Here is a 115,343-nt window from a genome sequence, read left to right on the forward strand (position 1 = left end):
GAACTCACCCCTCTATCTTATGCAAATTCAATTCTGGATACCGATCTCGCTTTAATTGCACACATGGATATTACCGAACAAAGAAAGACAGAACTCCAATTGAAGAAGGCATTGTCTGAAGTGCGCACATTGCGCGGACTGCTGCCTATTTGCGCCGTCTGCAAACAAATCAAGGACGAAGAGGAACACTGGAACTCCGTTGAGAGTTACCTGGAGAAGCATACCCACGCCGAATTCACCCATGATATCTGTCCGGAATGCATCCGGCGGTTATATCCGAAATACTCGAATATCCTGGACAAGCGTTCCTGAAACCTCTCCACTCGCCGACTAACTACAACTATACGGAGAGATGATGTTCAAACTGTGACATATCCAGTTCTTGCGGTGTCCCATGCAGGGTTATGGTTCCTTTGTCCATGATATAGATGTAATCTGCGGCACTTCGTACAAAATCAATACTCTGCTCTACCAGCAGAACCGAGAGGTTCCCCTTTGCCTTGAGCTGCAAAATAACCTGCCGAATGTCCTCCACGATAGAAGGCTGGATGCCTTCTGTCGGCTCATCAAGTAGCAACAACCCCGGACGCGAAGCCAATGCCCTGGCGAATGCCAACTGTTGCTGCTGTCCACCACTCAGATCCCCGCCCTGCCGTCCATACATCTTAGCAAGCACTGGAAACATCGCCAGTACATCCTCCGGGAACGTTTTTACTCCCGGCGCACTTGTCTCCAGACCGAGCAATAAATTTTCTTTCACCGTAAGCTGCGGGAAAATCTCCCGCCCCTGCGGTACATAACCAATCCCTGCCCTTGCCCGCTTGGCTGTATCCAAGGTGGATAACTCCTGATTTTGCCACTGAATACTGCCCTTGCGTGTTTTGAGCAACCCCATTAATGTTTTCATCAACGTTGTTTTCCCTACACCGTTACGGCCCATCAGACACACCACCTGCCCAGGCTGTACATCCAGGTTCACACTACGAAGCACATTGCTTTCCCCGTAGCCGGATTCAATTCGTTGCAGCGACAGCATGGTCATCCCTCCTTTTGCCCAGATACACTTCGGCCACTTTCGGATCTGCCTGTACCTCCGCCATTGTACCTTCTTTCAGCAATTTTCCTTCATGCATCACCGTTACCTTGGCTGCGAACTCTCGCACAAACTCCATATCATGCTCCACCACCACAACCGAGCGCTCACGCGCAATCTCTTGCAGAAGTCGCCCGGTCTTGTGTGTTTCTTCATCCGTCATGCCTGCGGCTGGTTCGTCCAGCAACAATACCCGTGGCTCCTGCAGAAGCAGCATGCCGATCTCCAGCCACTGCTTCTCCCCATGCGATAACGCTCCTGCACGAGCATCAACGCGGTCTTGCAGACCAATCTGAAGGGTAACATGCTCCATGGCAACACTCATTTTCCCATATCGACGAATACCGATGGCTTGCAAAGGGGAACGGCGAGTCTCCGCCGCCAGTGTCAGATTCTCCTGTACCGTCAGACCTGCAAAGATCGATGGCGCCTGGAATTTGCGTCCTACACCTTTGCGAACAATCTGGTGCTCCTTCAGTCGTGTTAATTCCGTTCCATCCGCCATCTTCACCGAGCCGGACATGGGTTTTGTTTTGCCGCATATCACATCCAGCATCGTTGTTTTCCCTGCACCATTGGGTCCGATTAAAAAATGCAGGTCATGTTCATGCAGCTTCAGATTCATGCCTTTGACAGCAACGAACCCACCAAAAGCCACCGTAATATCCTCGGCTAACAACACCGCTGATTCCTCAGTAGACTTTAGGTTTTTCCCGAGTGACTTGGACATGCGCACTCTCTCCTCTCCGCTTCAGCAAGCGAACGACATGACGATATACACCTACAATACCGTTTGGCATGAACAAAACTACCGTTACAAAGAGCCCACCAATGACAAACAGCCACCCTTCAGGGTAAGCCTCACTTATGCCTGTTTTGGCTGCATTCAGCACCACCGCTCCGATGACCGCTCCAATAAGCGTACCGCGACCACCCAATGCAACCCACAGGACCATCTCAATGGAGGGTACAATCCCCATCATCGATGGCGAGATAATACCCACCTGAAGTACAAACAACATGCCCGCGATGCCTGCAAGCGCACCGGAAAAAGCAAAAGCCAGCGTTTTATAGCCTGCCGGATCATATCCGAGGAATCGCACCCGATTCTCTCCATCACGCGCAGCTTCGAGCACTTGGCCGAACCGACTGTTCACCATTCGACGACAGAGCACATAAGCGATCACCAGAACAGCAAGCGTTATATAGTAGAGAGCAATCGTCGTTCCAGCGGAATGAAGTGTAAAACCAAAGATCGAATTATATCCGGTGATGCCATTTGTCCCACCCGTCCATTCCTGTTTACCAACAAAGAGTGTTACCGTAATGAGAACCAAGGCTTGAGTCAGGATGGTAAAATAAACACCGGTGATCCGGTTACGGAACGTAAACCACCCCAGGGCAAAGGCAAGCAATGCCGGAAGGGCTATCCCCAATAACAGCGCCACCGGGAAAGAGCGAAATGGTTCCCAGAACCATGGCAGACCACTGAGGCCACTCCATCCCATGAAGTCAGGAAGTGTTGCTCCACTGGCCTGAAGCTTCAGATACATCGCCATCGCGTACCCACCCAGACCAAAGAACACCCCATGCCCAAGACTCAACACACCCCCATAACCCCAGATCAGATCGAGACCAATGGCCAGGATCGCCAACGCCAAAAACTTGGCTAACAGACTCAGACGAAACTCCGTGGAGATTAGTGGAGCAAGACACATCATGATGAGCACAACCGCCCAGATAATCCTCATTTTCAGACTGCCAGTCTTGAGTAAAGCGGACATGAACTAACCCCCTTTTTCACGTTAATCGAGACTCCGTGTGCGCATCGCGACCAAGCCGCGTGGTTTCCATTGCAGAAAAGCAACGATACATACGAACACGAGCACCTTGCCAATGGAAGCCGATGTATAGGTTTCGAACAACGTGTTGAACATGCCGATTCCCAATGCACCGCACACGGTTCCAACCAATTTTCCTACGCCACCCAAGACAACCACCATGAACGCATCCACAATATAATACGTACCAAGCGAAGGACCAATCGGACCAATGAGCGTTAATGCACAGCCAGCAATTCCGGCAATGCCTGAACCAATCGCAAAGGTCATGCCATCCACCCGCCGGGTGGAAATCCCAAGACACCCCGCCATGCTCCGATTTTGCATTACAGCCCTCATTCGTCTTCCGGAAGATGTTCGATAGATATAGAGATACATACACAGCAGCACAACCGCAACCAGTGCGATAATGAAAATTCGTTTATACGGAAATACAATGCCATCCGAGATCGCCAATCCCCCATTGAGCCAAGCCGGACTGGATACTCCCACATTGGGTGCTCCGAATATTGTACGGGCCAGTTGTTGCAGCATCATGCCTACACCCCATGTCGCAAGCAGACTGTCCAGCGGCCTGCCATATAGATGCCTGATCAACACCACTTCAAGCAACCAGCCAATCAGAGCAGCTACAATGAACGCAATCGGTAGAGCCACAACAAAGTAGGCACCAAACCACGCCGCTGGAGCATAGGACATGAACAGATTTTGTGTTACATACGTTGCATATGCACCAATCATGATCAGTTCACCGTGAGCCATATTGATGACATTCATCAGCCCAAACGTTACTGCAAGCCCCAATGCAATCAACAACAGAATTGAACTGATACTCAGACCATTGAACATCTGCAGGATAAACATATCCATCGCTATCCCCTCCTCCATACCGTGACTCTCGATATTTCACATGACTTCAATTAGCGACAGTAACATTTTTTCACATCACAGTAACGCTTTACCGCAATGCGGTGAGAGGATGTGTTGTCACACCCTCGTTTATGTTTCGGCTGCTTTGAAGCGAGTTGCCTGTTTTATTGCGAGGTTTCTATGTTATTTAGCGCTGAGGGAAGCTCCCCATTCATACGTTTTCAGATAAGGGTCCGGCTTGACAGGCTCACCAGAATTCCACAATTCCTTGAATTGCCCATCCTCCTGAACCTCACCGATCCGTACGGTTTTGTAGATATGCTGATTCTCTCCATCCACGGTTACCTTACCTTCCGGGGCATCAAACTCCAGACCCTTGGCAGCTGCCTTTACCTTCTCCACGTCGGTTGATCCTGCTTTTTCCACCGCCGCCTTCCAGAGATAAACCGCCACATATCCCGCTTCAATCGGATCAGCTGTCACTCGATCAGCACCGTATTTTTCTTTATACTTGGCAACAAATGTTGCATTTTCAGGTGTATCCGTTGTCTGATAATAATTCCACGAAGCCAGATGTCCCTTCAATACATCTGCGCCAATACCACGGATTTCTTCCTCCGCCACACTTACCGAGAGGGTCGTCATCTGATCCGAGGAGATTCCGGCATCCTTCAATTGTTTGAAGAAGGCCACATTGCTATCTCCGTTCAGGGTATTGTATACAATATCCGGCTTGGCAGCTTTGATTTTGCTAATGATGGTACTGTAATCGGTATGACCCAGCGGTGTGTATTCTTCACCCACTACTTCGCCACCTTCTGCTGCGAGTTGTGCCTTAATGACCTGATTGGCCGTTTTTGGGAATACATAATCTGAACCGAGCAGATAAAACGTCTTGCCCCTGTTCTCCAGTAACCAGGTTACGGATGGAACGATCTGCTGATTGGTTGTTGCTCCTGTATAAAAAATATTTGGCGACGATTCCAATCCCTCATATTGCACCGGGTAAAACAACAGACCTTTGTTCTGTTCAAACACCGGGAGCATAGCCTTCCGACTTGCAGAGGTCCATCCACCAAATACAGCAGCGACCTTATCCTGTTGCAGTAACTTCCCAGCCTTCTCCGCAAAAGTAGGCCAATCCGAAGCGCCATCCTCAATTACAGGTTCGATCTGTTTACCCAAAACTCCGCCCGCGGCGTTGATCTCTTCAATGGCAAGCATCTCCGCATCTTTAACAGATACCTCACTGATCGCCATCGTTCCGCTGAGAGAGTGAAGAATGCCAACTTTAATCGGTTCACCGGATGTAGCCGGCTCTCCTGTACCACCTGAACCCGAGGCTTCAGGCGGCGCAGCGCCCTCCACACATCCTGTCATCACAATGACCGCACCGAGCAAAATACTCCATAACTTGACCGACCTCTTCTTCAATAGCCTACACTCCCTTTTTTTAGTCTATTGACGAACATTAAGGTCATTTGCGTCCGAAATGTTCGTTGATCCAAATTATGGAGGGTCACACTCTTCATGTCAATATAGCTTACATAATTTTATTTCATGCCTACTCGTTTCATGCATACTGCTAATATGCCTTGAAGCTTATTGACAAAGGATTCACCCTGTGTGAGTATATTTAACATATAACATGATCCATGAACATATCAGACACTATAAGCGAAAGGTCGGATTGCCTTGCACTGGACTGAGCAGGAAAAAGAAAAACTCCTGATTACCGTGGCCGCTAACCTTGCCCGTGAACGAAGAGCACGCGGACTCAAGTTGAATGTTCCCGAAGCCATCGCCTTGTTGACCTCCGAACTGATGGAACGAGCACGGGATGGAATGAGTGTTGCCGAATTAATGAGATACGGAGGCACCATCCTGACACGCGAAGACTGTATGGATGGTGTTCCCGATATGATTCCTGAAGTACAGGTAGAAGCCACATTTCCTGACGGTACAAAACTGGTTACCGTACATGAACCTATACGCTGAGAAAGGCAGGAGAAACCATGATTCCTGGTGAATACCGTTTGAAGCCAGATGACGACATCATCTGTCATCCGGATCGTTTAACCCTACGACTCCTTGTCCTTAACCGCGGCGACCGCCCCGTCCAAGTCGGCTCTCACGTTCACTTCTATGAAGTTAATGCAGCACTGGACTTTGATCGCACGTCAGCTTTTGGACATCGCCTGCACATTCCGGCAGGCACCGCAGTCCGCTTCGAACCCGGTGAAGAGAAACCTGTTGAACTCACGACCTTTGGCGGCAAACGCCAGATTCACGGGTTCAACGGATTAACCGAAGGCTCTGCGGATCAAGCTCCTGATCCACTGAAACTGGAGGCATTCCTGAAGACGTTCTCTCCTCCCATACAAGATGGAGGTGAACCTTCATGAAACGAATGAGCCGCGAACAATACGCGTCGATGTTTGGACCGACAACCGGTGATGCCGTAAGACTTGCGGATACCGAACTATGGGCAGAGATTGAACATGATTATGCCGTCTACGGTGATGAGAGCAAGTTCGGGGGCGGCAAGGTCATCCGCGACGGGATGGGCCAGTCTACTACTGCTCTGCGAAGCGACGGCACCCCTGATACTGTCATCACCAACGCTATCATTATCGATCATTGGGGCATTGTAAAAGCGGATATCGGCATTCGGGACGGTCACATCTGCGCCATTGGCAAATCCGGTAACCCGGATACAATGGATGGTGTTCATCCCGCACTGGTCATCGGTGCTTCCACCGAAATCATCGCCGGTGAAGGCATGATTGTAACCGCTGGCGGCATTGATACCCATATTCATTTCATCTGCCCACAGCAGATTCAGACTGCGTTATCCTCCGGGGTCACGACCATGATCGGTGGCGGAACAGGACCAGCAACAGGAACCAAAGCCACCACCTGCACACCAGGAGCCTGGCACATCCACCGGATGTTAGAATCGGCAGAGGCTTTTCCCATGAACATCGGTTACCTTGGCAAAGGCAACAGTTCCAGCACCGCACCTTTAATCGAACAGATTGAAGCGGGCGTAATCGGCCTGAAGTTGCATGAGGATTGGGGCACTACCCCGAGCGCTATTGATGCCTGCCTGACTGCTGCCGGGGAACATGATGTTCAAGTGGCTATCCATACCGATACCCTGAACGAAACCGGATTTCTCGAAAACACCTTGGCTGCAATCAACGGCCGGACGATCCACACGTACCATACGGAAGGCGCTGGTGGCGGACACGCACCGGATATTATCCGGGCCGCTGGGGAGTCCTACGTTATCCCCTCATCAACCAATCCAACACGACCGTACACACGCAACACCGTAGAAGAGCACCTTGATATGTTGATGGTGTGTCACCATCTGGACCCTTCCATCCCGGAAGATGTAGCTTTTGCGGATTCGCGGATTCGCCCCGAAACCATCGCAGCCGAAGACATTTTGCATGATCTCGGCGTGTTCAGCATCATCAGTTCCGATTCACAAGCTATGGGCCGAGTGGGTGAAGTCATTATCCGTACCTGGCAGACAGCCGACAAAATGAAAAAACAGCGCGGCAAACTTGAGCTCAACCCGAATTCTCCCTCCGATAACGATCGGATCAAGCGATATGTCGCCAAGTACACCATCAATCCAGCTATCGCACACGGAATCGGTCATCTCGTCGGTTCGGTGGAAGTTGGCAAGCTGGCAGATCTGATCATATGGAAACCGGCCTATTTCGGTGTAAAACCCGAGATTGTCATCAAGGGTGGCATGATTACATTTGCCCAGATGGGTGATCCCAATGCGTCCATCCCGACACCTCAGCCCGTATTTGGCAGACCGATGTTTGGAGCCTATGGTAGTGCCATTGCCAGCGGATCGATCACCTTTGTCTCCCAAGCCGCAGCAGATGCGGGGATCAAAGAGTCATTGGGTCTGAAGAAACGGGTTGAACCCGTTAAAGGCTGTCGCTCGGTCAGCAAAAAAGATATGATTCATAACGACGTCACCCCCGTTATTGAAGTTGATCCCGAAACCTATGAGGTACGCGCCGACGGCGAGCTTCTCACCTGTGAACCCGCAGACGAGCTGCCTATGGCACAGCGGTACTTTATGTTTTGATAGGAATACGGATTAGCTGATAAGGAGGGCACTCATGATGAATAGTGGCACACAGCTACTCCGTTACGTTCAGCTGCTGGATTCAGCCCTGCCCATCGGTGGTTTCTCCCATTCCTTCGGTCTGGAAGCTTACACACATGATGGCACCGTGCGGAATACCGCGCAGCTTGAACAGTTTATTCGCAGCCAGCTTCACTCCAGTCTTGTACGACTAGATGGTCTTGCCATCAAAGGCGTCTATCAGGCGATAAAACAGCAAGATGCCGCTCTACTTGCCCTGTATGACAAACGTGTCCACGCCCAGCGCTCCCCTCGTGAACTCAGGGAAAGCGGCCACAAAATGGGAAAGCGACTGCTCAAGCTGGCCCGCTCACTCTATCCATGGATGGACTTTTCCCTGATCGATGAGGCTATACGGGAATACGGCGCGTATTGTGGCATCACGACCATTCACGGTTATATCAACTATCAATTGGAGATTGAATTGGATGAAGCCGTTACCGGGCATCTGTATACCTCAGTGAACGCTTATGTGAACAGCGCACTTCGCCTGCTGCCAATTGGACAAACGGAAGCGCAGATGTTGATTCAGAAACTGCTTGATGATATCGAAGCGGAATGGGCTCTCATTCGAGACAATGACCCAGAAGATATGCACAGCTTCGGAATTGCCCAGGAAATCTACGCCATGCGGCATGAGACCTTACCCGCGCGACTGTTTATGTCTTAACTACAACTTTTATCTAACTTAGGAGGAATTGTTATGTGTGGAGGAGCTAATCATACGCATCATCCGGAGTGGGAACGTAAGGCATTTGATCGGAGTCGTCCGATGCGAATTGGAATTGGTGGACCGGTAGGTTCAGGTAAAACAGCCCTTGTGGAGAAGCTGTCCAAGGCACTGCGTACACGTTACAGCCTTGCTGTCATCACGAATGACATTTATACCAAGGAAGATGCCGAGATTTTGCTGCGTCAGAATGCACTGGCACCAGAGCGTATTATCGGCGTAGAGACAGGTGGATGCCCGCACACGGCTATTCGTGAGGATGCCTCCATGAATTTCGAAGCAGTTGACGAGTTGATTGAACGCTTCCCGGATCTGCAACTGATCTTCATCGAGAGCGGCGGCGACAATCTCTCTGCTGCATTCAGTCCGGAACTGGCTGATGTGTTCATCTACATTATCGACGTTGCTCAAGGAGAGAAACTCCCCCGCAAAGGCGGTCCCGGCATCACGCGTTCAGATCTGCTGTTAATCAACAAAACCGACCTCGCCCCTTACGTTGGTGCAAGCCTGGAAGTTATGAAAAATGATACCGAACGGGTACGCGAAGGCCGCCCTTATGTCATGTCTAATCTAATGAGCGGTGAAGGTGTATCCGAGATTGTCCACTGGCTTGAACATCAATATATGGATGACGATGCTTCCGCTGCACATCTGCATTCACACAGCCATGAACATGGCACTCACTCGCATTAATTCATCTTCTGACCCCACGGGGACAGAGGTGAATCGGAATGAAAGTGCAGGTGCGTCCGTCACACGCCGCAGCGAGCTTCGGGCCACCTTTGCCTTTCAAGGCGACCGGACTGTCATGACCGATCGTTATTACACCGCGCCTCTCCGGTTTAGCCGATCCTTTCGACCTCCCGGAGGCGGAACCGAATTATGTGTGTACACGTCAGACGTCTCTCCCGGAGTCCTTAACGGGGATCTTTATCATTCCGAGTGGGAATTAGGTGAAGGCACCCATGTTATGCTGAGCAGCACATCTGCTACCAGACTCCATCCCACACCTTCCATTCCTTCATCCGTTAATCATCACTTTCGGTTGGGAAAAGGGGCCACGCTGGAATACTTCCCTGAATGCGTCATTCCCTTCAAGGGTAGTTCTTCTTCGCTCGCTGTAACCTTCGAGCTGGAAGAACAGGCAATCCTGGCCTATGCAGATATCTGGTCTGCCGGACGGATTCATCGGCGAGAAGCGTTCCAATTCGAGCGTTACCGCAGCTTGACGGAGATATGGCAAGGTGAGCAACTGGCTGTCTGGGATCGATTCGGACTCGAACCGGATACCGATGACCCCAGACACTCAGCGTCTCTCCTTCACTACACACATACTGCTGCGTTATGGATGGTTGCCCCGGGGCTTGGTACTGTAGAGTTGGAGCAAGTCAGATCCGCGCTGCCACCAGATGGACGAATGCTCGCAGGTGCAAGTTTGCTGGCATCAGGTGGAATCGGTGTTCGACTCCTCGGCATGGCAGCCTGGGAACTTCAGGAGCAATGTCTTCAGATCTGGAACACACTCCGCCCCCATCTGCTGGGCAAAGAAACTCTTGTCTTTCGTAAATAAAGACATAAAGCATAGTTAACACCAAAAAACCTCTGAACTGTCTCCGAGTGTGTTCGGAATAGTCCAGAGGTTTTTGTACATTCAGTCTATGGATGCTGCTCATATCACTTACGCTTCGTTTTACTCAGAATCGTTCTCTGATTTGTTCTCAGGTTGATAGCGATAGTCGCCTGCATCCTTGCTTTCCTTGGATTTGCGGTAACGGGTGAACTCAATATATTCGCTGATAAAAGACTGTTCCACAGTCGATAATTCACTTTCTTGGCAATTCAATTGCCGCAAAACGTCAAAAAAATAATCCTCCCGTTTTTCCCGAACCATCGCTTCCTTCGATGGACGTCCAATCATGAGCCAGTCGAGGCTCACATCAAAAAACGAAGCAATCTCAATTAATTTATTCGTACTCGGAATAGACTTGCCACGTTTCCAATCACCCAGATTGCCTGTGCTAATCTTCAGCTGTTGGCAGAAAGCCTTCTTGGTCATTCCTCGTTCGGCAATCAGGTGTTCAATTCGCTCATAGATCGACTGCATACAAGAACCGCCTTCCAACCGTAATAATCAACTCATCTGCTTGAATTATACCACATTATTCCTGAATGCTCAGCCTTTATATGCCTGGAACAGGATGAGGTATATCGTATAACACAAAGATAGACTCCCATGAATGATCATAGAAGTCTATCTTATGTTGTTGCTGTGATGCGGTCGAGAGGACTCGAACCTCCACGGGTATACACCCACTACCCCCTCAAGATAGCGTGTCTGCCATTCCACCACGACCGCATATTCAATTGTAAAAATGGTGAGCCATGAAGGGCTCGAACCTTCGACACCCTGATTAAAAGTCAGGTGCTCTACCAACTGAGCTAATGGCTCTTGCTGTAAACTCCACCGGATGTGCCATGCTTCATTCTTGTCTATAAGAGCAATGACTTTGAGGATTACTCATCGAAAATGTAGATCTCATGAAGTGGTGAAGATATGACCCGTAGGGGATTCGAACCCCTGTTACCTCCGTGAAAGGGAGGTGTCTTAACCCCTTGACCAACGGGCCTTAATAACAAGTTGTCTTTCTTGGCGACAAGAATGAGTATACCACAGGACAATTTGAACTTGCAATACTTTTTTTGAAATTTATTTTTCAAGCCTTTTTGTCCATTGTATACTGCCCTTCAGAGCCCCGTTATTCGCCACCTCCCGTTCATGCCAATGTCATCCCTGTGCAGGAACAATGTAAATCATTCATCAAAACACTTACAAAAACTTATGTTCACTTAAAATATTGCAAAGCGCATTAAGAATACTTATAATTAAAGTATCAGTATAAGTACGGTCATCCATACACTCGGAGGTGACATGTTTGTTTCAAGAAGAACGAATGCAGCTCATTGTTGAACATCTACGCAAACACAATCGCATCTCTGCCGATGATATTGTCGCCTTGTTTGATGTATCACGGGATACTGCACGCAGGGATCTGATTAAGCTTGAGGAACAGGATGCCATTATCCGAACACGTGGCGGCGCGATTCTCCCCCCTCCTCCGCAAGAATTCAGATCCTACAAAGACCGTTTACTCGATGTATCTGAGGAAAAGAGAGCCATCGGCAAACTCGCTGCGGCCATTGTAAGGGAAGGCGAGATCATTATTCTGGACTCTTCTACGACTGTGCAGGCCTGTGCCGAGAACTTAAACGGCAAATCCTGTACCGTCATTACTAATTCGATTCATTCCGCTGATCTTCTCTCCAATCACACTGCTGTCCAGATTCGTTTGCTCGGAGGCAAAGTAGATAAGGAACAACGTTATGTCTACGGTACTTCTGTTATCGAGACCCTCTCCCACTATTATGTAGATAAAGCCTTTATCGGAATTGGCGGAATCACCATGGATGGCTTCAGTGCTTCCGAAGAGGAAGGGAAAATTAAACACCAAATGATGAAAGCTGCCAAGAAAGTTGTTGTTCTTGCAGATCAATCCAAGTTTGATAGACGTTATGGTTATCGTTTTGCCGACTGGTCATTGGTGGATGTATTGATTACGGATCAATGGCCAACCAAAGAATGGCTTGTATTTCTAGCCGAACAACAGGTTGAGATTCTCATTCCTGAACCTACAGATGATAAGGAGTTGTAAATATATGAAATTATTTGCCACAGATTTAGATGGAACTTTGTTGAACATAGATAGCCAGATTAGCCTGGAGAACGCCGCAGCCATCCAAAAGGCACAGCAATCCGGAATGAAGGTTACCATTGCAACAGGACGTGTCTATTCCGATGTTGTGACCATCAGCCGCGAAGGCGGAATCCAAACCCCGATTATCGGCTCCAACGGAGCGACAATTCATGATGCAGACGGTGAACGTTTATTCCATCTTCCGCTCGAGCGTGACACAGCAGCTTCCGTCATGCAGTGGCTGGAAGATCATGATGTCTATTATGAGGCTTCAACACAACAAGGCATCTATGCCCCGCGTAGCAGTCATGAGACCTTGCTCGCCGAGATGGAACGTGTTCTTGGTTCGAACCCTGGTGAGGACATTGCACGCATGATTCGCTCCATCAAGAAACACTATGACAAAAAAGACTACCACCGCGTAAACAGCCATCTCGAAATTCCGGCAGAAGTCTACATCTATAACATTATGGCCTTCTCCATGAATCCGGACAAAGTAAAGACAGGACGAGAATACTTCGCTTCCCGATCCGATGTCGCCATGGTTGTATCCTTTGAGCATAACTTCGAAATGCAGCACCCGGACGTATCCAAAGGTAATGCCCTCACCAAACTGGCGGCTCACCTGAACATCTCCATGGAAGATACAGTAGCGATCGGTGATAACTTCAACGATGTCTCCATGTTAAAAATGGCAGGACTCGGCATCGCCATGGGTAATGGCGAACCCGAAATCCAGGCATTAGCCAAAGCCATAACGCTGACCAATGTGGAGCACGGTGTTGCCCATGCCATTGAGTGCCTGCTTGAAGGTAAACCGGTGTCCCGTCCAGAAACGATTGTCGGAGAAGGTCAGTAATTGAACCCATACTGAATTAAGCACTGAACCTGCATGGTCACCTGTTGATCCATGCAGGTTCTCTTCATTTTAACTCAGCAGATCGAACGTGAGGCACATCCTGTAACAAAATAATCAGTTGCTCGCCCCGGTATGAACCCGGCAGCTGCAACGTGAACTCAAGCACAGTCTCTTCCATGGAGTCTGTGCTTGTTTGCTGTTCTGTCTTAAATCCGATGACTGATATCTTCTCCTGCCCCAGCAGTGCCAAAACAGTCTTCAGGGCCTCTCCCTCATTTTGCAGATGGATGGTTAACGTCTCTGTTCGGGCGGATACCAGCCAGCGTGTGGGTCTATGCAGTAACATCTGTGCCACAACAATAAGCAGCGTCACGCCTGCACCCGTCCAATACAGACCTGAACCCACAGCAAGTCCCATGCCTGCCGTAGCCCATATGCCAGCTGCTGTGGTTAATCCCCTGACCGTGTGACGCTGTGTGAAGATCATGCCCGCTCCAATGAACCCCACACCACTAACAACTTGTGCAGCGATCCTTGAAGGGTCCAGGGACAGATTGTCCCAGCCAGCCTGATCCTGGAATCCGTATTTCGATACAATCATCATCAGGGCAGCACCAACGGCGACCACAAAATGAGTACGGATTCCCGCTTCTTTCATTCGATTCTTGCGCTCATATCCGATTAGCACACCACATATTCCAGCTATGAGTACACGCATCAAATATTCCACTTCCATGCACATCACCTCTTTTATTATGTATATGCTTACATTAGTCTATCTTTACTATTACCCAATCTTTACATGACTAATAAAGAACTTCTACTCAGGTCAATTCTCTGCCCGGAAATTTTCCCCTTGTCTCTTGCCCAATCCGAAATAATGTCTGAAATTATATATCAGCGGATGCCATTCCTCTGGATTAATTTTGTTCGGTCCAGATATTAGTCTTGTGTGCGCGTGCACCTTCAACGTTTTCACTTCAACAATCGCCATGAACGGTGTATGTTCGGGAATACGTATGTATTGTACTGCCGCTTCAATCTGGAGCGGACATTCAACTATTTTATCTGGAGCCACCTGAACCGAGCATTCAGATGTCAGTCCAGCTACAGTGAATTTATTAGGACAATATTCATAGCCCATCTTCCTTTTCTCCTCAGGAACCGGTGTGACTCCCGTATAACGACCCAATGCCTCAACCTGTTTCCACATGGTCGCGTCCGGCAGATTAATTACACACTCCGGGTGTCGACTCAGATTTTCATAGGCTTTGCCCTATGTCCCTAGACCGAGAACCAGACAATCCCCCAGTGCCCAAGACGAGGATAATGGTGACAGGTTGGTTGATCCATCCTCATTTAATGTGCTTAGCAGCACTACAGGCGTACCATAATATAAAATACTGGGATTAATCGTCTCATGTTGAATCCCTGCTGGACTCGCGGACAACTGCTCTGTAGCAAAGTCCTGTTTCGTTATCTTTTTCACCCTGTACCTCTCCTGTTCCCATTCCAATGCTTTATAAGCTCAATCTGACCCATATGGGACGATACAACTCGATTGTAATACAGTAATAGTTCAGATATGATCGAAGTATGAATGTATATCCGAATATTACTGTTATTGCGTCGTTAATCGCTGATCCAAGCCGCGCTATTTTTCTGTCATCCTTACTGGATGGCCGTGCGTTGCCTGCAGGAGAGCTTGCTCATATGGCAAGTGTCACTCCCCAGACGGCAAGCAGCCATCTAGCTAAACTCGTAGAGGGAGGATTACTCGAAGTTGAACAACAAGGGCGCCACCGCTACTACCGTCTTGCAAACAAAGAAATTGCTAATCTGATTGAAAGCATGGCCAGTATTGCTCCGCCTGTACAGATCCGCTCTCTCAAACAATCCGATCAGCTTCAACAACTGAGTCATGCACGGACCTGTTATGGTCATCTGGCCGGGAAATTGGGAATCTCGCTCTGTGAAGCCTTAGTACAGAAGGGGTATCTTTCAGAGCCCGAAGAGGCACACAGCAAAGATTATCAAGTTACAGAGAAAGGAATACAGTGGTTCACTACGTTTGGAATTGAACTTCAGGTGAAGCCAGGATCACGCCGGGCCATCGCTCGCAAATGTCTGGACTGGAGCGAACGCCGTCATCATCTCTCAGGTATGCTTGGGGAACAACTCAGACATCGGTTAGCGGAACTGGACTGGATTCGTCAAAAAACAGGAAGTCGCTCTGTCGAAGTAACGGAAGCAGGCAAGAAAGGTTTATACGAGATGTTGAGCATTTCACTTTAGGCTGAAGCGTACACCAGGGATAAGCAAAGATCAGTAAACGCAAAAAATCCCCTTCACACTGACCGTTAACCGGTCTAATGTGAAGAGGATTTTTTGTGCAATCAGAACGGAGAAAGAGGGGTACTCTCACTTCGTTCGAGACTACGAAGTATTGCTAACGAAGCTTATGCTCCGACGAACCTTTAGGGTTCTCATCCCTTTGCAGAGAAGTTTAATTCAGAACGGAGAGAGAGGGATTCGAACCCTCGCACCGCTTACGCAGTCTAACCCCTTAGCAGAGGGTCCCCTTATAGCCACTTGGGTATCTCTCCAAGAAATGGCTCCCCGAACAGGGCTCGAACCTGTGACAACTCGATTAACAGTCGAGTGCTCTACCAACTGAGCTATCAGGGAAAATTAACTTGAATAAGATTAATCTATCATGATTAATAATCCAAGTCAACATCCCTTCCATCACTTTCTTTAATACATTGAACGATACGCACATCAGATATTCTGAAGCCCCAGCTTTCCCGCGCAACGGCCACAACGGTAACGCTTCGGATCTATTTTCCGCTTGCGCAAATATTCCGTACCACAGCTCTTGCACACCAGCTTATAACGATATGGCAGCGGCTTTCTGCCTTTGCCGTCAGGAAGTGATTGGCAGTAACGCGAGCCGCCAACCTTCTGCAATAAAGCCTTGAATTCCGGATCACGATGCTGATAGCCGCGCCCACGAATATGCAGATGATAGTGACACAGCTCATGCTTGATGATTTTCTCAACCTCATCTCGCCCATAGGCTTCGAGTTGATGCGGATTGATCTCAATCCGGTGACTTTTCAGCATATAACGCCCCCCCGTCGTGGTCAGGCGACTGTTAAACAACGCTTCATGGGTGAACGGCACTCCGAAATGATCCAGTGATACCTGTTCAATCCATTGTTGCAATTCCTCATTTTCCATCGATATCCTCTCCTTGCACCCCCTCGGAGCATTTGTTTTTCCGGTATAATACTTGAATTTTAACCGTTTCGTAGGCTACACTGTCAAGTAGAATGTATGAGGGGAGATTATTACTCGTTATGCCTACAATGCGCTATGTCATCCTGCAGCAGGAACAACACTTGCAGTTCGTGGAAATGCCCGCAGATTACGCCTATCAACTCAGTGCGCTCAACCTGCGCCTGCACAAGGAAATTGATAAACTCACTGCAGCAGATGTCCCTGTCCTGCCTTGGGCGATCGCCGAATGTGACAGCCTCGATCTCCTAAACGAAAATCTTACTATCATCGGCGGCCTTGATTATATCAATGCGCTTGAAGAATCTTTTGCAGTATTACGTGAAAGCCATTATCCTTTGATTTCTCTGCTTACCGAAATCCGGGCTCTTCAGGCCCAATTGGAACAATGGTATGAAGAAGAGATGGAAGCTCTCTAATTCACCGCTGGTATCATTTTATAATGATGAGAACGAAAAGCACATCTCCCTGAATTGGGATTTGTGCTTTTTTTTGAGTGAACCAGATTGATTTGCCGGAGGCCTCCACTTATCCCGCACAGTCCAGGCTATTGCCACATATGCTAACGTACAGATGAATTATGCAAGAGGAGGAGATACCCTTGCCTCAATGGCTTTGCAATCAACTGATGCGTGCATTTCACAAAAAGGACAGCCGGCAAATCAAGTTGCTGAACGAATGCTGGTTCTTTTATCGTAACAAACCAGCAAATGGCACACCACGCAGCGCGGAGAACGAACTTTAAGAGGTTGTTCATAAAAGTCTGCTTTGGATTACGAAAGATGGCCTTTTGAACACGCACTTTAAGAAAATGCACATATTGCCCACCGTACTTACTAGAGGAATTAGAACGGACAACGGGACTATTACTGTCGACAACAAACAGCCTTCCTGGTTAGGGAAGGCTGTTCTCCAATCCTACTATTTAAGAAGACTGTTGCGCAGAAGCTGGCTTCTTCATCGTAAGGCCGACACGGCCTTTTTTGGTATCCACATTCATAACCCAGACCGTTACATTATCACCTACAGATACAACATCCATCGGGTGTTTAACATACCCGTTGCTGAGCTGTGAAATATGGACAAGCCCATCACTCTTGATCCCAATATCAACAAAAGCACCAAAATCAATAACGTTCCGAACCGTACCTTGCAGCTCCATACCTTCCACCAGATCCTCAATTTTCAATACATCTGTACGGAAGATTGGCAACGGCATTTCTTCACGCGGGTCACGACCCGGACGCTGCAAGCTGTCCAAAATGTCACGCAATGTAGGCACACCTACGTCCAGTTTCACGGCCAATTGTTCTGGCTGCTGCTCCGACAGTAACACCGACAGTTCCTTGCTGCCCAGCTTGTCCAGTGCAACCTGAAGCTCCTTGAACAGCTGATCCACCACCTTGTAAGACTCAGGGTGAATCGGTGTACGATCCAATGGATTCTCACCTTCACCAATACGCATAAATCCTACGCACTGCTCATAAGTCTTCGCACCCAGACGTGGCACCTTCTGAAGCTGACGGCGGTTCGTAAACCGGCCATTTTCTTCACGGTACTTCACAATGTTTTTGGCAATCGTAGCGTTAACTCCGGCAACGTATGACAGCAACGAAGGTGATGCTGTATTCACATCCACACCCACATGGTTAACTGCGGATTCCACGACAGCCTTCAGGCTTTCTTCGAGAATCTTCTGGGATACGTCATGCTGATATTGACCCACGCCAATGGCTTTTGGATCAATCTTAACCAACTCCGCCAGCGGGTCTTGTACACGACGTGCAATGGAAGCTGCACTGCGCTCCGCAACATCCAGATCCGGGAACTCTTCCTGGGCCAGTTTGGATGCAGAATATACACTCGCGCCTGCTTCGTTAACAATCAGATACACAAGACTTTCATCACCGTTCTCCTGAATGATCTCGGCAACAAACTGCTCCGTCTCACGTGATCCGGTACCATTACCAATGACAATCAGTCCGATATCATATTGCTTGATCATGCGATGGAATACTTCGGCAGCTTCACGTTTCTTGTTGTGTGGTGGCGTTGGGTAGGTCACAGCCACTTCCAGCAGTTTGCCCGTATCATCTACTACAGCCAGTTTACAACCGGTACGATAGGCCGGATCGACACCCAGCACACGTTTGCCATGAATCGGCGGTTGAAGCAACAGGTTACGCAGATTGGCCGAGAATACCGATATGGCCTGATTTTCACCTTTTTCCGTGAGTTCTCCACGAACTTCACGCTCGATGGAAGGCGCAATCAGCCGCTTGTATGCATCTTCAATCACATCACGCAGGATATCCTGCACGGCAGAAGCACCACGAATGATCTGTCCTTCCATATGGCGATGGGCCGGTTCTGCCTGTACGTCCAAGCCGACTTTCAGAATACTCTCACGTTCACCGCGATTAATCGCGAGAATACGGTGTGGAGGCATCTTTTTGGCTAATTCGCGGTAATCATAATAATTCTCGTACACGGACTCCTCTTGAGCATCCTTCGCTTCTGAAGTCAGCATCCCATGATCCAAGGTGTACCGACGAATCCAGGCACGAATGGCAGCATCGTCTGCGATGTTCTCTGCGAGAATATCTTTGGCTCCCTGAAGCGCCGACTCCGCATCTTCTACACCCAGTTCAGCATTGATATATTTCGCAGCTTCCTGGAGTGCATCTCCTTGTTTCGGTTGACCCCAGATCCATACAGCAAGGGGTTCAAGACCTTTTTCTTTTGCCACGCTGGCACGCGTTTTCCGCTTCTGACGGTAAGGTCGATACAAATCTTCCACTTCCTGCAGCTTCACAGCCTGCGTAATGGATTGCTTCAGTTCTCCGGTCAGTTTGCCCTGTTCCTCTATAATACGGATGACTTCCAATTTGCGATCCTCAAGATTGCGCAGATAAACAATGCGTTCTTCAATCGATCGCAGCTGGTTCTCATCCAGCTCTCCAGTCATTTCTTTACGGTAGCGGGCGATAAATGGAATCGTATTGCCTTCGTCCAGAAGCTCCGACGTTGTACGGACCTGCTTCAAGGACAGTGACAGTTCCTTGGCTACCTGTTTGATGATTCGTTCATGGCGTTCTGCCTTTATTGTTTCTTCATTGGGTTCCAGAACCGTTTCCTGTTCAGACAAAATAAATCCCTCTTTCCTTCCTGAATCGTTCGTTACAATCATTTCAGGGCAGCTTTGCTGCTGTAATTACAGTATAGTTGAACCAATTGTTTCTTCCACTCTACCCTATATTATCACAAAATCACGTCCAGATTTCCATCAATCCTTGAGCATACAAGTTCTGACAGAATCATGTTATCCTCCAGCCTTCCCCATTATGACAAAAAAAGACCGAAAAACGTCATCACAACGCTCCCCGGTCCTTCCTTTTTTTAAAGCTTTAAATGCGATTGCACTCTAGACGCGCTCAAAGCGGAACATCTCGCTCAGATAGTCTCCTGATGTGCTGCCTACCGAAATACCGCCATACATGAGGGCATCGCCGGTAAAGGTCTCCGATCCGCCTTTCAGACGGTAATCCGCATTAGGGTCCAATCCTTTCAGCTTCAGGCGCTGAAGTGGCGCATTAGGCTCAGAGAGCGCGCGGAAGTAGAATACAACAGCTTCGCTTCCGTCTGGTGCAATAAACATCCACGCTGTCTCATTGCCTTCAAACGGACTGAGCAAACGGCGGAATGTTCCATATTGAACCGTTCCACGAATCTCCTTGTACAGCTCAACCTGGGCTTTCACGATGTCATTCTCTTCTTCTGTGAATTTTGTCAGGTCCAGTTCATACCCGAAGTTGCCCGACATCGCAACATGTCCCCGAATCTCAAGCGAAGTGATCCGGTTGACCTGATGATTCGGTACCGCTGAGATATGCGATCCCATTGAACTCACCGGGTACACAAGACTCGTACCGTATTGAATCCGAAGACGGGATATAGCATCCGTGTTATCACTTGTCCACGTCTGTGGCATGTAATACAGCATACCTGGATCGAAGCGGCCACCACCACCTGAACAGCTCTCGAACAGAATGTTCGGGAACGCCGAAGTGATTCGTTCCATAACGTCATACAGCCCCAGCATGTAACGATGCGCTGTCTCACGCTGTCTATCTGCCGGAAGCAACGCAGAACCCACTTCCGTCATATTGCGGTTCATGTCCCATTTCACATAAGTGATTGGTGCAGAACCAAGTACGTCTGTTAACATGCGTACAATCTCATCACGTACATCCTGACGAGAGAAGTCGAGTACCAGTTGTTGACGCCCTTCTGTCCGGCGACGATCAGGCACATGCAGACACCAGTCCGGATGCGCTCGGTACAGCTCACTGTCTGGTGAGATCATCTCAGGCTCAAACCACAATCCGAACTGCATATCCAGACCTGTTACGCGGTTAGCCAGATCATCCAATCCCTGTGGCAATTTGTTCTTATCTACAATCCAGTCGCCCAGCGAGGAGTTGTCACTGTCCCGATGTCCAAACCAGCCATCATCCAAGACAAACAGCTCAATACCCAGCTTCTGTCCAGCACGAGCGATCTGTTCAATCTTGTCTGCATTGAATCCAAAGTAGGTTGCTTCCCAGTTATTGACCAGAACCGGACGTTCGGCATTGCGGAATTTTCCGCGTGCCAGACGCTCCCGATACAATTCGTGGTAGGACTGTGACATGCCGTCCAAACCTGCAGCCGAGTAAACCATAACCGTCTCAGGTGTCTGGAACGTTTCTTGCGGCTCCAACTTCCAGCTGAACTCGAACGGATTGATTCCGAGTGATACACGGGTGGTGTGGAACTGATCCACTTCAGCCTGTGCAGTGAAGCTGCCACTATAGACGAGACTGAATCCGTATACTTCACCTTGGTCTTCATCCGTGCCTGGTGTCATCAGCGCAATAAAAGGATTCTGCTGGTGACTGCTTGAACCGCGACGGCTCTCAATCCCTTGCAGGCCTGACGCAAGCGGTCTGCGAACAATATCACGTTCCCGTGTCCATGCACCTGACAACTGCAACAATTCGTAATCTGCATGCGGAAAATCAACAGATGAACTGAGCGCACGCGCCACATTCACTGAGGTAGCGCTCTCATTAACGATACGCATGGAGCGTGTAATTGCATTAAATGCCGTAAAGGCTGTATAGGAAAGCTCGATTTTGATACCCGCAACGCGGTCTTCCAACTCAATAACCAGCGTCTCTGCTTCTTCATCGGATTCAACATACGTTGCTGGCAGTCCGGTAAGCGCTGTCTTTCCTTTGACCAATCGATGGCCTGTATACGTAAACTCCGAAACCGTCGAGCCATTCTCAAGTTCCAGTTGGATAGCCGGATTACGGAAATCACTTGTGCCATACACGGGTAGTTCCACTGCCAATGTATCAAATGAAATTGTACGGTCCTCTGGTACCGGGTTCGGACTGAAAGATGCTCGTTCTGTACGAACATGCAACCAACTCAGATCGGTGTCGCGTAATTTTTTGCCATAATACAAATGCACCAAATATCCTGAAGGCAGTACCTGAAATACGTAACTGGCCTCACGGGTCTGTAAATGAAATTGAAGTTTCTCTTGATTGATGTAAATGCTCATATGTCTCCTCCACCTCTATATATAGGTCTTTCGGGTAAACGGTTTCTCAGGTTTCATTATAGCGAAAAGATCGCCAATGTTCTACGCTTTCATCAAGCTTTAATCAAAAGAGCGCATAACAGCCCGAAGGTTGTCATACGCTCTTTTGGTTACAGTCTGAATTCAGTGTGTTCCCTTACAGGAACATCCATTGCCAACGGACGGCAGGGCAGCGTACAAGACGCTGGTTGCTGCCTTAAAAATCGATTAAACCAAGGCTGATCTGTAAGGCTTCGTTGACCAATTTCATGGTCTCCTCGTCCAGATGGGTAATCTTGTCAGTCAGCCTCTGTTTATCAATCGTCCGTATTTGTTCGAGCAAAATAACCGAGTCCCGGTCAAAGCCGTGTGCCGCCGCGTCAATTTCAACATGCGTTGGCAGCTTTGCCTTCTGGATTTGGGCGGTGATAGCCGCCACAATACAAGTTGGACTAAACCGGTTGCCGATATCATTCTGGATCACCAGAACCGGCCTGACTCCACCTTGCTCGGAACCGACAACGGGAGAAAGATCCGCAAAAAAAACGTCACCACGTTTTACGATCAATGTCTACACCCCGCTAACTAAGCGGTCCAGAGTGCTGTCCGCATCTTCCTCCGCATGAAAGGCTTCGGATGCCATGGTCAGATTAATTTTTGCCATCTCCATGTACCCTCGCTGCATCGTTTCACGGATGTAACGTTTCTTACGCTCCGTTAAATACAGCTTCATAGCCTGCCTAATCAATTCGCTGCGGTTGGAATTCTCCAGCGCTACGATGCCATCCACTTCCTGCAAAAGATAATCAGGTAAACTGATCATGATCCGCTTGGTGTTCTGCAAGTTGGCCACCTTTCTTCCACCCCCACAAACCTTTCGCCATTGTGAACCAGTATTACGTTTTTCCAGAACTTTTATACAAAGGAATATATATGCCCCGAGTATATCAAGTATGCTGTACTCCATTATAAACACGGGGAACAATATTCGTACAGACCAAACATCTCAATTCAGGAATTAAATCCTTACCGTCATACATAATTCGAGATGCTCCGACAGTTTTCCTTCTGTTCTGAAAAAAAGTTTATTGGGAATGACGTCCAGTTTACCTGTCAGGATGTCAAAAGTGGATTGATTCTGGCGACTACTGCTCCACCGCGGGTATATACCCGTGGAATGCGGTGCGCCATCATGCAGATCACTTCATAAGCAATCGTACCGAGCTGGGATGCCACCTCGTCTGCGGTTATTACGCCACCAGACTGATGACCGATGAGGACAACCTCTTCGCCGACTTGAATTTCTTCCGCCTCTTCCGCGAAAGATTGTAACGACACCATACACTGATCCATGCAGATTGTACCGATGACAGGGACGCGGCGGCCGCGTACAAGCACTTGTGCTTTACCTGTTAGCATTCTGGAGAATCCGTCTGCATATCCGAGCGGCAGTGTCGCTATTCGTTCGTACCCTTGCGTAAAATAACGGGTTCCGTAACTGATCCCCCAATGGGGTGGCAGTGTTTTGACCAGAACCGCTTTTGTCTTCAGCGTCAATACCGGGGACAGCTTCACCACCTGATGATTCACTTCAGCCGAAGGATACAGTCCGTACAGGCTTATTCCCACACGTACCATGTCATAAGACAATTCCGGTGTATCAATGGCAGCGGCGCTGTTCGCCGTATGTATAATCGGGATGGAACATCCCTGATCCCTGAGCGCATGAACCACGCTTTGGAACCGTCTATACTGCTCCAGTGTATAGGTTTTGTCTTCTTCATCTGCTCTGGCAAAATGGGTAAACATGCCTTCCAGCATCACCTGATTGAGCGAAGCTACTTCCTGAATGAAAGCCAATGCCTCATCGCCAGGCAACAGACCTAATCGACCCATGCCGCTGTCGATTTTAATATGAACCTTCAGTTTGTTAGCGAATGTGCTCGCATCCAGATGTCGAATGGCGTCAAGCACTTCCCTGCTGAACAGTGTGACGGTCACATCATGTTGCCATGCAACAGCGATCCCTTCAGGCGACGTATAACCCAGTACCAGGATTGGAATCGTAATCCCATGTTGTCGCAGTTCTAGAGCTTCGTCAAGAAAAGCCACACTTAAGTAATCCACACCCACTCGTTCCAGTTCCCTAGCCGTCTCCACCGCTCCGTGTCCATAGGCATTGGCCTTCACACAGGCGAGGAATTTCATGCCCTGAGGCAATGCCTCGCGGAAAGCTTCTACGTTAGTACACAAATGATCCAAATTGATCTCCGCTTGGGTCGGCCGATATTGTCCTTGCACGTTAAGTCACCTTCTCTAATCATCTTAATCCGGCTCACGTCAGACTCCATCGTAATGCTCCAGCATGTGACTGTCAAATGAACCGAAGTTTCGCATTCAAAAACAGATGTAAGGTGCGCCGTTTGAAGAACAAATGCGAACACAGAAGAAGACCGATAAGCGAGATTAGCAGGGCAAAATTCATTTTCCACCCCAGCAAAATCTGCTTATATCGATTATTTACCCGGTTCCCTCTGCGTAGAAGCGCATTTTGCATTATTGGGTGTATCGAGTAAGAAAAACGGCGCCAGATGAATACCTGTCTTACATCAAAGCAAAGCACCGGAGAACAGGTCTCCGATGCTTCTTAGCATTCCTTATGTTTATGCTACTATTCGTTCATTCGTTCAAAAATCATTTGCCTGACTCTTCTTGCATCGATGTTGCAATACGTACCATTTCGTTATCAGGCAGGTCGGCACTGGTGATCCGATATTCTATGCCATCTGTCGTCCATGTCAGTGTCTGCAGTGCATCTCCGCTGACCATCCCTAGTGTGAATCCCAGATCCAGTACACGGGATGGGGCAAGCGACACAGCACGATCCTGCGGTCTGGCTTCGAATATCGTGTAATTATATGTTCCTTCATAACGAAGCATAACCGAATAGTCTCCCGCTTCTTCCAGAATCTGATCATCCTTAAGCTGCACACCTTCCGGCGCATAGGTCGGCTGAATTACACCGAAGCTGTCTGCCCCTTCCGGTTCTGCGAGTGTTGGCTCTTCGCCTTCCTGACCTGTTGCAGCACCTTCTGTACCTTGCTGCTCTGTGTCCCCACCTACACCCGACTGTCCATCAGTAACGGCTCCATCAGGTTCAGGCGCTGTCTGAGGATTGGCAGGTTCTTTACCGCCCTCACCTGTTTGCTCCGCAGGAGTTACACCAGAATCCGTTCCTGTTTGGCCGCCCTCTTTTGTAGCTGCTGTCATGTTACGTTGCATGTCAAAGGCATCTTTTTCAAATTCAGCACCGAATTTGAAGGAGTCAAATTTCACATCGACCACAACATTGGCATTGGAGTCGGATACCTCCACCTGTTTAGGTGCATAATCGCTTTTGTTCAGCCAGATTTTCTGTCTGACAAGTGCGTGTGTATTATAATTGGCAGCTACATCAAAAACATAGCTCTCCTTCTCATCCGCAAACTGGCGGGTTGTATCCCCCGTAATGCTCCGAATCAATGTTTCATAGAGATATACCTGTCCCTGACTATCTGGCCAATTGCTCTGAAAACGGAAGCTTTTGTTCTGGCTCGGCGTCAGAACAAACACGCCTTCATCGTTACGCAGTACAATCTGTGTTACATCCTTTTTGGCATTCGTTAACGCAATACGATAATAGGAAGGCTTCTGATGCCATACCTCGACCTTGTACTGCTGCGGCGTATCTCCGGTATGCAGCGTCATCACGCCTGCCCCTTGGTAACTTTCCATCTCTCCTACGACTTCGTTCAGATCTTTGACCACAGCTGCCGCATCCTTCTTCCCGCAGGCGGCAAGTAAGGCCGATAAGACCAATACCATGGCAAGCATCCATGATATTCGGCGCATGACATCATCCCCTTTAGCACATGTTTTCACTTCAGGATTGTGCTTGCAGCAGAACCCCTACTTGATTAGTACATGTTATGAGGGACTTGTTCGATATATGCGGACTAGTTTGACAAGCAATCGGTGAAGTCCGTTAATACGGCATTGCTACGCTCGCATAGTCCTACCACAACGGAATATACACCGGATAACTCGTATCCTCTTCAGCGGCCCCAGGGCTTCTCTTCACCCACAATCTGCGCAGATCAGGCAGACCATACCCCGCAAGACGATAATCTCGCAACGAATCATGATGGGCGTGTTCTTCCTTGAAGCTGTATGTGGGCAGAAGCAATGCCTCCTGAATCAGTCGATCTTCTAGCCGAATCAATCTATTCAACCGCTCCGCAGGTTCCTGGATCATGACCACTCGTCCACATTCCTGTTCCAATTCATGTCTCCAGTAATCATTCATCGCAATCAGGAATAACGTGTTCTGGAAGGTGTACATCGTCACGAGACTCAGCACGACATGATCATTGAAGATTTCTCCTGTATAGATCAGATCACAATCCCCGAACCCATCTTGATAGACTGCATGGATCGGATCTCCCGGCATAATGTTGATATGTAGGCCAATCTGTTTACTTCTCTCTGCAAACCAGACCATATCTGCCTCCATCTTCTCGCCTTCTTCCACCCACAGGCTTAAACTCTGCCCTTGATAAGAGCTATGACGCAGTAATGCTGAGGCCAGCGCCAGTGAGGTCTCCACGGAAAGGTCAGATACAGGTGTGACCGAACATTCTATTTGTTCCGATTGCTGTTTCCATGGCTCCCCTTGATCTGAACCCACCTTTAAAGGTTGCTGTACTCGTCCTCGAATCAGACTATAAGCAGCCTGCGTGTTCGTGCTTCCGAGCGCTTGCGACAACTCCTGCGCATTCAATAGCTGTTGAACAGCCCGGCGAAAATTCACATCATGCTGCGGCCCTTCCTTTTGCATATTAAACGTCATATACATGCCACCCTGCATCTCATGCTGCACGGCACGAGGCTCCGCATCCGGAAATATATTATGCTTGATGACGGACTCCACCCTCCCAGAATGGGGAAGTTGCCATATTTCAACGCGGTCAATATAGGCTCGGCCTCGGAAGTAGGAAGGGAATACTTCCAACACAAGCAGCTTGGAATCATGACGCGTCAACCGATAAGGTCCTGTTCCAATCGGATGGAGCGGATTCATCTCCACATCTCTCGGCAAGATCGATGCAGACATACTACTCATCAGATCCGGGAACATGAAGTTAGGCTTGTTTAACATAAAACGTACAGTCAATTCGTCCAACGTCTCTACGCGCTCAATAGATCCAAACAGAGGCCTGCACGGGTTACTATTGTCAGAGATAATGCGATCAAAGGTAAACTTCACGTCCTCTGAATCCAATATCCTGCCATGATGAAAGGGTATACCTTTGTGCAGATAAAAAGTCCATTCGCTCCCCTCTGAATGACTCTCCCATGCCACAGCAAGACTCGGTTTACAGACCTGGTGTTCAGCATTATAACGAACCAAACGATCAAAAACCTCCGCAACAATAAAAACTTCTCCCCACATGGCCGTCTGCGTGGGATCCAATGTCTCAAAAGGGATATTCCGTGGAATCCGCAATGTATCCACTCGTCCTCTGTCCCCTCCATTCGAACGCAGACCAAATTGATGCTGCATTTGCTGCATCAGATGTTCTCTCATTGTAATTGGTAAGGTGGCGGCCAGTTCATAGGCGTCCTCCATCCTGTTCCCATCCAGGAGATGGTCAAATCGTTCACGCGCCACTTCAAGCAACGGAACACAAAATACCAGCATCGATTTTTTGCCTCTTCCGCGTTGCGGGTTCCACCTGACCCATCCGTTCTCCTTGAATTTGTTCATAATGAGGTTCATATTGCGCATGGTACAACATAATAGATCGGCGAGTTCACCTACCGTTGTATGCACTTCTTGTTCATCATGTACATGTGGAAAGTTTAATCGCAGTTGAATGTAATGTTCTGATACGTCCATATATGCCCTACCTTCTGCTAAAATACGAAATCCATCCGGATGCTTCTACAGTTTTTCTTCAGGTTTTCCTCCATTATACTCAGTAACATCAACATGACCAGTGGGAAGGAAGAAAAACGACTTATGAAATACGCCGATTTGCACCCGAACATCAGGATACGTATCATTACTGATTTTTTCACCGATCTGACCCAGAAGTCCATCATTCCATTCATGGCGATCTATCTGAGTATTCAGATTGGCGCAGGTTTGGCGGGGTTATTGCTGACGGTCAATATTGTGGCTTCCATGATTGTGGGATTGTGGGCAGGATATTGGTCTGACCGGATTGGACGGAAGAAATTGATGGTGATTGCACAAACTCTGCAGGTAGTGGCTCTATTTTGTTTGGCCATCGCCAATTCGCCGTGGATGGATTCGATCATTGTCACTTGTCTCATGTTTCTGCTCAGCAGTCTCAGTTCAGGGATCACCGTGCCGATTGCTAATGCCATGATTGTCGACGTGAGCAGTGAACATGAACGTCATTATGTATATGGATTGCAATATTGGACAACAAACGTTGCTGTAACTTTTGGTGCACTGATGGGCGGGCTATTTTTCGAATCATTTCGTTTCCTATTGTTCAGTCTGGTATGCCTTGAAAGCCTAGCCACCCTGTTTATTTTGATCTTTATGATTCGTGAAACAATGGATAAACATGCATTAAGTTGTGACGATGCTCCCATCCAGAGGAACATACTGAAAACGTACTGGGCAGTCTTTCAGGACAAACGTTTCATGATATTTTTCACGGCTACTGTACTTGCAGTCTCCCTGGAATTTCAGTTGGATAAATACATCGCTGTTCGTCTAAAAAATGAATTCACCGCCCAACTGTTCGGCTCAGATATCTCAGGTCTGCATATGTTCAGCCTGATCATGGTCATCAACACCGTAATGGTCGCCTTGGTTGCCATTCCATTCTCCAGATGGATAGGTCGCTTCCAGTCCCGATCTATTATGACTGTTGGTATGCTCCTCTATACCGCAGGTTTCACCGTACTTGCTTTCAGCAACTGGGCCTGGTTACTCATCTCATCCGCTATATTGCTAACGATTGGAGAATTGATGTACGCCCCTGTTCGTCAGGTCATGCTCGCGGGGATGATTCCAGATTCGGACCGTGCTGCCTATATGGCTGCTGACGGGTTGAGTTACAACGCCGCTGCCCTTCTCGGCAGTCTCGGGTTAACCATTGGAGCCTTTCTGCCCTCCTATGCGATGGCTGGTCTGTATATCCTGATGGGGCTTGGAGCGCTCGTCTTTTTCCGAATGTTACTTCGGAGGGCAGAGGAACAAAATCAACATCTGCCGTGTGCAGATGCATCTTGATTTCACTTTTCTGGCAACTTTTCCGACAACAAAATAATCATCCAAGGGAGCCCAACTGGCTCTCTTTTTCATGTCCATGATCAACGTTTAGAAGTAAATTATCTTTAACATTTTGTATATTATAGTTTACATTTAGTCAAATATCATGTACATTAGGTTCATGGAGGTGAGCAAGTGGAAGAATTACACAATCACGTTCGGGAGTTACGAGCCAGAGACCGGCTATCCCAAGCAGAACTGGCCAAACTCATTGGTGCATCCCGTCAAACCATTGCCCTGATTGAGCGTGGAGATTACTCTCCGTCGGTCGTTCTGGCACTAAAAATAGCCCACGTCTTTCGTGAACCCGTCGAAAAAATCTTTGAATTGAAAGGTGGAGATTAGATTGAAAAATTCATCGTCCTCATCCATTAAGAAGCGATTGCGTCTTCCTCTGTATGCAGCAGGTGGCGCTGTAGTTGGTTTTCTCGGCGCTAGCGGAGTCAGTAAACTCCCTTCTGACTTGAACTGGACGCTGTCCGTGTATTATGACTATGATCTTTTATTCGCAATCCTGGCGGCTCTTGTGGTAGTTATGACGGTGTGGAACATCTTCAGTCTCTCCCGCACGCCATCTGTCCCTCCCATGGAAAATGACGCTTATGGAGATTCCGATTCACTCATCTCTCCAGCAGAGCGCTCCCTCGGAAAAGCGATGATCCTCAGCGGATTCAGCGTTATTCTTACGTTTACCTGGGCAGCACTTGCCTTGTCCTTGTATGCATCCAACCGAACCATGCCGAATTCTCCAGAACTGTTCAACCTCTTGAATTTTGTTGCTTCGTGTATCTCTATTATCATCGTTGTGGTCGTGCAAACTCTGACTGTGAAGCGATACAACCGTTATTACCCTGAACGCACTCTGGATCTGAACTCGCGCAATATGAAGAAAGATCATTTTGAGAAGCTGGATGAAGGCGAGAAATGGATTGTCTATCGCGCAGCCTATCGTTCTTTTCAGATGATGAATGTACTTCTTGGTGTTGGAATGGTCTCTATGGTTCTATATTCGATGCTCTTTACCTTTGCTCCATTCCCGATTGTAATGCTCTCTGTGATCTGGATTGCCAACATCGGAATCTATTATCGTGAAACCTATCGTGCGAGTAATCAGTAATACATGGTTAGGTAACTATTTTGTAAATATTTTCATAAAGGAGTGTTTGCATGCATTTATCCAAACGAAAGACCCGTTTCAGGTTCACCTCCCTAACAGGAGCTTTTATGGCTGTGGTTCTGTCTCTCAGTCTGTGGGTACCCGCAGTTCAGGCGGAGACCGCAACTCCAGTAGCTGCTGAACAAGGAAAGACGAAAGCGCTGACAACCGAATCAGCTACAGCATTTCTGGATTCATTCTTCGATTCACCTGAGGCAAAAGCCCATTATGTGGGAGCCTCCGTTGTTGTTGTGAAGGATGGCAAAGTTCTGGCGGAAAAAGGATATGGCTTCTCCGATGTGGAGAGCAAAACAGCGATCGATCCCAAAAATACCGCTTTCCGTGTAGCCTCTGTCTCCAAAACGTTTACGTCAGCAGCTGTAATGCAGCTGGTAGAGCAAGGCAAGGTTGATCTGCAAGCTGACTTTCAGACCTATGTGAAAGGGCTCGAATTTGATAATCCTTTTGACAAACCTGTAACTGTGGAGAACCTGCTCACACACACGACCGGATTCGAGATCCGTGATCCCCAGCAGGAAGACATCCATACTGATTTTGACAAATACATAGCGATGGAGGATTACGCACAGCAACACATGCCTCCTGTCGTTCGAGAGCCTGGTAACGCCTATATGTACGATAATTTCTCGTTTTTGCTGCTTGGCATGATTGTTGAGAATGTAAGCGGCGAGCCCTTTGAATCCTACATGCAACAACATATCTTCAAACCGCTGGGAATGGATAACAGCAGTTTCATGCTGGACAAAAAGTTCCAAAAGCAGCTGGCTACTGGCTATGATGCGGCACACAATCCGCTTGATCTGTACACCATCGCTCCAACACCAATGCCTCAAGGTGGCATGTTGTCTACCGCTGAGGACATCGGGAAGTTCATGATTGCGTTCCTGAATGATGGCGTGAAGGACAACAAGCGAATTTTCAAGGAATCCACGGTGAAAAGCATGGAACAGTACCGTTCTTCCATTCATCCACTGTTACCAAACACGACGTATGGATTCGAAGCTGCATTTCAGCTTCCCGGAGCAGGAAGTAGTCCAAAAGTTATTACAAAAGGAGGCGACCTGACCGGATTCAGCTCTTATCTCTTCCTTATTCCCGAGCAAAATACAGGCGTTTTCCTGACGTATAATCAAAATGGAGCACTTCGTAATCTGTTCTACCCTGCATTCATTCAGAGCTTCTTCCCACAATATGCAGAGCCTGTACAGTTCAAGGATTACACGCCGCAATCCGCAGCTGAGCTGCAACGCTTTACCGGATTGTATGCCGATCTTCGACTTAGCACGATTGTGAGTTCCCTGAAAGGTGGCGGGGATAAGCCAGGACAACTGAGCATTAACGATGTATTCCTGGGTCAACGCAACCTGATTCAGGTGGAAGATAATCTCTTCAAAGATGAATTGACTGGTCAATTCACAGCATTCAAGAAAAATGCTGATGGAACAATCTATATGAAAGAACCTTACCTCAACCCTATGGGTTATGAGAAAAAAGGACAAAAGCCTATGGGCTTCCGGGATGTTCGTGAGAACAGTCCTTATGCTGAAGCCATCTATGCCATACAATCTCTTGGATATTATGAGAATGATGCTAACAAGTCTTTCCAACCGAAATCAGCTGTGACACGAGCTGAATTTATTGAGAACACGCTTAAACTGAGTGGATTGAAGCCCAGCAAAACAACGCCTCCTGCAGGCACCGACTGGGCAGACCATGCAGCAGCCGGATATATTCAACTTGGATATGAAATGGGTATGATTACTGGCACGGACGAACAGCAATTTAAGCCGGATCAAGTGATTATCCGACAGGAAGCAATGGTCATGATGTGGAGAATTATGCAACTACAATATCCTAGCGAACTGTTCAATGATGTGAAACTTGCGGGGCACACAGATGCATGGGCTGTACCAGCCATTCAGATGATGGCGAAGCTTGGTATCCATGGACCCGAGGTGAAGGTAATGGAGGATGGTTCTGTTGATTTCCTTTCCCGCAAACCTCTGATTCGTCAGGAAGAGGCTGCGATTATGTATGCGCTGCTTACTCAACCAACAGATCAAATTGTCGCTGAACTGATGGCAGCTCAACAGCCACAAGCAGAACCTGCTGAAGGAGCTGAGCCTGCAGATGAGACATCTGAAACTGCGCCGGTTCCTGTACCAGCGCCGGTCCCTTCTGTGACTTCAGCACAATAAAAATAAAACATCTTCATACCGATTAGATTGATCATGCTTATGATGCAAGAAAAAAACAGGCTTGTTCAGAAGGATACGATCCTTCTTGAACAAGCCTGTTTCGTAACTTTTCATAACTTATTATAGCGATCTGTTACTAAGTTATATCCGTCTCTATTCGATCAACGAAGATACATGGCGGTTCCCGTTGCGCTGATCAAACTTGGCTGCAGCGGTCTGAGCATGCTCCGCAAAGTAATCGGCCAGCTTGAGCAGGTCGCCCGGGTCACCTTCATACGGGAAGGATGCTGGCAGACGCAATCGGTATTCTGGAGATTCTTCCACCCAGCGGCGAAGCAACGATGCCGCTCTGGCATAAAACAACATTTTAGCGTAAGGATCTTCATGATCAGCAGCGAACACCAGTGTTTCCTCCAGCACATCAATGCCTTTTGCCGGATTCGTACGTGTGAGATAATCCATCTGCTCCGCAAAACTCTGCACAAAATCGTTCTGGCCTTTGATCAGGCGATATCCCTTGGTCTGATGTTTATCTGCTTCCGCAGTCCGTCCCAGTCGATATAACGGCATCAAAATTTCAGATAAAGTCAGATGGGGAATCTCCGCACAACTCATACGCCCTTTCAGGATAGGCTGTGCCGCCTCCAACACCTTCTCATCGTCTCCTTTTAACAAGAAATATCGCATAATCTCATCCTGCTCACAGGCTTCGCAGTCACTCATAAAGTCACGATCCATCGTTCTGAATCGATCATAACTGCGTCCCGCTTCCTCCAGCTCCCCAAAATCCATAAAGATCCGGAACCGATAATACCAGTAGGAGCGTTCGCTGTAACCGTAAGACTTGAAGCGCCGTCCGAAATCCTCCAACAGCTCCAGGATCTTCTCGCGTGATATTTCCGGAAAGTCGGGCATCTTGCCCAATATCCATTTGTACGACCACATTAACGTTTCTTCATCATATTCTTCGGGCTGTTGGTCGAACTTACCCAGCTGCCAGGAAAAAGCAATCAGTGCTTTCATCGGATAACCGCAGAATGTTGCTGTCTCCACAATCTCCGATCTTGCTTCATATGCCTCTTCCTCCATGCCGTTCACATCGGCAACTCTTGCCGCTTCCTCCAGCATACCGAGCTTCGCCGGACCATTGGGCAAACCATAGGCCTCGTCCATCAGTTCTTCAAAATCCATCTCTGTCTTCATCAGGCATCCCCCTTACGATCTGTATTGGCACGCAAACCCCAATCAATAAAACGAACAATGCCCTGATTTAACACTTCAAGCTCCTGCTTGCTCATGGCATAATGCCCCATCATCAGTGCATTGACGTATAACATTTCGATGGCAATCGGTGTCATCTGATCATCCGGTGATGTCAGTACCCGCTGAATGATCGGATTACTCACGTTCAAATACAAGGTTGAGTACCCTGCCGAACTCATGCCAGAAGATAATGAACCCAGAACGGACGAGAACAATTCCGTACTCTCCTCGCTTGCTTTTTCAAGCGCACGAAGTGTTGAGGATTCCTGAGACAGTGTGAACAACACCGGCAGATCCGATGGCTTAAAACCTTTCACCTCAGCCCGACAGCGGAAGCGCTGCAGAGCAGAATCGGCCAGTCGCAACGCATCATAATACTGATTACGCTCAGCGGGTGGCACATCGTTGAAACTCATCGAGACCTGATCCGGCTGTAGCCGCTCCGTGTGTACATTGTGCACGGTCATCGGCAGTGTAGCCATCAACTCGCTGTCATAGATGTAACCACCATTAATCACCAGCATCGATTGTGCGGATGCCACATGATGAATCTGACGGTACTCATCAACAGAGGACGTGAAGTACAACGTCTCTCCTTCATCTATTAGCTCACCCAGTTCCCGGTGACCCCTCGTACTCTCAAATGGCAGCCATCGGTGAATCATCGCGTAGAATGCCTGATCCTGTACAGCCAGTGCCTTCATGGACAAGGCATGCAGGCGAATCAGTTTCTGTAGCCGTTCCGTCTGGCTCTCAGCCATGTCGGCCAGTCCCTTGCGAAGTGAGTCTCCGAGTTCGGAGCGAACTTCCTCCAGCTTTTCATTTTCATAAAAATGCTCCCGTGATGCCGTCGGTTGAAGCTCATCTGTCCAGATCAGGCATTTCACGAAGAAAGCCCACTCTGGCAAAATGTTCTCAGCCTTCTCCGAAATCAGCATTCGCTTCAAGTAAACCCGGTGAGAACGCTTGGCATTCAGATTAACCGCGTGTGGCAGTACAAAAGCAATACCCCCGGTACGGCCTGAAGCTGTCGTCAACGGAATGAAGTCCTGGAACTGCTCGCCAAGCAGACGTTCACCAAAAGCCAATACCTCCGCTCTGCGTGAACGTGCGAGTGCAGGGTCCATCAGCCAGATCGGTGTCTCGCTATTCACCACATGTTGCGCGCCGTCATGATACAGCGTGACCGGATACGGCAATAACGCTCCATAATAGAACAGAGCTTCTTTCACATAATCTGGTTCAAAGTAGTGTGCTGCGTCCGGTGTGCAACGCAGATATACTTTGGTCCCCGGGGACAGCTGTGTATCCAACTGTCGAATCGTATAGGTGCCATCCGGCTTGCCCCGCCACTCCATCGAAGGGCCGCCCTTCGCGGATTGCGTCAGCATGACAATTTCGTGACTCACCATGAAACAGGATAACAACCCAATCCCGAAACGCCCGATAAACGAAGTCTCTCCATCCAGCAGCGCTTGCTGCCCCCTCTTCGAGGATTGTCCAATCATGGCCAGGAATTCATGGATGTCAGCTTCAGTCAAGCCGATGCCGTTGTCCTCCACCATCATGGTCAATTGCTCACCTGTTCCCGTCAGTTCAACACGAACTTCACCCTGATACCCTGGCTCCGCCTCCGTTCGTGCGGTAATCGCATCAGTCGCATTCTGCATCAGTTCTCGCAAGAACACTTTAGGACTGCTATATAGATGGTTGGATAAAATCTGGATCATCCCGCTCAGGTTCACTTGAAAACGATATTCATTGGATGCTGTCATGACTCACTCACCTTCCTCTACGTCCAAACACAATATGTATCCATACGATGTATTCATATGGATGTGTTAGACGAATTCATTATGTAATCGTTAGAAACAGACGTTCCCCGTGACAGGCACGCCAAAACATCACGTCAAGCCGGCCCTGGATAACCAAGACCGGCGTTATATGCATATTTCAGGCATTCATGAGACGTATGACCTTATCTTTCATTACCACGTTATGAATAGCAATGAAACGGGTGTTCTACCCTAAAATAAGGATACATGTTACAAGGCAGAGTGAAAACAAACCTGAGACCCGATTTCAGACAGACTTCAGGGTAAATGTGCATCTTACATTCGGGACTATTGAAGGAGGAAAATATCTTTTTTGTCGTCCATTTGAACGATATCAGCCTGCCACACGTATAATCTCCAAACTCAGATCGGAAGGTGAATATACATGATCGAAGTACGCAACATATCCAAGCAATTCAAGGTGCATCAAGCACTGCATGATGTCAGTTTCACAATTAAACAAGGCAGTGTCACCGGGTTGATTGGACCCAACGGTTCGGGCAAAACTACACTGATCCGTATCATGAATGGGGTCTTAGGTGCTTCCGGTGGACAGGTAACCATTAACGGATTGGACGCCGCTCGTGAGGCGGAGAAAGTACTGGCCATGTGTGGCACTCTTACCGAACAAAGTGGATTATATGAAAATATGAGCGGGCGTGACAATCTGACTTTCTTCGCAGATGTTTTTGGCCTGAAGCATGCCAAGAAACGAATCGACGAGCTTGTAACTCTGTTCGAGTTGCAGGATTATCAGCATCGAAAAGTCGGCACTTATAGCACAGGCATGAAGAAACGCTTGGGCCTTGCACGAGTACTCTTGCACCGCCCTTCCATCCTGTTTCTGGATGAGCCCACCAATGGCCTGGATCCGGATGGAATTCAGATGGTACTGCGCATTATCCGTTGGTTAAATAAGGAAGAAAAGATGACAATTCTGGTCTCATCCCATGTGCTGTCCCAGCTGTCAGCCGTCTGTGATCATTATATTTTCATGGAAAAGGGGCGCATCGTGGAGGAAGGCACGGAACAGGAGATTGTTAGCCGGTACCTGTCCACTCCGAAACTCGAAGTAGAAGCCGACATACCCGATGGATGGCACACGGCAACCGACTTTACACCTGAAATAATCTCCGCACATCAAGCATTATTTCAGCTTACATCGCGTGAAGATATTCCATTACTGCTAAGGCAATTAACGGAGCATGGTCAAGTCTATCAGGCCCGCATCACGGGCAGTGATCTGGAAAGTATCTATTTTGCCATAAGGGAGGCACACCACCATGAATAACCGCCAAGCCATACGTGCACTGGTACGTAAAGATATCCGGTCCGTCACAGCCAGCATTCAGCTCTGGTTGCCCATGTTGATCGTTCCACTGATTATCGGAATCATTATGCCCTCTGCCCTCCTGTGGGCGGCCTCCAGAATGGAGCTTCGTTCTCTCGGCAACATCAGCTTTCTACTCGAATCATTGGATGCGTTAACCCATGGTGGACAGATTCCTCAGCTTGCTTCCATGCCTACAGATAATCATCGTATTGTCTATTACTTGGCCATGTATATGTTCGCTCCCTTGTTTCTCATCATTCCGGTGATGGCCTCCAGTATTCTGACGGCCAATAGCTTCGCTGGTGAGAAGGAACGTAAGACGCTGGAAGGGTTGTTATTCACACCGATCAGCATGGACACTCTTTTTAAAGGCAAAGTGCTAGCTGCCCTGATCCCTTCCATTCTATTATCCTGGGTTACTTTCCTGATCTATGGAATCATTGCCAATATTCTGATGTACCCCATGTTTGGAACGTTGATGTTTCCCAATCTGAACTGGATCATACTTGTCGTGTGGGTTGTTCCCGCTTGCAGTCTTATGGTCATTTTATTAAACGTCCTGATCTCGGCCAAGGTCCGTGGGTTCCAGGAAGCCTATCAACTCGGCGGATTAATTGTCCTTCCCCTCATCGCCTTAGTCGCTGGTCAAGCCAGTGGCATGTTGCTGATTGGTCCTTGGTTGTTAGTCATGATTGGAGCAGTGCTCCTGCTCATAAGTGTGGTTCTTCTTCGTCTGGTCACGTCGTGGAATAGTCGTCAGCAACTGGCGGAAAGTCAGATCTGAATGATGTGGAGTGTAGCGACGAAATTCAACAATCTACACTGTCGCTCCGCTATGCAGATTGAGAAATAAATAAACGCAGGTTATGATGTGGAGATATATGCTATGGGATGATTTATAGAGAGGAATGGAACAACTGTATGGAATCCAAACTACTTCAAAAATTAAAATATGCTTCACAATTAACGGCACAGGAGAAACATATTGTGGACTATATCCTGAGCAACCCCGAAGTTGTATTTGATTCTACAGCCCATGAACTGGCTCAGCAGACCTATACAAGCTCATCCACCATTGTTCGCCTATGCAAAAAGCTGGGTACCAAGGGGTACCCGGACTTTCAGCTCAAGCTTGCTCTTGAATATCAACAGATACCTTCCGCGATGCAAACGCAGGATCATGCAATTGCAGAACAAGGCAACGTGCTGGCTGCCATCGACTCGGTTCCTTACCTGTACCAGCAAGCGCTGGATGATACCCGCCGGATGTTAAATGCTCCTGTTTTGGTACGAATCGCGAACTGGGTCAAAGAATCCGTACGCATTGATGTCTATGGCAGTGATATGAATTATTATCTGGCTCAACAGGCTTGTGCCAAGTGGAATGAACTCGGCATATCTGCGATTGCTCACAATAGTCCGAACATGCATTACTTGAACACGATGAATCCCAATAGCCTGACGCTCTCTTTTGTTATCTCACACACAGGTGAGAACCAATCCATGATTGAAGCCGCCAAAGTGCTGAGCAACAAACAGATGAAAGTCATCGCAATCACGGGCAACAACCATTCAACCCTGTCCAGACATTGTGATGAAACGCTGCTGGCTTATGGATACAATGAACAATTACGACTGTCCAAAATGTCTTCGATGGTCTCGGTACTCTACATTTTCGACATGTTGTACATGGGGAGCATTAGCGATACGTATTAACGATTACCGTTGATCTGCTGCAAATACAATTCCGGCATCCTTACGTGCACTCATAAGTACACTCATCACAGACTGGCTGTGTTCGAGTAGTTCGTAACACCGTTTGTGGTCCCCATTTGCATGGATGTCCCTGAACGCTTCCCACTCATAGTACAGCCAATTGGATTTGGTCTGTGCATTATACGCCTCAGCAGGCTCATTCCCGATCTGAAGCTTGATCTCCCGGCAACCGTTTGCTCCTCCCACAACCTGAAGATAACCTTTCTCGCCCTGAATGAGCACAAAGTTCATGCTGTTTGTGTCTTTGGCACCTACACATTCCGCAATAAACTCCGGATATTGGAGAACCACTACACCTGACGTATCAATGCCGTTTGCATGCTTGTTCGCGGTATACGATACGGTATTCGGACTGCCAAACAGATTCATGACCAGATGCAGATTATAAATATTGATATCCATCAGCGCTCCACCAGAGAAATGTGGATTGAATACGTTCGGCGTTTCCCCTGCAAGCAGATCATTGTATTTCCGCGAGTATTGACTGTAGTTACACTGGATGAGTTTGATCGGACCAAGCTTTGGTAGTTGCTCCTGTATGACTTTAATATTGGGCAGGTGAATGTTGGAGATGGCTTCAAATAACAACAGATTCTTTTCTTTTGCAAGTGCAATCAGCGTTTCTGCTTCCTGAAGCGTGGACGTGAACGGTTTTTCGCAGACGACATGTTTACCATGTTGAAGTGCCTGATAGGCCTGTTCGTAATGCATGCTGTTTGGTGAAGCAATATATACGAGATCTACATTTGTATCTGAAAATAGGGATTTCAGGTCCGTATAGATTGTACCGACCCCATACTTAATCGCAAGCTCCTGTGCTGTCTCTCTCTTCCGGGAGTACATCGCTGTACACGTAACATCATCCAGTTCATTGATCGCAGATAAAATGGCATCCACAATGGACCCTGTACCAATCGTTGCTATATTCATCATATCGTTTTGCTCCTGTCGTTGGTTGTTTGTCAGTTGGCTCTCTTCGCTGCTCTGGGTGATTGTTATGTTATCACGATTAAGTCAGGCGGAGAATGCTTTGGGACGGGATTGGCAGCATCATGCGCAATTTGATTTCAGGTTTGAATGACTATGAAATTCAATTTCATTCTCTTCTTTTTTTCATGTTTGAGAGCTAACATATCTTCCATAGCGATATAACATAAGGAATTAACGACATACATATAGAAGAAAAAGGGGAAGATGAACGAATGAAAACAGGGTATACATACGTACAACGCACCATCTGTACATTGCTGTTATTTACACTCATTGCAGCAGTGACATTGGGAGGTGGAGCCGCAGCCCAGGCAGCTTCACTCAGCCAATCCACAGTGTATTATGAGTCCGACGGAGTTTTGTACAAAGTATCCGCGGATGGCAGCAATACAACAGAAGTATTAATTGATTTCCAAGGGGTGGACTTGCTCGCGGCAGGCTCTTATCTCTACTACACGCAGACTGCTTCTTCCACAACCTTGCTTCGGGTTCCGAATGACGGGTCCAGCGATGCGGCAGAGACATTTGCTACAGATGTACTCAGCTATTATACGGATAACGGATTCATCTATTATCTGGATGCTACAGGTACCATTTATCGTGCGAATGGCAATAGTGACGCTTCATCTGTCACCAAGATTGCTGACAAGGCCGATACCGACTTTCCGTTTCTCGTCGTAGCCAAAGGGCGTGCTTACTATAATGCGTTGGTTAATGGAAACACGTGGATCGTATCCAAAACGTCCAACGGTTCCGGAGCTGTGCAGCGGATTGCCGCAGGCGCAGTGGAAGGTCGTTATTTTACGAACCAAGCCAAAAACGAACTGCAACTGATGGTCAATACAGACCCCTACGAGGAGTTTTATTCCACCAATGCTGTTGTCATGTATAAGGTGAATTACAACACTGGCAAAGCAACTGCGGTTAATCCCAAAGCCAAACTGGATGTGAATGCTGTATATTCCGGTGGTTGGGGAAACAATCTTTACGTGTATAACAAAGGAATCGTTCTCGACAGCAATAAGGATTACAATTATGCCAAAGGCAAAGCGTTTGCGTTAACCACTTCAGCCAAAACACTTCAGCTTCATAACAAAAGCGTTCGTGAAGTAAGTGCCCTAGTTACAGACAAGGTTGTCCTTATTGATGCAGACAAAAAAGCTTATGCCAAAACGGTCTCGGGCAACAAAGTGACCAAGTCTGCCAACCTGAACCTGAACAATGTAACGTATGTTGCGAATCAATTGACCAACGGCACATCTACGGCTGCATACATCTCGGGCAACAACGGACTCTATTCGGTCAATACAGCTCTCAAGGTAACGAAACTTACCGGGGACGAATGGGATGCATTCCATATCAGAGATGATGTTGCGGGCATCTTCTACATTAATGCCAAAGATCAATATCGCTTGTATCACGTGCAAACGGGTGGAACAGGGAAAAAAGTAATGAGTGACGTTTTCCTCGACAATATTCTATTGGTGACACCGTACTAACATATCATGTTGATTCAGGCGTATAGCCAATATAGCCCATTCAACGGACTTGTCCATAACAAAAAGGACTACCTTGCAGCCATAACGGCTCTTGGTAGTCCTTTTTTGATTGTCGAAAACTATTTTTCAAAAACATCTTCCATATGAGAATGATAATTGTTATCATTAAGAAAAATAAGACAAAAGGATGGTCCGTATGACTGAACAGTTTCCCTTCATTGCTGAAACCTCATCTCTACCGCTCCTCTCCTCCATGTGCCGTGTGCGTCGTGGGGAGAATTTCCGTGTGCAAGGCAAGACGGTGTCACGGCCCATGCTCTGTCTTATTTTGCAAGGAGACGGTGTTCTGGTCCTGAATGATACAGCCTATACGGCGCAAGCGGGCAGCTTGTTTGTACTGAAGCCAGGAACAAGCATCGAGGCCGCTGCACGCTCAAATGTGACCGAATGTTTATTGCTAAGTATGGATACGGTTTGTTTGCAGCAAGTGCGCGGTGAATGGAAAATGACCTCATCACCTGCCTTCCCGCTGGATTGGGAGACAGGCAGGTTGCTGGTTCGTCATAAGCAGCAGGCTGTATTACGTTTGGAACAATTGTATGAAACCTATCGTGGTCTGCAACCGGATCACTTTATTAGCATACATAGCCAGCTGCATGAGCTTCTGCAGTTTCTCTCGGAGAACCGGCTGGAAGCCAATCATGAGAAAGTGGACCCTGCCTTGGAGCGCAGTATTATGTATATGCGACGTTACATGAGTGAAGGAATCAGCATGGATCAGCTTGCCAAGATTGCTGGACTCACCCCCAGCTCTTATTCGCGCAGTTTCAAGAAGGCCAAAGGCATGTCACCGACCGATTACCTGAATCGTTTACGTATAAACGAAGCCAAAAAACAGCTGACAGAGGAATCCTGTATCCTCAAAGACGTCGCGGTATCTGTCGGGTATGGCAATGAGTATTATTTTAGCCGCAAATTCAAACAAACCTTGGGGATTGCTCCCAGCGTATATATGAAAAGAGATCAACTTCGCGTAGCTACAGCATCCATTATGGGATTCCATGAGAACTTGGCCTCGCTTGGACTGCGCCCGGTAGCTGTGCTGGAAGGTGAAGGTGTGATTGACCGAGAAACGGATGAATATGAACAAGAACGCCGATTAACCAGACAATTCGATCAACTTCGGCAGGCGAAGCCAGACTTGATCATCGGTGACTTTTACCACAAGCCCTACTATGATCGCCTGAAAAATATTGCACCCACCATCATCTTGGAGTCCACTGATGACTGGAAAGAGAACCATATTCGCATAGCCGAACTAGTCGGACGTGAGAAGCAAGCGTTGCTGAATTTCAAAGAACTTGAATTTCGCAAGCTTGAAGCAAGCCTGAACCTGCAACCCTATTTCGGACAAAAACGGTTGGCTCTGATGGAGGTTACGAATCAGTTCATTCGCTTACAAGGGACTGGCGAGCATCCATTAAATCACTTGTTGTATGCTGAATTGGGACTCCAGCCTGCTCAGCTTGTATCTCCCGAAAGTTCCAGAAATGAGTATGTAGCGGATAGTATTCCCGTGCTGGACACGGATTACCTGTTGATCCATCGTGCTTCGCTCCAGCCTGTCAGCGAAAAGGTGTTCCGACGCATGAAACAAACGGCATCATGGAATCGATCCCCTGCTGTATTGTATGGTAACGTTCACGATATTTCGAACTGGCAACGGTTATGCTGGACCCCGGGTGGCCGGTTGCAGATTCTGAACGAACTGGAACAGATTACTCAGCAGTCTGTAGTCTTTCCTCAGGCAGGTCTGATCGGACATTAGATGTGAACATAGGTCGATACGATGGGCAAGATTATCTTTTACATCGTGTTCCTTCATTAATAATTCAGTAAGATATTGCACAGGCCAAAGGGCCCTCTCCTATAACGGAAAGGGCCCTTTGCATGTAATTATGAATGTTCCTTGATCTCTTCCTTCGGAACAAGCTTGTATATCTCTTCATTTTCCATGGTATCAATCAACCGATCCAACCATTTGTAATATGCTTCCGCTTGCAAAACTTTGTGTTTGTCTTCCATCAGAATGTGGATAAGTTCAGCGTCTGCCTGCTCATCCAGACCTTCGACTAACCGATTCAGTTCTTCAATTGATTTGCGTAGAATCTGAAGGTTACTCTCCACGGCTTTTCTCCATTTAATCGCAAAATAATCCGTAAACGTCTGATGCCAGTCGTATTCCACTTCATATAGGTCTTTTCTGGAGCCCTTGCTCCACACTTTATTTACCATTTTCAAATCCAGCAGTGTTCGTACACCTGTACTCATACTCGTTTTGCTCATTTCCATTTCCCGTCCCATATCGTCAAGGGTCATTGGTTTGTCTGCAAAAAATAGCAATCCATATAAGTGTCCCGTCGACAGCGTAACGCCGTAAAGATCCATATTACGTCCAATGGCTTCAATGACGCGTTTACGAATCTTCAGCACGGTTGCCTGCTGTTCCTCTTGTAAATGGTCCAAGCCCATGCTTGCAACCTCCATTCTGAACATTCCACAGTCTTTGGCGAAATAATTGCAACACTTTAAAAGTCCTGCTTACATGGGAAAGCACTCGGCCGGACATCATATATGCCAGAGGGCTTTCATTCACCCAATGTATGAAAATGGGAACTTTACCAGGCTACAATTGCCTATGACTATCTTTTAACCAAAAAATTCAGCTTCAATTCAGCTCATTTTCTATTGTAGGAAAAGCAATGTCAAATGTAAAGCTGCCTTATTAGCCAGAATAAGGAGAATGACGGAGTATATGGACGAAAAACTTTGTACAGTTTTTACTGTACAAACATTATGTACTGTTTATTCGGTTGATATACTGGTTAAGTATTGTTAGACTTAAAAACGTTACCCAGAAAGACGGGAAGCGAAGCAACAATTACCGGATTTCGTGGCTGGGCGCATAAGTGTATGGGCTTATGGATGCTGAAAGCCGTTCGAAGTGCACAACACATCAGAAGGGGTGAAAACATGACCATACTTGAAGTGAAAAACGTAAGTAAATTGTTTGGACCCCAAACCGAGCAAGGTCTGCAATTACTGGAGCAAGGTTGGGGTAAAGAAAAGTTGGCCAAAGAAAAACAGATAACGGTTGGTGTCAACCGGGTCAACATGGACATTAAGGAAGGCGAGATTTTCGTTATTATGGGACTGTCCGGGAGTGGTAAATCCACACTGGTTCGGATGTTTAATCGTCTGATTGAACCAACATCCGGAGAAATTCTGGTCCATGGTAAGGATCTACGCAAGATGAACAAAGAACAATTGCGCGAAGTGCGCCGGAAAACGATCAGCATGGTCTTCCAGAAGTTTGCGTTGTTCCCGCACCGTACCGTTCTTGATAATGTGGAGTATGGATTGGAAATACAAAAAGTAGATAAGGAAGTACGCCGGGAGAAGGCAAAAACCTCACTTGAGCTAGTTGGCCTTAAGGGCTGGGAAGACAAAATGCCAGATGAACTCAGTGGCGGGATGCAGCAACGTGTCGGCTTGGCGCGTGCACTTGCCAATGACCCGGAAGTACTACTGATGGATGAAGCCTTCAGTGCACTTGATCCATTGATTCGTCGTGATATGCAAGATGAGTTGATCGAGCTTCAGGATAAAATGAAAAAGACCATTATTTTCATTACCCATGACTTGGACGAAGCGCTGCGCATCGGCGATCGTATTGCCCTCATGAAAGACGGCGCAGTTGTGCAGATCGGTACACCGGAAGAAATCATGATTCAACCGGCCAACTCATACGTGGCCCGCTTCGTCGAAGACGTGGATCTGTCCAAGGTCCTTACAGCATCTCACGTAATGCGTCGCCCTGAAACAATTACGCTTGATCGTGGTCCTCGCGTTGCCCTCGAATTAATGCGCGAAAGTGGCGTTTCCAACCTGTTTGTCATTGACCGTTCGAAGAAGCTGCTTGGTGTCATTACAGCAGAAGACGCTTCTCGTGCGATGCGTGAAAACAAAGTATTAAAAGACATTCTGATCACGGACGGGCCTACTGTGTCGCCTGAGACCCTGATTCATGAATTGTTCGAAATTGTAAGTTCAGCCCATGTGCCTCTCGCTGTTGTTGGTGAGAATGGCCGTCTGCAAGGTGTTATCGTCCGCGGTGCCCTGCTGGGTGCACTTAGCGGTGAAGTTGCAGTAAAGGAGGAACTTGTGAATGATTCCCAAAATACCACTAGCGTCGTGGATTGAATCCATCGTTGACTGGATGAGCTCCTCGCTCTCCGGATTGTTTAATGTAATTTCCATCGTTATTCAAGCGGTTGTCGGATATTTCTCCGGGCTGTTTATGTTGCCCCATCCGCTCCTGTTCATTGCCATATTGGGTGTTCTTGCGTTCATCGTAGGACGACTCCCACTGACACTATTTACGGTTATCGGGTTCTTGCTCGTAGATAACTTGGGATACTGGTCCCAATCTATGGACACACTCGGTCTGGTTATCACTTCGGGATTGGTTTCGATCCTGCTTGGTGTACCTGTCGGAATCTGGCTCGCATACAGTAAAACTGCGGCGCGTATCATTACACCGCTACTTGACTTCATGCAGACGATGCCTGCATTTGTCTACTTGCTGCCTGCGGTTACATTCTTTAGTCTAGGTGTCGTTCCAGGTGTTATCGCGTCCGTTATATTCGCGATCCCGCCAACGATTCGTCTGACTCACCTGGGTATCAGACAGGTATCTGGCGAATTGGTTGAAGCAGCCGATGCATTCGGCTCAACTTCCATGCAAAAGTTGTTCAAAGTACAACTTCCACTCGCTTTGCCTACCGTGATGTCCGGTATTAACCAGACCATCATGTTGTCACTGTCCATGGTTGTTATTGCATCCATGATTGGTGCACAAGGTATTGGTGCGGAAGTCTATCGTGCTGTAACACAGCTTCAAATCGGTAAAGGTTTCGAAGCCGGTCTGGCCGTTGTTGTACTCGCGATTGTACTGGACCGTTTTACACAAAATGTGTTTATGCCAGGTCGCAAAAAGACCTCGCGCATTACAGCCAAGCAAAAAGCATGGATCACTGCTGCGGCAACATTCCTTGTGCTTGTAGCTGGTTTCTCACAATACTTCGTTGGTGGCACAACTTCGGCTGGTGGCAACAATTCAGCAGCCAATGCTGTAGGTCAAGAAGTGAACTATCAGATTATTGGTATCGATCCAGGGGCTGGTATCATGAAGTCCGCTGCAAAAGCGATCGAAGACTATAAACTGACTGACTGGACTCTGATTGAAGGATCTGGTGCAGCCATGACTGCCACACTGGACAAAGCCATCAAAAATGAAGATCCAATCATCATTACAGGTTGGACTCCGCACTGGATGTTCAACAAATATGATCTAAAATATCTGGAAGACCCTGAGAAATCTTTCGGTGATGCTGAAGAAATTCATACCATCGCCCGTAAAGGTCTGAAAGAAGATCACCCTGTTGCGTTTGAATTCCTGTCCCGTTTCCAATGGACATCGGATGAAATGGGTGAAATGATGACTGCTATCCAGGATGGCACATCCGCAGAAGAAGCAGCTAAAGCTTATGCTGAGAAACATGCCGATCAGATTGCTGAGTGGACCAAAGGTCTGACTCCAGTGAACGGTGATGCATTCAAACTGAGCTATGTGGCTTGGGATTCCGAAATCGCAAGTACAAACTTGCTGAAATATGTGATGGAAAACGAATTGGGTTATAAAGTTAACGCTCTGCAAGTCGAAGCCGGACCAATGTGGACGGGTGTTGCCTCAGGCGACGTAGATGCCTCTCCAGCAGCTTGGCTGCCATTGACACACGCAGACTACTGGGAACGTTACAAAGACCAGGTGGACGATCTGGGTGCCAATATGACGGGTGTACGTACAGGCCTCGTGGTTCCTAAGTACATGACTGAAGTAAACTCGATTGCAGATCTGGAGACAGGTGCCGCTTCTTCCACTCCATCGGCAAGTGCCAATGTGGGCGAAGAGGTTAATCACCAGATTGTTGGTATTGACCCGGGTGCAGGTCTGATGAAGGCCACAGCAAACGCCATTAAACATTATGATTTGTCTAACTGGAATCTGATTGAAGGTTCTGGAGCAGCAATGACTGCATCGTTGGACAAAGCTTATAAAAATGAAGAACCCATCATCGTTACGGGTTGGACTCCACACTGGATGTTCAATCAGTATGATCTGAAGTATTTGGATGATCCCGACTTAATTTTCGGCGATGCAGAGGAAGTTCACACGGTTGGACGTAAGGGAATCAAGGAAGATCATCCCGTTGCCTATGAGTTCTTCTCTCGTTTTAATTGGACTGCGGATCAAATGAGTGAAATCATGGTAGACATTCAAAAGGGCGTTTCGCCTGAAGAAGCTGCCAAGACTTATGCAGAAAAACATCCGGACCAAATTGAAGAATGGACCAAGGGGTTAACCCCGGTTAAAGGTGACAATTTACGTCTCGGTTATGTTGCATGGGACTCTGAAATTGCGAGTACCAACCTGATGAAGTATGTGCTTGAGACGGATCTGGGTTACACAGTCAAAGCACTGCAAGTCGAAGCTGGTCCCATGTGGGCAGGCTTGGCAGCAGGTGATATCGATGCTTCTCCAGCCGTATGGCTCCCGCTTACACATGGGGACTACTGGGAAACATATGGAGACAAGATTGAAGATATCGCTGTCAGCATGACAGGAGTTAAACAAGGTCTGGTTGTTCCAACGTACATGGATATCAACTCTGTTGAAGACTTAAAAGATAATTAAACCAGATTGAGATGGATAAACCTGAATTTGGTAAAAAGACCACCGAAATTTTTCGGTGGTCTTTTTGTTATGGCTATATTTTTTCAGGCATGCTATTTGATTTGATATTCTATCCTGGTCTTACTGCATAGTGCTACTTTAAGCATTCACACGCTTTTTCCATTTGACTCTTCTCACATATCCTCTTACTTTGCCTTCGCTCATGAACATCGTATGTAGATGATACTTGGTGAGTTCGTTTATTTCCCAATAACTATCCGATCAGTAACAGTAATACACCAATGACAATCATGACAACACCGAGAATACCATATACCACTCTTGCGCCCTGCCGTCCAATGGTCTTCACAAAAATTCCTGCTCTAAAGCTCTTCATAAACCAATCCCAATTGTTGATACCACCGAGCAAACTAAAAATTCCTGCCGCTATGGCAAATAGTGCGATTAAAACGGGTTGATCTTGCATTTCGTCAACACTCCTTCAATATAATCCTGTCTACTATACCTTCACTTGGTGAAAATTAACAGGCATTAATTAGAAAAAAAATCAGCTTGCAGATGGGAGTCTGCAAGCTGTTTTAGGGAGTTAAACATATTATATTCATTTGCCCATAGAGAACTAATTTCTACAATACCCGCTGATTTTCGCGAAATCTTTCTAAGCTATATCTTGTCTGGAGAATGAGTACATCCTGCAATTATTCGTAGGTTTTACCGATTGTTAGCGCGTAGGAGGATTTTTTACATAAATCGTCATCTCGACTTTAGGCCTATCCGTGGTATATAAAATCGAACTACTGACACTTGTTAATTAAATATCTTTTATTCTGACATACAATCCCTCACTCTTTTAAGCCATACTTTTGTTACTTGACCTATGATCAGACATAACCTGTTAATGTTCATCATGTTATCAATGTTGCAATCATTTGTTCAATCAGGTTGTACATTAAGAAAAATCCGTCTTAGGTCTCAGAGGATATCATAAAATTACAACAATGCGACGATCATTGATGAACGCCGCATCTGGTTGTAATGTGAAATTAGCCTACAATTATTTCTTCACTGTACTGTTATACTGCGCAATCTTTTCTGTAATTTGTTTAGCTGCTGCATCCAATGCTTCCTGTGGTGGACCTTGTCCATTTAGGACCGTTTCAATCGCTCCTTCGACAAGTTGTCTGGCTTCCGGGAATACACCCATTAATGCCCCGGATGTTGCTGTCGAATCCGCGGAAGCGTGCAATTGGTCGACTGCTGTCTGGAATTGCGGGTACTTCGCCATATTATCCTTTAATACTTGCTCATTGTAGGCTGCTGTCGTAATAGGGAAGTATCCTGTCGCAACACTCCAGTTCGCTTGTACCTCTGGTGTAGCCAAGTACTTGATGAATTCCCATGCCGCTTGCTGTTGCGCTTCCGATTTGTTGTTCATGATGTACAAGCTTGCTCCACCCACCACAACGCCGCCTTCTTTGGCATCCGCTGGACGAGGCAGGAAACCTGTTCCCAGTTCAAACTTGCCACCTGAGCCTTCTACGATTTTACGCAGTCCAGCCGTGGAATCCAGGGTCATACCGATTTGCTGAGCTGTAAATGCTGCTGTTGTATCGTCTGTGCTACGTCCCAGATTAGAGAGAGTTTTCTCGTCAATCATCTTTCTCCACCACGTTAATGTCTTCACTCCAGCTTCGGAGTTCAGCAGAGACTCTGTAGCTGCTTCATTTCTTCCGTTTCCATTGTTTACATAATCTGCATTCTGGTTTGCGAAGAACTGTTCCATAAACCAGCCGTAGATCGCCATGGATGCACCTGGCTTACCGTCTTTCGCCAATGCCTTTGCTGCTTGTTCAAACTCTTCATACGTCTTTGGCGGGTTCTCCGGGTCCAGACCTGCTGCTTTGAACATATCCTTGTTGTAGTAAAGGATCGGGTTCGATGTGTTAAAAGGCATAGCGTTCAACTTGCCATCGATGGTGTAGTATCGGATGATGTTTGGTTCCAGTTGGGACAGGTCGAACTGATCCTTGTCGATGAACTGTTGTACTGGTGTAATCATGCCCGAATCGATCATGAACTTGCTACCAATCTCGTAGACCTGAATAATGTCAGGACCGCTGTCTGAGCCCATGGATGCTTTGAGTTTGTTCAAGCTCTCATCGTACTTCCCTTGATAGATGGGCTTCACCTGAATGTCCGGATGGCTAGCGTTAAAGTCGGAAGCGAGCTGATTAATGGCTTTCTCTCCAGCGCCAGACATGGAATGCCACCACGTCAATTGTGTTGTTTCGGCTGCGGCTGCTTCTGCTTGAGCTCCACTTGCCGGGCTGCTTGTTTCCGCTTTTGTTCCACAAGCGGAAATGACAAACATAAGTGCAGCCAGCATTAATGCAAATGTTCCTCTTTTTTTCATACGAAATCGCTCTCCTTTTATATGGCTCGCGTACAATAAAATCTTGGGGATGACGCGGTGTGGCCGTTACGGTTACGAATCGTTCTTTTGATCGCTGTTATCCCCGGATTTCTTTTCATTCTCTTTCAAAGGGGGAAATCCGGGGATAAAGGCGAACGCTTTGCTTCTTCAGAATCGATTTCGTTCCCTCCACTACTACCGTCGTCCATTTCAACATCTTATTTGAAGCACGAGCCTCATTTTATTCGCTCCTGGTATCTAAAACCGTAGACCTTGTAAGAAGATACAAGGTTTAATTAAAAACTTCTAAATTAAAATTTTTAGATCAAAACCTTCAGAATTTCAATTTCAATTAAATAGTTGTTAAATCTTACTCTCCCTACCCCTTCAGCGCGCCTGCGGCCATTCCGCGGACAAGCTGTTTCAACCCGAAGATCAATAACAGTAAGGATGGTAGAATCACCATTGCTGTTCCGGCAAATACAAGATTCCACGCTGTGGATTCCTGGAACTCCAGCATCGAAATTCCGATCTGTGCGGTTCTCATTTCCGGTGTATTAGTCACCAGCAGCGGCCAGAGATACGAATTGTACATGCTTAAGAATGAATAGATTGCCAATGTACCAAGTGCCGGACGGGACAAAGGCAAGACGTGCGATATGAAATAGCGAATATGACCACAACCATCGATCCTTGCCGCCTCGAACAGTTCCTTGGGTAGCTGCATGAAGAACTGTCTTAGCAGGAATGTACCAAACGCCGTTGCCAGAAACGGCACGGTAAGCCCCTGGTAACTATCCAGCCAACCCCAGCTGCGAACTGTCAGGTAGTTGGGGATCATCGTCACTTCCCATGGAATCATCATCGTTGCGACAAACATGCTGAAGATGACGTTTTTGCCTTTGAACTGCATTTTTGCAAAAGCATAGGCTGCCATACTCGCTGTAATCAATTGACCAAGCGTTGTCAGTCCTGCGACAAGAAAGGTATTGCCGATAAATCGGCCGATCGGAACAATATCAAATACTTCGCTAAAGTTGGACAGATCGATTGAATTTGGAATGATATGCGGCGGATAAGCACTCGCATCTTCCGGTGTCATCACCGCCATGAAAAAGGTGTACATCACCGGATACAGCACAAGTGCTGCACAGATCGTCAGTAATACATACAACAGCGTTTTGGTCCATGTCGCACTCATTGGTAATGCACTTTCCTTTCTACCCATTTGAACTGGATCAGGGTCAGCAGCATAATCACCACGAACAGGATCAGTGCCTGCGCACTACCTGTACCAAAGCGGAAATTAACAAAGGCTTCCTGATAGATGGAATATACAAAAACATTTGTACTGTCCATCGGGCCACCCCGGGTTAGAATGTTGATCTGACCGAACGATTGAAAAGCACCAATGATCGATACGACCGTAACAAAAAATAACGTTGGTGACAGTAGCGGCATCGAAATTTTGCGAAACGTCAGCAATGGTCCTGCACCGTCAATCTTGGCGCTCTCGTAGATCTCATCCGGGATGCCTGCCAAACCACTGGATAGAATAATATAGTTGAATCCAAGGTTCATCCAGATTGTCATGATGGAAATTGAGATCAATGCCCAATCCGGGCTGGTGAGCCAGGGAATTGGATCGATGCCTACTTTGCCAAGCAGATAATTCAGCATGCCCAGGGTCGGGTGGAATAGAAACTTCCAGATCACCGCTGACGAACCGACGGATAACACCACGGGCAGAGAGAATACAAATTGGAACACACGCATTCCCTTGAACCGGTTGTGGGTCAGTGCAGCCAGAATCAGAGCAGCCAGCATGCCCGTAGGCACTGTAAACAGTACAAATAGTAATGTCACTTTCATCCCTTGCATAAACAGTCCTGATTGGAACACGGCCTTGAAGTTATCCAGTCCTACATAAGCCGCAATCTGCCCCGTCGGATCTGTGGAATGCAGACTCAGGTACACGGACTTAAACATCGGGTAAAACAGAAACACTGCAAACAAAAGCAGCGATGGTGCCAGGAAACCATAGGCCAGCAGATTCTCCCGCATTCGCTGCACACGCAGCGAGGCTGTCCGGCGCTCACTCGTACCGGATACGCGCCGTTTGGCGGCGGGCAAGCTGATCCGGTTATCAAGCTCACTCATCGGATTTTCTTCCCCCTTGTTTCACGCATTCAGTGTGTGTGAAATGTTAGATCAACTTCAGCACCACGTTATCTAGTGTAAGAGTCGAATGTCACAGCAAAATTCATTCTGAATCAACGTAACGTTAATCATGAACAAGGGACTTTACGGAAATGTGCATCCATTCGAAAGCGGTATCCAAACCGGATTTCATGACAAAAAACCGCAAGAACTCCACTGTTTGGAGATGTCCCTGCGGTTTGATGTGTAAATGGAATATAAACGTTTACCTATTAAAGAACGCGACTCATTTTACAATAATCTGTAAATCTTCCAAACGAGGTGAAGCGATTAACCGTTCGAGTTAACGATTAAGATGATATGGCACCGTGGTGACAATCACGTCTTTGTAATTGATCAGATAGGCCCGGATCATGAAGCTGGTCTGGTTGTGCAGTACATTTTGCCACCAGTGCTTGGTGATGAATTGTGGAATCAATATGGTGATGTGATCGGTCTCGGCCGTTTTCCACTCTACGGTATCAATGAATTTCTTCAGCGGCCCCATAATGCTGCGGTATCTCGATTTGATCACGACCAGACGAACGCCTGGATTCCACTCCTCCCACTTCTGCTCCATCTTGCGTATCGCCTCATCATCGAAGCCAATGTACAGTGCGACCACGTGATCCGACATCGTCTGGGCGTAACTGATCGTATTCATGACGACCCGGGTAATGCCCGCAACAGGAATGACTATCGTATTGCCCTTTTTGGCTGGCTTATCGACCTGAATATCAATCCGCAGCTCATCGGCAATGTTGCAATAATGACGGTGAATACGCATGAAAACATAGACAACGAGCGGCAAAAAGATAAAAATGACCCATGTCTGCGTGAACTTGGTGAAAATAAAGATCAGGGTAATCGATAATGTGGTCAGCATACCGACGGTATTGACCAGCAACTTCATCTGCCAGCCAGACGGTTTGACTTTGATCCAGCGAATCATCATACCGAGCTGTGACAGGGTAAATGGAATGAACACCCCTACCGCATAGAGCGGAATCAGACTTTCCGTATTTCCTTTGAACCCGACCACCAGCAGCGCAGACATCACACTGAGAAAAATGATCCCGTTTGAGAAACCAAGGCGATCTCCTCTGACCATAAACGCATGCGGCATGTATTTATCCTTCGCCATCATGAAGGAAAGTAGCGGAAAAGCCGAATAAGCTGTGTTGGCTGCGAGGAACAGGATCAGTGCCGTTACACCCTGGATGATAAAATACATCGTGCCCCTGCCAAACGTCGCTTCAGCAATTTGGGAAATGACCGTTGCTTTGGGATCAGGCTTCACTCCGTACCCATAAGCGAGTAAGGTGATGCCGATGAACATGGCTCCCAATATACAACCCATGAGCAGTAATGTACCCGCGGCATTTTTCTCGGCAGGCTGCTTGAAGTTCGGGATCGCGTTACTTACCGCTTCCACACCAGTCAAGGCCGAACAACCGGAGCTGAATGCTTTTAATAACAGAAACATACTCACATGGGATAGACTAGTTCCGAATTCTGGTGCAGCTGCTTCCATCCCCCCGGCAAGAAATTTGATTCCGCCCGAGATAATCAGCACCGCAATCGAAAAGATAAACAGATAGATGGGGATCGCCAGCACAGACGCTGACTCCGTCACTCCCCGCAAATTCATAATGGTTAGAAAAACAATCATAATCAGAGCAATCACAACACTGTAGTCATGCAGCATAGGAAAAGCCGACGTAATTGCATCCGTCCCTGCCGACGAACTTACCGCAACGGTCAAAATATAATCGACCAGCAGAGATCCTCCGGCAATCAGACTGGATGTTGTACCCAGGTTATCCTTGGCTACGATATAAGCGCCGCCCCCTGTTGGATAAGCGAATATCGTCTGGCGATAAGAAAAAATTAAAATGACGAGTAATCCCAGCACGGCGATGGAAATCGGAACGGAGTACCACAGGGCGGCGAATCCGGCCGCAACGAGCACCAGCAAAATCTGTTCCGTACCGTAGGCAACGGACGATAGGGCATCCGAGGACAGGATGGCGAGTGCCTTCCATTTCCCCAATTTTTCTCCATCCAGTTCAGCCGATTTCATGGGCTTGCCTATTAAGATTCTCTTCATTTTGCCAAGCATGATCATAACTTCCTTCCGTCTCTCATCTGTGAAGCATTGTTATTATGCAAAATCGCAGAGCCGTTGACAATACGTCATTTCACCCGAATTTCGCCAGCGCGTGATAATGCATTCTACGATTCAATAATCGATAACAAAGCCATTCTTGTTCAGCAATTTGAACTTTTTTGAACCAAAACGACGATTGTTCGTCAAAAAAAAGGAAATGGCCTTCGGTTCAATGAACCAAAGACCACTTCCTTGATCTATGCGTTGACTATAAAACAATCCAGATTTCCTCAACTGCCCAGAATGCCGGGACGAGGGGTGACACCGAACGCTTGCGCCAGTGCGGTCAGCTGCTCATCCGTAATTCTCTGCCGGATCTCGTGACTAGCAACCAGCATATACACTTGGGCTGCCTTCTCGATCGTCTCAATCAGACCAAAAGCCTCGTCAATCGTTGTGCCTGTTCCGAATATGCCATGTTGCGGCCAGATGACCGCGTGGTATTCTTTCATTTTCTCAGCCGTTTCGCGGCCAATCTCATTCGATCCAGGAATCATCCATGGAATAATGCCAATCCCATCCGGGAATACAACCACACACTCCGTGCACATCTGCCAGAGAGTCTTGGTGAATTTTGCTTCATCCAATTCGTGGATAAACGTCATAGCCAATACATGAGTGGCATGGTTGTGCATGACAACACGGTGGTTCGGGTCCAATTTCAAACGTTCGATATGGCTCATGAAATGTGTAGGCAACTCACTTGTTGGATTCGCCCCCGACTTCAATCCCCAGAGCAGTTCCAGCTCCTGTCCATCTTGCGATACACGCAGCAACCCCAGATTACTCTCGGGATCTGCGAGTACATTTTTGAAGTATTTACCCGATGCGGTCACGATAAAATACTTGCCTGCCAGCTCCTGCACCGAAAATGCCGGTTTGATCTTGCGAATCACATGATGGATATCAATATATTGGGCAACTTCCTCTTCCTCCAGCAGATAGCTGACATTACCGCCATTGCGCTCATCCCAGCCATTTTTCCACATATGTTGTGTAATTTCGGCCATCTCACGGATAAATGGAATATGGAAACCTGCAGTCTGCGTTGTTTCATTGGTAAGGGTCACGTTCATGATCAATCTCTCCTTATATTGAAAATCAAATGGCTTGCCACGTACATAGTAAGTTCCTTTTTTCACATTCATTATACCTTTGTTTATCTTTGGTAGTCAATAACAAACAAAGAAATAACCTTTTATTAATTTTGTTTAGTTTTGTTTATTCGAAAATAGAACAAAAAAATACCCCACCGGCGCCCGGCGGGGTCAGTCACACATCTATTTAACACGAGAAGGGGTTTACAAGAGTTATCATACCTCCGCTACCTTAATAGAAGCTGAAAGCGAAATAAAAAAAGCATGAAAACATATATCCCCTTTGGACAGAAGATTCAGTTCCTCCTTTTCATTCAGTACATATATCTCTCTGTCCAAACGCTTTTGTCGATTCTAACATATGCTATTCTAGCTTTTCTCAGAAAAAGTCATTCATAAAAAAGGAGTTGGACCTATGGCAGTCCTTTCTACAGGCCCGATCGAGAACAACCTCTCCGGTGGCAGCAGGCCTACACAACAGGTCACCATCAAAATGGTCAACACCGATTCCATCAATACGTCCAATGTACTCATTGAAGGTTATTTCCTAAATGGAACGAGGACCTTATATGTGCTGCAATCCGTTAATCTGACCCCCGGGCAAGTCTTCTCTCAAACCTACTATGCCAACCTGGATGGATACGAATATGTATTCACAACGAGTGGGGGCGCAGCTGCATTAACTGAAATTTCAGTGTGGGGAAAAGACAGCACCGGGCAAATCGTTACCGCACATCGCATTGTTTCGAATGAACTAGCTATATAAAAAGAGGAAACCAGATGCCCTCAATCTCATCTGTGCCCATTGAGAACAACATGGTATTCGGATCAAGACTCACTCAATCCCTGTCCTTCATTGGTCGGGGTTTCTTATTTTCGCAGCACATACGATGGATGCATCTTCCCTGTCGGTTCATAGCGTTCATCACCTGTATACTCAAATCCCAGCTTGATCAAGATGTGACGTGACACTTCATTATCCGGATGATGTCCGGCAAACAGTGCCTTCACGTTCATTTTGTCAAAGGCATAACCTATTACCGCCCGCGCCGCTTCCTGCGCATACCCTTTGCCCCAGTGATCCCGGGTTAGATGAAATCCCAATTCATAGATCTCCTCTTCTGGAGAATACGGACGCAGGCCACAGCAACCGACAAACACCTCCGACTCTTTCTCAAAAAGGGGCCAATATTGCACACCCGCTTCCTTCTGCCTTTGAATCTCCTGTGTCAATCGCGCTTCTACTTCATCCTCACTCAGAAATCCCTTGCTGCTAATCCATTTGGCAACCTCATGATCGCCCCACAATGCAAACGCCAGCGCACGATCTCCTTCGTTCCAAGTCGCACATTCCAACCGTTCCGTTTCAAATAAGATTGTTCTGTTCATCATCCACTAACCTCCTGTATGCCAACACCAATCTGCGTGCAGCTTATACCTTAAATTAATCGAATGAACACTAAAGTAAACAAGCCTGTATAAAGGCGCTGTTAAATTTTAAGGGTAATACGCATTTATTATTCACTCAACTTTCGCACTTAAAATAATGAGTTAACCCCTTGTGGACGTAAGAAGATTTAAACAGTACTGTTTCTAGTGACAAAAAAAACCTCTTTGTTTGGTATCATGGAAGTGTCGATCAACCATAAAAAAAGGAGCTGCCCAGATGCAGTCTCCTCTCTTTAGATGTAACATTTCTTGTTTCTTAGACATCTTTCAGAATATAAAACGTTATTGAAGCGTTGGTTTTATTTTCATCACAAGTATCCTATTTTCATGATTCCTACCAAAAGTAGAACCCCTTCTTTTAAGGGTTCTAGGTTGGAACTAACGTCAATCTACAATTACTAACAGATCACAATTCATTGACTGTACCACAACCATAAGGTTGGCAAGTCCGAATTGTCGAAACAGTATTAATAAATCCAGTATAATCATGATATCTATAATAGTGATGGTCTTTCCTAATGAATAAAGTCCCAGTGGCACCATTAATAACACCTTTAGTGTATGTTTATGTTATCCAATAGGCTCTTGGTGCATCTTTAGAAAGATAATAACCGCCAATGCTTACAAGTATTCCAGCTATTTTTCCACTTACAGGTCCGCCTATAAAGGAAGCAAGTATACCTGCTACTGCAGAGGCTGTGGCATATATTATCTCAGTTGAATTTTCTACTTTGCCTTTATATACATAATCATCTGCTAATGCCTGTGGAGCGTAACTGAGATCTTCATAAACGGGTCTAACTTTTTTGATTGCATAATTCACTTCGCCGGTTTGCAGGTTTTCATACTTTACTTTGCTATCATCGACTTTTGTAATTTTTAACTCATCTTCTCCATTTGAATCGGTCGCAATATAGTAATTGTCATATTGAACTAATGTAGAACCATTTGTAAAAGTTACAGAATTACTGGGTGTGCTTTCAACTAAATCTAAGAGGCTTTTATCCACTTGTGACACTGGCAAAGAAGATGGTAAATCTACCTGATCCTGAGCAAAGGCTGGTAGTGAGATAGATGTAGAGAGCAGAACTCCTGCAAAAAATGTTTTAGAAATTTTTGATCCTATCGTTTTTTATCCTCTATTCATTCTTTACTTCTATTTCTTCTTTTTCCTGAAGAAATCGAACTTAATCACATAATCAAAAAGAGACGTAATTACAATAGCTCCAATTGGAATCAATAAATAAATCCAAAACGGATTATTTGGAGCTTCACCAGGGGGGGCATCAGTTAAAAAAGCATAAAGAACAACACAATAAATTATGGCCACTACAATACCTGTTATGTTTCTATTTTTCATAGTTGTTTTCCACCTCTTGTTCATAAAAATTCAATATATTGTATTTCCCACCTAAATATACTACAACACATATTTGGAATAATTTCTCTCTTATATCTATTACTTTATAATATCGATTGTAAAAATACTAGATTCTGTGAAGCCAGGTCCCCACTCCATACGGCAACCTATGGCGGGTTATTTCTTTTATAATTTTAATTTTTTCTTATGAAAGGCTCGCTTTGTTCTGTTCGTTATAGTAATCTATATGTTCGCATTTATGTGGTTATTAGTTTTTATTTCTACTTCCTCTTCAGAAAGGATTTACCCTTCTACGTACGCTATCGTTGTTCCAACGAATTTTACGTTTTCACCTACTGCCTCACCATAATAGGAAGCGGCAAGTATTTTATTAACTTTTATTATCTCAAAATACCCCTTTAAATCTATGTATATCCATAAAAAAAGAAGACCCCCGTCGACAAGATGTCCGACAGAGGCCATTCCATTCCAGTCCACATCAATTACAAATCTGCTACGGCGAATTGAATTGTTCCGGAAGCTGCGCCTCCAAGGTTAGCTAACAAGGCAAAAACCAGAACTCCACCTGCAGAAATGGTAAGGCTGCTGTTTACAGGAACAACGTAAGTGACTACTGGTGCATTAACACGTGTGATCACGAGAGATACCGGAAAAGGTCCAAAGTTGTTCACTGTAGCGCTGGCATTGGTGCCTCCAGCCAAGTTTTCGTAGTAAGACTTGCCTACACCGGCTGGAAGATTGTAAAACTGTTGCGGTAAAAGGATGGCCATTGAAATCACCTCCTTTTGCTTTGATACGGTATTCTATGCTTAAAATCTATTAAAGCAACGGTGAATTACCAGCGTCATAATGTCCAATTTTGATAGACTTCATAGATTGATAGACGAATGTACGCAAAAAAAAACCCACCGGACCATCCGATGGAGCCAATTAAGCTTACTTTAGTTTAATTACGCATACAGCATGAAAAAGTTCAGTTCATGGCCTTGCTGCTTGAGATAGTTATACAGCTGCGAACGGTGATGGAATACGTGTGTTACCGTTTCAATCTGCCATTGAACCTGCAAGTGGCCATGTTCCATATAAAAAGCTTTTGTTGAACGATTCAAAAAGTCGTCTTCGCTCAATCCTTTGATATAAGCTTTGTAGGATTCGAAATTGCTCCATAATGTTGCTTCAAGCTTCTCGATATCCTCAATCCCCGACAGGCTATTCTCTACCAGCCCAACCTCAGCTTCACCTTTTTCCTGCATAATGGCAAGATCCGATGCCGTGATCTGGATAAAGTGATGCACTAGCTCCACCAATGAACGCATATTCTCCTGTGGACGATAAGACCAATCCTCCGAACGGATCAAGCGAATTAACGAAGCCCCCGTCCGTACGCCTGTTTCCAACTCATTCAACAAATGATCCCGAATCTGCAATGTTCCATTCATATATGATGTCTCCCTTATCTTTTATTCTCACGACTTCAGTATAACCGAAGGTGCTGCAGATCTATTGTACAAATCGGACAACATCCTGCCATGCTCCCTGGCTGCCGTCAGCGGAGTCTCTCCATAAAACTTGCGAAATTGCCGAATTAGATGGGCTTGGTCAAAAAATCCATGATCCTGGGCAAGCATTGCCCAGTCTGCCGTGTTCCCCTGATGAATATCGCTCAGCACACGATGAAAACGAACCACCTCACTGAATCGCTTGGGGCTGATTCCTATCCATTCCGAGAATTTGCGATGCAACTGCCGTTCACTGATCACTTCACGCAACGCCAGCTCTTGGACACTCATACGTCCCCCATCAATAAAGATGCGGTGCAGCACGTTTTTCATCAGATCGTTCTCAGATGTGCTTGCCTGCACGGGCAACGGACTCAAGTACGCGTTCATAACCTCTACTCGCTCTGCAAAATGATTCGTTTCGGCCATCCGTTCCTGAAGCTCGTTCAGCTTCTCCGGCCAACATTCCTGAAGTGCAATTCGCTTATCTGTAAACCACTCCAGAGGCATGCCATGGAAGACACGCGCTCCACCCGGGAAGAACCGGACACCAAAGGTGTAGTCTCCAGCAGACGAACCATCATCGGATGGCTCAGGTACAGCGAATGGCTGTGTATAATTGCCACAGTAAGCATAGGAGTGCTCTGAACAGACTGGGTCGTATGTAATCAGCATGTCCGTGCAACCATCCGGTAATACCCGGGCAGGTACCGTCGTCATCGATCGCTCTGGACCTTCTCTCTTAGCAACATCCGCATGTGTGTTTGGAAGAGATCCTGATTCCCAATAACAGGCCACATAAGCCATCAGACCGGCAGCAGGTAGTTTCTCAACATAATAACTGTTAGGGTACGTTCCATTCATCTGAATAGGCTTAAACAACGGGTGCAAGCTGTGATCCACAATTCCATCCTCCGGTCACTAGAGTTGGTTACACATTATGTATTCATCTATCATACCACCAACTGAAGAAAATGAAGAAAAAAAGTGCCCTACCGGAGGACAATCCGATAGGGCCAGTCACACATCTATTTAACACGAGAAGGGGTTTACAAGACTAATCTTACCTTCCCAACCTTAATGGAAACTGAAATTGGGATGAAAAGAACATCAATTTTTCTTATAGTGCGTGTTCAAAAAGACCGTTTTTGAACAACCTCTTAAAGTGTCTTGATCAGTATGGACGCAATCAACGAGAAATTATAAATTATAACATTTTGAGACATTTAAATGACTCAAGGTAATCACAAAAACATAAGAAAATGTTGTGGAGATACTCAAAAAATCAGTAAGGTTGATTGTTAAAGTTCACTAAATTCTCTAATGATTCTAACGAGATATCATCAATTTCTTCATCATCAGATTCAATTGGTTTATCAATTATATTTAACGTTTGGCTTTTCTTTTTTTCATTAATGATATCATATAGCTCTTTATTCTCATTTTCCATGAGATTCATTGTTCTCAACACTTCATTGTGTACATTTTCTAATGATAAATAATTCAAAGTTTTATCATCAAATTCTTTTTGAAGTGTCCTTATCTCATTATTCTTTTCTTGTAAAGCGTGGGATAGTTCTTTATCGAACTCCTTCTTAATACCGATACGAATTATATTTTCAAGTTTAACTTTTTCCTTATCATTAGTTGCATTCTTACGCTCCAAAACATTCTTCTCGTTGATAACAGTCTCTTTTTCTTTACGTAGTTCCCCAATCATTTGTGTAACCTTCCCGTGTTCCTTTAACTGCACCTCTATTTTCTCTTGGAGTTGGCTGTTAGACTTTTTCAGTTGATTGTTTTCATTTATAAGTGAAGTTATTTGTTTCTTATATTGCTTGTGTAAACCTACTTTTTCCTTTTCTTGGTCTTTCATTTTCTTATCAAGTTGCTCGAATTCTCTTAGTTTTTCTTCGTGGGTCACTTCTCGACTAAGATTTTCTTTACTATTTTTTTTAATCAGATGGCTTAAAGAGTTCATCCATTCTGTAATCTGATCAGCTAGAGGAAGCATTTCCTCAAAACCATTATATTTTGTAATAGTATCAGAGGAAAATATTCGCTCAGCAACTAATTTAGTTTTGTCATCCATCATCTCTACACTCTCTTTTAAGAGTAAGTTTTGCTCATCTTCTATTTTTTTTTCTAGTTTAGTTGATCCATCTAAACCTTTCTTGGTTTCATCAATAATAATATTTTCACAATCATCTCCCCATTTATCAACCACATCTTTAATTAACTCTTTATGTAGTCCATTTTTATAATGTCGACAAAATAAAAGAACTAACTGGTAGTTCTGACGCGAACTTTCAATCATTTCAGTAAAGACATCTAAAAAAGCTGTATCAATATGATCATTTTTTTCAACTCTCTCTTTTATTCCCCCCAAGTAAAAGTCATTCAAGAAGTTTACACCGTGATTGAATAGAGCATAGTTTTCTTTTAATAACGCGCCAATTTCTATGGATATTGTTTTCAAATCTACTTGTCCCTTAACTAACTTTGTTTTTGTAAGTTTAAGTGATTTCAATGCAGATACATTATTTTCAAGTATCGTTCGAACATTTTTTTCTCCAATAACTTTGATAAGTAATTGATCTAGTAGTTTATCATCTACATTTTTATAAGTTTCAATCGATACGTAGGCGTAACGCTTCATTGATTTTGTCACTGATCCCATCGATTACTCCCCTCTCTGAACGGATATGTGGCCCTCAAAACGATTCATCATACTAATAATCTGTTCTAATTCACGCAAAATATGAGGATTTTTTTCGTTACTCTTGGCTTCAAATAAGAATTTTTGTGGCAACAATTCTTTTTGTTTGTTGACGTGCTTTCCTATTAATTTGTATATTTCAATACGAAGAGCAGCATGTGCTGTTTCTTGAAGCTTACGTTCTAAAATACCTGCTATACGCAAATCTAAAACATTAAATTTCTGCAAGCCCATTACAATTAATAATGTCTCTTCATCAGGATAGTGAAACATTGCTTCAGCCAATTTTAGTTGTTGGACAGATGGCAACTTTCCAATATGTTTTTGGATAATATATTGCTCTTTTTCTGTTCCACTAACTAACATTTGAATGTAATTATTCATCATTTCGCCATCGCCCATAATTACTAAACTATTCAGAGCTATTAAGTAATCTTTAGTTGAGCGATCTTGGAAATAAGGGCGAATTTCATTTTTTGTTTGCTCACTACGATCTCCACTGAAGGCAATTGTAGTCATACATTCTTGACGAAGCCCTTGATCTGTTGTTTCTTTCATTATCTTTAGTACTTTTGGGAGTATGGCTCGATCTCTAGTGAAACTTAAACCACGAATAATAGCACGTTTATACTCTGGGTGCTCATCCAAAGCTTCTAATAAGATTTGCGTTGAATGTGGTATGTGTAGTGATCCTAGAGTTTTACATACTATAAACATCATTTTCTCATCCTTAGTTTCTTGGAATACTTCTTTCAAAAAAGGAATGGCATCTTCCTTAAATGATTGAATGGCACGAATATAGACACGATGAAGTTGTTTGATATCTAAAGAAGCATAAGTTGCAAAAATTAGTTTAACCGCTTGTGGACCAAATCGAACAAATTCATTCGCATGAATAAATGCATGTTCAATCAAATCGTTACGCCGTAAATCGATTTTGTTGATTACCTCTAAAATAGATGGTAATAAATCTTTAGGTGCTAGCTTAAGAAGCGATTGTAGTGCCAGAGTAAAATAATCTGGATCCGCCAACCTCGTGATAAGAGCTTGTGAAACTTCTTTATCTCGAATAGTTCCTGATACAAGAATAGCTAATTTAACATGCTGTTGAATGCTCGCTTGCTCCAAAATTGCTTTAATCGTTCTCCTTCCTTTTAAACTTCGATTTGTTAACCGGTTTAGGAGTTGAACAACTAATGCGGTTTGCTTTTCATCTGATAGGTTGAATTTACGACATTCTCTGAATAGGATCATTACAGCTCTTTCACCAAAAGACTCAATCTCATTAAAAGAATCTTTCCATTTGACTTCATTAGTATCAAAGGTAATTGTTTCAACGGCATTTAAAATCCTTTGATACTCCACTTCACTTATATTCTCGTTAAGTGAAGTAAATGAAATATCAACATATCCAATGGATCCATAGTATTCAACTTCTACAATCCCATCATTTCCTCCAGCTACACTCTTGTTATCGTAGATATCTAAATTCTCATCTTCTTCTCCTTCTTCTTCAATTTGACGAAAAATCTCTGCTTGGAGTTCTATTTCTTCCTCTTGACTTAAAACAAATTTTTCACTTTCACTTTCTGATGGTTCCCCTAAACCGAGTCCCTTTAATTTCTCAAGAATTTCCCCAGGCATTCGATCAAAAATCGCCATATATATGACCTCCCTTTTATCTCAATTTATTAAGAGATTTATTATTTTCTTTCCATTCCTCTATTTCCTCTTTCGTGAACTCATGAGAACCAATATTTACATCTAACATTTCAGTCTCATCTTCTTTCAACCAAGCTTTAACAGAGACTTCACGCTCTTCATTGCAAGTTACTTTTAATACTAATTTAGAGCCCGTTTTTATTGGTTGTTTGAAGTTGATCTTAGCAGATTTCAGCTTTTTCACATGAATCGACTTTGCAAATGGAGCTGAGAATAACTCCAACTTCATACCTAACACTTCCTTATGGTCCTCTGTACCTTTAACAATAAATGAATCTTCTATTAAACGTTCAAAAGGTAACATTGTTCCTTTTTCTAACAAAATCACAGGGTCAGCACCAATAACATCTACATAGATATTACTAGGTATGGTATTTCCTATTAGGCCTTGATCACGTGTGAGGGACGGTGCAACATCCTTAGCCACATACTCTTCGCTGTTTTTCAAAGAAATATCATGAATGCGATAATGGTAAATTGCTGCTCCACGACTAACTGATTTCATAGGATTGACGGATCGAATAGGTTTAATTCGGCGATTAAAAATATCATATATCCGTTCTTGTACCGTTGGATAAAAAGTCATCCCTCCCACGAGAAATACTGCATCGATATCTTCTAATTTCAATTTTCCAACAATGCTACTCTCTAATGCACTCAAAATGGGGACTTCTATATTTTTAACCGATCCACTTTCAGCATAAAGCAAGCTATGAATCATCTCATCATATTCTTTTTTCGTAAAGCGGAAATTCGCTGCAAACTCATCTGGCAAATTAGAGTCAATTGCCTCATTGAAGATAATGGAATCGAACTTGTGTTTTTCTTCAATGTACTCTTTTCCTTCGGTACGTAAGCGAGAATCGATAGTTGTGCTAAATTTCATTTTGGCATTTTCAGCAATATCATATAAATTTGCAATCAACTGAGACACGACATCTCTTCCATATTTTTCCGCAATGTCTTTTGTCTTTAATCCTGTTTGTTTAGCAAACATTCTAAGCAACGTGTTCATTGCTGCCTTATCGAAGTCGACTCCACCGAGTTCGGTGTATTGTGAAATAGATATTTCTTGAATATTCAACTTACCTTGGTCATTATTCTCAACTTGCAATATCGATACATCGCATGTCCCGCCCCCTAAGTCAAAAACCATTAGATTTTTTCTGCCTGTACTGAAATCAATACGACGTGCATCTACATCAACTTTCTCCTCTTCGTTTAAAAAATCAATCAACGCTGCTGTAGGCTCAGGAATCATATGTATCTTTTCAGGATGAAATCCGCTTAAAACAGCAGCATTTTTCGTCGCCTGTTGTTGTTGAAAATCAAAATTTGCAGGAATAGTAATAACAACACTATCCACATCTTCATTCATATAGTACTCCGAAGCAGTAGATCGTAAAGTCGATAAAATCCAAGCAGATACTTCTTCTGGACGAATCTCCCTTCCATCTATTGTCCAGATATCATCATTACCCATGCTACGTTTTACGCTTTTAATTACAGAATTCGGAAAAAAACCATTCATACGTTTAGCATATTTCCCAACATATGGGGTACCTTGAGGATCCATATATAAAATAGAAGGTAAAGTATAATCACTTACTAACTGCGTACCTTGTTCATTGGTTTGGGTAATTTCCAAAGTATTGGTCTCAATGTCACCTTTGACAGTTAAATATGCCACACTAATCGTAGAATTCGTTGTTCCCAAATCAACACCTATATGTTTACTCATATTGACTCAATCTCCTTTTTCGTTATGATTTCAGCTACTAGTGGAGATACAACTACTTTGTTGTCCAACATCCATCCGTATTTAATAATTTTGATTGCAATTTCATCTTCTTGAGATTGAATTGGTGCATTCACTTCAAACGTCTTTGTTAGTTCATTTCGCTGAATAGTAAATGTTTGGTTCAGCTCACGCCCATCTGTATAAGGTTCTAAACCAATCACTAAATCTAATGTAGAAAAAAGATTAATCAGTCTTCCTGTACTAATTACTGGATTGTTTGGCTTAATACCTAGGCTTTCTTCAAATAAATCAGACATTAGATATCTTGCTTTACTTCCTGCTAAAGCCGTAATTAATTTAACAAGAGTTTTTTCTTTAGCTTCTTCCGTCTTCAATTTTTCTTGTTCCAATGTTTGCTTTAATCGTACGATCTCCTCTTCGGCAATACGTAAGGTTGATTGTAGACTTATCGTGTCATTACTAAGGTTAACTTCTGCCGTTGTTCTTGCCTTTACTTCTTCGACGCAATGAATTTGTTTCTCTTCTAAATTAGTGATAATACCTATCGATTGAGACAGTAGTCTCTTCAAAAAATTTAACGAGTATTTCTCAGCTGTAGTTGAATAAGGTTCTACTATAAGCCGTTGGTTATTCTGTTCATTAAAAGGTTCGATTTCTTCTACAACTACAAGTTGGTTCATAAAATCAGCTACATTAATAGACAATATCTGATTTCCTTTGTTTTCAATCAAAATTTCAGTTATGCCTGCTTGAAAAACAAGGCGCTCTACTCCAACATATTTTTTGTATGCCTTCAGGCGCCCCAGCACTTTTTTAGCTCGAAGGAATCCTAAATTACGCATTGTCACTTTTGCTGTTTCACGTTGATTCTCTGGGAAAAACCATGCAGTCATTTCGTCAACAAGTTCATATACCTCCAACTCATTTTTATATTTAGCATGACAAATAACATAACGAGTCAGCAATTCCGTAAAAAACTTGGAATGCCCTTGAAAGGACTTAGAACTTTCAATGTCCCCTCTACAAATCGATTCCAAAGCTTTACGTTTGTTACTCATTTTCAACTCGCTACGTTGAATAAATAATCGACAAACTTCACTCGTCAAATGAGGTACGTCCTCACTTTCATTCCAATCTTGAGCTACAATTGCTGCAAGTTGTTCTTCGTCTGAGATGTCCGATTGTTCTATAAAGACACGTTCAGTTAAAGCATATAGACGCCAGTAAAAACTTTGACGAGTTTGAAGGGAAATACCAATTTGTTTAAATGCTTCTCGTTCTTCTTCTTTAAACTGGACATTCAATTGCTCCTCCAAATGCTCATTAGTTTGACCATGATGCCGTAATATACAATCAATCAAACGTTCTTTAATATCCATAATACCTCCTAGAATTCGATACTGTACCGCTGCCCGTTAAAGACAGGAGTAACATTAATGTCTTTTGATAAATGCTGTAATAAGTCCAGTAATGTTGGATAGATCACATGCCCACTAACAACAGTATGAATCCCTGTATAAGACTTTTGATGTTCACCATGCACCAAAAAAACGGATGTTGGTTTGGTATCCATAATTACTTTCATAATTTGTTCTCGACTCGCGTGAGCCGAGAGACGGAAAGTATCAACCTTTGCCCTAAGTGTTTTAGTCTTGCCATTTATTTTCACTGATACATCATCTACTCCACGATCAAGCTCCATAATGTGGTGTCCTGGTGATTCCTCATCCATGTAACCTGTAAAAGCAATCGCATCTTGTGATTGCTCTATCATTCTTTCAGCATAACGGGCAGACGAGCTAAAATCTCTCAACATCCCTGAACTAGAAATGATACAGTTACCTCCTTTAAGCAGATAATCGTCATAGAAATCATTGAAATCAAAGGTACTATTTCTCTTATTAGAATAGATTTTATTGGCAACTAGAACTTCCTCTCCTAGCAGAGTTTTGTCTTGACTTTGAGATGCAAAGATTTCCTCATAGACTTCACAAACTTCAACTACTCGACCATCAATATAAAGATCAAAAGGAAGGAAACGCTCACCTTTAAAGTGATCACGAATAATCATTAAAATCTCTTGACTCCTACCTACTGCAAACGCAGGAATTAATAGATTCCCACCTTTTTTTAAGGTTTCTATTAGAGAAGCGATAAACATTTGTTCTTGCTTTACTCGGTCAATACTTGCATTAGTCGGAACAAATCCGTATGTAGATTCCGTAATCAACACATCCACTTGTAAATCAGGCGGTAATGATAAAGAACCCACCGAATGCTGTGGATCAATGGAGTAGTCTCCTGTAAACAAAATACAAACCCCATCTCGTTCAACATGAATAGCACATGCACCTAAAATGTGACCTGAAGGATAAAACGTGATTTTCCATTGACCTTTTTTTGAAGGAACGATAAAGGTTAGATATTCAGTCACCGGTGCAACACCCATAACCGACATTCTCACATCTTCCTCATTAAAACCATTGGCACGATTTTCCTGATCCTTCAATGAATCTAACAATAATATTTTCATTAACCGTCGTGTTGCTTCCGTAGCATACATAGACAAATTTGGATGTTGCTTGTATACATATGGCACAGCACCAGTATGGTCAAGATGTGCGTGCGTAATAAGTAAAGCATCTATGTCTTTGAATCCAATTCCCTGTTCTAGCATAGGAGTGTAATCTGGATGATAGGTTAACTCTCGTAAGTGCATCCCCGCATCTAAGAGAATTGAATTACCATTAATCGTAACTAAAATAGACATGCCACCAATTTTCTCACCTCCACCTAGAAAGGTAAGATTAGTATTTGACGGTAAAGTAAATGACTTATTACTTCTTTCTTCTCTGACTTGCTTCCAGTAAGAATGAATGCTCTCTACTTTATCAGAATGCAGGCGATAGCGCATTTCAGCATAGGGCATACTTTCGTTTGGCTTATTTTGTTCTAAGTACGTTCCGTAAAGCATCATCGTTAATAAGTCATGTGGATATCTCTGCTGATCATCCTCAATGCCATCTAACCAATCCTCTCTTTTCTGTACTCTATTAATTAAGCGTATACATAAACTGCGTTTATGTTCCAACTCTTTTGAAGTATATATTTGATTTCTAATCGCTTTTATTACAGATCCTTTCAATTTCCTCTGTATCATGTCAGCATAAAATCTGATGATCTCAATTCCTTCACCTGATAATCGAGTATAGATATCTTCAAAATCTGAGCGCTTCACCCATTCTTCTGCTTCATCAAGAATAATTGACCAATACATGATCATTTCAAGTGAAGTAAGCAGCTTAGATTCTAAATAAAGAAGTTTTCTTAAGTGAAAACGTGCCTGGTTGTAGTTTTCATGCTCATATTCAAGAGTAGTCAATAGCAGATAAAAACTAATATACGAGGATGCCTCATTCGGATGTTCAATAAAAAGGAGATCCATTCTGGGAGCATTTTGTATGAGAAATGCATATGCCTTATCTTTTTCCCCACTCGCAACATATAAATTAGCAATTTGTGTATTTTCTGCAACAAAATAATCGATACCATGTGTGTTCAAGAGCTCATCCAGATCCTCCACTCTTCCTTTTCCCTTTTTAAAATTAGATAGAAATAGGGGGAGTAACACATTTAAAGATCCTGATTGCTGTATACCTAGCTTGGCAAGCAAGTATGCTTTGTTGAATTCATTGTGACGGGAATAAAAATTACTAATTCGTTCCAACATCTCAACTGGTAATGAAGAGTTGTTCAAGTATAGATAATTATAGTGTTCTTTTGCCTTCTCTATATGTCCTCGATTTTCGTAAAATATTCCTTCTTCATAATGTTGATTCCACTTATTTGAGATGGTAGATACACCCTTTCACTCGAAAAGTAATGAATAGGTCTATTATACTAAATCAAGATATTTTTTTCCATTATCATTCAAATAAAATATAAATATCATTCTGATCTATAGATTAGTATAAAGGTTTAACTATTAGAAACTATTAAATATATTATATAAAATCTATCTATATCGGTGTAAAACGGTTATATCATCAAAATTAATGCTAGCCGCGCCTTGAACAGTGATCTGAAGCATTTACTCTCGGTTAAACAATATCATACTGACTTCCTATTGACTTTTAATGTATTGTTTCTCGTACCCGTGAAATATGACTTATTAGGGCGTTATTTCTCCTCGAGCTGGCCCGAGCTCCCTATGCTTCTCCCCTTTTGCCCATGCTGGTTAACGTGAACGATGGTTTTAATAATAATTAAGTGTAATGAAGGCTCACTTTAATATTCAAACCATGTTCAGGAAATTTTTCAGCGTGGGAAAGCATTCACTTCATCTTTTTTTAAACCAATAATATTAGTGACATATCGCTGGTACTTTCTCATATAACAACCTAATCTACAACGTCCAGTATTCATACAATGATCTTTAGTAATTGGTCAACACTGCATTATCTTTTCTGGAAGTAATAAATGTTTAGTTGACTCTATTGATCGTCTCCGGTTTTATATAAACATTTCATATTAAACTTCATCAATGAAGAAACAAATCACTATGTTATACTATCCAGCACTTCATCACTCAGACCGTAAAAGGTTGAATATTGCCGCGAATCGATCTGTGCAAGCCACAGCCGAACGTCTGCATATTCATACCAATACGTTGTACCTGCGCCTGCGCAAAATAGAGGAGATTCTAGGTGTTGATCTGAACGATTCCGAGGGTTGGATGAAGGTGTATCTGGCATGTCATTTAAGTGAAGTATACTCTGTTGCTCCTACCGCGAGTGGAGCACTAAAATTGTAACTCCATCAATTCAGTCCGTGCAGTTTGCGAAAACGCTCTGGACTCATGCCTGTATGCCTTTTAAACATCGCACAGAAATAACTGGCATTCTCGTAACCCACCCGATCAGCAACTTCATATATTCGAAGCTCTCTCTCACTGAACATAAGTTGTTTGCTTCGATTGATCCGTTCCTGGTTCACGTAAAATACAGGTCTGGTATGGAGTGCCCTCTGAAACAGCCTGCACAAATATTGGGGAGATACCACAGCCACATCGGCCAGTTCTTTCAGCGAAAGTGAACGATCCAGATGCTCTGCGATATAACGCAGCACAGGCTTCAAGCGCTCCAGTTCATCATTATAATTGGCGGATGCGATGAGTAGTGGCTTCAGATCCAGCAGTAGGGCATATAATTGTTTGGAGCATTCAACATCGTAATCTGCGTAATCCGTAGTATCCCCATTCTCTCCTCTAACCAGAAGTTGCTTCAGGCCACGCAGCAGCGTTGCTGTCCTGAGTCTGCATACGCGTGAACCGGGTATCCCCGCATAAGATAATAACTGGCTAGCCTCTCTCCCCTGAAACGAGACCCACGCCAGTTCCCAACGGTCACTGATGGGCATATATCGATGCGGTACATCGGGATACAGAAAGAAAACATCACCCGGTCCGACGATATACTCGTCCTCTTGTATAATCAGTCTCCCCTGACCATGAATAATCTGGTGGATCTGATAATCCGGGAATCCCTCTGGACGCTCAGTTTCATATTGGTGTTCCCAGTAACCAACCGTGGTCATATAGATCGGCAGGCGAGCAGCTTCTTCTGTTTTACCAAAAAAAATCCGGGTATCCATCCAGTACACCACTTTCTCCATCGTTAGTTTCATATTGTGATATATATGGGCAATATTCTTTATTCTCTAAGTCATCATTCAATTCTATAATGACAATATTATAACATTTCATAAGGAGTTGCTGTTATGCGAAAGAAACTGGTACACACCCCTCCGGCAAATGGATACCCGGAATGGAACAATAATCCCGAGACTTTTCAAGTAAACCGTCTACCCGCACATGCTTCTATGGTAGCGTTTCCATCTATAACAGAAGCATTGTCCAATGATTCCAGCGCATCGCCATGGTACGATTCACTGAATGGTCAATGGAAGTTTGCCTTTGCGGAGACACCGGAGCAACGGATTACATCCTTTTATGAGAACAACTATGATGCCAGTGAATGGGATGAGATCGCCGTTCCTTCCAACTGGCAGTTGCAAGGTTACGATTATCCCCACTATACAAATATGACGTATCCGTGGGTCGAGCGTGAGCCTGAATTGAAGCCACCATTTGCACCAACAACTTATAATCCGGTGGGTTCGTACATCCGCACGTTTACGGTTCCTGTAGACTGGAAAGACCGGCCTGTCCTGCTTCATTTTGAGGGCGTTGAATCCGCCTTTTATGTATGGGTCAACGGGGAACTGGTCGGTTATAGCGAAGACACGTTCACGCCCGCAGAATTCGATATCACTTCGTATCTAACGGAAGGTGAAAACAAGCTTGCTGTGGAGGTATATCGCTGGTGTGATGCGAGCTGGCTGGAGAATCAGGATTTCTGGCGGTTAAGCGGCATCTTCCGTGGTGTATACCTGCATTCACCTTCGCCGGTTCAGATCGCCGATTTCTTTGTTCGTACTGAACTGGATGACGCGTATCAGGATGCGGAGCTACTGCTGGATTTGAAATTATTTAATCATAATGCCGCGCAGACCCCTGCCGGATTGTCCGTTCAGGCGCAGCTCTATGATGCACAACAGCAGACAGTGCTGAAGCAACCACTTACTGCGGCCGTTACTTTCCAGGGCGAGGATGAACTTTCATTCCAGTTGTCAGCAGAGGTTATGAAGCCGCTACTATGGAGCGCTGAGTCCCCTAACCTGTATACACTTGTGCTGTCCATTCAGGACGAATCAGGCGAAACACTGGAAGCAGTCCGTAGCCGGATCGGATTCCGCAAGTTTGAACTGAAGGACGGCCTGATGCAAATCAATGGCAAACGCATTGTATTTAAAGGCGTCAATCGTCATGAATTTTCCCCGGATAAGGGTCGAGCCATTGGACGGGAAGACATGATCCGTGACATCGAGTTGATGAAGTCCTATAACGTTAACGCGGTGCGTACATCCCATTATCCGAATCAGTCACTCTGGTACGAACTGTGTGATGAATATGGCCTCTATGTCATTGACGAAACGAATCTGGAAACTCACGGCACCTGGGATTATGGGCAAAAGGAAATGAATGAAAACAATATTCCCGCAAGCAAGCCGGAATGGCGTGATAACGTAATAGATCGCTGTAACTCGATGTTCCAGCGGGACAAAAACCATGCGTCCGTGATTATCTGGTCTCTGGGTAATGAGTCCTTCGGCGGCGATAACTTCATCGCCATGTACGATTATCTGAAACAAGTCGATCCAACCCGTCTCGTTCATTATGAAGGTACCTTCCACTATCGCCCTTCTGATTCTGCAAGCGATATTGAATCGACAATGTATATCAGCCCACAAGATGTAGAGAATTATGCTCGCATGAAGGGTCCGAAGAAACCTTATATTATCTGCGAATACAGCCATGCCATGGGTAACTCTTGTGGAGGTTTGCATCTGTATTGGGATTTGTTCGATAAATATGATGTGTTGCAGGGTGCATTCATCTGGGACTGGGTCGATCAGTCCATTCGTACCACTACGGCAGACGGTGTAGAATATTTTGCTTATGGCGGCGATTTCGGTGAATCTCCTCATGATGGAAATTTCTGCGGGAACGGACTGATTCTGGCCGATAAGACGGTTACACCGAAGCTGGAAGAAGTGAAGAAATGTTATCAGAATGTTCGTATGGAAACCGTTGATGTCAAAGACGGCCTGCTTCGTATCAAAAACCAGTTCCTGTTCACGGATCTGAGCGAATATTCGCTCGTATGGACAGTAACACACGATGGTGTATCCGTAGAGAACGGTACGTTGGATATCGCGGTACCTCCTGGCGAATCGGTTGAAGTCCGAATCCCTTATACGCCATCTTCCGATCTGTTCCAGGAAGCGGTGCTGACTGTATCTCTGGTTACAAAAATCGCAACCAAATGGGCAGGAGTAGATCATGAGATTGCCTGGGATCAGTTCGTGGTATCTCCGCGATTGCGTCCAATCCAACAGGTACACCAAGGGCAAGGCAATACACCGCAGGTAAAAGAGCTGCAAGATGAATTGAAAGTGACTACAGGCCAAGTCACGTTGAGCTTCAATCCAGCTACTGGCGCGTTAACGTCCTATCAGATCAACAATCAGGAGCAATTGCTCGCACCTGTCCGGCCGAATTTCTGGAGAGCCATGACAGACAACGATATGGGGAACCGCCTGAATGATCGTTCTGCGTTCTGGAGAGATGCTCACGCTACCAGCAGATTAATTCGCTTCGAGCACCATGCAGACGAGCAAGGTATTCTCGTAACGACCGATTATACGTGGGATCAACATCCGGGATGTACGCTGTCCATCACATACCGAATTGATGCGGATGGTGTATTGGAAATCAGTCAAAACCTTATTCCAGGCATAGGCTTACCTGATCTACCGGAATTCGGTATGCTGTTGCAACTGAATAACCGCTTGGATACAATCTCTTGGTACGGCAGAGGCCCGCATGACAACTACGCAGACCGTCTGACCAGTGCACGTCTCGGTTATTACACAGGTGCGGTTCGAGATCAATTTGTTCCATATCTGAAACCACAAGAGTGTGGTAACAAAACGGATGTACGCTTTGCTGAAGTTACGTCAGCGGATGGTCAGCTTGGCCTTCATGTTGAAGCCACCATACCATTTGAAATCAATGCGTTGCCGTGGACACCGGAGGAACTGGAAGCAAACGACCATGTGTACAAATTACCTCAGAGCACACAGACTATCGCACGCATCAATTACAAACAAATGGGTGTTGGCGGAGATGACAGCTGGGGCGCACGTACCCATCCTGAATACACTTTGCCAGCCAACCGCGCGTATCACTTCACCTTTACGGTAAAACCTGTATAACATCAAGCAAGCACTGCTGGCAGCATGCCGGCAGTGCTTTTTTTTGTTGGGGCAGTGAGTAGTGGGAGTTTGAACTTTGTCATGGGAACATTATAATGAATGAGGTGCAAGAAAGATTTTTTCCAGCTATTACTCTATTACGAGGTGAGACTTTGCAATATCTGTTTACCACTCTCTTCATTCTTGGCTTTTTTGCTTTCTTGATAATTGTTGTTGGGATGATCTTATCTATTCGCAAAGGTGATAGGTTGCCGATCAGATATATTTTTCTAACAACGGCCTGTTTTGCAATTGCTTTAATAGGTTTGTTTGGGATGCTGACTTTATCTTCGAACTCTACTCAGTCTGAAATAGATCAGACCCCTTCATCCCAGATTAAACTTTCTGGCCTCCACATGACTACCGATGAATTTAAAAACAAGTTTAATGGCGCCGTAGGCAAATACCGACTGAATGGGTTGAGTATTACCCGCTTGAATATACAAGACTCTTCTGAGCACGGCACTGGCACTTTCGAGTATATATTCAATGACGAGTTACATTTGGTTGGTGCAGCGAATGCAGATAAGAGCATTCAGGAAGTCAGGTTATACGCAACTGGTGATACGCGTAAACCAACAGGTGGAATTTTTTTGACTGCTATCGCTACACTCATTCTCACAACCGATAGTGAGTACTCATATAACGATGCACAAGATGTCATCCAGGATATCGGTCTATTGGATCGTGAAGTGGATCAGTCTGATTTTGATGGAGCGACTATTCGCAACGGATTGGAATATCGCTTCAGCGTACAGGATTCTGAGCACTCTACTTTTGAAATAACTGTTGCGAAATGAGACCCCATTGTGTGAAAAGGCCGCTCCATGAAGGAACGGCCTAACGTGTGATATGTACTTTTTTTGGATAATTCAGTAGTCACAGTCTCTGATCTAACATTTTCCTATTTTAAGGATTAGTAAGCCAAAAAATTAAAGTAATCACTATACAAAAAAGCGAGACAGGGTAAAGTATCCATTTACTGATCTTATCTTTGTAAGTGACAATCCAACAAACAATGCCTATCCAGGCGATTAATAGTTGCCATAAGTCCAATGATGAACACCTCCCGCATGCGAGAGTTACTCAAAAGTTACTATCTCGCTCTGATTGTTCCAACTCATTTTAAAGGTAATTGGATCTTTCGTTTTCTCCGCCTCAGTAGCCGTTCCCGACATACTGAACGGTACCCCTTGTTCCTCAAGCGCCTTCCCCTGTTGTTTTATATTATTGCTGGTAAGGTCAAACACAAAATCCTTTATGCGCTTTTCATCACCTATATAAGTAATACTATAGCTCCCTGTTGATCTCTGTAGAGAAACATCCCAGTTATCGCTCTTTCCGTGTAGTCTATCATCCGCACCACAAGCTGAGACAATAGATAAAAGTAATATAGTACAAAGAATCAATGGCAATTTAAATAATTTCATAAAATCCCTCCTTTTAGTAATATACCCAAAAATGTGAGTTATGATATTCGCTAATCATTCCTGATATCTAATCTATATAAGTTGAACTAAAGTTATTTACACAGACACTACGATGACAGAATAACCTTCCAATCGCTGTTATCCCCAAAATTTTTTGATTCCTTTTCCGAAGGGGAAAATCCGGGGATAAAGGCGAACGCTTTGCTTTTTCAGGTTTTTTCTGTCCTCTCCGTTATCGTGTAAATGATTAGTCCAGTTTATATAGTTTAATGTGACTTACCTTTGATATGACTAACGATTCTCTGAGCATCGTACTTGACCCATCCCAACAATGCAGAACCTCGTGATGTCTGCCAAGGCAGTCCTACAAAGTAAAGTCCAGCAACCGGTGAGACACCTCTCTCGTGTAAAATTGTACCTTGGGAATCAAAAGCAGCATTGATATCGATCCAACCATCATTTCGTTTGAACCCAGTCGCCCAAATAATATTGTCTACTGCTGTCTCACTACCATCCTCATATAGGATGCGGTCATCTATTGCATTAATGGCACGTGGGCGCATGTTAACTTTCCCTTGGATCATCAACTCTTTTAACTCATAGCCATAGACGTACTCTGGCTGATTTCGCAACCATTTTCCAACCATACGATCTGCACTTGCACGTAATATTCCGAGCTTTTCAAAATACCAGAATATACTTCGTTTCATAATATGCAAAGGCCTAAAGGTAATATTTCGAGCTATGGATATGTATACGGTTTGTTTATCATCTGATGTTAACTCTACGGCGATTTGGGCACCTGAATTTCCTCCGCCTACAACTACTGTTGTTTCAGGAAGCAATTGAGAGATATTTTTATATTCTGATGAATGAAGCTGAATTACTCTCGGATAATGATTTCGCAAAATGAGGAACATTCTTGTTCTGGAAAGGTCCCGTCGCAACGATAATATTGCGCGCTTCAATCATTCCATCATTGGTTTCAGCATAGTACACCTCATCTTGCTTCGAGAGACGGGAGATTTCACAGTTTAACTTTATTGGAAGCTCCATTTGTTTAGCATAGTTTTCAAAATAATCTGCAATTTCATCTTTGCTTGGCAGACTATTTTTATTTCCACTAAGCGGCATTCCCGGTAACCCATCATACATTCGTGGGGTAAAAAGACGCAAGGAATCGTACCGTTTACGCCAAGATTGCCCGACAGATGAGGCTGCGTCAACGATTAAAAAGGTTAACCCCGACTGCTGAAGATAGTAACCTGCTGCCAAACCTGCTTGCCCAGCTCCGATAACCAATACATCATACATATGTATCATCTCCAATATCATTAATGTATCAATATATGAGTACTTATTCATATATTTATTTTACTTAACAACTTTCTGTTTAGCAATAGAAGAAAACATCAGTACTTTTTTTTAAAAAAATCAACATAAAAAAGACTCCCTCACGGGAGCCTTTACTCATTTCAGCCTAGTTTGCCTGTAACGTATCTTTGATGCTATTCCTAATATGCTCGTTAGTTATTACCTTGTGTATCTATCGATGTCATCGTTCGCAGACTGATGCTCTCTTCTATGGTAATCTTCATGCTGACGAACGTCGTTCTTTAACTTCGCTAAGGATCCCCAGCCCATAAAGGCAAGTAACAGCACCGTAATCAGCGCATATGCAAAGCTATATAGATTCATGAAGAAGTTGATAAATATTGCAGTGAGCATCAAACCCAGAATCAACGAACATCAGGATACTATTATAAACCTAAATCTCTTAACAATCTAATTCACCTAAATGTTATCTCATGGTAAAATATAACTAGTAATTCAGTAAATTTCAAAGGGGCTAATTTTATGAACGAGATTAATAAACTTAGAGCAGTAAGACAATTTGATGAGAGTTCCACCGGAAGAGACTCTAGTGATAACCGTTCACCATTTGAAAGAGATTATGGACGTCTTATACACTCACCTACATTTAGAAGACTCCAGGGAAAATCGCAAGTTTTTGGAGCCGGATCAGGAGACTATTATAGAACTCGACTAACACACTCTCTAGAAGTAGCCCAGATTGCAAGAAGTATTGCAAGAAGCATTACTACTACTTCTGCAAACAAGGAACATCCAGGGCTAGTAATTGACCCACTTGTTGTAGAGTGTGCGGCACTTGCTCATGACTTCGGACATCCACCCTTTGGTCACAAGGGGGAACACGATCTTAATGAGAAATTAAAAGAGTATAATTTATTGTTTGAGGGCAACGCTCAAAATTTTCGTTTATTAATGTTTCTAGAAAAAAGAGACTCCAGATATGATGGACTTAATTTGTCAGCAGCGACTCTACTGGCAATTAATAAATACCCATATGAACTTACTGTTGATTCCTCTAAAGGTTTATACAGTAGTGAGTGGAGTTATATTTCAGAAATTCGGAACAAATGGGACATGCCAGAAAAGAAAGCAACTCTAGAGGCCCAACTTATGGATTTAAGTGATGATATTGCTTACTCTTCGCATGACATTGAAGATGGTATTAGGGCAGGAAAAATACAGATGAACGGATCTTTTTTACTTAATGATCGATTAATTGATTTTGTATCAATAGAAGTTGATAAAGCATATGAAAAAGAGCCTGAGCTTTGGGAAGGGGTACAGATTAAGCAGGAAGTCAAGAAAGTATTGCAAGAATATCTCGAAAATTGGGATGAAATTCACAGTAAACTGCAAAAAAACAACTCCTTGACTCGTAAAGAGAACAAAGCCTTTTCAGTAAATAATTTTGTTAAACAAGTTGGGATTATTGAAGATGGTGAATGGTTTAAAGTTACTTTTGTAGATTCAAATGGGATGGAAGATGTTGACCTTAAAAGAAAAATGATTATCTTAAAGAAACTTGCTTGGGTAACTCTAGTGAGGGACTTACGTGTACAACGTCTTCAACAAAGAGGCGAGAATATCATTAATAAATTGTGGGATGTATTCATGAAGAACACAGATTCAATCATTCCTACAGACTGGCTAGATAGATTTAATAATGATGATTCATGGTGTTCTGAGAGGTTTGTTGCTGACTATTTATCAGGAATGACAGATTCTTACGCAGAGAAGCTATATGAAGAATTATATGGTAGCCTCCCTGGTTCTATATATGATCTGGATTAATTCAAGGGAGGTAATTATTGCTCATAGCAACAATCAAGGAAAATGAAAATTATCTTTTTTCTCACAAATCAAAACCACACTAAATTAAGTAGTGTGGTTTTTGTTACATTTATAATATATGAGTTGCCATTGCTTCTCAAATTTTTGTCACATCGTAGAAAATTCACTCTCCCAGGCAGATGATATATTTAAATTTTTCACCTTTAATACATCATACCGCCCATGTCAAGCATCCCACCACCAGCGATATCCACTTCGATTATTTTAATCCACTCTCCAGTCGGAGCGTTGAAGCCAACGCCTATTGTCGGAACATTACCTATTATTATCAATCTTAATGTAAATATCACCTGATATTTACACTCAATTGTTGCGGGTGATTTACTGTTCACGTTATAAGCTTCGCTAGCCATCCCCACTGAGTTCTTCTCCAACACATCCCAAAAAGTGCATCCAGTCAGAAGCCATACCGTAGGATGGATATTAAACAAGGGCATCAGTATAGGAATATGTACGTGCTAGAGTTTAAAACGCAGAGACTAGGTTATTCCCTAACAGTCTTCCCACCTTAGTGTGGAGTCACTATGTTCATTAACCAGGTCTGACTCGATACATGAACGTTGGTATTTTTGAAGAATTCAAAACGTTACACATTCAATTTCTTGGATACAAGGCCCCACTTATCTTCAGTTAGTTCCCTAATCAAATTAAATCCGTTCTTCTCCAAGTAGAAATTATATAACTTATCTTTTTTATGGTAGTCAACCGTTGAAAGGGACGCCTTTACTGTTTCAATTCCCATTCCTTTCAGGACAATAAACAAATTTTGTAAAATATATGTCCCTATACCTCGGTTTGTAAACTTCCCACAATTGATATCCTCTATTTCTGCATTATTGCTACCTCCAAAAACATGCTTCATTAGGAGTGGCTGTTCTTTCCCACCATCAACGAATACAACACATTCAATTTCCCTAGAATGTTTCAACGGACTCCGGTCTCTATCAATAAATTTTTGCTGAAGTTCCTGGCTATACTCTAATTCTTCATCAAATATAATGACTACTTGTTGTCCTTCATTAAGATTACAAATGAAAACATGCCTGTTAAAGTCCTCAGGCTGTTTATAATTTATAGCATTCTGTAGATTCAATGCCGATAACCGCATTTTTTTAATTATGCTTTCTTTACTTTTAATACTATCACGCAATTGGTAATTGGCTTCATTTAGTTTATTATTCTGATCTCGCTGGAATTTCACATCCCATTTTAACCTTTTTATCACCCTCCAGATTACCCCTCCACAAATTATAATTACCATCAACAAGACTAAATAAATTCTTAATTCCAAACGACCATCCGCCCTTCAATTTTTAGAGAACTTTCTTTACTATCATCAAAGAACTTTTAAAGATTTAAAAACCACTCCTTAAATAAGAAGTGGTTTTTGTGTTGTTTATCATTTGTAACAGTGGCTGCTTCACGAACCCTCAATCAAATTGACCGAGAACTCGCTCTGCCAGGCACATGATGTAATAAAGGTTTTTACACCTTTATTACATCATGCCGCCCATTCCACCCATACCGCCCATATCAGGCATTCCGCCACCAGCACCTGCTGGTTCTGGTTTGTCAGCGATGACCGCTTCAGTAGTCAGGAACATTGCTGCTACGGAAGCAGCGTTTTGCAATGCATAACGAGTTACTTTCGCAGGGTCAACGATACCAGCTTCGATCATGTTAACCCACTCGCCAGTTGCAGCGTTGAAGCCGATGCCTGTTTGTTCTTTTTTCAGACGTTCCACGATTACGGAACCTTCTTCGCCAGCGTTAGCTGCGATTGTGCGGATTGGTGCTTCCAGAGCACGCAGGACGATGTTTACGCCTGTTTGCTCGTCACCGGACAGAGCTACAGCCGCAACCGCGCTATATACGTTCATGAGCGCTGTACCACCACCGGATACGATACCTTCTTCAACCGCTGCGCGAGTTGCGTTCAGGGCATCTTCGATGCGAAGTTTGCGTTCTTTCAATTCTGTTTCAGTAGCCGCACCAACTTTGATTACTGCTACACCGCCGGACAATTTAGCCAGACGCTCTTGCAGTTTCTCTTTGTCGAACTCGGAAGTTGTTTCTTCCAGTTGTGTACGGATTTGGCTAACACGTGCATCGATATCGGATTTGTTACCAGCACCGTCAACGATGATTGTGTTTTCTTTTGTTACGCGGATTTGACGAGCTGTACCCAGTTGTTCCACAACAGCGGATTTCAGGTCCAGACCCAGTTCTTCCGTGATCAATTGGCCACCAGTGAGGGCAGCGATGTCTTGCAGCATTGCTTTACGACGGTCACCGAATCCTGGAGCTTTAACAGCTACAGCATTGAATGTACCACGCAATTTGTTCACAACCAGCATAGCCAGTGCTTCGCCTTCGATATCTTCAGCGATCAATACCAGTGGTTTGCCTTGTTGAACGATTTTCTCAAGCAATGGCAAGATATCTTGCGTGCTGGAGATTTTTTTGTCTGTGATCAAGATGTACGGATTGTCCAAAACAGCTTCCATTTTGTCCGTATCAGTGATCATGTAAGGAGAGATGTATCCACGGTCGAATTGCATACCTTCAACCACTTCAAGCTCTGTAGCGAATCCTTTGGATTCTTCTACAGTGATTACGCCATCTTTACCTACTTTTTCCATAGCTTCAGCGATCAGTTCGCCTACTTCTTCGTCAGCTGCAGAGATTGCTGCAACTTGTGCGATGGATTGTTTGGAATCGATTGGTTTGGAGATGGATTGCAATTCAGCAACCGCAGCTTTAACCGCTTTGTCGATCCCTTTACGGATACCGATTGGGCTAGCGCCTGCAGTTACGTTTTTCAGACCTTCTGTGATCAGCGCTTGCGCCAATACAGTTGCTGTTGTAGTACCGTCACCGGCAACATCGTTGGTTTTCGTTGCTACTTCTTTAACCAGTTGTGCACCCATGTTCTCGAATGCATCTTCCAGTTCGATTTCTTTAGCAATGGTTACACCATCGTTAGTGATGAGCGGGCTTCCGAATTTTTTCTCCAGAACCACGTTACGGCCTTTAGGACCGAGTGTTACTTTTACTGCATTAGCCAATGCATCCACACCACGAAGCATGGAGCGACGAGCGTCTTCACTGAATTTAATGTCTTTAGCCATGTTAAGAAAACCTCCCTAGTTTTTGTTGGAAAATGGTCGTGCTATATGGTTCGGTTATCCGATTAAATTTGAATTAGTCGAGAATCGCGTGAATATCGCTCTCTTTCATAATCAAATATTCTTTACCTTCGAATTTGATTTCTGTACCGGCATATTTGGAGAAAATAACGCGATCTCCTTCTTTCACTTCCAGAGCTACACGTACGCCGTCTTTCAATACTCCAGCACCAACTGCAATGATTCTACCCTCTTGCGGTTTTTCTTTGGCGGAGTCCGGGAGTACGATCCCGAAAGAAGTTGTTTGTTCTTGCTCCAGTGGTTCTACCAATACGCGTTCACCTAAAGGTCTGATCATGAAAAATAGCCTCCTTTTGAAATTATATAACGTTACATTGTAGGTTGTAGCCATATGTATTAGCACTCGACAGTGTTCAGTGCTAACAACCAACTTTATGATACTCAACTTGAAGCATGATTTCAAGTCCTTTTGACGAATTCCTGCGAGAATTTACGTTGAATTTACACAAACATAGCCAAATTACACCCGCCGCGCCTGGTTATATGTTGCAATTCACTAATCTTATTCTACGAAATTGTTTAGCCCTTCTGCAACGTTAACAGACAGTCCCTCTCCCATTGTATCCATTGTTGAACATAATATGCCTGCTTGTCCTGTCGTGGTGTCGGCAGTCTACAGAAATAGCCCGGATAAGAACATACCGTCTTTTCCGGGCACATTACAGCTTATCCTCATTCAGCCCGCATGTTTCTTATCCTCGGAACGAACGTAGCGGGATTCGATCTCTTCATCGGCTGCAAGCTGCTTGCGATATACGATTGCGGATAATAACACACTGATCTCATATAACAGCAGTAAGGGAATCATCACCAGCAGATCGGAAATAAAGTCTGGTGGTGTAATAACCACTGCAATGAAGATCAGAACAAAATAAGAGACTCTGCGCATTTTGCGAAGACGAATTGGATTCAGAATCCGCAGTCCTGTCAGAAACATAATAAGTAAAGGAAGTTCAAATAACAGGGACACAGGCAACACAATGCCAAACAGGAAGCTGAAATACTGCTTCATCCCGTAGGTCTCCACAAGCCCCATCTTCTCCGTTATTGCTGTTGTGAAGGCAAGTGCCATCGGAAAAATAACATAATACGAGAAAGCCATACCTGTCAGAAATAAAAGAAACACATAGGGCACATACTTCAGCGTTGCTTTACGCTCGCGCGGCTTTAGCCCTGGACTAACAAACTTCCAGATCTGATACACCGTAAACGGCAGTGTAATAATAAGTGAGAACAACCCTGCAATCTTCATATAGATGCCAATCCCGTCCCAGAACGAGAAGGCATGTAATACAAAACCTTTGGCCGACTCTGACTTGGTCAGATATTGGTATACCGGGTCCGCCACAAAAAATCCTGCAATCAGTCCCAGCACAAAAATGCTTAGTACATAGATCAGCCGCTTCCGCAGCTCACTCAGATGTTCCGTAATCGACATTTCTTCCATTTGCTGCGTCATGCCTGCCCCCCATTATTGCCAGCTTAAAATACAAAACCCTTCCGGCAGGAAGGGATTTCTCTTTCATTGCCGTCAAGATTATTCCGGCAGGCGTTTATCAGCAGGCTTGTCTGCAGGTGTGCTCTCAGCCGCCAGCGGTTTCGCTTTCTCCTGCTCTTTGCGATTGGACGAGTCATCCTCAGAGATAATCTCGCGAGCGCCCTCTTTGAATTCACGGAAGGTACGCCCAACTGCACGTCCCAGTTCCGGAAGTTTGTTGGGTCCAAACAACAACAATGCAATCACGGCCAGCAAAATAAAACCCGTTGGTCCAATGGAACTTAACATTGATAATCCTCCTCGTCTCAAGCTTCGAAGATGCGCATACTCGGCCAGATGTTCATAGATGTCTCTGCTGCGTTCTTAATTTAAGCCCATCATACCATAGATGTAACCACTTACATAACCCGCAAAATTCACAAATAAGAGATGTCACTAGAACAATCTAACAACGGTCATGGCTAATCGGATATCTTGCCCCAGAGTCCATGCTCGATTATTGCTTGAACTGACCCGTAACCATCAGCAGCGCTTCCGGAAGCTGATCCATAATGGCAGCCAGATGTTCATGCACACCCTTTGGTGTACCTGGCAGATTAACAATCAGCGTGCGTCCACGAATGCCACATACCCCACGGAACAGCATTGCAGAACGGTTTTTGCTCATTACACTGTACCGCATGGCCTCTGCCATCCCGGGAACTTCCCGCTCAATTACGCGCCGGGTCGCTTCCGGAGTAATATCACGAATGGCCAGCTCCGTGCCACCGGTAGTCAGCACCAGATCGGCGTGAAAATAATCCGTCATCTCAATCAAAGCCGCAATAATCTCATCGGGTTCATCCGGAACGATACGGTACTCCACGATTTGACCACCCAGCTCTTCTTCCACCAGCTCCCGAATGACTTGTGCACTCGTATCCTCACGTTCCCCGCGGGCTCCTTTGTCACTGGCTGTCAGGATTGCTGTTCTCCACACCATAAAGATCACCCTTCTCCTCTATGAAAATAAATATTGCCTATCGGCTGTAATCACCGTTTTTGCCACCACTCTTGGAATTCAGCATGGTTGGACCGATAATCATATCTTTTTGCATGGCCTTGCACATGTCATAGACCGTCAGTGCTGCAGCTGAGGCAGCCGTGAGCGCCTCCATCTCAACACCCGTTTTGCCTTCGGTTTTGACAGTAACTTCAATGTGTAATTCATCCACTCCGTTATCATGAAAACGAATATCCACACCCGTCAGTGCCAGCGGATGGCACATCGGAATCCAGTCCGATGTTTTCTTCGCGCCTTGAATCCCGGCAATCTGAGCCACAGCCAGAACATCACCTTTGCCAATTCGGCCCTCCCGAATCGCTTCCAGTGTATCTGGATTCATCGTCACTTTGGTTACGGCCACAGCCGTACGTACGGTAATTTCCTTACCTGAAATATCAACCATCCGGGCCCGCCCCTGTTCATTAAAATGGGTCAGTTTGCCACCGGAAGCTTGGCCGTTATTCGCTTCTGAACTCAATCACATCACAACCCTTTATTCGATATGTAATATACCTTCGGTTGTTATCAACAGATCAATCCGCAGATCGAGCAGGTCCATCGGGATCTCCTCCTGTAGCTGACCCGGCAACACCATCGCAGCCATCAACGGTTTCTTGCCCGTCATCGCACATGTTGCTGCAAGCGTCTCGGCAAAACGATCATAATAACCGCCACCATAACCAATACGCCCGCCATGGAGATCATAACCAAGTCCCGGTACCAATATGAGATCGATACCCGGCCAATCATCAGGCGTCAGGACTTCACAGGAATCCTTGGGTTCTGGTATCCCCCATATGCCTGGCTCCAGATCTTGTTCTCCGGTCACTCGCCGTAGCTCCATTCGAGGTGGATTCGCCAACACTTTTGGTGCAAACATCACATCTCCATGATTCCAGCCCTCTTGAAACAGAAAAGCTGTGGACGCTTCGCTTCCATAGGACAAATAACTGAATATTACGAGTGGTCTGTTCACAACCTTGCTCTTGGCCTGTCTAAGGCGCTCCAGCTCCCGCTTCACTCCAGTGTTAATCTTAGTCATTGCCTGCTGATGCATACTTGCATCCATCAGATCACGGCTCTGTCTCAGTCTGGATCGAAGCTGACTTTTCAGTTCCGCATGATCCTGCATATCCTTGAATAACCTCCTGTTGATAGGGAAGGTAGAAAAAAGCTCTCATTAAAAACAATTTATATGTTATGACCAGTTGTCATCTTGTTGAAATGGTTAAAATGATTCATTTTCTGCAAAATCCTCATGTAATAACATGCCTTCTTTCAGTTTATCATTGATTGATCAAAAAGACTACATGCCCCATGCGTTCCCAATCGGTGCAATTGCTCTGTATTTCATGTAAACTGGGATATAGTTGTCATATCAAGAACTGGACCTATGGAGGAACTTAATTTTATGCTGCTGCAAGTATCCGGAATTATCAAACGTTTTGGTGTCGATCCAATCCTGGACGGCGTGAACTTACAAATATTAGAACGCGAGCGCATCGGCCTCGTTGGTGTAAACGGTGCAGGGAAATCCACTTTGCTCAAAATTGTAGCCGGTGAAATGTCCTATGACGGAGGACAGATCTTCAAGTCCAAAGAAACGACGCTCGGTTACCTGGCTCAGAACAGCGGGCTACAATCCGACCGTAACATCTGGGAAGAAATGATGAATGTCTTCGCTCACCTGACACAGGCTGAAGCAGATTTGCGTCAGATGGAACGCGATATTGCCGACCCTGCCCAGATGGAAGATGAGAAAAAGTATGCTGACCTGCTGGAACGTTATGCGAAACGCTCCGATTGGTTCAAGGACCATGGTGGCTATGAGATGGAAACCCGCATTCGCAGCGTACTGCACGGGATGGGATTCGGCGAATTTTCGCCAGACACCCCCATTGCTACTCTGAGCGGCGGGCAGAAGACACGCCTTGCGCTTGCTCGTATTTTGCTTCAGGCACCTGATCTGCTCATGCTGGACGAGCCTACCAACTACCTCGATATCGCCACCCTTACTTGGTTGGAAGATTATCTGAGAGGTTATTCAGGCGCACTGCTCGTGGTATCCCATGACCGGTACTTCCTTGATCGACTCGTAACGACCATCGTTGAGATCGAACGTCACCGCTCCAAAAAATATACGGGCAATTACAGCCGTTATATGGAACTCAAAGCTGCCGAATATGAAACTCAGATGAAGCAATATGAGAAACAGCAAGGCGAAATCTCCAAGATGGAAGATTTTGTCCAGAAAAACATTGTACGTGCTTCGACGACCAAACGGGCGCAAAGCCGGCGCAAAGCCCTCGACAAAATGGAGCGGCTTGATAAACCGATGGGAGATTTGAAAAAAGCCCATTTTTCCTTCGAAACCGCCGTTATGTCAGGCAAGGAAGTGCTTCGAGTGGATCAGCTGTCTGTCGCTTATGACGAGGCTTCTCCATTGTTCCGCAACGTGTCCTTCGATCTGCGACGCGGGGAAACGGTTGCTCTGATTGGACCAAACGGTATTGGTAAATCCACCATGCTGAAGTGTCTTACGGGAAGTTTACGTCCGGTAAGCGGGGAGATCCAATGGGGAACAAAAGTGCAGATTGGCTATTATGATCAGGAACAGACTGGGCTCAATCCGTCCAACACGGTTCTGGAAGAACTGTGGAGTGCCTATCCCGGGATGGAAGAAGCACGCATTCGGACCGTACTGGGGAACTTTTTGTTCAGCGGTGACGATGTGCTCAAGAAAATCTCCTCCCTCAGCGGCGGTGAGAAGGCACGTGTGTCTCTCTCCAAGCTGATGCTGAAGGAAGCCAACATGCTCATTCTGGATGAGCCTACGAACCATCTCGACCTGTTTGCCAAAGAAGTGCTGGAAGCGGCATTAATGGATTATGAAGGCACCCTGTTGTTCATCTCCCATGACCGGTATTTCCTCAATAAAATGGCTGAACGCATTGTTGAACTTCATCCAGGCGGCACAGAACAATATCTCGGTAATTACGATGATTATGTGGAGAAAAAACAGGAGCTTGAGGACATCGCACGTGAAGCTGCTGAGGCACGTCAGGCTTCGTCCAAGAACTCGTCCAAATCCGATTTGAACACAGCCACAACCGAAAAATCCGGAGCGGCTTCATTCGAAGCGGAAAAACAGGCGAAGCGTGAAGAGCGTAACCGACAACGCAAGCAGGAAGCTTTGGAACAACAGATTGCGGTGTTGGAAACGAAGATTACCGAACTTGAGGCACAGATGGCTCTGCCTGAAATCTATCAGGATTATATGAAGCTGCAAGAACTCCAGCAACAATCGGAGGAACACAAAGCAGAACTCACCAAGGCATACGAGGACTGGGAAGAACTAGCTATGGAATAGTACGAATAGTACAGACTCAGAACATGGCTTGATCGGCTCCATGCAAGTATAGTTATACCACCGGCTGATTCCTTATTGGGATCAGCTTTTTGTTTGTTGAGGATGCGTATAGAAGCTATGCACCTTATCTTCTTTATGTTCCTTGAGATTGAACTCTAACATACGGAGGTTAGGGGAGCTGTTTTGACTTTTGTCAAATTTACTCGAATGAAGAGAAATATTTTTATCCCCCTGTCCCTCACACTTATCCACAAGAAAGCAAGATAGCAAGCACATTAATAAGCTTAATTATACAGCGGTAGAATAGCCTTTTTCACACAAAAACCATATTTATCCACCAAGTTATCCACTTTATCCACAACTTTGTGGATAGTAAGGAGTCATTCTATCCCCTAAACCCTTTTCGTTTCGAAAACTATGCTGGTTTGGCTTTGGGATAGTTACCCACAAATTACACTGGATATGTGGATAACTATAGTCACACCTTGACAAATGCATCCTTCCACTCCTCAATATACCTCCATAATAAGACAAAAGCAGACCTTTGTCGTTCAAGGCCTGCCCGTCATTTATTTACTATATGCCATGCATATTTATATCGAATTGCAATTGCTACTATTGCCGCTGTAGATGCGATCTGGCAATAGATGTTTTACGCATGTGCTTCTTGTTCATGATGTTCGGAAGACTCGGCCTTCAGCCCAGCAGCATTACAAGCCGCTACATACGCCAAACCGGCAGCCATGACGATATCATTATGTGTTGCTGTTCCCCGGAACTCACGTCCTGCACGCTCCACGGTAACTACAGCTTCTGCACTTGCACCCTCTCCACCACTCAAGGCATGCATCTCCATATCTACAAATGCAATATCATCGGAAATGCTCTGACCAATCGCACGGATGGTTGCATCCACGGGTCCACCGCCAACAGCGGAGTAAGATTGTTCTCCAGCGCTTGTGCGAATCCGAACGGCGGCCATTCGATCCGTCATACTGCCCGCTGTCACCTGCAATTCAACCAGTTCATAGTCCTGTGCAGGAATATTCATAGTCTGGCTAACCATCTGTAATAACTGGTCGTCACTGACCACTTTTTGCTGGTCTGCGGTTTCTTTGAACACCTCATACAATTGCTCCATCTGTTGCTCATCCGGCTCAAAACCGTATTTGCGAACCCGATCCTTCAGGGCGTGACGACCGGAGTGTTTGCCCAGAATAATCATGCTGCGTGGGATACCCAGCGCTTCCGGGTCCATAATCTCATAGGTGCTCCGATTCTTCAGCAGACCATCCTGATGGATGCCAGATTCATGCTGGAATGCATTACGTCCCACCACTGGTTTGTTGTACGCAATCGGGAAGTGCATCGCACGGCTAATCTGACGTGAAGTCTCATACAGCTGATTCAGCTTAATGTTCGTCGTTGCACCAATTGCGTCTCCCCGAGTCTCTAGCGCCATAATCAGCTCTTCCAGTGCACAGTTCCCCGTCCGTTCTCCGATACCATTGATGGTCACTTCAATCTGGGAAGCCCCATTGGCAATTGCAGCCAAACTATTGGCTACGGCCAGGCCCAGATCATTATGACAGTGGGCACTATAGCGAACCTGATCGCCGCCCCTTGCACCCTCACGCACCCGGCGGAACATCTCACCATACTCATGTGGCAGGGCATATCCGACCGTATCCGGCAGATTGATAATGCTCGCTCCAGCTTCAATGGCGACTTCAACCATTTCAATCAAATCGTCCATCTTGGTACGGGCAGCATCCATGGCGGTGAACTCTACGATGTCCGTGAACTGGCGTGCATAAGATACCATCTCACGAGCGGTAGCCACCACTTCACTGCGCGGACGGCGCAGTTGATGCTCAATATGAATATCCGAGGAAGAGATAAACAGGTGAATTCGGCGCCGTGCTGCATCCGCTGTTGCTTGCACAGCTGCATCGATATCACCTTTGACCGCCCGCGCGAATCCGCAGATTTCCACGTTCTGCAACTGTCTCGAAATCGCCTGAACCGCCGCGAACTCACCTGGACTGGAGATCGGGAATCCAGGCTCAATGACGTCGATACCCAGAGAAGCCAATTGGTGTGCCAGTTCAATCTTTTGCTCGGGTTGCAGACTTGCTCCTGGTGCCTGTTCTCCATCACGCAGCGTTGTATCAAAAATTTCAATCATGCGTTTGTTATTAGTTGTTGTCATATCCATCAACCTCCATCAAATTTTTATAAATATTTTCGTTACGATCCACGTGCCACAGAACACCCGCTAATCGCCGTCCCTGTTGTTATATATTTTGTTTGTAAACGCGTATGTTGTTTGTAGCTTAGTCCTTGGTGATCAGTAATACCTGTTGAATGTTTCGTGCCTATACTTGTTGTTCAATGTCCGTTACTCGTTCGTTGTATATCCTGCTTACCTTCATGACAGAGTGTACGTCGACTTACACCCTGACCTTCTGATTTTTTAATCCCCATATGGTTCTTCCCATGCCCACCCTGCTGCCGGCAGCAAACACAAATAACCCGCCATCTCATATAAGAGACGGCGGGTTATTATCCCCTCCGCGGTACCACTCTCGCTTGATGGGCCAGGCTTGCGCCGGACTCCATCCACCTCGTCGTCTCCGAAATCCGCTGGATGTGCGTGCACGCACGACACTACTCGCATTCGGAGAAACACCCTATAACGGGGGTTAACCGTTGCTGTGTAACACATGTTGTTGTCCATCAGGACAACTGGGCGATTGATATCGTCCCCACGCTTCCACAACTCCGTTCCCGGGCGAGATTCGAATGATTCCAGCCACTGCGTCGCACCACCCCGCAGCTCTCTGAGCGCTTTATCATTCTACTGCTCCCGTTCATCACATTTATAATATGACCTAACTTCATTATTTTGAAAATCAAAAAAGCCTGCCACCTCATGCAATAATGCAAGAGACGACAGGCTGTTCACCTTCGCGGTACCACTCTTGTTGACTTCCTTCCTGTTCATTCAAGACAACCCCTGAATGCTTTCGCATATCCGGATCACTTGAAGCAGCTTGAAAGCCCCCTCAGTTATCGTCAGTTGATCCTTGTAACAACGGTTCTACCGACAACGGCCCATTCACGGAGGCAACCCGTAACCATGTACTTTGGGCCATGATCGGCCTTCGGATTCTCCCAGGGAGTCACCGTGTTCCATCGTTCCGCTTCCAGGTGAGTTTCAGGTTTCCTTCGACTGCGTTGCACCATACCGCAGCTCTCTAAGACCGGGAATGACCTTACTATTCCTGTTCATCGCGTTTACCAGTTCAGGAATCTGAATTCCTGTTTAAATTTGTAACTAAATATACATTCTTTACATCCCTGCTGTCAACTCTTAATCTCAAACTGCTTGCCTATACGGACTGAACGGACCATTCCTCCAGAGAAAGTCCCGGATCTGCCTTCGCATCAAATTCAGCAATTTCTCCCCGCTGCCATTTCAGATACGCAGCTGCTCCTATCATGGCCGCATTATCCGTACAATATTCCATTGGCGGGATTAACAGTTCAAGCCCTTCCTTCGTGCATCGCTCCTGTAATGCCGAGCGTAACCCCCGGTTAGCTGCAACACCACCGCATAATAACAGTTGACGTGAACCATATTCACGAACTGCTCTAACCGCTTTCTCCACCAGTACTTCAACAACAGCTTCCTGGAAACCACGTGCAACCGCAGACGGCTCCAAGGTTTCTCCGCGCATTTTGGCCTGGTTGAGCACATTCAGTACAGCAGACTTCAGACCACTGAGACTGAAATCGTACGAACCTGCTTCCAGCCATACCCGTGGTAATGGCACTACATCCTCCGCTTCAGATGCCATTCGGTCCACATGCGGGCCACCCGGATAAGGACAACCCAATGCACGTGCTACTTTGTCATACGCTTCGCCTACAGCATCATCACGTGTACGACCAATCAGTTTGAACTTACCCTCGGATTCCATATGCACGAGTTCTGTATGTCCACCAGATACGACCAGTGCCATAGCCGGATATTGCAGTTCATGAGTAAGTCGGTTGGCATAGATATGCCCCGCAATATGATGTGTACCAATGAGCGGTTTGCCCAGTGCCATCGCCATCGTTTTGGCCGCAACGATACCCACCAGCAGTGCTCCGACCAGCCCAGGCCCCTGTGTTACGGCAATTGCACTTAGATCACGTGGACGAATGCCGGACTGTTCGATCGCCTGTTCCAGCATCAACGTAATGACTTCAACGTGTTTGCGTGAAGCCACTTCAGGTACAACACCACCAAATGCCTTATGCGTCTCGATCTGACTTGAGATCAGATTAGACAGCACTTCCCGTCCATCTTTGACTACTGCTACCGATGTTTCATCACAGCTTGTCTCCACCGCCAAAATATAGGATGGTGCAGAATTTATTTTTTCATTGAGTTCGTTCATGAATCCAGTACGCTTCCTTCCTCTTCGCCGCTCCGGCCTGCAGACGGCAAGTTCGCCCACATAATCATCGCATCTTCCCCATTATCGGAGTAATACCCTTTACGAAGACCCGCCGATTCAAACCCTTTTTTCTGATATAAACGCTGAGCAATGCTGTTCGAGACTCTGACCTCCAGCGTCATTCGTTCCATCCCGAGATAAGCCGCTGTGCTCATTAATTCATCCAGTAACTTTTCGCCAAGCTTGCGTCCACGATACGCGCCTCTGACTGCAATATTGGTAATATGGGCTTCATCCATGATTGTCCACATACCTGCATAGCCGATGGCTTTTCCTTCTAATTCCATCACCATATATTTAGCAAAATGATTGTGTGTCAATTCATTTTGAAATGCTTCTTCCGTCCAGGGCAGGGTAAAGGCCTCATGTTCAATCTCCATCACATCGGGAATATCCGCGAGTGTCATGAACCTGAACTGAAGCGTTGCTTCCTGCTTATTATTCGCCACATTGTCCATCTGCTTCCCCTCCCCCTTCAGCCTTTGCGCAGCAGATTGGCTTCCGCTTCAGACAGCTGGGTGTAGTTCGGCACCAGCGCATGCACGTCATCACGCTGACCTGCAAGCAGCGCGGCGGCGCCAAGGCGCCCAACCCAGCGGCCTTCCAGCTCATAAGGTACGAGCTGGAGCGCCGTTCCTGCGGGGCAGCGAAGCTCCGCCGCTGCCGCAGCATGAGGGCCCGTCTCGCCGACGATCCAGACGGCTACGGGCCGCTCTTCCGGCGCCGCCTCCGCCATGCGGGCGGCGAGGGCTTCCAGCCATCCGTCCATCTTGCGGATGGCATCAGGCGCCAGACGCCGGGGCGCATCGCTCCCGGCGGAGGCAAACAGCGCGGTGCACGCTTGACCGCGCCGTGCATCTACAAGCGGAACGATCCAATGGACAGGGGCAGCTCCTGTGCTGCCCTGGTCCGCGGATGGCGTTCCGCCAGCCCCTGCTGCGGCATCCTCTGCCGCAGCTTCTGCCTTGGCGGCGAGGCCGCTGTGCCAGCCGCCCCAGGCGATGGCCTGAAGGCTGGACACCCCGGCTACGGGGATGTCCCACGCCCAGGCCAGTGTCTTCGCCGCGGTCACCGCAATGCGGATGCCCGTGTACGAGCCTGGGCCAACGCCAACGGCAATGCCGTCAAGTTGCCCAGGCTGTGTGTTGCTAGCGGCCAGCAGCTGCTCCATCACCGGTACGACGTGTACCGAATGGTTACGCTCAGCCCCTTCATTGCGTTCTTCCAGAAGCGCATGATCTTCCATCATCGCAGCTGCCATCACTGCGGTCGATGTATCCAACGCCAAAAACCGCTGACGCGGCTCTTTTTGTAAATCTTCCATCATCATTTGACCCCATTCTGTCTGAACTGTCGGCACATGGCTGCATAAGTCTCGCCGTACCCATCCAGTGTAATCGTTCGATCCTCCAGGCCCGTTGTTTCAATCTGCACATGCAAATGCTCCTGCGGCAGCAATTCGGGAATGATACTCGACCACTCCACCAGACTGACTCCGGCTCCATAGAAATATTCATCAAGTCCAAGCTCATCCGCTTCTTCCAGCGATATGCGATATACATCCATGTGATATAAAGGCAAACGCCCTTCGTACTCCTTAATTAGCGTGAATGTGGGACTGCTTACCACATCACGTACACCCAAATGCCAGGCAAATTTCTGTGAAAATGCCGTTTTTCCCGCGCCCAGATCACCATCCAAAGCAATCACCATGCCGGCGTTTGCCTGACTGGCGAGTGCGGAAGCGAGTGCTTCTGTATCTGCAATGCCATGGGATTGATACACCCACTGCTCGTGCGTCTGATTCAATATTCGCCCCACCTTTGGCGGTCCAGCCGCCTGAGTTCACTTTGAACCTTATTATATCGGTCCCTTTCTTCCCCCGCAACATCCAAGGAGGCGAGCGGAAATATAACGTGCATTATTAGACATGTCTCAAAACTCGCTTCCTTCGAAGTTTCAGACACCTATTAGGAAAAACCAAAAAACCGGCACCTCTCGGTACCGGCCGTGTTATACATATATTTCAGCTTTTATTCATTCTCGAATGCCTCAATAACGATATGCTACTTGTATCTACTCCTCCAAGCGATCCACACGAACCGTCTGGGTATTTCCCGGCCTGCTGCCAACCTGAACGGTTGCCATGCCATTGGCTTCATCCACATTCTCGATCCAGACTGGATCTCCCTCCAGCGTAACGGCAATGGTATCCTTCGAATCATAGATCGCTTTGGCGCGCTTTGCATCCATCATCTTATTCATACTCCCCTTCCGGATCATCATGTGACTCTCGAACCATGCTATCTGTTGTACTTTCACCAATATAACCGTTATCTTCCGTAACCTGTCCCCCGCCTAACCCTTCATTCACCATCCGGTCAATGTCGAGCATGAACGACTCCCGATCAAGGGGCAATTCTTCCGAAGTGACCGCTTCCCAGTTTACAGCTGTAGCAGGTGTATAGAACTCTTCAGCACTTTCGGCTTTGGCAAGAGGATACGGAGAAAATGCATGCTTGTGTGCTTCTTCCTCATCACGTCTGTTCTTCAATATTACACCTCCCGGCATATGTGCTGCGAGAATAACTACCTATCCCATGCTCAGCTTCCTGTCGGAATCCAAACATGTTTCTGTTATCATCCCCGAGTCTCGCCGAACCATACGAATTCGTTCGGCTACAAGACGATTATCCCTCGCACCAGATGCCCATACTATTAAATATAAATCCGTGTTCAAAAAGTCCGGTTTTCAGTACCGAGAAGATGGAATTTTTGAACAACCTTTTGAAAGGAGCCGATCTATGCATACCGTCTGGAAAGGTGCAATCAGTTTTGGCCTTGTGCATGTCCCTGTCAAAATGTTCTCGGCTACCGAAGACAAAGACATCTCCATGCGCTATATCCATAAAGTCTGCGGCAGCCCGCTCGCTTATGTTCGTCAATGTCCCTCCTGTGAAGTGGACGTGAAGTGGGAAGAGATCACCAAAGGTTATGAATATGAAAAAGGAAAGTTTGTACTCTTCGAGAAAGATGAATTGGAAGCGTTAAATGATTCCACCAACAAAACCATTACCATACTGGATTTTGTCGACTTGACTGAGATTGATCCGATCTATTTCCAGAAAACATATTACCTATCGCCCGATCAGGCTGGTGGAAATGCCTACCAGCTCTTGATGAACGCCATGCGGGATACCGGCAAAATTGGCATCGCCAAAATCTCCATTCGCTCGAAGAGCAGCCTGGCTGCCATACGCGTGCTGGAAGATTGCCTCTCCATGGAGACGATTTTCTATCCGGACGAGATTCGTCCTGTCTCCCAGGTGCCCAACTTGCCGGAAGTGCAGAACGTGAATGAAAAGGAACTCACGATGGCAAAGCTGCTGATTGATCAATTGTCCACACCTTTTGAACCTGGTAAATACACCGATGACTATCGCAGCAAACTGCTGGATCTTATCCAGCACAAAGTGGCGGGTGAAGAAATCAAGATTGCTCCAGCCAAACCTGAAGCCAATGTGATGGATTTGATGGCAGCCTTGCAGGCAAGTATCGAGGCCGTGAAGCCTATTCCGGCTGACCCTGGGACAACAACGGCTAAGCCTAAAAAACGTGCACCGCGAAAAACGCCCGCTCAAGCGGTTGCCGGAGGCGAATCCGATACACCTGCTGCACCAGCCAAAAGAAAAAAGGCGACACCCAAACCAAAAGTTTGACTGTCGCCCAGGCAAGAACGATTCCATGTATATAACTCATGTAATGAGGTTTACTCCGATCCGGCTTCACAGTCGGATTTTTTTGTTTTACAGAACTATTGAAGCAGTTCTAGTCAATAAAACTCCAGTTATAATTGCAAAATACGATTGACGAAAGCTGATTTATATTTTATATTAACTTATGAAAAGTAACTTATTTATGAATATACAGTCACCCTGTAATTCTACTTCAACAGTATGCAATTAAATAATCCGTTTTCAACGCATATACACAATCAAACGAGAACCCATATTATCTATTAACAGGAGGAAACAATCATGAATACAACGTATCAAATCCCTGCCACAACCCATCTGGGTGAAGTGAGTCTGCGAATTATGAACCTAGACCGTTCAATTGAGTTCTATACCGAAGTGGTTGGATTAAAATTACTGGAGCTTAGTGGCAAAGTGGCCACGTTGACAGCCGACGGAAAACAGTCCCTGCTGCGATTGGAAGAGCTCACGGATGGAATTACCCTGCCGGAACGCTCACACGCTGGCTTGTATCATTTCGCCATCCTGCTGCCTGACCGCAAGTCCCTGGGTCTTGCTCTTCGTAATCTGGCTGCATCCGGTATCGATATCGGCCAAGGTGATCACTTGGTCAGCGAAGCCTTCTATATCTCCGATCCCGATCAGAACGGGATTGAGATCTATGCCGACCGTGCACGTGATACCTGGAAACGGGATAGCGACAATAACTACGTGATGGCAAGTGATCCTGTTGATGTGGAAAGCCTGTTTGCCATCTCGGAGAATGAACCTTGGCAGGGTCTGCCTACTGGCACCGTTATTGGTCATGTACATTTCCACGTCCGCAGCCTGGAAGAAGCACGCAACTATTACACCGGCATACTCGGTTTTGATATCGTGGGTAACTTCGCTAACATGTCAGCACTATTTGTATCCGCAGGCGGTTATCATCATCATCTGGGACTTAATATCTGGGCGGGAGTGAACGCACCTGTTAATCCAGATAACGCTACAGGAATTGACTACTTCACCATTGTGTACGCCACACAGGAACAATTGGATCAGGCACTTGAACAATTGCGTCAATCCGGTGCAGTCGTTACACAAGTGGAAGGTACCTGGTTTACGGTAGACCCACAAAATATTCGTATACGTCTGACAACTGCGAACTGATTTTGTTTAGGCGTTACACTATGTTTGCTTAACCTCATTTTATTAAGCCCGGGTAACTGATTTCTCTACATCACAGAGAGATCGGCTGCACGGGCTTTTTGAGTTGGCTTTTATAAAACTGGCACAATTGGTGCATTCTAACCAATACATAGACAAGATATGTTAAGGAGATACCTCATGATCGAAAAGGGACGTTTGACTGTTAGACAGCTCGCTTCACTCCTGTTCCTGTGTACAATTGGGGAGCAGATTCTGGTCTTCCCTTCCATGATCACATCCTACGCTCATCAGGATGCCTGGTTATCAGCCTTATTGGGAGTCGCAGGGGGCCTGGGAATACTCTTCATTATGCTAATTGCCTACAAACTGCATCCCCGGTTGAATCTGATTCAAAATGCCCTTCGAACACTGGGACCCTGGATCGGGACCTTGTTTGGTTCTTTTTATCTCTTTTATTTCCTGATCAGTACCTCAACGTTCATTAGGGAGATTGGCGATTTTATGTCTACCCAGATCTTGCCGGAATCTCCATTACTGATTCTGCATTTGGTTTTTATGTGTGCGCTTGTCTGGGGGCTTCTGTCGGGTCTGGAGAGCATTGGTAAAACTGCTGAGGTCTTTCTTCCTCTGATCGTGTTGTTTCTGCTTATTCTGACGGTGTGTCTAATCCCCCATGTACGTTTGGCCAACATCCAACCTGTGCTGGCACAAGGATTTCTCGATCCATTCAAAGGTTTTGTTGCTGTACTCACATATCCCTACTGTGAGCTATGCATCTTCATGATGCTTTTTCCCTACACAAAAAATGAGCCCCATCTGGAGAAGGACATCCTGTTAGCAGGGATGATTGGCGGATTGTTACTCACACTGACGCTAAGTATGTGTCTGCTCGTTATGGGACCATGGATGACCCAGCATCACTGGTTCGCTTCATTTAACCTTTCACAGAAGATCAATATCGGAAACTTTTTGCAACGCATCGAAGCTTTCATAGCATCGGTCTGGATTATTGCTGTTTTCTTCAAAGCCGCTCTGTTCTTCTACGGTTTTGTCCTGGGCGTCGCTCACCTGTTTCGCTTGTCCAGTCACCGTTCTCTGATCCTGCCGGGTGCCATGCTTATTCTCGCCATGTCTATTCTAATCTCTCCAAACGAGAACTTTTATCTCAAGGTCGTTATTCCCTATTGGATTGATTGGGATCTGACCTGTGGCATAGCACTTCCGTTACTGCTCATTTTGGTGCATCATATGAAGTCCCGCTTTCAAAAAATATAACTAAATTCCGAATTAACCTGCGCTAATTGGTTAGGTCGAGGAAGGAGTTCCCCCATGTTCAAACCGTTGATTCCGTTCGAACCCATCTCCAGGGATACTTTGCCCACAGGACCGCAATGGATTGCCCAGGTCAAGTGGGATGGAGTCCGCATGCTTGCCTATGAGGACGGGCATGAGCTGCGCCTGGTGAATCGCAGATTACATGATCGAACCGCACAGTATCCCGAGTTGGTAACACCACGCAATTTATGTTCAGGCTCCTCCTATATCTTGGATGGAGAAGTTATTGCGCTGGACCCGGACACCGGAAAACCTTCGTTTTATCACGTTCTGCGGCGGGATCGGATGAGCAGACCCGAAGGTATCGCGCAAGCCATACATCAGATTCCGGTCACATATATGGTATTTGATATTCTGTTCTATGAGGGAAAATGGGTGACGGATCGGCCTTTGGCAGATCGACAGCGCCTGTTGCATGAGGTTCTTAACACCGCTCCCCATGTTCAGGAGGTCACCAATACACTTGATGCCGCTTCCCTGCTTACGGTCATGAGACAACATCAGATGGAAGGCATCGTCTGCAAGGATCTCACCAGCAGTTATGGCATACAGGGCAAGGACCAGCGCTGGCAGAAGGTCAAAATCATGCATGATGTATATGCCATGATCGGGGGAGTCACGTACCGGAGCGGTATTGTGAATGCCGTCGCGGTTGGTGTATATGATGGGCCAAACTTTGTCTATATTGGTCATGTCGGGACTGGCAAGCTGAACTCCAATACGTGGCGGGAACTCACACATCAAGTCGAGCCTCTGATCAAGCAGGACAGACCATTCCATAATGTACCCGAGCGCAGTGCGGAGACCACCTGGGTGGAACCACGAATAGGAGTTAAAGTGCAATATATGGAGCTTACTCATCATAAAACTCTACGCCATCCCAGTATTCAGACCTTCGCGGATGTAACCCGTGAGGATTGTCTGGCGAACCAGCTTCTTCCATGATGAAGAGTTCGCTTCACTCGTGTTTCGGCCCATGTTTAAATAATTCATTAAGCATATAGGAGGTGTTCCATATGGCCCCCAAGATCCAGGGAACCATCATAATAGAAGGCACAGAGCTGACGGTCACGAACCCGGACAAGCTGTTGTGGCCTGATGCGGGTGTCACCAAAGCCATCTATCTGCAAAAGCTGGCCGCTCTGGCTCCTTATCTGCTCACGTATACGAGCAATCGACTTCTCACCACGATAAGATATCCCCACGGCGCTGGAGGAACATTTTTCTATCAAAAGAATGCCCCTGAGCCTGTACCAGATTATGTGCACACTGAAGTTCACGACGGCATCCGCTATGTGGTCATGAATGGACTTCCCGAATTGTTATGGCTTGGCAATCTGGCCGCACTTGAATTTCATCCTTCTCTGCATACTGTGGGAAGCCATCTGCCCAGTGAATGGATGATTGATCTGGACCCCTCTCAGGAACATGAACCCCGGATTATGCAAGCTGCACTCATCGTTGGCGAAACCCTGACTTCCCTTGGTCTGAGGTCCATTCCCAAAACTTCGGGCGCAACAGGAGTTCAAATCATCGTTCCCATTGTGCAGGGGGTAACCTTTGATGAATTGAGAGAGATCGGTTATTTTGTAGGCAAATATGTCACTCAAAAGCACCCGGATCTGTTCACACTGGAACGACTCAAAAAGGACCGTGGAGACCGCATTTATTTTGACTATCTCCAGCATTATGGAGGCAAGACCCTTGCCGCTCCCTATACACCACGTGCCAAATCCGGCGCCACTGTCTCCACACCCCTTACCTGGGATGAGGTTAGAAGCAACGTCTCCATCCAGGATTACCATCTGATGAACATTATTGAACGCTTGAACAAAACCGGTGATTTAATCGCAGCTGTTGAACCCCAACCGGTGGAGCTCATTCTCAAACATTTGAAAAAAAAATAGCCGACTCCCTCATCACAAGGGTGTCGGCTATTATCATTCATGTATATATCAATCGCTAATGGATACCTTTTTTCTTGAAACGTCCGCCCTTCACGTCATGAATGTTACCGATAGCCACAAAGGCTTGCGGGTCCCAATCTTCAACGATGGTCTTCAGCTTCGCTTCTTCCAAACGGGTAATCACGACAAAAATGATCTTTTTCTCGTCCCCGCTGAATCCGCCCTCTCCATCCAGAAAAGTTACACCACGACCAAGCCGGTCTGTCAGGGCTGAACCGATATCACGATATTTCTCACTAATGATCCATACCGATTTGGACTGGTCAAGTCCTTCATTCACAATATCAATCATCTTCATCGCAATATAATATGCAATCATGGAATACAGGGCATTCGGCCAGCCGAATACAAATCCTGCACCTGCGAAAATAAACACGTTAATGAACAATACAATCTGTCCTACAGACAACGGTGACTTCTCACTAAGTAAGATAGCTACAATCTCCGTACCATCCAGTGAACCGCCAGACCGAATGACAAGTCCAACACCCACACCCAGGATCAATCCGCCAAATACAGCTCCGAGCAAAGGCTCCCCCGGTGTTAAGGCAGGAACATGGTGCAATAATGATGTCCCGATGGACATGACCACGATCCCCAGCAGCGTGGATAATGCAAATGTTTTACCAATCTGCTTGTAACCCAGAATCAGGAAAGGCAAGTTGAGCAAGGTCAGGAATACTCCGAGTGGCAGATTTGTAAGTTCTGACACCATAATTGAAATCCCCGTAATCCCACCATCAATAACACCATTCGGTACGAGAAACACTTCAAGCGATACAGCCATTAGTGCAGCACCGATCAGAATCATCACAATACGTTGCAGCAGCTTTAATGTAAACACCGAGCTTTTGACCCCGCGGTCAGCTTGCTTGGCTGTTAGTTCTTTCACCGTTACATTGGACATGGTATCCCCCCCGTTAAATCAGTGTGTGAATCCATTTTATAAATCATTTAAATACTCAGGGTGAATCTACATACGGAGAACAGCAAACTGCGTTCTATATGTACCCTGGCTATACAGCGCAAGCATCTAAAGGCGATATAAAATGGATTCAAAATGTTATTCATCCCGGTTTGCACTTTCAAAAGAGAGCAAAAGGGAGCCTGTTTCCCGCAGACTCCCCTCCTTCGCCAAGACATGATTTATATATCTATTATATCATAAAAGATCAAATTTGCGCAAAATACTTAGCAAAAAGAAGATAAATTCACAAAAAGTGAACTTATCTTCAGAAATCTGCCCTAAATCGGCTAAAGAAGCGGAGAAAGCATCCGAGAAAGCATTTCTGCGCCTTTTTGCCATCGTGAACGCTTCTGAAATACCTTCACATCGATCTGACTGCATTCCCCGAGATCACGTTCAAAGTCAGTGATCAAACGACGAATCGCAGAGGACTCGAACAGGACAGCCGTCAACTCGAAATTGCAGAAAAAACTGCGCATATCCATGTTGGCTGTTCCAACTGTAGCGAGCAACTCATCCACAATCATCACTTTGGCATGTACAAAACCTTTACGATATTGGAAGAACTGCACACCTGCTCGCAACAGTTCCTCCACATATGAAAGTGACGCCAGATGCACGAGCTTTGAATCGGATTGATACGGAATGATAATTTTCACATCAACTCCACTGACAGCAGCTGTTTTGAGTGCCTCATACAGGGCAGGATCAGGAATAAAATAGGGTGTTGTAATGTAAATCCGGTCACAGGCTACCGAAATGGCCCCAAAACACATTTCCTGAATGGCATCCCAGTCCTGATCCGGCCCACTAGCCAGAATCTGAATTCGCTCTTCCCCGCTACAGATATGAGGTGGAAACAATTCCACAAGCTGGGGTTCGGTAATTCGCTCACCGGAAGCTAATTTCCAGTCGTTCAGGAACGTACTTTGCAGGAAGTACACGGCATCTCCCTCGATCTGCACATGTGTATCCCGCCAGAAACCCACCTCTGGATATTGTCCAAGATAATCATCGCCTACATTGATGCCACCCACGAAGCCAACCTGTCCATCCACAACAACAATTTTACGGTGATTCCGGTAGTTCACTCTTCGGTCAATCGTTGCAATCAGTGGCGGTAGAAAATAATGAAACTCCACACCTGCATCTTGCAGTTTGCGGATAAAACTCCAGCTCATCTTGTGACTGCCGAGACCGTCGCAGATAAACCGAACCTTCACGCCCTCCTGTGCCTTGCGAATCATGACATCCTGAAACTTGGTGCTGATGACATCATCACGGAAAATGTAAAATTCCACATGCAGATGGTGCTTTGCTTTTTCCATTTCCCTCAGCATTGCCGCAAACGCCTCTTCACCATTTGTGAGCACCGTACTGTGGTTACAACCTGTAATCGGGCTCTCCGACAGATGGGATAACAGGTTAAACAATCGATGCTGGTGGCTGAAACGATCGCCAGGCATCTGTTCGACATCTCCAATGACGTGGGCTTGTTCCCAGATCGTTTCCTTCATTTCACGGAAGATGCGCGATCCACCCTTGCGGAGTTTTTTTCGTTTGTTATAGTCCTGCGCCACGAAATAGTACACCACAAAACCGATCAAAGGCACGCAGAACAAAATAAACAGCCAAGCCACAGCTTTAGCCGGATTACGAAATTCCAGCAAAAGAATTGTGGCTGCCTGGAAAATAAATACGAGTAATATAATGACCAGCCAGAACATTCGGCTTCCTCCTCAAGTGGCAAGCTTCATGGCCTTGCCTTTCTCTCACCTACACATCTTTGACGATTATGTATACAGCTAATCATAGATACCCAATGTACCCCCTATTCGTAACGTTTGCTTAGATAAAACTTTACATAAGCAGACGGAATACTTGATTCTGGAAATTCAAATTTGTACTTCGTTCATTGTATATTCTGACTGTGTTACCTTCTACATATCAGTTTAATGATGGAGCAGATTCGCATTGTGACGCCAATCTGCTCATTTCACCTTCCAGACTCTTCCTCATTTCTTTGTCTGGAGGTGGTCTTCTTACGTAAAATTAGATATAATAATCGTTAAAAACTTATTACCTAAAGGAGAAGAGCAGTGAATGGAAAGTGAGAGGTATGCGTTAAATTTAGTATTGGTTGCTTTTTTGATAGGACTTTCGGCGTTTTTTGTCGCAGTGGAATTCGCTCTGGTACGGGTTCGTCCGAGCCGGATCGATCAAATGATTGCAGAAGGAAACAAGCGTGCGCTGGCTGTTAAACAAGCCGTTGCCAATCTGGACGGATATTTGTCTGCCTGCCAGCTTGGAATCACGATCACATCTCTGGGACTGGGCTGGCTGGGTGAACCAACGGTAGAGAAGATTCTCCACCCTGTGTTTGAAAGCTTGCAAATTCCTGAGGCGGTTTCTTCATTCTTATCATTTGTAATTGCGTTTGCTTCCATCACGTATCTGCATGTTGTGGTTGGTGAACTCGCTCCAAAAACGATTGCAATCCGGAAAGCCGAGACTGTTGCACTGCTAACGTCTACACCTATCATCTGGTTTAACCGAATTATGTATCCTTTTATCTGGCTGTTAAACGGCTCAGCGAACCAACTGGTGAAACTGTTCGGAATCAAACCTGCTTCTGAACATGAAGATGCACACTCCGAAGAAGAGTTGCAGATCATCATTAATGAAAGCTTTGAAAGTGGTAAAATCAACCAAGCCGAGTTCGGTTACGTAAGCCGGATCTTTGCTTTTGATGAGATGTTAGCCAAAGAAATCATGGTACCCCGGACCGATATGGTCTGCCTTTATGTGAATAGAACAAACGAGGAAAACCTGGAGATCATTCGTGAAGAACAATATACACGTTTTCCAGTAGTGAATGAGAGTAAAGACGATATCATCGGTATCATTAATACGAAACAATTCTTCCTGGAACTTTACGGAAACGATGAACCTGTTGATCTATCCTCCCTGATTCAGCCTGTATCGGCTGTTCACGAAACAACTCCTGTGAAGGACTTGCTCAAGAAAATGCAGAAGGATGGCGTACATATCGCCGTACTTGTCGACGAATATGGAGGAACTTCCGGAATTGTAACCATCGAGGATGTACTTGAGCAGATTGTTGGTGAGATTCGCGACGAGTTCGACGCAGACGAAGTGGAAGATATTCAAGTCATTAATGAGAACTATGTCATTATGGATGGCAAGGTTTCCTTATCGAAGGTGAACGACATGTTTATGTCCAGCCTGGATGCAGATGAGTGGGACACCATTGGTGGATGGCTCTATAGCCATCGTCCCGAGATGAACGAACAGGAAGAATATGAGTTCGAGAATCTAATCTTTGTTTTGCTGGAAAAAGACAAGAATCGGTTCTACAAAGTGGCCGTTGTTCCCAAGGAACCACTGACCATGTCTGATTATACCGATGAAGACGAGAAAGAGTCCAATTGGTCTAAATAAAGCAAATTTATTAATAAGAAGAGGAGCACTTGCCTATTTTGGTAAGTGCTCCTCTTCTTATTATATCTCGCCCTATCCGTCACTTCTCCAAGTTATCATTCAACCCAAGAATGGAACTCCCGTTTTTAGTTTGATTTTAATACCCACTTCGCAATATCGTCGATAATGGCTTTGGAGACATTAGATGGCTCAGCGTACTCTTGACCGATCGAAAGTCCATCATAGCTGGATAAAAGATGATTTACCTTTGGATAGCTATTGTACGTTACATTGGAATGACCTTGGAGAGACGATTTCCAGGTTTGGAATTGATTCATAGACACTTGCACATCGTTTTCGCCTTGTATAACAAGCATAGGTGTATTTTGTGTTTTAGCCAGTTCCGCAGGCACATAATCTCTCTGCTCAAACCACCAATAAGCAGGTTGAAGTGGAAACGCCTCAGGAAGATGATCTACAGAATATTTTGGATCTTTAACCATAGCAGCCACATTTTTATAAAAATCAGCTTGCCCTTGAATGACATCCGTGTCTAAACCAAGCTGATTCATCCGCTCTACCAATTCGTCCTGCTGCTCGGTAAGCACATCCACAAAGCTACTACTGGGTGCAGCAAGTAGAATACTTCCTGCAATATCATGTTGTTTATCCTCAGCAATGATTAACGGCATTGCAAACCCGCCTTGACTATGTCCAGCTACAAAAATCGCTGTAGAATCAATATGTGCATTCTTTTTAAGCAATTCCACTGCATCGTTTACCTGATCTACGCTCTCTTGTTTTAATGTGAATTTAGGCTGTGAAGCCACCTTATAGGTATGCTCATACGTAACCTTATCGTATCTTAATACAGCAACTCCTTGTGAAGCTAAACCTACCGCAAGATCGCGAAACGGCTTTGCACCACCAATGGCAGCATCTTGATTGCTAGGCCCAGATCCGTGTACCAGAATGACAACCGGGAAAGGTCCCTCTCCCTTGGGCAAAGTTAATGTCCCTGGCAAAGCTAAATCACCCTGACCAACCGTAATGTCTTGTTCTGTATAGGCAGATGGGTCATCGTAGCTTGGTTTTTGATACACATCTGGCGTAGCGGCGGCAATATGCAAATCATCCACAAGTCCGTTATGATTCATTCTGACTGTAATATTTAAACGAGTTAGCTCTGTTTTGAACGTATAGGTAACATTGCGATGCACTGTATTATTTTCTACATGCTTAGCTATGGCTTCACTTGTAATTTTGCCATTTTGTCCTTCTAAAGCTCCCCACAGCTGACTCAACAACGTGGGTGACAACACTCCACTCACAGAGGTATGAACATACTTGGCAGCCTCCTTGCCATCGCCCTCACTAATAAGGGAAATGAATATATCCTCAGGTGCTGCATTCAGCGTCTCGGAAAGAAATGCCCCATCCATATAGGTAGTTCCTTTCGTTAACTGAACAGGATTGTCTAAGGATATGGCTTGCCCATTCACCATCGCCTGTTTCTCTCCAACCTTAACTACAATCGTAAGCTCACTTTTTCGTATTGTGATTTGTCCTGTCTTTTGTTGCCAAGATACCTCTGCTCCATTCTTTTCTGCAATCTCACGAATAGGAACAAGATTTTCACTACCAGCGGATTTTTCAGCAGCTTCTGAGATGGATGTTACCGGAAGGATGAGACCTACGAAAGTAAGAGAAAGTAATAGCTTTTTCCAATTGTTCATTGTAATAACTCCTCCTAATAATTAATTTCATCTATTATATGCATAGCATTATGAGCATTTATTGGCTCAGGACTATGCTTATAACAACAATAGCAATGATGAATAACAACAGGACCCAAGATAGTGGACGAGCGAAGTTAATTGTCCAGCCTATTCCATAACGCTTTTCTATGGTTAAAGAAGGATCATTGGCATTGAAGTAAATAAACCCAAGCTTCCAATGATCGTCGTCATTCACTGGCTGCTCCTTGGATCGTTCATGATCCTCTTGTTGATTACGAATTTTCCCGCCGCCTTGTCTGCCTGTGAGAGACAGCCATACAGCGCCTAACACGATCAGCACAGGGATGCTGAAGCTAATAGCTGTTAACAAGACCAGATTAGGGACGAACATATTGATCTGAATGAAGGCAAATAAGATGGTAAGAAGTAAGCCTGTTACAAGCGTAAATAGGGACCATTTACGGCGGAATTGAATATTTTCAGCAGCAAATTGGCCCGGATTAGACGTAGTAAGCTGTTGTTTGCTTGATTTAATACTCCAGTTAACCAACATCATAAGTGCAATGATTCCTAGCTGTACAAAATTAATAGCCAGTACCGAGAGGTAGGTTTTAGGCACACCGGAAGTGACATGGCCCTGAAGATCATATTTTATTGGAATGACGTTAGGTAGTGATTTATAATTCAGGATCGAAATGATCGCAATGGCTGCAATAATAGCAATGTGAATGAGAAACCAATAGTTCGAATAGGTGAGTTTATTTTGGCGGAAGGTGGTATCGATTTTAACTCTTTGAGGTGCTTCTACAGTTGTAAGAGTTCCTTTTATCTTTTTCATCTTGAAATGAAATAAGATGTGTAGCGCTGCCCAGTACACAATAAATATCATTGTGCTAACACCGGTAATTATTGCGGTAGAATCTTCATTAGCAGATCGGAGAAAATACAGACAGACAAGTATAATCATCCCGTTTCCGATCAGACTTACTGTAGCAAACGTACTTCTTAGCTTACGTAAGATGGGTGTGTAGTAATTATATTGACTTACCGTAACCCCAAAGCTAATGGTTTCCCTTGTCACATATGGTGCAAAGGATAGAAGTAAGGCTAATGGAGCAAAGATTAAAATGATAGGTAATATACTAAATAGCTGCATACATAACACACTCCCTTGATTCCATTATTCTTTGTTGTGACCCATCTTTACATCATCATACATTTGGTCTAACACCGCAGATAGTTCTTCTTTGGTCATTCCGCGACAGATCGCTTCGGCAATAATCGGTCTTAATTCTCTTTGCTGCCTTTTCAAAAAATCATCCGTTAAACCAGGCATTCCATCAGGGTTCACTACAACTCCCTTTTGTCTATGAACCAGAATGTATCCATCTTGCTTGAGTAGTGTATAAGCCTTGTTGACGGTGTGAAGGTTAACACCGATATCTGCGGCCAAATTCCGAACCGAAGGTAACGCCTCACCTAGCTGTAACTCACCACTAGCAATACCTTCAATAATTTGATAAACAAGTTGCGAATAGATGGGAAGTTCGGATTGCATATCCAGTTGAATAATCAAGGGTTCACCTTCTTTTTGTTATCTGTTATATATCAAGTATAACATGAGCGAGCAATATATATGAAAAAAAAACCGCATATTAATGGCGAGGGCAAACTTACTTTACCCTTCACCATTGATATACGGCTTATCCTGATGAGCTTATCGATGTGATTCAAGAACAAACATTAGTCGAGCACACGACAAAGTTATTTTCAAATTCCATTCAGAGTTCAGTCTTATCTTCAACAATCCGATAATGGATTTTGCGAACTATAATTTTTAGAATCATGTACAGTGGAATAACGATGATCATACCCAAGATATTTCCCAGGTCAGCACCCACCAGCAACAAGATAACGGTAGTCAGTGGATGAATATCGAGCTGTTTGCCATAGACATAAGGTGAGATCAGGTTATCCTGAATTTGCTGTGCGATTACAATGATGACCAGGGACCAGATCGCCATCGTAGGTGATTCGATAAACGCGACAATGACAACCGGGATAGCTGCCAGCAAAGCACCCACATAAGGGATGAAGTTCAGAATAATCGATACAACAGTCAGCAGCAAAGCGTAAGGCAAACCTAAGATGAGAAAACCGATGTACATCAGAATCCCCAGGGCTACATTAACAATAACTCGGCCAACAATATAGTTGCTTAGTGCTTCATCGATCTCATGGACGGTTTCTTCCCCATCCTTCCGATAATGTCTTGGCAACAATAAGGTTAGATTCGTTCCAAACTTGCTGCCTTCCTTAAGCATGTAATACAACATGATCGGGAACGTTGCCAGAATAATAACCAGATTGGATACCACGGAGAATAACCCGGAGACATAATTGGTTACCTGAGTTATCCCTTGGCTCAGAACATCGGATAATCGTGAGAATAGATTGGAATCATCAGGCAGGTATCTGGATACAACATTGCTCTTTTCAAGTGCATTCAACTGATCGCTGAGTGAAGTAACCAACGCTGGAGCATTTTCCACGAAATTCATCAATTGTTCACGCAGGGAAGGCCATACAAGCACACTAAAACCTGCAAGTATTAATGCAATTACGACATAAATAATCAGAACTGACAATGCACGTTTGATCTTATGCCTTTCCATATAATCGACAAGCGGGCGCAGCAGATAATAGAAGAAACCAGCAATCAGCAGCGGAATGATGATGATGTGAATCAGTGAGGTCAGGGGGCTGAAAATAAAGTTCACTTTTTCCCCCAGATACACGATGAGCAGCAGCAGAATAATCGCTGTGCATATGCGGTAGAACTTGTTATTTATCAAGAAACGTGATCCCTCCATGCGCTGCTCTGCCAAAGTGACTGCGGCGTTCATATGTATATCTAGTCATTTACATATGAGAGCTTTTTTCATAAATCCCCTGAGCGTCTTCCAATCAGCAAGATAGAGATCGAAATGATCCTATTCGTCTATATCTTGTACCCGTGAGCGGTGAAATTCGAATTATGAAAAACGCTACTGATACTAAGTACCCTTAAATGACAGTCATGCCACAGGCGATGCTGAATATACACTTATTTTCTTTCCAAAACAAACATTGGAGCAAAAAAAAGAAGCAGGCGTTAGCCTGCCACATCTCTTTTGCTGAATACAACCCAGGAAATCACCATGAAAATAACGTAATACACCGCCAGAACTGCAATGGAGAAACCCAGTGTCATTCCTGCACTTGGACCACCCATTAGCGCAAAATCCGCCCCGGAGGTCATGTATTTGCTAAGATCCATGTTGTTGAATAGAACATACTTGGCCCACTCATAACGGACCGGATTGAATATGAGTGAGAAGATACTCTGTGAGAACATAATGAACAGGGATAATCCAATCGCAAGTGCACCTGAACGAAATACGGAGGACACCATAAAGGCAATAGCAAGCGTAATGAACAGATCAACGTACAAATATCCCCATAACGTCAGAGCATTCGTAGCCGGACTACTGCTTCCTCCCGGAGCATCATGCGAGAAAAGGATATAAGACGTTAGCATGGCCATCACGATGATCAGCAATGTACTGACAATACTGAAGCCAACGACGGTCAGATATTTGGAAGCAAGAACTTTGCTTCGTGACCATGGACGGATCAGCAATAGCTTAATGGTTCCCCAGGTAAATTCGCCCGCAACCGATTCCGCTGCAATCACGACACAGAAGATCGTGTTCAGGAAAAACGTAATCTGGATGGTCGTTACAGCCGCTTCCCAGTACAAAACTTCATTGGACCCCATGCCTTCTCGCAGTAACACTGGCATTAATAGCGAGATCAGCGCCAGAATCGCTAACATGATCCAGGTACGGGGACGACGGAAAATTTTCATATTCTCATTTAATATCAGATTACCAAAACTACCCAATGCCTCCACCCCCAGTGACTTGCAAGAATTGTTCTTCCAGGGTGTGAGTCACGTTACGAATACCGTATACCTGAAACCCTTCGCTAACCAGCTTGGCATTGATATCCGGAATCTGCTCACGAGACACCCGCATCACCAGGACATTGCCCTGTACGATAGCACCCTGAATCAGATCCGCAGCGCGGTCAGCATCATTCAGCTCAAAAGCAACTTCGATTAATGCATCCGAACCGGCTTCAACCCGAAGGTTTCTTACATCAATCAACTTGCCATTCTGGATGATGGCCACCGTATCACACATCAGCTCCATCTCCGACAACAAATGACTGGATACAAAGACCGTAATGCCTTCCTCTTGGGTGAGCTGACGCAAATAATCTCTCAGTTCCCGTATACCCTGTGGGTCCAAACCATTGGTCGGCTCATCCAGTACAAGCAGCTTCGGTTTATGTAATATCGCTTGCGCGACCCCCAGACGCTGGCGCATGCCCAGTGAATAGGTTTTGACCTTATCGTGAATACGGGCTGTAAGCCCCACACGCTCAATCGTTTCCGCAATACGTTCCTTCGTAACTCCCGGCGACATGCGGGCAAAGTGAACGAGATTCTGGTACCCGGTCAGAAACTTGTACATTTCCGGATTTTCCACAATAGCTCCTACCTGGGCTACCGCCTTCTCAAATTCATTCTTCACACTGTGTCCTGAGATCAAAATGTCACCTTTACTGATGGACATCAGTCCAACCATCATTCGAATCGTTGTTGTTTTTCCCGCGCCATTAGGTCCTAAAAAACCAAAAACCTGCCCCGGAGAAATATCCAGAGTCAGGTCGCTGACCAATGATCGGGAGGATATGATCTTGCTGACGCCCTGAATCCGGACGACCGGCTCCTGCTGCATTCAATCCCCTCCTTCATGGACGAGCACATCATTCATGCCCGTTTCTCATATGAACATAGTGTATCATAATCTTTAGTATATTGTCCCGCAAACTGGGATTTCCCCTGACGTTTCGCTTCATCTACACACGCTTCACAGCATCCAAGCGGCATTTCACTCCGGTAGAATCCGGTGCGAAATACGTGATTGCCTCCATTGCCCTCTTCCTTCATTTCGACAGAGCTTCTAGTGACCGACACAATCATCCCACAACTGACACAGTAAAAGCGGCCCGTTTCGATCAATGATATTCCTTCCCCTCACAAGGAGCTTAGAAGTCCTTGTTATTTGTCGTTAGACGCTGAAAATTGATACATTTTGTATCTATCTCGTAATTTACTTGACACCGGGACTAATGTCAAGGCTTTATAGCCTTAAAAACAAGCAAAACACAAAAAAAGCTCCATAAATGCGACAAAAGTCTCGCATTTACAGAGCCTCATGTTAGGTAAATGATACAATTCGGTTCAATGTATGGGTTAATATTATTTCCTGATCAATCACTATTGTCGACCTGCGAGGTATCCTCATTTTTCTGATTTGGATAATACCAGAGTAAGGTCCACTGATCGCCATCCTCTACCAGATAACAGGTCTGCACCATATCGAATTGGCCAAAGGTACCTGAGTACTTCTGGGTGACCCGGATTCTGTAGGCTTCAGAAAATGGGTTAACGCCATCAATCACGGTTACATCGAACTCGCGCTCCGGCTGTTCCATCTCCAGCTCAAACGTTTCCACGCCAAAGTGCTGCATAAATATATGTGCTCTGTTCTGTACGTAAGCACTCTTGGGAAACCGCTCTTTCATCAGGGGATGAAAAAGTTCCCATGAACTGCCGAAGTCACCCGTCTGCTCATATTTGTAAAACTCTTCGGCAACAGCAGCAGCTTCATCCGATGTATCTGCCTGAAACAGATACGGAATGGTTCTGGCAATCAACCACAGCAATAATACAATGATCGTGATGAACCCGATCTTTCTGAGCAAAGCATTCCGGTTCCTTCTTCGCAGCATGTCCAGTCCTCCTTGTCCTACTCCATACTTATGATGGATGGCAGACAAGTAGAAGTTGAACAATACATCTAATTTCCTGGGAAATCACGTTCTTTAGCGATGATAGCGGCTAAATGACCTTAATTTTCGATAGATCGCTACGCCCGCTATCCATAACATAACACCACAGAGACCACCAATCAGATCAACTCCTACATCTCGAATGGAAGCTGTCCGATTGGGGCTGAATTGCTGGATATATTCATCAAATGATGCGATCACAATCACAGTAGCCAGTGCAATTCCTATACAGGTTTTCATACCGCTTCTTCGATAACGCATGCCACAATAGACAAGTACAGCTAGCACAGCATAAACAAATACATGCGCACTTTTACGAAATATGAACTCGGCAAAGTCATAGGGGCGTGCGTTCAGTGAATAATGATGCTCACCATAAGTGAACTGGATATCAGGCAAGCTTAATACCCATTGGATCTGCTCAGACCATTGATGAAGCCAAGGCTGAATCGTTTGTTGCTGATAGGATTGTGCGGACATGGACCAGATGAATAAAATCCACGATATAATCAGAAGCACGGAGATCAGGTATCCATATCTTCTTCGCTTATGATTACGTCGCCTACGCCGTGAGCCCTCCTCTATTAGGATTGTAATCACCACTTTCATATCTCTTTCTATACTTCTTACAGAGCCAAGTACAGTTTATTGAGCAAAATAGCCTGTAAATAATCCACGGCCATTCGTACCTACGTAGACCTTTCCATACGTCTGCCGGTCGGCTTCCATCACTTGGGGCTCATTACCGAGACCGATACCAGTCAGAGGTGTGATATTATTCCAGGTGAGTCCCATATTATCGGAACGGAAGAATCCTTTCACCTGATTGACCGTGCCATAGATAAAGACAGCAGGATTAACTCCGCCAGATTTCCCTTTTCCAAAAGCAAA

The 115,343-nt window shown here is 45.4% G+C and carries 102 protein-coding genes, 5 tRNA genes, 2 pseudogenes and 2 other annotated features (2 of these 111 cut by a window edge); of the genes and pseudogenes, 35 read left to right on the forward strand and 74 right to left on the reverse strand.

Going from position 1 to position 115,343, the window contains the following annotated elements; all coding sequences use genetic code 11:
* Nucleotides 1-312: the final stretch of a hypothetical protein gene (locus ACDJ59_RS18905; protein ID WP_413404895.1), read on the forward strand. 324 nt of this gene lie to the left of the window's left edge; the window shows 312 of its 636 coding nt (coding positions 325-636); the start codon falls outside the window, past its left edge; its stop codon occupies nt 310-312.
* Between the two features lie 28 nt (nt 313-340).
* On the opposite strand, the gene urtE is transcribed toward ACDJ59_RS18905, so the two are convergent.
* The 5 genes from urtE to urtA all read right to left on the reverse strand — a co-directional run bounded on the left by urtE (nt 341) and on the right by urtA (nt 5,238).
* On the reverse strand, nt 341-1,036 hold the full coding sequence (gene urtE, locus ACDJ59_RS18910) for an urea ABC transporter ATP-binding subunit UrtE (RefSeq protein WP_413404897.1): 696 nt from the start codon (nt 1,034-1,036) through the stop codon (nt 341-343).
* Complete coding sequence (gene urtD / locus ACDJ59_RS18915; RefSeq protein ID WP_413404899.1) at nt 1,014-1,823, reverse strand: urea ABC transporter ATP-binding protein UrtD; 810 nt, start codon at nt 1,821-1,823, stop codon at nt 1,014-1,016. The genes urtE and urtD overlap by 23 nt, the downstream gene beginning before the upstream one ends.
* Nucleotides 1,786-2,877, reverse strand: coding sequence for an urea ABC transporter permease subunit UrtC (gene urtC, locus ACDJ59_RS18920; RefSeq protein WP_222215985.1), 1,092 nt, complete (start codon nt 2,875-2,877; stop codon nt 1,786-1,788). Before urtC ends, urtD begins: the two co-directional genes overlap by 38 nt.
* A 21-nt stretch (nt 2,878-2,898) precedes the next feature.
* Nucleotides 2,899-3,804 (reverse strand): urea ABC transporter permease subunit UrtB, encoded by a 906-nt coding sequence (gene urtB, locus ACDJ59_RS18925; protein ID WP_036610830.1) that lies wholly within the window; start codon nt 3,802-3,804, stop codon nt 2,899-2,901.
* Between the two features lie 183 nt (nt 3,805-3,987).
* Nucleotides 3,988-5,238, reverse strand: a complete 1,251-nt coding sequence (gene urtA / locus ACDJ59_RS18930; protein ID WP_413404902.1) for an urea ABC transporter substrate-binding protein — start codon at nt 5,236-5,238, stop codon at nt 3,988-3,990.
* Nucleotides 5,239-5,499: 261 nt separating this feature from the next.
* On the opposite strand from urtA, the gene ACDJ59_RS18935 reads away from it, so the two are divergent.
* From ACDJ59_RS18935 to ACDJ59_RS18960, 6 genes are read left to right on the forward strand one after another with little or no spacing between them, the layout of a single operon-like run.
* Nucleotides 5,500-5,802, forward strand: a complete 303-nt coding sequence (locus ACDJ59_RS18935) for an urease subunit gamma (protein ID WP_076209470.1) — start codon at nt 5,500-5,502, stop codon at nt 5,800-5,802.
* Nucleotides 5,803-5,819: 17 nt separating this feature from the next.
* The gene (locus ACDJ59_RS18940) at nt 5,820-6,209 is read left to right on the forward strand and encodes an urease subunit beta (protein WP_047842024.1); all 390 of its coding nucleotides are present in this window, start codon (nt 5,820-5,822) and stop codon (nt 6,207-6,209) included.
* A complete protein-coding gene (ureC, locus tag ACDJ59_RS18945; protein ID WP_017690019.1) occupies nt 6,206-7,924 on the forward strand; it encodes an urease subunit alpha in 1,719 nt (572 codons plus the stop codon). Before ACDJ59_RS18940 ends, ureC begins: the two co-directional genes overlap by 4 nt.
* A 34-nt stretch (nt 7,925-7,958) precedes the next feature.
* Nucleotides 7,959-8,654: an urease accessory protein UreF gene (locus tag ACDJ59_RS18950; protein WP_413404905.1), complete on the forward strand. Its 696-nt coding sequence runs from the start codon at nt 7,959-7,961 to the stop codon at nt 8,652-8,654.
* A 33-nt stretch (nt 8,655-8,687) separates the two neighbouring features.
* On the forward strand, nt 8,688-9,407 hold the full coding sequence (gene ureG, locus ACDJ59_RS18955) for an urease accessory protein UreG (RefSeq protein ID WP_017690021.1): 720 nt from the start codon (nt 8,688-8,690) through the stop codon (nt 9,405-9,407).
* A complete protein-coding gene (locus tag ACDJ59_RS18960; RefSeq protein ID WP_413404907.1) occupies nt 9,382-10,284 on the forward strand; it encodes an urease accessory protein UreD in 903 nt (300 codons plus the stop codon). The genes ureG and ACDJ59_RS18960 overlap by 26 nt, the downstream gene beginning before the upstream one ends.
* Nucleotides 10,285-10,404: 120 nt before the next feature.
* On the opposite strand, the gene ACDJ59_RS18965 is transcribed toward ACDJ59_RS18960, so the two are convergent.
* From ACDJ59_RS18965 to ACDJ59_RS18980, 4 genes are all read right to left on the reverse strand, one after another.
* Entirely contained in the window at nt 10,405-10,818 is a 414-nt protein-coding gene (locus ACDJ59_RS18965) for a helix-turn-helix domain-containing protein (RefSeq protein WP_413404909.1), read from the reverse strand.
* A 169-nt stretch (nt 10,819-10,987) separates the two neighbouring features.
* Nucleotides 10,988-11,070 (reverse strand) — tRNA-Leu (locus ACDJ59_RS18970).
* Between the two features lie 17 nt (nt 11,071-11,087).
* Nucleotides 11,088-11,163, reverse strand: a tRNA-Lys gene (locus tag ACDJ59_RS18975).
* A 106-nt stretch (nt 11,164-11,269) separates the two neighbouring features.
* Nucleotides 11,270-11,341: transfer RNA gene (locus ACDJ59_RS18980), tRNA-Glu, on the reverse strand.
* Between the two features lie 306 nt (nt 11,342-11,647).
* Between ACDJ59_RS18980 and ACDJ59_RS18985 the strand changes: the two genes are divergently transcribed.
* Together ACDJ59_RS18985 and ACDJ59_RS18990 are read left to right on the forward strand one after the other, a co-directional pair.
* Nucleotides 11,648-12,424, forward strand: a complete 777-nt coding sequence (locus ACDJ59_RS18985; RefSeq protein ID WP_047842021.1) for a DeoR/GlpR family DNA-binding transcription regulator — start codon at nt 11,648-11,650, stop codon at nt 12,422-12,424.
* 4 nt (nt 12,425-12,428) lie between these two features.
* The gene (locus tag ACDJ59_RS18990) at nt 12,429-13,325 is read left to right on the forward strand and encodes a Cof-type HAD-IIB family hydrolase (protein ID WP_413404911.1); all 897 of its coding nucleotides are present in this window, start codon (nt 12,429-12,431) and stop codon (nt 13,323-13,325) included.
* Nucleotides 13,326-13,389: 64 nt separating this feature from the next.
* On the opposite strand, the gene ACDJ59_RS18995 is transcribed toward ACDJ59_RS18990, so the two are convergent.
* Both ACDJ59_RS18995 and ACDJ59_RS19000 read right to left on the reverse strand, forming a co-directional pair.
* The gene (locus ACDJ59_RS18995; protein WP_413404913.1) at nt 13,390-14,061 is read right to left on the reverse strand and encodes an MgtC/SapB family protein; all 672 of its coding nucleotides are present in this window, start codon (nt 14,059-14,061) and stop codon (nt 13,390-13,392) included.
* Between the two features lie 93 nt (nt 14,062-14,154).
* Nucleotides 14,155-14,775, reverse strand: a pseudogene (locus ACDJ59_RS19000) (flavin reductase family protein).
* A gap of 146 nt (nt 14,776-14,921) precedes the next feature.
* Between ACDJ59_RS19000 and ACDJ59_RS19005 the strand changes: the two are divergent.
* Nucleotides 14,922-15,620: an ArsR/SmtB family transcription factor gene (locus tag ACDJ59_RS19005; protein ID WP_413404915.1), complete on the forward strand. Its 699-nt coding sequence runs from the start codon at nt 14,922-14,924 to the stop codon at nt 15,618-15,620.
* A 222-nt stretch (nt 15,621-15,842) separates the two neighbouring features.
* Here ACDJ59_RS19005 and ACDJ59_RS19010 read toward each other — a convergent pair.
* From ACDJ59_RS19010 to ACDJ59_RS19020, 3 genes are all read right to left on the reverse strand, one after another.
* Nucleotides 15,843-15,931 (reverse strand) — tRNA-Ser (locus ACDJ59_RS19010).
* Nucleotides 15,932-15,937: 6 nt separating this feature from the next.
* Nucleotides 15,938-16,013, reverse strand: a tRNA-Asn gene (locus ACDJ59_RS19015).
* Between the two features lie 93 nt (nt 16,014-16,106).
* Complete coding sequence (locus ACDJ59_RS19020) at nt 16,107-16,568, reverse strand: SprT family protein (RefSeq protein ID WP_036669054.1); 462 nt, start codon at nt 16,566-16,568, stop codon at nt 16,107-16,109.
* Nucleotides 16,569-16,687: 119 nt separating this feature from the next.
* Here ACDJ59_RS19020 and ACDJ59_RS19025 point away from each other — a divergent pair, with 119 nt between their 5' ends.
* Together ACDJ59_RS19025 and cmpA are read left to right on the forward strand one after the other, a co-directional pair.
* Nucleotides 16,688-17,044 (forward strand): hypothetical protein, encoded by a 357-nt coding sequence (locus ACDJ59_RS19025; RefSeq protein WP_047842018.1) that lies wholly within the window; start codon nt 16,688-16,690, stop codon nt 17,042-17,044.
* A 182-nt stretch (nt 17,045-17,226) separates the two neighbouring features.
* Nucleotides 17,227-17,370: a cortex morphogenetic protein CmpA gene (cmpA, locus tag ACDJ59_RS19030; RefSeq protein ID WP_017690033.1), complete on the forward strand. Its 144-nt coding sequence runs from the start codon at nt 17,227-17,229 to the stop codon at nt 17,368-17,370.
* Nucleotides 17,371-17,550: 180 nt separating this feature from the next.
* Here cmpA and ACDJ59_RS19035 read toward each other — a convergent pair whose 3' ends face one another.
* The 7 genes from ACDJ59_RS19035 to ACDJ59_RS19065 form a co-directional block, all read right to left on the reverse strand.
* Nucleotides 17,551-19,773 carry a Tex family protein gene (locus ACDJ59_RS19035; protein WP_260632584.1) on the reverse strand — a complete coding sequence of 741 codons (2,223 nt, stop codon included), beginning with the start codon at nt 19,771-19,773 and terminating at the stop codon, nt 17,551-17,553.
* Between the two features lie 276 nt (nt 19,774-20,049).
* Nucleotides 20,050-22,239 carry an alpha-galactosidase gene (locus ACDJ59_RS19040; protein WP_413404918.1) on the reverse strand — a complete coding sequence of 730 codons (2,190 nt, stop codon included), beginning with the start codon at nt 22,237-22,239 and terminating at the stop codon, nt 20,050-20,052.
* A gap of 235 nt (nt 22,240-22,474) precedes the next feature.
* Entirely contained in the window at nt 22,475-22,825 is a 351-nt protein-coding gene (locus ACDJ59_RS19045) for a type II toxin-antitoxin system PemK/MazF family toxin (protein WP_024630714.1), read from the reverse strand.
* 3 nt (nt 22,826-22,828) lie between these two features.
* On the reverse strand, nt 22,829-23,110 hold the full coding sequence (locus ACDJ59_RS19050) for a CopG family ribbon-helix-helix protein (RefSeq protein ID WP_017690037.1): 282 nt from the start codon (nt 23,108-23,110) through the stop codon (nt 22,829-22,831).
* Nucleotides 23,111-23,370: 260 nt separating this feature from the next.
* Nucleotides 23,371-24,558, reverse strand: coding sequence for an alanine racemase (gene alr / locus ACDJ59_RS19055; RefSeq protein WP_413404920.1), 1,188 nt, complete (start codon nt 24,556-24,558; stop codon nt 23,371-23,373).
* 393 nt (nt 24,559-24,951) lie between these two features.
* Nucleotides 24,952-26,148: a DUF4367 domain-containing protein gene (locus ACDJ59_RS19060; protein ID WP_413404922.1), complete on the reverse strand. Its 1,197-nt coding sequence runs from the start codon at nt 26,146-26,148 to the stop codon at nt 24,952-24,954.
* 163 nt (nt 26,149-26,311) lie between these two features.
* Nucleotides 26,312-28,195, reverse strand: a complete 1,884-nt coding sequence (locus ACDJ59_RS19065) for an ABC transporter substrate-binding protein (protein WP_413404924.1) — start codon at nt 28,193-28,195, stop codon at nt 26,312-26,314.
* Between the two features lie 93 nt (nt 28,196-28,288).
* Between ACDJ59_RS19065 and ACDJ59_RS19070 the strand changes: the two genes are divergently transcribed.
* The 4 genes from ACDJ59_RS19070 to ACDJ59_RS19085 all read left to right on the forward strand — a co-directional run bounded on the left by ACDJ59_RS19070 (nt 28,289) and on the right by ACDJ59_RS19085 (nt 32,983).
* A complete protein-coding gene (locus tag ACDJ59_RS19070) occupies nt 28,289-29,569 on the forward strand; it encodes an MDR family MFS transporter (protein WP_413404926.1) in 1,281 nt (426 codons plus the stop codon).
* 174 nt (nt 29,570-29,743) lie between these two features.
* Nucleotides 29,744-29,953 (forward strand): helix-turn-helix transcriptional regulator, encoded by a 210-nt coding sequence (locus ACDJ59_RS19075; RefSeq protein WP_017690042.1) that lies wholly within the window; start codon nt 29,744-29,746, stop codon nt 29,951-29,953.
* A gap of 1 nt (nt 29,954) precedes the next feature.
* A complete protein-coding gene (locus ACDJ59_RS19080) occupies nt 29,955-30,725 on the forward strand; it encodes a DUF3169 family protein (RefSeq protein WP_047842012.1) in 771 nt (256 codons plus the stop codon).
* Nucleotides 30,726-30,775: 50 nt separating this feature from the next.
* Nucleotides 30,776-32,983, forward strand: a complete 2,208-nt coding sequence (locus ACDJ59_RS19085; RefSeq protein WP_413404928.1) for a serine hydrolase — start codon at nt 30,776-30,778, stop codon at nt 32,981-32,983.
* Nucleotides 32,984-33,136: 153 nt separating this feature from the next.
* Here the strand turns inward: ACDJ59_RS19085 and ACDJ59_RS19090 are convergent, their stop codons facing one another.
* Together ACDJ59_RS19090 and ACDJ59_RS19095 are read right to left on the reverse strand one after the other, a co-directional pair.
* A complete protein-coding gene (locus tag ACDJ59_RS19090) occupies nt 33,137-34,186 on the reverse strand; it encodes a hypothetical protein (RefSeq protein WP_413404930.1) in 1,050 nt (349 codons plus the stop codon).
* Nucleotides 34,186-36,021, reverse strand: a complete 1,836-nt coding sequence (locus ACDJ59_RS19095) for an HSP90 family protein (RefSeq protein ID WP_413404932.1) — start codon at nt 36,019-36,021, stop codon at nt 34,186-34,188. The genes ACDJ59_RS19090 and ACDJ59_RS19095 overlap by 1 nt, the downstream gene beginning before the upstream one ends.
* A 445-nt stretch (nt 36,022-36,466) precedes the next feature.
* Between ACDJ59_RS19095 and ACDJ59_RS19100 the strand changes: the two genes are divergently transcribed.
* The 3 genes from ACDJ59_RS19100 (at nt 36,467) to ACDJ59_RS19110 (ending at nt 39,130) form a co-directional block, all read left to right on the forward strand.
* A complete protein-coding gene (locus ACDJ59_RS19100; protein WP_413404934.1) occupies nt 36,467-37,372 on the forward strand; it encodes an ABC transporter ATP-binding protein in 906 nt (301 codons plus the stop codon).
* Nucleotides 37,365-38,198, forward strand: coding sequence for an ABC transporter permease (locus ACDJ59_RS19105; RefSeq protein WP_413404936.1), 834 nt, complete (start codon nt 37,365-37,367; stop codon nt 38,196-38,198). The genes ACDJ59_RS19100 and ACDJ59_RS19105 overlap by 8 nt, the downstream gene beginning before the upstream one ends.
* A gap of 107 nt (nt 38,199-38,305) precedes the next feature.
* Nucleotides 38,306-39,130, forward strand: coding sequence for a MurR/RpiR family transcriptional regulator (locus ACDJ59_RS19110; protein WP_413404938.1), 825 nt, complete (start codon nt 38,306-38,308; stop codon nt 39,128-39,130).
* 3 nt (nt 39,131-39,133) lie between these two features.
* Here the strand turns inward: ACDJ59_RS19110 and ACDJ59_RS19115 are convergent, their stop codons facing one another.
* Nucleotides 39,134-40,120: a Gfo/Idh/MocA family protein gene (locus tag ACDJ59_RS19115; protein WP_413409857.1), complete on the reverse strand. Its 987-nt coding sequence runs from the start codon at nt 40,118-40,120 to the stop codon at nt 39,134-39,136.
* Nucleotides 40,121-40,392: 272 nt separating this feature from the next.
* Here ACDJ59_RS19115 and ACDJ59_RS19120 point away from each other — a divergent pair, with 272 nt between their 5' ends.
* Together ACDJ59_RS19120 and ACDJ59_RS19125 are read left to right on the forward strand one after the other, a co-directional pair.
* Nucleotides 40,393-41,679 carry a DUF5050 domain-containing protein gene (locus ACDJ59_RS19120; protein WP_413404940.1) on the forward strand — a complete coding sequence of 429 codons (1,287 nt, stop codon included), beginning with the start codon at nt 40,393-40,395 and terminating at the stop codon, nt 41,677-41,679.
* Nucleotides 41,680-41,875: 196 nt separating this feature from the next.
* Nucleotides 41,876-43,507 carry an AraC family transcriptional regulator gene (locus ACDJ59_RS19125; RefSeq protein ID WP_413404942.1) on the forward strand — a complete coding sequence of 544 codons (1,632 nt, stop codon included), beginning with the start codon at nt 41,876-41,878 and terminating at the stop codon, nt 43,505-43,507.
* Between the two features lie 128 nt (nt 43,508-43,635).
* On the opposite strand, the gene ACDJ59_RS19130 is transcribed toward ACDJ59_RS19125, so the two are convergent.
* Nucleotides 43,636-44,211: a GbsR/MarR family transcriptional regulator gene (locus ACDJ59_RS19130; protein WP_036611216.1), complete on the reverse strand. Its 576-nt coding sequence runs from the start codon at nt 44,209-44,211 to the stop codon at nt 43,636-43,638.
* A gap of 501 nt (nt 44,212-44,712) precedes the next feature.
* On the opposite strand from ACDJ59_RS19130, the gene ACDJ59_RS19135 reads away from it, so the two are divergent.
* Complete coding sequence (locus tag ACDJ59_RS19135; protein ID WP_105597692.1) at nt 44,713-45,942, forward strand: quaternary amine ABC transporter ATP-binding protein; 1,230 nt, start codon at nt 44,713-44,715, stop codon at nt 45,940-45,942.
* The gene (locus ACDJ59_RS19140; RefSeq protein WP_413404945.1) at nt 45,908-48,496 is read left to right on the forward strand and encodes a glycine betaine ABC transporter substrate-binding protein; all 2,589 of its coding nucleotides are present in this window, start codon (nt 45,908-45,910) and stop codon (nt 48,494-48,496) included. The genes ACDJ59_RS19135 and ACDJ59_RS19140 overlap by 35 nt, the downstream gene beginning before the upstream one ends.
* A gap of 253 nt (nt 48,497-48,749) precedes the next feature.
* On the opposite strand, the gene ACDJ59_RS19145 is transcribed toward ACDJ59_RS19140, so the two are convergent.
* The 6 genes from ACDJ59_RS19145 to rhaD all read right to left on the reverse strand — a co-directional run bounded on the left by ACDJ59_RS19145 (nt 48,750) and on the right by rhaD (nt 56,354).
* Nucleotides 48,750-48,962: an immunity 17 family protein gene (locus ACDJ59_RS19145; RefSeq protein WP_047842001.1), complete on the reverse strand. Its 213-nt coding sequence runs from the start codon at nt 48,960-48,962 to the stop codon at nt 48,750-48,752.
* A 588-nt stretch (nt 48,963-49,550) separates the two neighbouring features.
* Nucleotides 49,551-50,909: an ABC transporter substrate-binding protein gene (locus ACDJ59_RS19150; protein ID WP_413404947.1), complete on the reverse strand. Its 1,359-nt coding sequence runs from the start codon at nt 50,907-50,909 to the stop codon at nt 49,551-49,553.
* A 379-nt stretch (nt 50,910-51,288) separates the two neighbouring features.
* On the reverse strand, nt 51,289-52,110 hold the full coding sequence (locus tag ACDJ59_RS19155; RefSeq protein ID WP_036669010.1) for a carbohydrate ABC transporter permease: 822 nt from the start codon (nt 52,108-52,110) through the stop codon (nt 51,289-51,291).
* Nucleotides 52,107-53,069 (reverse strand): carbohydrate ABC transporter permease, encoded by a 963-nt coding sequence (locus tag ACDJ59_RS19160; protein WP_074093958.1) that lies wholly within the window; start codon nt 53,067-53,069, stop codon nt 52,107-52,109. Before ACDJ59_RS19160 ends, ACDJ59_RS19155 begins: the two co-directional genes overlap by 4 nt.
* A 343-nt stretch (nt 53,070-53,412) precedes the next feature.
* The gene (locus tag ACDJ59_RS19165) at nt 53,413-55,230 is read right to left on the reverse strand and encodes an APC family permease (protein ID WP_036669004.1); all 1,818 of its coding nucleotides are present in this window, start codon (nt 55,228-55,230) and stop codon (nt 53,413-53,415) included.
* A 278-nt stretch (nt 55,231-55,508) separates the two neighbouring features.
* Nucleotides 55,509-56,354, reverse strand: a complete 846-nt coding sequence (gene rhaD, locus ACDJ59_RS19170; protein ID WP_413404950.1) for a rhamnulose-1-phosphate aldolase — start codon at nt 56,352-56,354, stop codon at nt 55,509-55,511.
* A gap of 436 nt (nt 56,355-56,790) precedes the next feature.
* Between rhaD and ACDJ59_RS19175 the strand changes: the two genes are divergently transcribed.
* Complete coding sequence (locus ACDJ59_RS19175; RefSeq protein WP_413404952.1) at nt 56,791-57,141, forward strand: hypothetical protein; 351 nt, start codon at nt 56,791-56,793, stop codon at nt 57,139-57,141.
* Between the two features lie 104 nt (nt 57,142-57,245).
* Here the strand turns inward: ACDJ59_RS19175 and ACDJ59_RS19180 are convergent, their stop codons facing one another.
* From ACDJ59_RS19180 to ACDJ59_RS19230, 11 genes are all read right to left on the reverse strand, one after another.
* Nucleotides 57,246-57,767: a GNAT family N-acetyltransferase gene (locus ACDJ59_RS19180; protein WP_083657414.1), complete on the reverse strand. Its 522-nt coding sequence runs from the start codon at nt 57,765-57,767 to the stop codon at nt 57,246-57,248.
* Between the two features lie 622 nt (nt 57,768-58,389).
* Nucleotides 58,390-58,842 carry a hypothetical protein gene (locus tag ACDJ59_RS19185; RefSeq protein ID WP_413404955.1) on the reverse strand — a complete coding sequence of 151 codons (453 nt, stop codon included), beginning with the start codon at nt 58,840-58,842 and terminating at the stop codon, nt 58,390-58,392.
* A gap of 138 nt (nt 58,843-58,980) precedes the next feature.
* Nucleotides 58,981-59,184 carry a hypothetical protein gene (locus ACDJ59_RS19190; protein WP_413404957.1) on the reverse strand — a complete coding sequence of 68 codons (204 nt, stop codon included), beginning with the start codon at nt 59,182-59,184 and terminating at the stop codon, nt 58,981-58,983.
* Nucleotides 59,185-59,687: 503 nt separating this feature from the next.
* The gene (locus ACDJ59_RS19195) at nt 59,688-59,975 is read right to left on the reverse strand and encodes a hypothetical protein (RefSeq protein ID WP_315371117.1); all 288 of its coding nucleotides are present in this window, start codon (nt 59,973-59,975) and stop codon (nt 59,688-59,690) included.
* Nucleotides 59,976-60,155: 180 nt separating this feature from the next.
* Nucleotides 60,156-60,644 (reverse strand): DinB family protein, encoded by a 489-nt coding sequence (locus ACDJ59_RS19200; protein WP_036668991.1) that lies wholly within the window; start codon nt 60,642-60,644, stop codon nt 60,156-60,158.
* Nucleotides 60,645-60,671: 27 nt separating this feature from the next.
* Entirely contained in the window at nt 60,672-61,607 is a 936-nt protein-coding gene (locus ACDJ59_RS19205) for a helix-turn-helix domain-containing protein (RefSeq protein ID WP_413404959.1), read from the reverse strand.
* Nucleotides 61,608-61,989: 382 nt separating this feature from the next.
* Complete coding sequence (locus ACDJ59_RS19210) at nt 61,990-63,384, reverse strand: hypothetical protein (protein WP_413404961.1); 1,395 nt, start codon at nt 63,382-63,384, stop codon at nt 61,990-61,992.
* A gap of 3 nt (nt 63,385-63,387) precedes the next feature.
* Nucleotides 63,388-65,085, reverse strand: coding sequence for a HEAT repeat domain-containing protein (locus ACDJ59_RS19215; RefSeq protein ID WP_413404963.1), 1,698 nt, complete (start codon nt 65,083-65,085; stop codon nt 63,388-63,390).
* Between the two features lie 16 nt (nt 65,086-65,101).
* Nucleotides 65,102-66,886: an Hsp70 family protein gene (locus ACDJ59_RS19220; RefSeq protein ID WP_413404965.1), complete on the reverse strand. Its 1,785-nt coding sequence runs from the start codon at nt 66,884-66,886 to the stop codon at nt 65,102-65,104.
* Complete coding sequence (locus ACDJ59_RS19225) at nt 66,883-68,286, reverse strand: hypothetical protein (RefSeq protein ID WP_413404967.1); 1,404 nt, start codon at nt 68,284-68,286, stop codon at nt 66,883-66,885. Before ACDJ59_RS19225 ends, ACDJ59_RS19220 begins: the two co-directional genes overlap by 4 nt.
* Before the next feature lie 8 nt (nt 68,287-68,294).
* Nucleotides 68,295-70,664, reverse strand: a complete 2,370-nt coding sequence (locus ACDJ59_RS19230) for an MBL fold metallo-hydrolase (protein WP_413404969.1) — start codon at nt 70,662-70,664, stop codon at nt 68,295-68,297.
* A gap of 786 nt (nt 70,665-71,450) precedes the next feature.
* On the opposite strand from ACDJ59_RS19230, the gene ACDJ59_RS19235 reads away from it, so the two are divergent.
* Complete coding sequence (locus tag ACDJ59_RS19235) at nt 71,451-71,720, forward strand: helix-turn-helix domain-containing protein (protein ID WP_413404971.1); 270 nt, start codon at nt 71,451-71,453, stop codon at nt 71,718-71,720.
* Nucleotides 71,721-71,725: 5 nt separating this feature from the next.
* On the opposite strand, the gene ACDJ59_RS19240 is transcribed toward ACDJ59_RS19235, so the two are convergent.
* Nucleotides 71,726-72,592 (reverse strand): AraC family ligand binding domain-containing protein, encoded by an 867-nt coding sequence (locus ACDJ59_RS19240; protein WP_413404973.1) that lies wholly within the window; start codon nt 72,590-72,592, stop codon nt 71,726-71,728.
* Between the two features lie 93 nt (nt 72,593-72,685).
* Here ACDJ59_RS19240 and ACDJ59_RS19245 point away from each other — a divergent pair, with 93 nt between their 5' ends.
* Together ACDJ59_RS19245 and ACDJ59_RS19250 are read left to right on the forward strand one after the other, a co-directional pair.
* Nucleotides 72,686-75,805 carry a glycoside hydrolase family 2 TIM barrel-domain containing protein gene (locus ACDJ59_RS19245; protein WP_413404975.1) on the forward strand — a complete coding sequence of 1,040 codons (3,120 nt, stop codon included), beginning with the start codon at nt 72,686-72,688 and terminating at the stop codon, nt 75,803-75,805.
* Nucleotides 75,806-75,900: 95 nt separating this feature from the next.
* Nucleotides 75,901-76,644 (forward strand): hypothetical protein, encoded by a 744-nt coding sequence (locus ACDJ59_RS19250; RefSeq protein WP_413404977.1) that lies wholly within the window; start codon nt 75,901-75,903, stop codon nt 76,642-76,644.
* Between the two features lie 282 nt (nt 76,645-76,926).
* Here the strand turns inward: ACDJ59_RS19250 and ACDJ59_RS19255 are convergent, their stop codons facing one another.
* From ACDJ59_RS19255 to ACDJ59_RS19265, 3 genes and pseudogenes are all read right to left on the reverse strand, one after another.
* Entirely contained in the window at nt 76,927-77,274 is a 348-nt protein-coding gene (locus ACDJ59_RS19255; protein ID WP_413404979.1) for a hypothetical protein, read from the reverse strand.
* 266 nt (nt 77,275-77,540) lie between these two features.
* Nucleotides 77,541-78,597, reverse strand: a pseudogene (locus ACDJ59_RS19260) (flavin-containing monooxygenase).
* A gap of 210 nt (nt 78,598-78,807) precedes the next feature.
* Nucleotides 78,808-78,972, reverse strand: a complete 165-nt coding sequence (locus ACDJ59_RS19265) for a hypothetical protein (RefSeq protein WP_413404981.1) — start codon at nt 78,970-78,972, stop codon at nt 78,808-78,810.
* A 159-nt stretch (nt 78,973-79,131) separates the two neighbouring features.
* On the opposite strand from ACDJ59_RS19265, the gene ACDJ59_RS19270 reads away from it, so the two are divergent.
* Nucleotides 79,132-80,439 carry a deoxyguanosinetriphosphate triphosphohydrolase family protein gene (locus ACDJ59_RS19270; protein ID WP_413404984.1) on the forward strand — a complete coding sequence of 436 codons (1,308 nt, stop codon included), beginning with the start codon at nt 79,132-79,134 and terminating at the stop codon, nt 80,437-80,439.
* A gap of 203 nt (nt 80,440-80,642) precedes the next feature.
* Here ACDJ59_RS19270 and ACDJ59_RS19275 read toward each other — a convergent pair whose 3' ends face one another.
* The 9 genes from ACDJ59_RS19275 to ACDJ59_RS19315 form a co-directional block, all read right to left on the reverse strand.
* Nucleotides 80,643-80,831, reverse strand: a complete 189-nt coding sequence (locus ACDJ59_RS19275; RefSeq protein ID WP_413404986.1) for a hypothetical protein — start codon at nt 80,829-80,831, stop codon at nt 80,643-80,645.
* Between the two features lie 254 nt (nt 80,832-81,085).
* Nucleotides 81,086-81,790 carry a hypothetical protein gene (locus tag ACDJ59_RS19280; protein WP_413404989.1) on the reverse strand — a complete coding sequence of 235 codons (705 nt, stop codon included), beginning with the start codon at nt 81,788-81,790 and terminating at the stop codon, nt 81,086-81,088.
* A 205-nt stretch (nt 81,791-81,995) separates the two neighbouring features.
* Nucleotides 81,996-83,630, reverse strand: coding sequence for a chaperonin GroEL (gene groL, locus ACDJ59_RS19285; RefSeq protein WP_036611259.1), 1,635 nt, complete (start codon nt 83,628-83,630; stop codon nt 81,996-81,998).
* A 73-nt stretch (nt 83,631-83,703) separates the two neighbouring features.
* A complete protein-coding gene (gene groES / locus ACDJ59_RS19290) occupies nt 83,704-83,985 on the reverse strand; it encodes a co-chaperone GroES (RefSeq protein WP_017690077.1) in 282 nt (93 codons plus the stop codon).
* A 399-nt stretch (nt 83,986-84,384) separates the two neighbouring features.
* Nucleotides 84,385-85,167, reverse strand: a complete 783-nt coding sequence (gene tatC / locus ACDJ59_RS19295) for a twin-arginine translocase subunit TatC (RefSeq protein ID WP_413404991.1) — start codon at nt 85,165-85,167, stop codon at nt 84,385-84,387.
* A 78-nt stretch (nt 85,168-85,245) separates the two neighbouring features.
* Nucleotides 85,246-85,494, reverse strand: a complete 249-nt coding sequence (gene tatA / locus ACDJ59_RS19300) for a twin-arginine translocase TatA/TatE family subunit (RefSeq protein WP_036611264.1) — start codon at nt 85,492-85,494, stop codon at nt 85,246-85,248.
* A gap of 208 nt (nt 85,495-85,702) precedes the next feature.
* Nucleotides 85,703-86,188: a molybdenum cofactor biosynthesis protein B gene (locus ACDJ59_RS19305; protein WP_017690080.1), complete on the reverse strand. Its 486-nt coding sequence runs from the start codon at nt 86,186-86,188 to the stop codon at nt 85,703-85,705.
* A 37-nt stretch (nt 86,189-86,225) separates the two neighbouring features.
* A complete protein-coding gene (gene moaC, locus ACDJ59_RS19310; RefSeq protein WP_303048966.1) occupies nt 86,226-86,729 on the reverse strand; it encodes a cyclic pyranopterin monophosphate synthase MoaC in 504 nt (167 codons plus the stop codon).
* A gap of 15 nt (nt 86,730-86,744) precedes the next feature.
* On the reverse strand, nt 86,745-87,383 hold the full coding sequence (locus ACDJ59_RS19315; protein ID WP_413404994.1) for a 5-formyltetrahydrofolate cyclo-ligase: 639 nt from the start codon (nt 87,381-87,383) through the stop codon (nt 86,745-86,747).
* 279 nt (nt 87,384-87,662) lie between these two features.
* On the opposite strand from ACDJ59_RS19315, the gene ACDJ59_RS19320 reads away from it, so the two are divergent.
* The gene (locus ACDJ59_RS19320) at nt 87,663-89,621 is read left to right on the forward strand and encodes an ABC-F family ATP-binding cassette domain-containing protein (protein ID WP_413409858.1); all 1,959 of its coding nucleotides are present in this window, start codon (nt 87,663-87,665) and stop codon (nt 89,619-89,621) included.
* 652 nt (nt 89,622-90,273) lie between these two features.
* Here ACDJ59_RS19320 and ACDJ59_RS19325 read toward each other — a convergent pair.
* From ACDJ59_RS19325 to ACDJ59_RS19355, 7 genes are all read right to left on the reverse strand, one after another.
* Nucleotides 90,274-91,833 carry a 2-isopropylmalate synthase gene (locus tag ACDJ59_RS19325; protein ID WP_310338404.1) on the reverse strand — a complete coding sequence of 520 codons (1,560 nt, stop codon included), beginning with the start codon at nt 91,831-91,833 and terminating at the stop codon, nt 90,274-90,276.
* Between the two features lie 335 nt (nt 91,834-92,168).
* Nucleotides 92,169-92,507 (reverse strand) — a binding site (T-box leader).
* A 59-nt stretch (nt 92,508-92,566) separates the two neighbouring features.
* Nucleotides 92,567-92,925 (reverse strand) — a binding site (T-box leader).
* Nucleotides 92,926-93,016: 91 nt separating this feature from the next.
* Entirely contained in the window at nt 93,017-94,072 is a 1,056-nt protein-coding gene (gene tsaD / locus ACDJ59_RS19330) for a tRNA (adenosine(37)-N6)-threonylcarbamoyltransferase complex transferase subunit TsaD (protein WP_017690086.1), read from the reverse strand.
* Nucleotides 94,069-94,590 (reverse strand): ribosomal protein S18-alanine N-acetyltransferase, encoded by a 522-nt coding sequence (rimI, locus tag ACDJ59_RS19335; protein WP_036668955.1) that lies wholly within the window; start codon nt 94,588-94,590, stop codon nt 94,069-94,071. The genes tsaD and rimI overlap by 4 nt, the downstream gene beginning before the upstream one ends.
* A gap of 17 nt (nt 94,591-94,607) precedes the next feature.
* A complete protein-coding gene (gene tsaB, locus ACDJ59_RS19340) occupies nt 94,608-95,456 on the reverse strand; it encodes a tRNA (adenosine(37)-N6)-threonylcarbamoyltransferase complex dimerization subunit type 1 TsaB (protein ID WP_413409859.1) in 849 nt (282 codons plus the stop codon).
* Nucleotides 95,457-95,458: 2 nt separating this feature from the next.
* Nucleotides 95,459-95,941, reverse strand: coding sequence for a tRNA (adenosine(37)-N6)-threonylcarbamoyltransferase complex ATPase subunit type 1 TsaE (gene tsaE / locus ACDJ59_RS19345; protein WP_282319102.1), 483 nt, complete (start codon nt 95,939-95,941; stop codon nt 95,459-95,461).
* Nucleotides 95,942-96,208: 267 nt separating this feature from the next.
* Complete coding sequence (locus tag ACDJ59_RS19350) at nt 96,209-96,385, reverse strand: H-type small acid-soluble spore protein (RefSeq protein ID WP_026081228.1); 177 nt, start codon at nt 96,383-96,385, stop codon at nt 96,209-96,211.
* A 4-nt stretch (nt 96,386-96,389) separates the two neighbouring features.
* On the reverse strand, nt 96,390-96,686 hold the full coding sequence (locus ACDJ59_RS19355; protein WP_076209630.1) for a hypothetical protein: 297 nt from the start codon (nt 96,684-96,686) through the stop codon (nt 96,390-96,392).
* A 250-nt stretch (nt 96,687-96,936) separates the two neighbouring features.
* On the opposite strand from ACDJ59_RS19355, the gene ACDJ59_RS19360 reads away from it, so the two are divergent.
* From ACDJ59_RS19360 to ligD, 5 genes are all read left to right on the forward strand, one after another.
* Nucleotides 96,937-97,851, forward strand: a complete 915-nt coding sequence (locus ACDJ59_RS19360) for a Ku protein (protein WP_413404997.1) — start codon at nt 96,937-96,939, stop codon at nt 97,849-97,851.
* Nucleotides 97,852-98,169: 318 nt separating this feature from the next.
* Nucleotides 98,170-99,039, forward strand: coding sequence for a VOC family protein (locus ACDJ59_RS19365; RefSeq protein ID WP_413404999.1), 870 nt, complete (start codon nt 98,170-98,172; stop codon nt 99,037-99,039).
* Nucleotides 99,040-99,216: 177 nt separating this feature from the next.
* Complete coding sequence (locus tag ACDJ59_RS19370) at nt 99,217-100,314, forward strand: GerAB/ArcD/ProY family transporter (protein WP_413405001.1); 1,098 nt, start codon at nt 99,217-99,219, stop codon at nt 100,312-100,314.
* 54 nt (nt 100,315-100,368) lie between these two features.
* On the forward strand, nt 100,369-101,319 hold the full coding sequence (locus ACDJ59_RS19375; RefSeq protein ID WP_413405003.1) for an RNA ligase family protein: 951 nt from the start codon (nt 100,369-100,371) through the stop codon (nt 101,317-101,319).
* A gap of 71 nt (nt 101,320-101,390) precedes the next feature.
* A complete protein-coding gene (gene ligD / locus ACDJ59_RS19380; RefSeq protein ID WP_413405005.1) occupies nt 101,391-102,281 on the forward strand; it encodes a non-homologous end-joining DNA ligase in 891 nt (296 codons plus the stop codon).
* A 55-nt stretch (nt 102,282-102,336) separates the two neighbouring features.
* On the opposite strand, the gene ACDJ59_RS19385 is transcribed toward ligD, so the two are convergent.
* Nucleotides 102,337-103,248, reverse strand: a complete 912-nt coding sequence (locus ACDJ59_RS19385; protein WP_036611290.1) for a YitT family protein — start codon at nt 103,246-103,248, stop codon at nt 102,337-102,339.
* Between the two features lie 347 nt (nt 103,249-103,595).
* Nucleotides 103,596-105,035: a cardiolipin synthase gene (cls, locus tag ACDJ59_RS19390; protein WP_413405007.1), complete on the reverse strand. Its 1,440-nt coding sequence runs from the start codon at nt 105,033-105,035 to the stop codon at nt 103,596-103,598.
* Nucleotides 105,036-105,411: 376 nt separating this feature from the next.
* On the opposite strand from cls, the gene ACDJ59_RS19395 reads away from it, so the two are divergent.
* Nucleotides 105,412-106,770 (forward strand): hemolysin family protein, encoded by a 1,359-nt coding sequence (locus ACDJ59_RS19395; RefSeq protein ID WP_036668939.1) that lies wholly within the window; start codon nt 105,412-105,414, stop codon nt 106,768-106,770.
* 125 nt (nt 106,771-106,895) lie between these two features.
* On the opposite strand, the gene ACDJ59_RS19400 is transcribed toward ACDJ59_RS19395, so the two are convergent.
* From ACDJ59_RS19400 to ACDJ59_RS19445, 10 genes are all read right to left on the reverse strand, one after another.
* Entirely contained in the window at nt 106,896-108,485 is a 1,590-nt protein-coding gene (locus ACDJ59_RS19400) for a stalk domain-containing protein (RefSeq protein ID WP_413405010.1), read from the reverse strand.
* Between the two features lie 58 nt (nt 108,486-108,543).
* The gene (locus tag ACDJ59_RS19405) at nt 108,544-109,644 is read right to left on the reverse strand and encodes a DUF1648 domain-containing protein (protein WP_413405012.1); all 1,101 of its coding nucleotides are present in this window, start codon (nt 109,642-109,644) and stop codon (nt 108,544-108,546) included.
* A gap of 24 nt (nt 109,645-109,668) precedes the next feature.
* On the reverse strand, nt 109,669-110,064 hold the full coding sequence (locus ACDJ59_RS19410) for a GntR family transcriptional regulator (RefSeq protein WP_413405014.1): 396 nt from the start codon (nt 110,062-110,064) through the stop codon (nt 109,669-109,671).
* A 205-nt stretch (nt 110,065-110,269) separates the two neighbouring features.
* Complete coding sequence (locus ACDJ59_RS19415; RefSeq protein WP_413405016.1) at nt 110,270-111,343, reverse strand: AI-2E family transporter; 1,074 nt, start codon at nt 111,341-111,343, stop codon at nt 110,270-110,272.
* A 299-nt stretch (nt 111,344-111,642) separates the two neighbouring features.
* Nucleotides 111,643-112,434 (reverse strand): ABC transporter permease, encoded by a 792-nt coding sequence (locus ACDJ59_RS19420; RefSeq protein WP_413405018.1) that lies wholly within the window; start codon nt 112,432-112,434, stop codon nt 111,643-111,645.
* Complete coding sequence (locus ACDJ59_RS19425; RefSeq protein ID WP_413405021.1) at nt 112,427-113,335, reverse strand: ABC transporter ATP-binding protein; 909 nt, start codon at nt 113,333-113,335, stop codon at nt 112,427-112,429. Before ACDJ59_RS19425 ends, ACDJ59_RS19420 begins: the two co-directional genes overlap by 8 nt.
* 32 nt (nt 113,336-113,367) lie before the next feature.
* On the reverse strand, nt 113,368-113,619 hold the full coding sequence (locus ACDJ59_RS19430) for a hypothetical protein (RefSeq protein ID WP_413405023.1): 252 nt from the start codon (nt 113,617-113,619) through the stop codon (nt 113,368-113,370).
* 251 nt (nt 113,620-113,870) lie between these two features.
* The gene (locus ACDJ59_RS19435) at nt 113,871-114,392 is read right to left on the reverse strand and encodes a hypothetical protein (RefSeq protein WP_413405025.1); all 522 of its coding nucleotides are present in this window, start codon (nt 114,390-114,392) and stop codon (nt 113,871-113,873) included.
* A gap of 93 nt (nt 114,393-114,485) precedes the next feature.
* Nucleotides 114,486-115,061, reverse strand: a complete 576-nt coding sequence (locus tag ACDJ59_RS19440) for a VanZ family protein (protein WP_413405027.1) — start codon at nt 115,059-115,061, stop codon at nt 114,486-114,488.
* A gap of 36 nt (nt 115,062-115,097) precedes the next feature.
* Nucleotides 115,098-115,343, reverse strand: partial view of a WD40/YVTN/BNR-like repeat-containing protein gene (locus ACDJ59_RS19445; RefSeq protein WP_413405029.1) — the final stretch only. It continues 1,878 nt past the right edge of the window; only the last 246 of its 2,124 coding nucleotides appear in the window; its start codon lies off the right edge, out of view; it ends in the stop codon at nt 115,098-115,100.

Source organism: Paenibacillus amylolyticus, assembly GCF_047302515.1.
Classification (GTDB): Bacteria; Bacillota; Bacilli; order Paenibacillales; family Paenibacillaceae; genus Paenibacillus; species Paenibacillus amylolyticus_G.

Excerpts from the sequence above, each read along its gene's own strand:
- ACDJ59_RS19370 (WP_413405001.1), top strand. The coding sequence starts at position 99,217 with ATGATCGAAAAGGGACGTTTGACTGTTAGACAGCTCGCTTCACTCCTG.
- ACDJ59_RS19360 (WP_413404997.1), top strand. The coding sequence starts at position 96,937 with ATGCATACCGTCTGGAAAGGTGCAATCAGTTTTGGCCTTGTGCATGTC.
- ACDJ59_RS19130 (WP_036611216.1), bottom strand. The coding sequence starts at position 44,211 with ATGGGCTTGGACCATTTACAAGAGGAACAGCAGGCAACCGTGCTGAAG.
- ACDJ59_RS19200 (WP_036668991.1), bottom strand. The coding sequence starts at position 60,644 with ATGAATGGAACATTGCAGATTCGGGATCATTTGTTGAATGAGTTGGAA.
- ACDJ59_RS19175 (WP_413404952.1), top strand. The coding sequence starts at position 56,791 with ATGGCAGTCCTTTCTACAGGCCCGATCGAGAACAACCTCTCCGGTGGC.
- groES (WP_017690077.1), bottom strand. The coding sequence starts at position 83,985 with ATGATCAGACCTTTAGGTGAACGCGTATTGGTAGAACCACTGGAGCAA.
- ACDJ59_RS19165 (WP_036669004.1), bottom strand. The coding sequence starts at position 55,230 with ATGCTTGGCAAAATGAAGAGAATCTTAATAGGCAAGCCCATGAAATCG.
- ACDJ59_RS19320 (WP_413409858.1), top strand. The coding sequence starts at position 87,663 with ATGCTGCTGCAAGTATCCGGAATTATCAAACGTTTTGGTGTCGATCCA.
- tsaB (WP_413409859.1), bottom strand. The coding sequence starts at position 95,456 with ATGGAAGATTTACAAAAAGAGCCGCGTCAGCGGTTTTTGGCGTTGGAT.
- ACDJ59_RS19385 (WP_036611290.1), bottom strand. The coding sequence starts at position 103,248 with ATGTCCAATGTAACGGTGAAAGAACTAACAGCCAAGCAAGCTGACCGC.
- tatC (WP_413404991.1), bottom strand. The coding sequence starts at position 85,167 with ATGACGCAGCAAATGGAAGAAATGTCGATTACGGAACATCTGAGTGAG.
- ACDJ59_RS19305 (WP_017690080.1), bottom strand. The coding sequence starts at position 86,188 with ATGGTGTGGAGAACAGCAATCCTGACAGCCAGTGACAAAGGAGCCCGC.
- ACDJ59_RS19150 (WP_413404947.1), bottom strand. The coding sequence starts at position 50,909 with ATGAAAAAAAGAGGAACATTTGCATTAATGCTGGCTGCACTTATGTTT.
- ACDJ59_RS18950 (WP_413404905.1), top strand. The coding sequence starts at position 7,959 with ATGATGAATAGTGGCACACAGCTACTCCGTTACGTTCAGCTGCTGGAT.
- ACDJ59_RS19120 (WP_413404940.1), top strand. The coding sequence starts at position 40,393 with ATGAAAACAGGGTATACATACGTACAACGCACCATCTGTACATTGCTG.
- tsaD (WP_017690086.1), bottom strand. The coding sequence starts at position 94,072 with ATGAACGAACTCAATGAAAAAATAAATTCTGCACCATCCTATATTTTG.
- ACDJ59_RS19350 (WP_026081228.1), bottom strand. The coding sequence starts at position 96,385 with ATGGATGCAAAGCGCGCCAAAGCGATCTATGATTCGAAGGATACCATT.
- ACDJ59_RS19145 (WP_047842001.1), bottom strand. The coding sequence starts at position 48,962 with ATGCAAGATCAACCCGTTTTAATCGCACTATTTGCCATAGCGGCAGGA.
- ACDJ59_RS19235 (WP_413404971.1), top strand. The coding sequence starts at position 71,451 with ATGAAGAAACAAATCACTATGTTATACTATCCAGCACTTCATCACTCA.
- ACDJ59_RS19190 (WP_413404957.1), bottom strand. The coding sequence starts at position 59,184 with ATGAAAAATAGAAACATAACAGGTATTGTAGTGGCCATAATTTATTGT.
- ureC (WP_017690019.1), top strand. The coding sequence starts at position 6,206 with ATGAAACGAATGAGCCGCGAACAATACGCGTCGATGTTTGGACCGACA.
- ACDJ59_RS19025 (WP_047842018.1), top strand. The coding sequence starts at position 16,688 with ATGCCTACAATGCGCTATGTCATCCTGCAGCAGGAACAACACTTGCAG.
- urtD (WP_413404899.1), bottom strand. The coding sequence starts at position 1,823 with ATGTCCAAGTCACTCGGGAAAAACCTAAAGTCTACTGAGGAATCAGCG.
- ACDJ59_RS19400 (WP_413405010.1), bottom strand. The coding sequence starts at position 108,485 with ATGAACAATTGGAAAAAGCTATTACTTTCTCTTACTTTCGTAGGTCTC.
- ACDJ59_RS19160 (WP_074093958.1), bottom strand. The coding sequence starts at position 53,069 with ATGAGTGAGCTTGATAACCGGATCAGCTTGCCCGCCGCCAAACGGCGC.
- ACDJ59_RS19265 (WP_413404981.1), bottom strand. The coding sequence starts at position 78,972 with ATGAATCTATATAGCTTTGCATATGCGCTGATTACGGTGCTGTTACTT.
- ACDJ59_RS19180 (WP_083657414.1), bottom strand. The coding sequence starts at position 57,767 with ATGATGAACAGAACAATCTTATTTGAAACGGAACGGTTGGAATGTGCG.
- ACDJ59_RS19365 (WP_413404999.1), top strand. The coding sequence starts at position 98,170 with ATGAATACAACGTATCAAATCCCTGCCACAACCCATCTGGGTGAAGTG.
- ACDJ59_RS19155 (WP_036669010.1), bottom strand. The coding sequence starts at position 52,110 with ATGAGTGCGACATGGACCAAAACGCTGTTGTATGTATTACTGACGATC.
- ACDJ59_RS19240 (WP_413404973.1), bottom strand. The coding sequence starts at position 72,592 with ATGAAACTAACGATGGAGAAAGTGGTGTACTGGATGGATACCCGGATT.
- ACDJ59_RS19195 (WP_315371117.1), bottom strand. The coding sequence starts at position 59,975 with ATGGCCATCCTTTTACCGCAACAGTTTTACAATCTTCCAGCCGGTGTA.
- urtE (WP_413404897.1), bottom strand. The coding sequence starts at position 1,036 with ATGCTGTCGCTGCAACGAATTGAATCCGGCTACGGGGAAAGCAATGTG.
- ACDJ59_RS19325 (WP_310338404.1), bottom strand. The coding sequence starts at position 91,833 with ATGACAACAACTAATAACAAACGCATGATTGAAATTTTTGATACAACG.
- ACDJ59_RS19245 (WP_413404975.1), top strand. The coding sequence starts at position 72,686 with ATGCGAAAGAAACTGGTACACACCCCTCCGGCAAATGGATACCCGGAA.
- ureG (WP_017690021.1), top strand. The coding sequence starts at position 8,688 with ATGTGTGGAGGAGCTAATCATACGCATCATCCGGAGTGGGAACGTAAG.
- groL (WP_036611259.1), bottom strand. The coding sequence starts at position 83,630 with ATGGCTAAAGACATTAAATTCAGTGAAGACGCTCGTCGCTCCATGCTT.
- ACDJ59_RS19220 (WP_413404965.1), bottom strand. The coding sequence starts at position 66,886 with ATGAGTAAACATATAGGTGTTGATTTGGGAACAACGAATTCTACGATT.
- urtC (WP_222215985.1), bottom strand. The coding sequence starts at position 2,877 with ATGTCCGCTTTACTCAAGACTGGCAGTCTGAAAATGAGGATTATCTGG.
- ACDJ59_RS19115 (WP_413409857.1), bottom strand. The coding sequence starts at position 40,120 with ATGAATATAGCAACGATTGGTACAGGGTCCATTGTGGATGCCATTTTA.
- ACDJ59_RS19100 (WP_413404934.1), top strand. The coding sequence starts at position 36,467 with ATGATCGAAGTACGCAACATATCCAAGCAATTCAAGGTGCATCAAGCA.
- cls (WP_413405007.1), bottom strand. The coding sequence starts at position 105,035 with ATGTTCTGGCTGGTCATTATATTACTCGTATTTATTTTCCAGGCAGCC.
- ACDJ59_RS19270 (WP_413404984.1), top strand. The coding sequence starts at position 79,132 with ATGAACGAGATTAATAAACTTAGAGCAGTAAGACAATTTGATGAGAGT.
- ACDJ59_RS19405 (WP_413405012.1), bottom strand. The coding sequence starts at position 109,644 with ATGCAGCTATTTAGTATATTACCTATCATTTTAATCTTTGCTCCATTA.
- ACDJ59_RS19060 (WP_413404922.1), bottom strand. The coding sequence starts at position 26,148 with ATGCGCCGAATATCATGGATGCTTGCCATGGTATTGGTCTTATCGGCC.
- ACDJ59_RS19065 (WP_413404924.1), bottom strand. The coding sequence starts at position 28,195 with ATGGACGTATCAGAACATTACATTCAACTGCGATTAAACTTTCCACAT.
- ACDJ59_RS19215 (WP_413404963.1), bottom strand. The coding sequence starts at position 65,085 with ATGGCGATTTTTGATCGAATGCCTGGGGAAATTCTTGAGAAATTAAAG.
- ACDJ59_RS18995 (WP_413404913.1), bottom strand. The coding sequence starts at position 14,061 with ATGGAAGTGGAATATTTGATGCGTGTACTCATAGCTGGAATATGTGGT.
- ACDJ59_RS19250 (WP_413404977.1), top strand. The coding sequence starts at position 75,901 with ATGAATGAGGTGCAAGAAAGATTTTTTCCAGCTATTACTCTATTACGA.
- ligD (WP_413405005.1), top strand. The coding sequence starts at position 101,391 with ATGGCCCCCAAGATCCAGGGAACCATCATAATAGAAGGCACAGAGCTG.
- ACDJ59_RS19005 (WP_413404915.1), top strand. The coding sequence starts at position 14,922 with ATGAATGTATATCCGAATATTACTGTTATTGCGTCGTTAATCGCTGAT.
- ACDJ59_RS19070 (WP_413404926.1), top strand. The coding sequence starts at position 28,289 with ATGACCAGTGGGAAGGAAGAAAAACGACTTATGAAATACGCCGATTTG.
- rhaD (WP_413404950.1), bottom strand. The coding sequence starts at position 56,354 with ATGAACGTGACCCTTACCAATGAAACAACGCAGACTGCAGGTTTCCAT.
- ACDJ59_RS18940 (WP_047842024.1), top strand. The coding sequence starts at position 5,820 with ATGATTCCTGGTGAATACCGTTTGAAGCCAGATGACGACATCATCTGT.
- ACDJ59_RS19090 (WP_413404930.1), bottom strand. The coding sequence starts at position 34,186 with ATGAAGACAGAGATGGATTTTGAAGAACTGATGGACGAGGCCTATGGT.
- ACDJ59_RS19085 (WP_413404928.1), top strand. The coding sequence starts at position 30,776 with ATGCATTTATCCAAACGAAAGACCCGTTTCAGGTTCACCTCCCTAACA.
- ACDJ59_RS19140 (WP_413404945.1), top strand. The coding sequence starts at position 45,908 with ATGATTCCCAAAATACCACTAGCGTCGTGGATTGAATCCATCGTTGAC.
- ACDJ59_RS19435 (WP_413405025.1), bottom strand. The coding sequence starts at position 114,392 with ATGCTGCGAAGAAGGAACCGGAATGCTTTGCTCAGAAAGATCGGGTTC.
- ACDJ59_RS19225 (WP_413404967.1), bottom strand. The coding sequence starts at position 68,286 with ATGGATATTAAAGAACGTTTGATTGATTGTATATTACGGCATCATGGT.
- ACDJ59_RS19020 (WP_036669054.1), bottom strand. The coding sequence starts at position 16,568 with ATGGAAAATGAGGAATTGCAACAATGGATTGAACAGGTATCACTGGAT.
- ACDJ59_RS19125 (WP_413404942.1), top strand. The coding sequence starts at position 41,876 with ATGACTGAACAGTTTCCCTTCATTGCTGAAACCTCATCTCTACCGCTC.
- ACDJ59_RS18965 (WP_413404909.1), bottom strand. The coding sequence starts at position 10,818 with ATGCAGTCGATCTATGAGCGAATTGAACACCTGATTGCCGAACGAGGA.
- ACDJ59_RS19040 (WP_413404918.1), bottom strand. The coding sequence starts at position 22,239 with ATGAGCATTTACATCAATCAAGAGAAACTTCAATTTCATTTACAGACC.
- ACDJ59_RS19315 (WP_413404994.1), bottom strand. The coding sequence starts at position 87,383 with ATGCAGGATCATGCGGAACTGAAAAGTCAGCTTCGATCCAGACTGAGA.
- ACDJ59_RS19425 (WP_413405021.1), bottom strand. The coding sequence starts at position 113,335 with ATGCAGCAGGAGCCGGTCGTCCGGATTCAGGGCGTCAGCAAGATCATA.
- ACDJ59_RS19440 (WP_413405027.1), bottom strand. The coding sequence starts at position 115,061 with ATGAAAGTGGTGATTACAATCCTAATAGAGGAGGGCTCACGGCGTAGG.
- rimI (WP_036668955.1), bottom strand. The coding sequence starts at position 94,590 with ATGGACAATGTGGCGAATAATAAGCAGGAAGCAACGCTTCAGTTCAGG.
- ACDJ59_RS19210 (WP_413404961.1), bottom strand. The coding sequence starts at position 63,384 with ATGGGATCAGTGACAAAATCAATGAAGCGTTACGCCTACGTATCGATT.
- ACDJ59_RS18960 (WP_413404907.1), top strand. The coding sequence starts at position 9,382 with ATGAACATGGCACTCACTCGCATTAATTCATCTTCTGACCCCACGGGG.
- ACDJ59_RS19255 (WP_413404979.1), bottom strand. The coding sequence starts at position 77,274 with ATGAAATTATTTAAATTGCCATTGATTCTTTGTACTATATTACTTTTA.
- ACDJ59_RS18990 (WP_413404911.1), top strand. The coding sequence starts at position 12,429 with ATGAAATTATTTGCCACAGATTTAGATGGAACTTTGTTGAACATAGAT.
- ACDJ59_RS19375 (WP_413405003.1), top strand. The coding sequence starts at position 100,369 with ATGTTCAAACCGTTGATTCCGTTCGAACCCATCTCCAGGGATACTTTG.
- ACDJ59_RS19110 (WP_413404938.1), top strand. The coding sequence starts at position 38,306 with ATGATTTATAGAGAGGAATGGAACAACTGTATGGAATCCAAACTACTT.
- ACDJ59_RS19095 (WP_413404932.1), bottom strand. The coding sequence starts at position 36,021 with ATGACAGCATCCAATGAATATCGTTTTCAAGTGAACCTGAGCGGGATG.
- ACDJ59_RS19135 (WP_105597692.1), top strand. The coding sequence starts at position 44,713 with ATGACCATACTTGAAGTGAAAAACGTAAGTAAATTGTTTGGACCCCAA.
- ACDJ59_RS19395 (WP_036668939.1), top strand. The coding sequence starts at position 105,412 with ATGGAAAGTGAGAGGTATGCGTTAAATTTAGTATTGGTTGCTTTTTTG.
- ACDJ59_RS19105 (WP_413404936.1), top strand. The coding sequence starts at position 37,365 with ATGAATAACCGCCAAGCCATACGTGCACTGGTACGTAAAGATATCCGG.
- tatA (WP_036611264.1), bottom strand. The coding sequence starts at position 85,494 with ATGTTAAGTTCCATTGGACCAACGGGTTTTATTTTGCTGGCCGTGATT.
- urtB (WP_036610830.1), bottom strand. The coding sequence starts at position 3,804 with ATGGATATGTTTATCCTGCAGATGTTCAATGGTCTGAGTATCAGTTCA.